Annotated in this window: 108 protein-coding genes and 3 tRNA genes (2 of these 111 only partly in view); 66 read left to right on the top strand and 45 right to left on the bottom strand. The window is 64.7% G+C overall.

Going from position 1 to position 111295, the window contains the following annotated elements:
• The 4 genes from BMY03_RS02380 to BMY03_RS02365 form a co-directional block, all read right to left on the bottom strand.
• Positions 1 to 127, bottom strand: the start of a protein-coding gene (locus BMY03_RS02380) for a TonB-dependent receptor (RefSeq protein ID WP_094010157.1). The gene continues 2426 nt to the left of window position 1, outside the view; the window shows 127 of its 2553 coding nt (coding positions 1-127); its start codon is at positions 125 to 127; the stop codon falls past the left edge of the window.
• 119 nt (positions 128 to 246) lie between these two features.
• Positions 247 to 1194 carry a FecR family protein gene (locus tag BMY03_RS02375; protein WP_094010156.1) on the bottom strand — a complete coding sequence of 316 codons (948 nt, stop codon included), beginning with the start codon at positions 1192 to 1194 and terminating at the stop codon, positions 247 to 249.
• Positions 1191 to 1712, bottom strand: coding sequence for an RNA polymerase sigma factor (locus tag BMY03_RS02370; protein ID WP_023631645.1), 522 nt, complete (start codon positions 1710 to 1712; stop codon positions 1191 to 1193). The genes BMY03_RS02375 and BMY03_RS02370 overlap by 4 nt, the downstream gene beginning before the upstream one ends.
• A 77-nt stretch (positions 1713 to 1789) precedes the next feature.
• Entirely contained in the window at positions 1790 to 2806 is a 1017-nt protein-coding gene (locus BMY03_RS02365) for a DUF4917 family protein (protein WP_094010155.1), read from the bottom strand.
• A 142-nt stretch (positions 2807 to 2948) separates the two neighbouring features.
• Here BMY03_RS02365 and BMY03_RS02360 point away from each other — a divergent pair, with 142 nt between their 5' ends.
• Positions 2949 to 4007 (top strand): glycerophosphodiester phosphodiesterase, encoded by a 1059-nt coding sequence (locus BMY03_RS02360; protein ID WP_094010154.1) that lies wholly within the window; start codon positions 2949 to 2951, stop codon positions 4005 to 4007.
• Positions 4008 to 4115: 108 nt separating this feature from the next.
• On the opposite strand, the gene BMY03_RS02355 is transcribed toward BMY03_RS02360, so the two are convergent.
• The 6 genes from BMY03_RS02355 to BMY03_RS02330 form a co-directional block, all read right to left on the bottom strand.
• The gene (locus tag BMY03_RS02355; protein WP_094010153.1) at positions 4116 to 5816 is read right to left on the bottom strand and encodes a SulP family inorganic anion transporter; all 1701 of its coding nucleotides are present in this window, start codon (positions 5814 to 5816) and stop codon (positions 4116 to 4118) included.
• Positions 5817 to 6004: 188 nt separating this feature from the next.
• Positions 6005 to 6078, bottom strand: a tRNA-Gly gene (locus BMY03_RS02350).
• Between the two features lie 116 nt (positions 6079 to 6194).
• Complete coding sequence (locus tag BMY03_RS02345) at positions 6195 to 7079, bottom strand: alpha/beta fold hydrolase (protein ID WP_094010152.1); 885 nt, start codon at positions 7077 to 7079, stop codon at positions 6195 to 6197.
• Between the two features lie 378 nt (positions 7080 to 7457).
• Positions 7458 to 8150, bottom strand: coding sequence for a pseudouridine synthase (locus BMY03_RS02340; RefSeq protein ID WP_038705533.1), 693 nt, complete (start codon positions 8148 to 8150; stop codon positions 7458 to 7460).
• Positions 8151 to 8182: 32 nt separating this feature from the next.
• Positions 8183 to 8404: a cysteine-rich CWC family protein gene (locus BMY03_RS02335; protein WP_023631641.1), complete on the bottom strand. Its 222-nt coding sequence runs from the start codon at positions 8402 to 8404 to the stop codon at positions 8183 to 8185.
• Positions 8397 to 9887, bottom strand: coding sequence for a sensor domain-containing diguanylate cyclase (locus BMY03_RS02330; RefSeq protein ID WP_046856882.1), 1491 nt, complete (start codon positions 9885 to 9887; stop codon positions 8397 to 8399). Before BMY03_RS02330 ends, BMY03_RS02335 begins: the two co-directional genes overlap by 8 nt.
• A gap of 212 nt (positions 9888 to 10099) precedes the next feature.
• On the opposite strand from BMY03_RS02330, the gene BMY03_RS02325 reads away from it, so the two are divergent.
• Positions 10100 to 10537 (top strand): hypothetical protein, encoded by a 438-nt coding sequence (locus BMY03_RS02325; RefSeq protein WP_094010151.1) that lies wholly within the window; start codon positions 10100 to 10102, stop codon positions 10535 to 10537.
• 27 nt (positions 10538 to 10564) lie between these two features.
• Here BMY03_RS02325 and BMY03_RS02320 read toward each other — a convergent pair whose 3' ends face one another.
• Positions 10565 to 11671, bottom strand: a complete 1107-nt coding sequence (locus BMY03_RS02320) for an enoyl-CoA hydratase/isomerase family protein (protein WP_094010150.1) — start codon at positions 11669 to 11671, stop codon at positions 10565 to 10567.
• A 128-nt stretch (positions 11672 to 11799) separates the two neighbouring features.
• On the opposite strand from BMY03_RS02320, the gene ung reads away from it, so the two are divergent.
• The gene (gene ung / locus BMY03_RS02315) at positions 11800 to 12492 is read left to right on the top strand and encodes a uracil-DNA glycosylase (RefSeq protein ID WP_094010149.1); all 693 of its coding nucleotides are present in this window, start codon (positions 11800 to 11802) and stop codon (positions 12490 to 12492) included.
• A gap of 33 nt (positions 12493 to 12525) precedes the next feature.
• Here ung and BMY03_RS02310 read toward each other — a convergent pair whose 3' ends face one another.
• From BMY03_RS02310 to BMY03_RS02290, 5 genes are all read right to left on the bottom strand, one after another.
• Entirely contained in the window at positions 12526 to 13551 is a 1026-nt protein-coding gene (locus BMY03_RS02310; RefSeq protein WP_038705536.1) for an AbrB family transcriptional regulator, read from the bottom strand.
• On the bottom strand, positions 13544 to 15058 hold the full coding sequence (locus tag BMY03_RS02305; protein WP_094010148.1) for a tripartite tricarboxylate transporter permease: 1515 nt from the start codon (positions 15056 to 15058) through the stop codon (positions 13544 to 13546). The genes BMY03_RS02310 and BMY03_RS02305 overlap by 8 nt, the downstream gene beginning before the upstream one ends.
• A gap of 3 nt (positions 15059 to 15061) precedes the next feature.
• A complete protein-coding gene (locus BMY03_RS02300) occupies positions 15062 to 15520 on the bottom strand; it encodes a tripartite tricarboxylate transporter TctB family protein (protein WP_023632081.1) in 459 nt (152 codons plus the stop codon).
• A gap of 160 nt (positions 15521 to 15680) precedes the next feature.
• The gene (locus BMY03_RS02295; protein WP_038705538.1) at positions 15681 to 16661 is read right to left on the bottom strand and encodes a Bug family tripartite tricarboxylate transporter substrate binding protein; all 981 of its coding nucleotides are present in this window, start codon (positions 16659 to 16661) and stop codon (positions 15681 to 15683) included.
• Positions 16662 to 16692: 31 nt separating this feature from the next.
• Entirely contained in the window at positions 16693 to 17982 is a 1290-nt protein-coding gene (locus BMY03_RS02290) for an OprD family porin (protein WP_094010147.1), read from the bottom strand.
• Between the two features lie 200 nt (positions 17983 to 18182).
• Between BMY03_RS02290 and BMY03_RS02285 the strand changes: the two genes are divergently transcribed.
• Positions 18183 to 18854 carry a response regulator gene (locus BMY03_RS02285; RefSeq protein WP_038705540.1) on the top strand — a complete coding sequence of 224 codons (672 nt, stop codon included), beginning with the start codon at positions 18183 to 18185 and terminating at the stop codon, positions 18852 to 18854.
• Positions 18847 to 20226 carry a sensor histidine kinase gene (locus BMY03_RS02280; protein WP_094010146.1) on the top strand — a complete coding sequence of 460 codons (1380 nt, stop codon included), beginning with the start codon at positions 18847 to 18849 and terminating at the stop codon, positions 20224 to 20226. The genes BMY03_RS02285 and BMY03_RS02280 overlap by 8 nt, the downstream gene beginning before the upstream one ends.
• 43 nt (positions 20227 to 20269) lie before the next feature.
• On the opposite strand, the gene BMY03_RS02275 is transcribed toward BMY03_RS02280, so the two are convergent.
• Both BMY03_RS02275 and ygfZ read right to left on the bottom strand, forming a co-directional pair.
• On the bottom strand, positions 20270 to 21076 hold the full coding sequence (locus tag BMY03_RS02275) for an HDOD domain-containing protein (RefSeq protein ID WP_023632685.1): 807 nt from the start codon (positions 21074 to 21076) through the stop codon (positions 20270 to 20272).
• Positions 21077 to 21131: 55 nt separating this feature from the next.
• Positions 21132 to 22073, bottom strand: coding sequence for a CAF17-like 4Fe-4S cluster assembly/insertion protein YgfZ (gene ygfZ, locus BMY03_RS02270; RefSeq protein ID WP_094010145.1), 942 nt, complete (start codon positions 22071 to 22073; stop codon positions 21132 to 21134).
• Positions 22074 to 22206: 133 nt separating this feature from the next.
• Between ygfZ and BMY03_RS02265 the strand changes: the two genes are divergently transcribed.
• Together BMY03_RS02265 and BMY03_RS02260 are read left to right on the top strand one after the other, a co-directional pair.
• Complete coding sequence (locus BMY03_RS02265) at positions 22207 to 22461, top strand: FAD assembly factor SdhE (RefSeq protein ID WP_023631750.1); 255 nt, start codon at positions 22207 to 22209, stop codon at positions 22459 to 22461.
• The gene (locus BMY03_RS02260) at positions 22445 to 22897 is read left to right on the top strand and encodes a protein YgfX (protein ID WP_094010144.1); all 453 of its coding nucleotides are present in this window, start codon (positions 22445 to 22447) and stop codon (positions 22895 to 22897) included. The genes BMY03_RS02265 and BMY03_RS02260 overlap by 17 nt, the downstream gene beginning before the upstream one ends.
• 4 nt (positions 22898 to 22901) lie before the next feature.
• Here BMY03_RS02260 and rdgC read toward each other — a convergent pair whose 3' ends face one another.
• Positions 22902 to 23822, bottom strand: coding sequence for a recombination-associated protein RdgC (rdgC, locus tag BMY03_RS02255; RefSeq protein WP_023631647.1), 921 nt, complete (start codon positions 23820 to 23822; stop codon positions 22902 to 22904).
• Between the two features lie 216 nt (positions 23823 to 24038).
• On the opposite strand from rdgC, the gene BMY03_RS02250 reads away from it, so the two are divergent.
• The 3 genes from BMY03_RS02250 to BMY03_RS02240 all read left to right on the top strand — a co-directional run bounded on the left by BMY03_RS02250 (position 24039) and on the right by BMY03_RS02240 (position 26068).
• Positions 24039 to 24114, top strand: a tRNA-Val gene (locus BMY03_RS02250).
• 13 nt (positions 24115 to 24127) lie between these two features.
• A tRNA-Asp gene (locus BMY03_RS02245) sits at positions 24128 to 24204 on the top strand.
• A gap of 157 nt (positions 24205 to 24361) precedes the next feature.
• Positions 24362 to 26068 (top strand): molecular chaperone HscC, encoded by a 1707-nt coding sequence (locus BMY03_RS02240; protein WP_094010143.1) that lies wholly within the window; start codon positions 24362 to 24364, stop codon positions 26066 to 26068.
• On the opposite strand, the gene BMY03_RS02235 is transcribed toward BMY03_RS02240, so the two are convergent.
• From BMY03_RS02235 to BMY03_RS02210, 6 genes are all read right to left on the bottom strand, one after another.
• The gene (locus BMY03_RS02235) at positions 26062 to 28707 is read right to left on the bottom strand and encodes a DUF805 domain-containing protein (protein WP_094010142.1); all 2646 of its coding nucleotides are present in this window, start codon (positions 28705 to 28707) and stop codon (positions 26062 to 26064) included. The two genes, BMY03_RS02240 and BMY03_RS02235, sit on opposite strands and share 7 nt — an antisense overlap.
• A complete protein-coding gene (locus BMY03_RS02230; RefSeq protein WP_038705546.1) occupies positions 28704 to 29396 on the bottom strand; it encodes a DUF1266 domain-containing protein in 693 nt (230 codons plus the stop codon). Before BMY03_RS02230 ends, BMY03_RS02235 begins: the two co-directional genes overlap by 4 nt.
• 61 nt (positions 29397 to 29457) lie before the next feature.
• A complete protein-coding gene (pcaQ, locus tag BMY03_RS02225) occupies positions 29458 to 30390 on the bottom strand; it encodes a pca operon transcription factor PcaQ (RefSeq protein ID WP_038705547.1) in 933 nt (310 codons plus the stop codon).
• 58 nt (positions 30391 to 30448) lie between these two features.
• Positions 30449 to 30811, bottom strand: coding sequence for a nitrite reductase small subunit NirD (gene nirD, locus BMY03_RS02220; protein ID WP_094010141.1), 363 nt, complete (start codon positions 30809 to 30811; stop codon positions 30449 to 30451).
• Positions 30811 to 33363, bottom strand: coding sequence for a nitrite reductase large subunit NirB (gene nirB / locus BMY03_RS02215; RefSeq protein ID WP_094010140.1), 2553 nt, complete (start codon positions 33361 to 33363; stop codon positions 30811 to 30813). The genes nirD and nirB overlap by 1 nt, the downstream gene beginning before the upstream one ends.
• A 273-nt stretch (positions 33364 to 33636) precedes the next feature.
• Positions 33637 to 37614: a bifunctional nitrate reductase/sulfite reductase flavoprotein subunit alpha gene (locus BMY03_RS02210; RefSeq protein ID WP_094010139.1), complete on the bottom strand. Its 3978-nt coding sequence runs from the start codon at positions 37612 to 37614 to the stop codon at positions 33637 to 33639.
• A 289-nt stretch (positions 37615 to 37903) separates the two neighbouring features.
• On the opposite strand from BMY03_RS02210, the gene BMY03_RS02205 reads away from it, so the two are divergent.
• The 3 genes from BMY03_RS02205 (at position 37904) to BMY03_RS02195 (ending at position 40102) form a co-directional block, all read left to right on the top strand.
• Positions 37904 to 38107: a ParD-like family protein gene (locus tag BMY03_RS02205; RefSeq protein ID WP_023632596.1), complete on the top strand. Its 204-nt coding sequence runs from the start codon at positions 37904 to 37906 to the stop codon at positions 38105 to 38107.
• Positions 38104 to 38916, top strand: a complete 813-nt coding sequence (map, locus tag BMY03_RS02200; protein ID WP_094010138.1) for a type I methionyl aminopeptidase — start codon at positions 38104 to 38106, stop codon at positions 38914 to 38916. Before BMY03_RS02205 ends, map begins: the two co-directional genes overlap by 4 nt.
• A gap of 79 nt (positions 38917 to 38995) precedes the next feature.
• Positions 38996 to 40102 carry an NADH:flavin oxidoreductase/NADH oxidase gene (locus tag BMY03_RS02195; RefSeq protein ID WP_094010137.1) on the top strand — a complete coding sequence of 369 codons (1107 nt, stop codon included), beginning with the start codon at positions 38996 to 38998 and terminating at the stop codon, positions 40100 to 40102.
• A 1-nt stretch (position 40103) separates the two neighbouring features.
• On the opposite strand, the gene BMY03_RS02190 is transcribed toward BMY03_RS02195, so the two are convergent.
• The 3 genes from BMY03_RS02190 to BMY03_RS02180 all read right to left on the bottom strand — a co-directional run bounded on the left by BMY03_RS02190 (position 40104) and on the right by BMY03_RS02180 (position 42246).
• Entirely contained in the window at positions 40104 to 40436 is a 333-nt protein-coding gene (locus BMY03_RS02190; protein ID WP_023631076.1) for a type II toxin-antitoxin system HicB family antitoxin, read from the bottom strand.
• Positions 40433 to 40684 carry a type II toxin-antitoxin system HicA family toxin gene (locus BMY03_RS02185; RefSeq protein ID WP_094010357.1) on the bottom strand — a complete coding sequence of 84 codons (252 nt, stop codon included), beginning with the start codon at positions 40682 to 40684 and terminating at the stop codon, positions 40433 to 40435. Before BMY03_RS02185 ends, BMY03_RS02190 begins: the two co-directional genes overlap by 4 nt.
• Before the next feature lie 137 nt (positions 40685 to 40821).
• Positions 40822 to 42246, bottom strand: coding sequence for a gamma-aminobutyraldehyde dehydrogenase (locus tag BMY03_RS02180; RefSeq protein ID WP_038705552.1), 1425 nt, complete (start codon positions 42244 to 42246; stop codon positions 40822 to 40824).
• 183 nt (positions 42247 to 42429) lie between these two features.
• On the opposite strand from BMY03_RS02180, the gene BMY03_RS02175 reads away from it, so the two are divergent.
• The 12 genes from BMY03_RS02175 (at position 42430) to BMY03_RS02120 (ending at position 54189) form a co-directional block, all read left to right on the top strand.
• On the top strand, positions 42430 to 43113 hold the full coding sequence (locus BMY03_RS02175; protein WP_094010136.1) for a tellurite resistance TerB family protein: 684 nt from the start codon (positions 42430 to 42432) through the stop codon (positions 43111 to 43113).
• Between the two features lie 128 nt (positions 43114 to 43241).
• A complete protein-coding gene (locus tag BMY03_RS02170; RefSeq protein WP_038705554.1) occupies positions 43242 to 44864 on the top strand; it encodes a methyl-accepting chemotaxis protein in 1623 nt (540 codons plus the stop codon).
• Between the two features lie 5 nt (positions 44865 to 44869).
• Positions 44870 to 45391 carry a chemotaxis protein CheW gene (locus BMY03_RS02165; RefSeq protein ID WP_094010135.1) on the top strand — a complete coding sequence of 174 codons (522 nt, stop codon included), beginning with the start codon at positions 44870 to 44872 and terminating at the stop codon, positions 45389 to 45391.
• Positions 45388 to 46635, top strand: a complete 1248-nt coding sequence (locus BMY03_RS02160) for a CheR family methyltransferase (protein ID WP_094010134.1) — start codon at positions 45388 to 45390, stop codon at positions 46633 to 46635. Before BMY03_RS02165 ends, BMY03_RS02160 begins: the two co-directional genes overlap by 4 nt.
• On the top strand, positions 46632 to 47297 hold the full coding sequence (locus tag BMY03_RS02155) for a chemotaxis protein CheW (protein WP_038705556.1): 666 nt from the start codon (positions 46632 to 46634) through the stop codon (positions 47295 to 47297). Before BMY03_RS02160 ends, BMY03_RS02155 begins: the two co-directional genes overlap by 4 nt.
• Positions 47294 to 49594: a hybrid sensor histidine kinase/response regulator gene (locus BMY03_RS02150; RefSeq protein WP_094010133.1), complete on the top strand. Its 2301-nt coding sequence runs from the start codon at positions 47294 to 47296 to the stop codon at positions 49592 to 49594. The genes BMY03_RS02155 and BMY03_RS02150 overlap by 4 nt, the downstream gene beginning before the upstream one ends.
• Positions 49591 to 50604: a chemotaxis response regulator protein-glutamate methylesterase gene (gene cheB, locus BMY03_RS02145; RefSeq protein WP_038705558.1), complete on the top strand. Its 1014-nt coding sequence runs from the start codon at positions 49591 to 49593 to the stop codon at positions 50602 to 50604. Before BMY03_RS02150 ends, cheB begins: the two co-directional genes overlap by 4 nt.
• A 51-nt stretch (positions 50605 to 50655) precedes the next feature.
• Complete coding sequence (locus tag BMY03_RS02140; protein WP_038705559.1) at positions 50656 to 51660, top strand: response regulator; 1005 nt, start codon at positions 50656 to 50658, stop codon at positions 51658 to 51660.
• Between the two features lie 284 nt (positions 51661 to 51944).
• Positions 51945 to 52667 carry a BamJ family beta-barrel-assembly machinery protein gene (gene bamJ / locus BMY03_RS02135; protein WP_038705560.1) on the top strand — a complete coding sequence of 241 codons (723 nt, stop codon included), beginning with the start codon at positions 51945 to 51947 and terminating at the stop codon, positions 52665 to 52667.
• A 281-nt stretch (positions 52668 to 52948) separates the two neighbouring features.
• The gene (locus BMY03_RS02130) at positions 52949 to 53389 is read left to right on the top strand and encodes a YkvA family protein (RefSeq protein WP_094010132.1); all 441 of its coding nucleotides are present in this window, start codon (positions 52949 to 52951) and stop codon (positions 53387 to 53389) included.
• A 90-nt stretch (positions 53390 to 53479) separates the two neighbouring features.
• Positions 53480 to 53824 (top strand): helix-turn-helix domain-containing protein, encoded by a 345-nt coding sequence (locus tag BMY03_RS02125; protein WP_038705561.1) that lies wholly within the window; start codon positions 53480 to 53482, stop codon positions 53822 to 53824.
• Positions 53821 to 54189, top strand: coding sequence for a hypothetical protein (locus tag BMY03_RS02120; protein ID WP_023629774.1), 369 nt, complete (start codon positions 53821 to 53823; stop codon positions 54187 to 54189). The genes BMY03_RS02125 and BMY03_RS02120 overlap by 4 nt, the downstream gene beginning before the upstream one ends.
• Before the next feature lie 55 nt (positions 54190 to 54244).
• On the opposite strand, the gene BMY03_RS02115 is transcribed toward BMY03_RS02120, so the two are convergent.
• Positions 54245 to 56002 carry a bifunctional diguanylate cyclase/phosphodiesterase gene (locus BMY03_RS02115; protein WP_094010131.1) on the bottom strand — a complete coding sequence of 586 codons (1758 nt, stop codon included), beginning with the start codon at positions 56000 to 56002 and terminating at the stop codon, positions 54245 to 54247.
• Between the two features lie 108 nt (positions 56003 to 56110).
• The gene (locus BMY03_RS02110; RefSeq protein ID WP_031314804.1) at positions 56111 to 58192 is read right to left on the bottom strand and encodes a carboxy terminal-processing peptidase; all 2082 of its coding nucleotides are present in this window, start codon (positions 58190 to 58192) and stop codon (positions 56111 to 56113) included.
• Positions 58193 to 58336: 144 nt separating this feature from the next.
• On the opposite strand from BMY03_RS02110, the gene BMY03_RS02105 reads away from it, so the two are divergent.
• A complete protein-coding gene (locus BMY03_RS02105) occupies positions 58337 to 59299 on the top strand; it encodes an NAD(P)H-quinone oxidoreductase (RefSeq protein WP_094010130.1) in 963 nt (320 codons plus the stop codon).
• Between the two features lie 89 nt (positions 59300 to 59388).
• Here BMY03_RS02105 and nadB read toward each other — a convergent pair whose 3' ends face one another.
• Positions 59389 to 61002, bottom strand: a complete 1614-nt coding sequence (nadB, locus tag BMY03_RS02100; RefSeq protein WP_094010129.1) for an L-aspartate oxidase — start codon at positions 61000 to 61002, stop codon at positions 59389 to 59391.
• Between the two features lie 436 nt (positions 61003 to 61438).
• Between nadB and rpoE the strand changes: the two genes are divergently transcribed.
• The 10 genes from rpoE (at position 61439) to pdxJ (ending at position 71438) form a co-directional block, all read left to right on the top strand.
• Positions 61439 to 62020, top strand: a complete 582-nt coding sequence (gene rpoE, locus BMY03_RS02095; protein WP_010220971.1) for an RNA polymerase sigma factor RpoE/AlgU — start codon at positions 61439 to 61441, stop codon at positions 62018 to 62020.
• Positions 62021 to 62051: 31 nt separating this feature from the next.
• A complete protein-coding gene (locus tag BMY03_RS02090) occupies positions 62052 to 62642 on the top strand; it encodes a sigma-E factor negative regulatory protein (RefSeq protein WP_094010128.1) in 591 nt (196 codons plus the stop codon).
• A 12-nt stretch (positions 62643 to 62654) separates the two neighbouring features.
• Positions 62655 to 63620, top strand: coding sequence for a MucB/RseB C-terminal domain-containing protein (locus BMY03_RS02085; protein ID WP_094010127.1), 966 nt, complete (start codon positions 62655 to 62657; stop codon positions 63618 to 63620).
• A gap of 201 nt (positions 63621 to 63821) precedes the next feature.
• Positions 63822 to 65228 (top strand): DegQ family serine endoprotease, encoded by a 1407-nt coding sequence (locus BMY03_RS02080; protein ID WP_371041504.1) that lies wholly within the window; start codon positions 63822 to 63824, stop codon positions 65226 to 65228.
• Positions 65229 to 65429: 201 nt separating this feature from the next.
• A complete protein-coding gene (lepA, locus tag BMY03_RS02075; protein WP_038705563.1) occupies positions 65430 to 67229 on the top strand; it encodes a translation elongation factor 4 in 1800 nt (599 codons plus the stop codon).
• Positions 67230 to 67234: 5 nt separating this feature from the next.
• Positions 67235 to 68089: a signal peptidase I gene (gene lepB / locus BMY03_RS02070; protein WP_094010125.1), complete on the top strand. Its 855-nt coding sequence runs from the start codon at positions 67235 to 67237 to the stop codon at positions 68087 to 68089.
• A 160-nt stretch (positions 68090 to 68249) separates the two neighbouring features.
• A complete protein-coding gene (gene rnc, locus BMY03_RS02065; RefSeq protein WP_023630413.1) occupies positions 68250 to 68939 on the top strand; it encodes a ribonuclease III in 690 nt (229 codons plus the stop codon).
• Positions 68932 to 69834 carry a GTPase Era gene (era, locus tag BMY03_RS02060; RefSeq protein WP_031315023.1) on the top strand — a complete coding sequence of 301 codons (903 nt, stop codon included), beginning with the start codon at positions 68932 to 68934 and terminating at the stop codon, positions 69832 to 69834. The genes rnc and era overlap by 8 nt, the downstream gene beginning before the upstream one ends.
• 135 nt (positions 69835 to 69969) lie before the next feature.
• Entirely contained in the window at positions 69970 to 70653 is a 684-nt protein-coding gene (gene recO, locus BMY03_RS02055) for a DNA repair protein RecO (protein ID WP_094010124.1), read from the top strand.
• Between the two features lie 62 nt (positions 70654 to 70715).
• Positions 70716 to 71438 carry a pyridoxine 5'-phosphate synthase gene (gene pdxJ, locus BMY03_RS02050; protein WP_201754923.1) on the top strand — a complete coding sequence of 241 codons (723 nt, stop codon included), beginning with the start codon at positions 70716 to 70718 and terminating at the stop codon, positions 71436 to 71438.
• Between the two features lie 128 nt (positions 71439 to 71566).
• On the opposite strand, the gene BMY03_RS02045 is transcribed toward pdxJ, so the two are convergent.
• Together BMY03_RS02045 and BMY03_RS02040 are read right to left on the bottom strand one after the other, a co-directional pair.
• Positions 71567 to 72952 carry a heavy metal sensor histidine kinase gene (locus BMY03_RS02045; RefSeq protein ID WP_094010123.1) on the bottom strand — a complete coding sequence of 462 codons (1386 nt, stop codon included), beginning with the start codon at positions 72950 to 72952 and terminating at the stop codon, positions 71567 to 71569.
• Entirely contained in the window at positions 72949 to 73623 is a 675-nt protein-coding gene (locus BMY03_RS02040) for a heavy metal response regulator transcription factor (RefSeq protein WP_023631995.1), read from the bottom strand. Before BMY03_RS02040 ends, BMY03_RS02045 begins: the two co-directional genes overlap by 4 nt.
• Positions 73624 to 73899: 276 nt before the next feature.
• Between BMY03_RS02040 and BMY03_RS02035 the strand changes: the two genes are divergently transcribed.
• Positions 73900 to 74103 carry a hypothetical protein gene (locus BMY03_RS02035; protein WP_094010122.1) on the top strand — a complete coding sequence of 68 codons (204 nt, stop codon included), beginning with the start codon at positions 73900 to 73902 and terminating at the stop codon, positions 74101 to 74103.
• Positions 74104 to 74173: 70 nt separating this feature from the next.
• Here BMY03_RS02035 and cmoB read toward each other — a convergent pair whose 3' ends face one another.
• The 7 genes from cmoB to BMY03_RS02000 all read right to left on the bottom strand — a co-directional run bounded on the left by cmoB (position 74174) and on the right by BMY03_RS02000 (position 85172).
• The gene (cmoB, locus tag BMY03_RS02030) at positions 74174 to 75130 is read right to left on the bottom strand and encodes a tRNA 5-methoxyuridine(34)/uridine 5-oxyacetic acid(34) synthase CmoB (protein ID WP_038705566.1); all 957 of its coding nucleotides are present in this window, start codon (positions 75128 to 75130) and stop codon (positions 74174 to 74176) included.
• Positions 75127 to 75870: a carboxy-S-adenosyl-L-methionine synthase CmoA gene (gene cmoA / locus BMY03_RS02025; protein WP_094010121.1), complete on the bottom strand. Its 744-nt coding sequence runs from the start codon at positions 75868 to 75870 to the stop codon at positions 75127 to 75129. The genes cmoB and cmoA overlap by 4 nt, the downstream gene beginning before the upstream one ends.
• 89 nt (positions 75871 to 75959) lie before the next feature.
• On the bottom strand, positions 75960 to 76352 hold the full coding sequence (locus tag BMY03_RS02020; RefSeq protein ID WP_023631860.1) for a protease inhibitor I42 family protein: 393 nt from the start codon (positions 76350 to 76352) through the stop codon (positions 75960 to 75962).
• Positions 76353 to 76520: 168 nt separating this feature from the next.
• Positions 76521 to 78941: an endopeptidase La gene (gene lon, locus BMY03_RS02015; RefSeq protein ID WP_038705567.1), complete on the bottom strand. Its 2421-nt coding sequence runs from the start codon at positions 78939 to 78941 to the stop codon at positions 76521 to 76523.
• 153 nt (positions 78942 to 79094) lie between these two features.
• Positions 79095 to 81506: a glucose/quinate/shikimate family membrane-bound PQQ-dependent dehydrogenase gene (locus BMY03_RS02010; protein WP_094010120.1), complete on the bottom strand. Its 2412-nt coding sequence runs from the start codon at positions 81504 to 81506 to the stop codon at positions 79095 to 79097.
• A gap of 31 nt (positions 81507 to 81537) precedes the next feature.
• A complete protein-coding gene (locus tag BMY03_RS02005) occupies positions 81538 to 82884 on the bottom strand; it encodes a carbohydrate porin (RefSeq protein ID WP_094010119.1) in 1347 nt (448 codons plus the stop codon).
• A 245-nt stretch (positions 82885 to 83129) separates the two neighbouring features.
• Entirely contained in the window at positions 83130 to 85172 is a 2043-nt protein-coding gene (locus BMY03_RS02000) for a TonB-dependent receptor (RefSeq protein ID WP_094010118.1), read from the bottom strand.
• Between the two features lie 193 nt (positions 85173 to 85365).
• Between BMY03_RS02000 and BMY03_RS01995 the strand changes: the two genes are divergently transcribed.
• Positions 85366 to 85587, top strand: a complete 222-nt coding sequence (locus BMY03_RS01995) for a VF530 family protein (RefSeq protein WP_046856826.1) — start codon at positions 85366 to 85368, stop codon at positions 85585 to 85587.
• On the top strand, positions 85587 to 86213 hold the full coding sequence (locus BMY03_RS01990; protein ID WP_094010117.1) for a Pr6Pr family membrane protein: 627 nt from the start codon (positions 85587 to 85589) through the stop codon (positions 86211 to 86213). The genes BMY03_RS01995 and BMY03_RS01990 overlap by 1 nt, the downstream gene beginning before the upstream one ends.
• 440 nt (positions 86214 to 86653) lie before the next feature.
• Here BMY03_RS01990 and fdxA read toward each other — a convergent pair whose 3' ends face one another.
• The 3 genes from fdxA to BMY03_RS01975 all read right to left on the bottom strand — a co-directional run bounded on the left by fdxA (position 86654) and on the right by BMY03_RS01975 (position 90015).
• On the bottom strand, positions 86654 to 86977 hold the full coding sequence (gene fdxA, locus BMY03_RS01985) for a ferredoxin FdxA (protein WP_023629582.1): 324 nt from the start codon (positions 86975 to 86977) through the stop codon (positions 86654 to 86656).
• A gap of 139 nt (positions 86978 to 87116) precedes the next feature.
• Positions 87117 to 89690: a DNA mismatch repair protein MutS gene (mutS, locus tag BMY03_RS01980; RefSeq protein ID WP_094010116.1), complete on the bottom strand. Its 2574-nt coding sequence runs from the start codon at positions 89688 to 89690 to the stop codon at positions 87117 to 87119.
• 121 nt (positions 89691 to 89811) lie between these two features.
• Positions 89812 to 90015, bottom strand: a complete 204-nt coding sequence (locus tag BMY03_RS01975) for a hypothetical protein (protein ID WP_094010115.1) — start codon at positions 90013 to 90015, stop codon at positions 89812 to 89814.
• 113 nt (positions 90016 to 90128) lie between these two features.
• On the opposite strand from BMY03_RS01975, the gene BMY03_RS01970 reads away from it, so the two are divergent.
• The 25 genes from BMY03_RS01970 (at position 90129) to recX (ending at position 108682) form a co-directional block, all read left to right on the top strand.
• Positions 90129 to 90875: a LexA family transcriptional regulator gene (locus tag BMY03_RS01970; RefSeq protein ID WP_046856822.1), complete on the top strand. Its 747-nt coding sequence runs from the start codon at positions 90129 to 90131 to the stop codon at positions 90873 to 90875.
• Positions 90876 to 91340: 465 nt separating this feature from the next.
• The gene (locus BMY03_RS01965; RefSeq protein WP_038705571.1) at positions 91341 to 91688 is read left to right on the top strand and encodes a phage holin family protein; all 348 of its coding nucleotides are present in this window, start codon (positions 91341 to 91343) and stop codon (positions 91686 to 91688) included.
• Between the two features lie 24 nt (positions 91689 to 91712).
• The gene (locus BMY03_RS01960) at positions 91713 to 91901 is read left to right on the top strand and encodes a Com family DNA-binding transcriptional regulator (protein ID WP_023631957.1); all 189 of its coding nucleotides are present in this window, start codon (positions 91713 to 91715) and stop codon (positions 91899 to 91901) included.
• Between the two features lie 10 nt (positions 91902 to 91911).
• Positions 91912 to 92742 carry a putidacin L1 family lectin-like bacteriocin gene (locus BMY03_RS01955; protein ID WP_052062174.1) on the top strand — a complete coding sequence of 277 codons (831 nt, stop codon included), beginning with the start codon at positions 91912 to 91914 and terminating at the stop codon, positions 92740 to 92742.
• 62 nt (positions 92743 to 92804) lie between these two features.
• On the top strand, positions 92805 to 93302 hold the full coding sequence (locus tag BMY03_RS01950) for a hypothetical protein (RefSeq protein WP_094010114.1): 498 nt from the start codon (positions 92805 to 92807) through the stop codon (positions 93300 to 93302).
• Positions 93299 to 93859: a phage baseplate assembly protein V gene (locus BMY03_RS01945; protein WP_038705573.1), complete on the top strand. Its 561-nt coding sequence runs from the start codon at positions 93299 to 93301 to the stop codon at positions 93857 to 93859. The genes BMY03_RS01950 and BMY03_RS01945 overlap by 4 nt, the downstream gene beginning before the upstream one ends.
• Positions 93860 to 93878: 19 nt before the next feature.
• A complete protein-coding gene (locus BMY03_RS01940; RefSeq protein WP_094010113.1) occupies positions 93879 to 94523 on the top strand; it encodes a hypothetical protein in 645 nt (214 codons plus the stop codon).
• A 176-nt stretch (positions 94524 to 94699) separates the two neighbouring features.
• Positions 94700 to 95026: a GPW/gp25 family protein gene (locus BMY03_RS01935; protein ID WP_094010112.1), complete on the top strand. Its 327-nt coding sequence runs from the start codon at positions 94700 to 94702 to the stop codon at positions 95024 to 95026.
• Positions 95023 to 95904: a baseplate assembly protein gene (locus tag BMY03_RS01930; protein WP_094010111.1), complete on the top strand. Its 882-nt coding sequence runs from the start codon at positions 95023 to 95025 to the stop codon at positions 95902 to 95904. The genes BMY03_RS01935 and BMY03_RS01930 overlap by 4 nt, the downstream gene beginning before the upstream one ends.
• Before the next feature lies 1 nt (position 95905).
• Positions 95906 to 96514: a phage tail protein I gene (locus BMY03_RS01925; RefSeq protein WP_094010110.1), complete on the top strand. Its 609-nt coding sequence runs from the start codon at positions 95906 to 95908 to the stop codon at positions 96512 to 96514.
• A complete protein-coding gene (locus BMY03_RS01920; RefSeq protein WP_094010109.1) occupies positions 96507 to 98141 on the top strand; it encodes a phage tail-collar fiber domain-containing protein in 1635 nt (544 codons plus the stop codon). Before BMY03_RS01925 ends, BMY03_RS01920 begins: the two co-directional genes overlap by 8 nt.
• An 8-nt stretch (positions 98142 to 98149) precedes the next feature.
• Positions 98150 to 98857, top strand: a complete 708-nt coding sequence (locus BMY03_RS01915; protein ID WP_094010108.1) for a tail fiber assembly protein — start codon at positions 98150 to 98152, stop codon at positions 98855 to 98857.
• 102 nt (positions 98858 to 98959) lie between these two features.
• Positions 98960 to 100126 carry a phage tail sheath subtilisin-like domain-containing protein gene (locus BMY03_RS01910; protein ID WP_094010107.1) on the top strand — a complete coding sequence of 389 codons (1167 nt, stop codon included), beginning with the start codon at positions 98960 to 98962 and terminating at the stop codon, positions 100124 to 100126.
• 13 nt (positions 100127 to 100139) lie between these two features.
• A complete protein-coding gene (locus tag BMY03_RS01905) occupies positions 100140 to 100649 on the top strand; it encodes a phage major tail tube protein (protein WP_023628885.1) in 510 nt (169 codons plus the stop codon).
• Between the two features lie 12 nt (positions 100650 to 100661).
• Positions 100662 to 100964 (top strand): phage tail assembly protein, encoded by a 303-nt coding sequence (locus BMY03_RS01900; RefSeq protein ID WP_094010106.1) that lies wholly within the window; start codon positions 100662 to 100664, stop codon positions 100962 to 100964.
• 336 nt (positions 100965 to 101300) lie between these two features.
• Positions 101301 to 103055, top strand: coding sequence for a hypothetical protein (locus tag BMY03_RS01895; RefSeq protein WP_143067512.1), 1755 nt, complete (start codon positions 101301 to 101303; stop codon positions 103053 to 103055).
• 11 nt (positions 103056 to 103066) lie between these two features.
• Complete coding sequence (locus BMY03_RS01890) at positions 103067 to 103912, top strand: phage tail protein (RefSeq protein ID WP_094010104.1); 846 nt, start codon at positions 103067 to 103069, stop codon at positions 103910 to 103912.
• Positions 103887 to 104093, top strand: a complete 207-nt coding sequence (locus BMY03_RS01885; RefSeq protein WP_023628890.1) for a tail protein X — start codon at positions 103887 to 103889, stop codon at positions 104091 to 104093. The genes BMY03_RS01890 and BMY03_RS01885 overlap by 26 nt, the downstream gene beginning before the upstream one ends.
• Positions 104094 to 104109: 16 nt before the next feature.
• Complete coding sequence (locus tag BMY03_RS01880) at positions 104110 to 105144, top strand: phage late control D family protein (protein WP_094010103.1); 1035 nt, start codon at positions 104110 to 104112, stop codon at positions 105142 to 105144.
• A gap of 93 nt (positions 105145 to 105237) precedes the next feature.
• Complete coding sequence (locus BMY03_RS01875) at positions 105238 to 105447, top strand: Com family DNA-binding transcriptional regulator (RefSeq protein WP_023632757.1); 210 nt, start codon at positions 105238 to 105240, stop codon at positions 105445 to 105447.
• A complete protein-coding gene (locus BMY03_RS01870; protein WP_094010102.1) occupies positions 105434 to 105985 on the top strand; it encodes a glycoside hydrolase family 19 protein in 552 nt (183 codons plus the stop codon). Before BMY03_RS01875 ends, BMY03_RS01870 begins: the two co-directional genes overlap by 14 nt.
• Before the next feature lie 32 nt (positions 105986 to 106017).
• Complete coding sequence (locus BMY03_RS01865; RefSeq protein WP_052062245.1) at positions 106018 to 106479, top strand: lysis system i-spanin subunit Rz; 462 nt, start codon at positions 106018 to 106020, stop codon at positions 106477 to 106479.
• 59 nt (positions 106480 to 106538) lie between these two features.
• On the top strand, positions 106539 to 107021 hold the full coding sequence (locus BMY03_RS01860) for a CinA family protein (RefSeq protein WP_038705579.1): 483 nt from the start codon (positions 106539 to 106541) through the stop codon (positions 107019 to 107021).
• A 104-nt stretch (positions 107022 to 107125) separates the two neighbouring features.
• Positions 107126 to 108202 (top strand): recombinase RecA, encoded by a 1077-nt coding sequence (gene recA, locus BMY03_RS01855; protein WP_028690616.1) that lies wholly within the window; start codon positions 107126 to 107128, stop codon positions 108200 to 108202.
• A 9-nt stretch (positions 108203 to 108211) separates the two neighbouring features.
• Entirely contained in the window at positions 108212 to 108682 is a 471-nt protein-coding gene (gene recX, locus BMY03_RS01850; RefSeq protein WP_094010101.1) for a recombination regulator RecX, read from the top strand.
• Positions 108683 to 108751: 69 nt separating this feature from the next.
• Here the strand turns inward: recX and BMY03_RS01845 are convergent, their stop codons facing one another.
• The gene (locus tag BMY03_RS01845) at positions 108752 to 109870 is read right to left on the bottom strand and encodes an LOG family protein (protein WP_094010100.1); all 1119 of its coding nucleotides are present in this window, start codon (positions 109868 to 109870) and stop codon (positions 108752 to 108754) included.
• A 304-nt stretch (positions 109871 to 110174) separates the two neighbouring features.
• Here BMY03_RS01845 and BMY03_RS01840 point away from each other — a divergent pair, with 304 nt between their 5' ends.
• Positions 110175 to 110381 (top strand): hypothetical protein, encoded by a 207-nt coding sequence (locus BMY03_RS01840; protein ID WP_031315330.1) that lies wholly within the window; start codon positions 110175 to 110177, stop codon positions 110379 to 110381.
• Position 110382: 1 nt separating this feature from the next.
• Here the strand turns inward: BMY03_RS01840 and BMY03_RS01835 are convergent, their stop codons facing one another.
• On the bottom strand, positions 110383 to 110802 hold the full coding sequence (locus tag BMY03_RS01835; protein WP_023631047.1) for a quorum-sensing-regulated virulence factor family protein: 420 nt from the start codon (positions 110800 to 110802) through the stop codon (positions 110383 to 110385).
• Between the two features lie 214 nt (positions 110803 to 111016).
• On the opposite strand from BMY03_RS01835, the gene BMY03_RS01830 reads away from it, so the two are divergent.
• A protein-coding gene (locus BMY03_RS01830) for a tRNA-uridine aminocarboxypropyltransferase (RefSeq protein WP_094010099.1) crosses the window boundary here: on the top strand, positions 111017 to 111295 show its 5' portion. Its footprint extends 432 nt past the window's final position; 279 of the gene's 711 nt are visible here — the first part of the coding sequence; its start codon is at positions 111017 to 111019; the stop codon falls past the right edge of the window.

Raw genomic sequence — 111295 nt, 5'->3', positions numbered from 1 at the left:
CCAGCGGTTGCGCCGGCAGGTCGAATGGTACCGGTGCGGCTTCGGCGGCCAGGCTCATGGCCAGGCACAGGGCCAGCAATGTGGGTCGGACAGGCAGGCAGTGCAATGGACGCAACGCGGACAACATGGTTTCCCCCAAACGGCAAAAGGCCGGAAAAAGCCCGCCATCACGCGGCAGGCGGGGAGGAAGACGCGATGTTGCGACAAAACCTCACCTGCGAATGATAAAAATTCTCAAATTATTTTTTAGCGTCGTTCGATACGCAGGCGGCCGTCGGCCAGCAAGGTGGTCTTGACCGGCAGCAGGGCGGGCAGGGCATTGAGCAGGGCGTCCGGGTCGTGGACGTCGAGGTTGCCGGACACCTTGTAGCGGCCAAGCGTCGGGTCGGCCAGCACCACCGGCTGCTTGCGATACAGGCCGAGCTCGTCGATCAGGCTGGCCAGTTCGCGGTTGCGAAAGCTCACCTGGCCTTCGCGCCAGTCGGCCACTTTTTGTTCGCCCAGTTCACGGCGGGTCAGGGTGCCGCGTGCGAGATCGTAGGTGGCGCCTTGGCGGGTACCTAGCAACAACGGCGGTTGTCGTTCGCCGGGAGTGTCGAACGCTACCTGGCCGTGGGCGACCGCCACCACCAGTTCGCGGTCGCCCCGGCGCACATCGAAACCAGTGCCGACCACGCGCACGCGGCCGCTGCCCGCATCGACGAACAGCGGTCGCTCTTTGTCGGGTGCCACCTCGATATACAGCTGGCCATGTTCTAGCTGGATCAGCCGCTGTTCGGCGCTAAAGTCCAGGTGCAGGCGGGTCTGGGCGTTGACATGCAGCTGGCTGCCATCGGGCAGTTGCAGCACCTGTACGGCCTGGCTGGCGCTGATGCGTTGGCTGAAGGCTTCGCTGCCCGCGCCCAGGTTGCCGGCCAGCACTGCGCAGAGCAGGGCCGCCGCCGTTGCCAGGGCCGGGCGCCAGCGTGGCGCCCGGGGTACCGGTAAGGGCACGGGGCGATTGGCTTGCTTGAGTGCCGCCAGGTCATCCCACAGCTGTTCGAACTGGCGATAGGCGCGGGTGTGCTCGGGCGTCTGCATCCACCGAGCGAACGCCTTGCGGTCTTGCCGTGAAGGCTGGTTGCGGTTGCGGCTGAACCAGCTCGCCGCCTGGGCGTCGATCGGGCGCGGGTCGAGCTCGTCGGTGGGGGTCATGGGAACTGCTCCGTGCCGTTGTCACTGTCCAGGCGTTGCTTGCATTGCAGCAGGGCGGCGGCGATGTGCTTTTCGACCATGCTGACGGAAATGTTCATGCGTTCGGCGATCTGGGCCTGGGTCAGGCCTTCGAAACGGTGCAGCATAAGGGCTTCGCGGCGTCGCGGCGAGAGTTCTGCGAGCACCTGACGCAATTGATTCAGCCGTTGTTGCTGTTGGGCGTGGTCCAGCGGATCGTTGGCCGGCGCGTCCTGCTGCTCGGGCAGGGTGTCGTCGGCCAGCGCCGCATGGCGCACTTTCTGCCTGCGCCAATGGTCGCTCAGCAGGTTGCGCGCCACCTGGAACAGGAACGCGCGCGGCTGCTCCACCTTGGCCCGATCCCGGTAACCCAGCCATTGGGCGAAGACATCCTGGGTCATGTCCGCGGCGTCACTGGCATTGTCCATGCGCTTGCGCAGGAAATGCAGGATGTCGGCATAGAAACCGTGGGCGACGGGGTCGGGTTTGGGGCGCTGCATGCACGCTTTCCGGGGCTGGCGGAGAGGAAAGGGTGCGGATCTTATCGAGAATTATTTACATTTGCAAAGTGTGCGGCTCAGCGCCGTCGATCCTGTGCGGCCGGAACGGGGATGGCCAGTTCAGCCAAGCCCAGGGGGTGGCTGGCAGCATCGAAAAAGTGCAGCGGAACCTGCGAAAGATCGCCGAAGCGATCAATGAAGTGCTGCTTCTGGTTGATGATCGATGCCTCGCTCAGTGGCCGGATGGCGATGGCCAGGTGCTTGGGCCGCGCCTGGCGGATGGCGTCGAGCAGGTGCTGGTCGCTGGCGTCCAGGTGCTGGCCGAACAAGCATAATCCGTCGTGTTCGCGGGCCAGCTGGCCCAGGCTCCAGGACAGATAGTCGGAGTTGCGGATGGCGCGCAGCTTGTCTTCGCTGCGGCTTTCGTTGACGAACAGCGGTACTTCGCCGGGAATGTTCACGGCGAAGCCTTCGAGCAGTTCGGCCTGTTCCGCGCTGCGTCGGCGGGTACTGCCGTCGGGCAACTTGAGCAGGTGCATGCCGCCGTGCAGGTGGAGGATGCGGATACCGTCGGCCTGGCTGCGGCGCACGTCGAAGAAACCCTGTTCGTCGAACAGGTTGGCGAAACCTTGCGTATCCTCGGCCACGGCCCAGGGCAGGATCAGGTCGTAGTTGCTGGTGTAGATGTTGCGGTACTGGCGCAGTGCCTGGTTGATGGCCGTGCGCGTCGCGCCGGGGAAGCGCGGCCAGGGCAGATGCACGGCACGCACCGCGTGGATCAGCGCTTCCTTGATCGAGTAGTAGCGGTTCAGCGGCGCGGTGGAGTTGATCGCCAGCGCGGCGTTGGCCCGCACCGTGGTGTTCAGGGTGCTGAGCAGCGGCTCGAACAGTTCGCTGCCCAAGGCCTTGAACAGTGCCTGGTCGCTCACCCCCAATGCCTTGTGCCGCACCCGCTGGGCTTCCTCGAACAGCGAGAAGTAGCCGAACGGTTTCCACAGCGCGCGGCTGGCACCATTGCCCAGCAGCAGGGCGGTGCTGGGGTGGCGCTGGTTGAGGTCGGCCCAGGTGGGCAAGTGGGCGTCGAGTGCGGGCATGGGCGGTCCATTGGGTGTGGCGGAAAACGCCGGGGACTTTAGCATGTCATGCAGAGTGTGCGAGGCTTGCGCCCTCAAGGACTGCACCGTTGACCTTGCCGGCGTCTTCCAGAGGCCGGCCCCGATCTGCAAAGGATTACCCATGTACAAGACCCTTCTCCTGGCCACCTTGCTGGCGAGCACCGCGGCCCATGCCACTGACGGCAAGGCCCTCGCCAAGGCCCAGGACATCCCGCATCCGGCCGTGATCGCCCACCGTGGCGCCTCGTTCGATGCTCCCGAATCCACCACTCCTGCCTACCTGCTGGCCCGCGAATTGGGCGCCGACTACCTGGAAATGGATTTGCAACGCACCCGCGATGGCGTGCTGGTGGTGGTCCACGACGATATGCTGGCCCGCACCAGCGACGTCGCCGCACGTTACCCCGAGCGCAAAGCGAGCCCGGTCAGTGCCTTCACCCTGGCCGAACTCAAGGCGCTGGACGCCGGCAGCTGGTTCAACAAGGCCTATCCAGAGCGTGCCCGCGAAGCGTTCAAGGGCCAGCGTATCCTGACCCTGGACGAAGTGATCGATATCGCCGAAGGCAACCCCGAGCGTCACCCGGGCCTGTATATCGAGACCAAGGAGCCGGCGCAGTTTCCCGGTATCGAGCAGGACCTGAAAAAGCGCCTCGAGGCCCGTGGCTGGCTAGATAAGCCGGGTAAGGTGATCTTGCAGACCTTCGATCGCAACAGCCTCAAGCTGCTGCACGAGGCCATGCCGCAGGTACCGAAGATCCTCTTGCTGTGGGTGGCCAAGGGCAGCATCGAGCCGGCATCGGGGCAGGACTTCGCCGAATCCGGCGAGCAGGTCAAGTCGGCCTTCTACGCCCGTCAGCAACCCAAGGACCGTGCCGAGTTCCTGCGCTGGCTCGACTATGCCAAGGCCGGTGGCGCCATTGGTACCGGCCCTTCGGCAATCCGCACCGACCTCGGCGAGCAGAGCTACTCCGACCTGATTCAGCCGTGGATGAACCAAGCCAGCCACGACAAGGGGCTGCTGGTGCACGTGTACACCCTCGACGAGGCGGTGGATTTCGACAAGGCGATGAAAGCCGGCGTCGACGGCATCTTCACCAACCGTGCCGGTGAGCTGATGCGTTTCTATAAACGACCGATGCCACAGAACGAAGGCCAGTTGCTGCGCAAGCTGGGTTACTGATCGGCAACATGATGGGCAGGGGACACAGACTGTGGCGCGGGCTTGTTTGTCGTAAAGCCGATCCGAGGCCCCGTTCAAGGGGCGTCGGTGCGTGGTAGTCCCCCTCCCTCAATCCGCAGCACCCTCCCGGCGAGCCCTGTTGCGCCATACCCGATACGCCCGAATCCCCGCCCGTACCGAGCCGAACAGCAGGTTTTCCTCCATCTCCCGCGCCATCCCGGAACGCACTAGCATGCGCAGGAAGGTGCCGCGGGCGCGGGCGATGGCGAAGTGGATGCCCTGGGCGGCGAGGGTGTCACGCACCTCGCGCAGGGCGGCGATGCCGCTGACGTCGATGCTGGTCACAGCTTCCGCATCGAACAGCACTACCTGGGTTTTGTCCACGTTCTGCACGGCTTCGAGCAGGCGCATCTTGAAGTAGTCGGCGTTGAAAAACAGGATCGCGTCGTCGAAGCGGTACACCAGCAGGCCTGGCACCGTGCGGGCATCCTTGTGCTGGCGCACGTCCACCTGGCCCTCGATGCCCGGCACCCAGCCCAGCACGGCGTCTGTGGGCTGGTAGATGCTGTAGAGCAGGCGCAGGATGGCCAGGGTCACGGCGAACACGATGCCCGGCAACACGCCCAGGCCGAGTACGCCGACCGTGGTCAGGAGGCACAGCCAGAATTCGAAGCGGCTGAGCTTGCGGATGGTCTTGAGCGACTTCACGTCGATCAAACCCCAGCCGGCCATGAGCAGCACCGCGCCCAGCGCAGCCTGGGGAATCCAGGCCATGGGCGCGGTGAAGAACAGCAGGATCAAGGCGATCACCAGTGCGGCGATAATGCCCACCAGCTGGCTCTTGCCGCCGACCATGTCGTTGACTGCGGTGCGCGAGTCGGCGCCGCTGATGGCGAAGCCCTGGGAAATGCCGGCGGCCAGGTTGCTCACGCCCAGCGCGAGGAACTCATGGTTGGCGTTGATCGCGTAGCCGTGGCGGGCGGCGAAGCTGCGGGCGGTGAGCATGGCGCTGCAGAAGCTGATGGTGGCGATACCCAGCGCATCGCGTAGCAGGCTCTTGGTTTCCGCCAGGGAGCTCTGTGGCCAGGCCAGCTCGGGAATGCCCGCCGGCACCGGGCCGAGGATCGCCACGCCGAAACGGTCCAGGCCGAACAGCCCGGCAAGGGCGGTGAATACCACCACGGTCACCAGCGCCGACGGCAGCCGCGGATAGCGCCGTGGCAGCCAGATCAGCAGGCCCAGGCCGGCCAGGCCAATGGCTAGCGTCAGCCAGTGGATCTCGCCCAGGCGCTGGAAGAAGTTGATCAGGCTGAGGACGAATCCGTCGCCTTCAATCTTGAATCCCACCACCTTCGACAACTGCCCGGCGAGCAGGCTCAGGCCGATGCCGTTGAGGTAGCCGATGAGGATCGGCCGCGAGAAGAAGCTGGCGATAAAGCCGGCCCGCGCCACCCCAGCGGCGATCAGCATCACGCCCACCAGCACGGTGACGATCACCGACAGCTCGGCGATGCGTTGCGGGTCGCCCATGGCCAGCGGTGCCACGGCGCCACCGATCATGGCGCAGGTGGCGGCGTCCGGGCCGACCATCAATTGCCGTGAGCTGCCGACCAGGGCATAGACCATCATCGGCAGCACGCAGGCATACAAGCCGTACTGTGGCGGCAGGCCGACGATCTGCGCATAGGCGATGGCGATGGGGATCTGGATCGCGGCCACCGACAGGCCGGCCTGGAGGTCAGCATGGAACCACTCGCGGCGGTAGTGCAGCAGGTTGGCCAGGCCCGGTAGCCAGCGGGAGAGAAACATGCGCAGTCCTTTGGAGATGTTTCAGAAAGCGTAGCGGTCAGGCGCCGCGAACGGCTGTGTATTCAAGCCAATTGGCGCGGCGGTGGCTATGGGCCAGATCAACAAAGGCACGTTGGAAAAGAAAAAAGGAGCCGAGGCTCCTTTTGACAGCGACGACGTCAATGGAACGTCGTGCGGGGAATGCGAGATGGAGCGGGTAGAGGGAATCGAACCCTCCTCAATAGCTTGGGAAGCTATAGTTTTACCAATAAACTATACCCGCTTCGAAGCAAGACTTTTTACCAGAACCCTCCTCGAATGAGAAGCCCCAAGCTTGTAAAAAAGCCTGTCGGCGGCCCGTAGCCTGAGGGTGGCGAGGGCTACAGGACGCCGATGCGGTCAGATCGCCAGTGCATGCTGCCCCGGTTCCTGTGTGTAGCGTTGGCGGGATTCACGCAAGGCCGGCTTGAGGAAACCGAGCATGGCATCGCGGGTATCCTCGCAGGCGCTTTTGTGTTCCATGTCCAGGAAGTGGCCGGCACCGCGGATCACGCTGAACTGGCTGCGTCCGACATGGCGGCTGAACTGGCGCGCATCCTCGACGGTGGTGTACTCGTCGCGGTCGCCGTTGATGAACAGCACCGGGATGTCGATGTTGCGCGCGGCCTTCAGCGCCCGCTCCAGGTCGTGGTCGAGCACCTGGTTGATGTGGAAGTGCATCTGCGCGTACTCATGGCTGTCCAGGCTGCTGACGTGCCGGTAGTTGAAGCGCTTGAACAACGACGGCAGGTACTTGCCGATGGTGTCGTTGACCAGGTTGCCCACCTGGTAGCGGTCGCAGGCGGCGAGGTACTGGCAACCGCGGTCGAGGTAGTCGCGCATCGGTTCGTTGATCACCGGCGAGAACGAGCTGACGATGGCCTTCTTCACCAGCCGCGGCTGGTGCGCCAGGGCCAGCAGGGTGCAGGCGCCGCCCCAGGAGAACGACATCACGTGATCGGCACGGAAGTGCTCGATCAGCTCAAGCAGGATGTGCGCCTCGGTTTCCTTGGTCAGTAACCGTTCATGGCGGTTGTGGGGTTTCGACTTGCCGGCGTACGGCTGGTCGTACAGCACCACGTTGAACTGCGGGTGCAGGCTGCGCACTGTCTGTGCAAAGGACGCCGTCGTGGCCAACGAGCCATTGATCAGAATGATCGTCTTCTCGGCGCCCTGCGCGCGATGGAACTCCGTGTAAACCCGGTACTGCCCTTGGATATCAAGTACAGCGATTTCTGGCCTCATGTCATCGACTCCTGGCGCAAAAAGGGTATTCGCGTCACCTCGTGGCCTGCGTGGTCGCTTGGCGGGCTGGCGCCGAACCGACCGGAATGGCCATCAGGGTGCACGTGCTTTATGACAGGTAGGCATTCGCCTGGAACTGAAAACCGGTGGGCCCTTGTGTCGATCCTTGACGCTGGTGTCGACGGTATTGTTGTGGCGGGCGATTACCGTGCCCCAGGGCATCGAGACCCCAGGTGGCCGGTAAAGGGCGTCTTGGACTGCGGTTGTGACTGGTTGGTCACATGCAGACCGACGAGTTAGCAGTCAAGCAGCGCGGCTAGGATCGCGCAAGTGCCGTCGGGACAATCTTTGGTGGGAAACCGCCGAATGGTGATCGGCTCAGACCGAGGCGATTTCCGCGTCGGTCAACGCCCTGAACTCTCCAGGATGCAATATCGGGTCCAGGGTGATCGACCCCATGCTTTCCCGATGCAGCGCCACCACCTTGTTCTGGAAGTGTCCGAACATCCGCTTCACCTGGTGATAGCGGCCCTCGACGATGGTCAGGCGCGCGCTGCGCGGGCCGAGGATATCCAGCTGCGCGGGCAGGGTGGTGAGGTCTTCGAAGGCGAAGTAGAAGCCTTCACGGAACCTTTCGACGTAGTGCGCACCAATCTCGTCTTCGGTGTGCACCAGATAAGTCTTGGGCTGCTTGGTCTTTGGCTGGGTCAGGCGCCGCGACCACTGGCCATCGTTGGTCAGGATCATCAGCCCGGTGGTGTTGTAGTCCAGGCGCCCGGCGATGTGCAACTCATCGCGCAGCGCCGCCGGCAGCAGGTCGAGCACGGTGCGGTGCTGTGGGTCCTGGGTGGCGCTGACGCAACCGCTGGGCTTGTGCAGCATCAGGTAGCGTGCCGGGTGCCCGGCCTGGAGCACCTGCTCGTCTACTGCGACGCGGCTGAATTCACGCACCTCCAGCAGTGGGTCGGCGGTCGCCACTCCGTCCACGCGCACACGCCCTTGCGCCAGCAGCAGGCGCACTTGCTGGCGGTTGTAGCAGGGCAGGTTGCCGAGGAATCGGTCGAGGCGCATGGTGGGTCGTCTGCGGGAAATCGGCGCGCAGTCTAACGGATAGTGCGCGCCTGCGCTGCCTTGAGCTGCGCGTCCACCTGTGCGCAGCGCGGGCACAGGCAGGCCTTGTCGCGCAGTTCTGCGGGCAGGGCTTCGATGACTGCCGAGTCGATGACCACCTCGAAGCACCAGCAGCCTTGCGTGGCGCTGCGTGGATCGGCCAGGCCGCATTGGTTGAGGGCGCCGCAGGCGGGGCAGCGTTGGGGGTCAGGCATGGTCGGTTCCGGGCATCTCGCTGCAGACGCGGTTGCGTCCACCTTGTTTGGCACGATAGAGGGCGTGGTCGGCGCGGGTCAGCAGATTGTGCAGGCTGTCGCCGCGCTGCAGGGCAGACAGGCCGATGCTCGCGGTCAGGCGCAGTGGCTGGTCGGCATAGCTGAAGGTCAGTTGCTCGGTGCGCCGACGGATCTTCTCCGCCACTTCGATGGCCTGGCGGCCTTCGGCTTCACGCAGCAGCACGATGAACTCCTCGCCGCCCCAGCGGCAGAGTATATCGGACTGGCGCAGGCTGCTCTGCAGCACATTGGCGAACTGGCGCAGCACTTCGTCGCCGGCCAGGTGGCCGTGAGTGTCGTTGAGGGCCTTGAAATGATCGAGGTCGATCAGCAGGGCGACCAGCGGCGCACTGTCGCGCTGGGCCTCGACCAGCGCCTGGCCGGCCAGCAGGTCGAAGCTGCGGCGGTTGGGCAGGCCGGTGAGGCTGTCGAGGGTGGCCAGCGCCTCGGCGTTGTCCTGGTGGCGCTTGACCATGGCGTTGAGCAGCGACAGCACGACCAGGGTGATCATCGCGCAGATCGCCAGGTTCAGGTACAGCGACTGGCGGATGCGCTCCAGGGCGCCGGTCTCGCGCTTGTCCACCAGCAGGTACCAGCCCAGCTCCGGCAGCAGGCGCACGTTGAGGAAGTGGCTGTGGCCGTCGTTGTCGGTGTACTCATGGCTGCCGGTGGTGGGTGTCGGCATGCGCGCCAGCAATGCCTGCCACTGGTTGCTGTCGGCCAGTTGCTGGCCGGCGCGCAAGCCGTGGGGACCACCGTCGGAGCCGGTCAGCAGGACCTTGCCCTGCGCATCGGTGAACAGCACCGATCGCTGGTACCTGCGTTGATAGTCATCGATCAGGCGCACCACCGACTCCACGCTCAGGCCCACCCCGGCGGCGCCGATGAAGCGTTGCTGGTAGTCGAGCACGCGGTGGTTGATGAATACGGTGAGCTTGTCCTGGTTGGCCATGTCCAGGTCGACATTGATCTCGTAGGGTTTGTTCGACTGGCGCAGGCGGAAGTACCAGGCGTCGCGCCAGGCATCGGGGCGTACCTGCTTGAGCACGCCCTTGGCCTGGTAGTAGGTGAGGCTGCGGTCGGAAACGAAGAAGCTGGTGCAGGTGACCTGGCTGCCCATCACTTCGCCGAGGTAGCGGGTGACGCGCGTGGTGTCCTGCTCGCCGCCCAGTACCCAGTCCCGCAGGAAGGTGTCCTGGGCCATCATCGATGAGATCAGCACCGGGCGAATCAGGTCTTTCTGGATTTCCGAATAGACCGTGTCGGAGGTCAGCGGCAGCTCGGTGTTGACGATCCCGTCGCGGATCGCCCCGCGCGAGGCGTAGTAGCTCAACAGCGAGGTGGCCAGGAAGCCGCAGGCCAGCAACAGCAGCAGGGCAAGGATCAGCGAGCGTTGCGAGAACAGGGCGGAGGGCGAAGGCATGATCTTCCCGTGAAGTGTGCCGGTGGCCACATTCTAGTGAGATGACCGAAAAATGACTGCATGTTTTTCAGGGTTATACGACCTGTTTCAATTTGTTGCAGAAATGGCACCGAACCCTGGCGCGACTGTCTTATCCAGTGTCGATGAACGCATTGCCATCGACGCCCGCCAGCGCCGCTGTGCCGGGCACCCCTGCGGTCCAGGAGGCCGCCATGTACCCACGAATCCTGCTCATCGTCCTGCTCGGACTGCTGACATCGGCCTGCGCCCCTTATTATGCGGACAACGGCTATTACCGGCGTGACTACTACACCAGCGATCGCTACGTATACCCTGGCTACTACCGCGAGGATCGCTACTATGTGGCGCCGCAGCCACGCTATTACTACCAGCCCGCGCCGCGTTACTACCGGCCCGCACCGGTGCCGCAGTACCGCCCTTATCCGGCGCCCGGCGTGCAGCCGCGCTGGCAAGGCAACCCACGCTACGACTATGGCAACCGCCAGCGCTACGACTATGGGCGCGATCGCGACCGCCACGACTACCGCAATGACGATCGCCGAGGTGATCGCTGGCATTCGAACGGCCAGGGCAATCGCGACCGTCGACCAGACGGCGGGCGAGGTAGCGAGCGGGGCTGGTCGCGTTGACCGCGTGCGCACAGGCACCGCGATGCGTCATCCCAGTTCTGCCAGCGGGTGCCGCCCCTCCCAGACCTTGCTGAAATGCGCTTCCACCACCGCCGCTGGTACCTGCGCCACATCCGGCCAGTGCCAGTGCGGGGTGTTGTCCTTGTCCAGCAGGCGGGCGCGCACCCCTTCGCTGAACTCCGGGTGACGGCAGCAGTTCAGGCTCATTGTGTACTCCATCTGGAATACCTGGGCCAGCGAAAGGTGCCGTGCCCGGCGGATCTGTTCCCATACCAGGTGCGCCGTCAGCGGGCAGCCCTCATGCAGGCGCTGACCCGCCGCCGCCAGCAACGGATCGGCATGCCGGGCCAGGCCGGCCAATGCCCGCCAGGCCGCGACGGGGTCGGCGACGTCGAGCACTTCGTCGATCACGGCCCGACGTGCCAGCCATTGCCCTTCGGGCAGCTCCACGCAGGCACGGTGCTGTTCGGCCTTGAGCAGGCTGTTGAGCTGCAGGGCGGTCTGCTCCTGCCAGTTCAACTGCAGCAGCTCTTCGATCAGCGCCTCCTGCTGATGCTCGCCCAGGAAGCGGTCGGCCAGGCCCAGGTCCAGTGCGTCGCGGGCATTGAGGGGCGCGCCGGTCAGCCCCAGGAACAGGCCAAGCTTGCCGGGCAGGCGGGCCAGGAACCAGCTGGCGCCGACGTCGGGATACAGGCCGATGCTGATCTCGGGCATGGCCAGGCGACTGCTGGGTGTGACGATGCGCACTGCGGCGCCTTGCAGCAGGCCCATGCCGCCGCCCAGCACATGGCCATGGCCCCAGCACAGCAGGGGCTTGGGGTAGGTGTGGAGGTGATGGTCGAGACGGTACTCACTGGCGAAAAAGGTGGCCGCAAGCGGCGGTACACTGCCGGGGTGTTCGCGGCACGCCTGGACCAGTGCCCGCACGTCGCCGCCGGCACAGAAGGCCTTCGGCCCGTTGCCGCGCAGCAGCACGCAGACGATCCCGGGGTCGCTGGCCCAGGCGCGCAGCCGTTCGTCGAGCACTTCGATCATGGGCAACGTCAGGGCATTGAGCGCCTTGGGCGCGTCAAGGGTGGCGATGCCGATACGGGCGCCGTCGGCGCCGGTCAATACCTCGCATTGAATGGACATGGGTTACCTCGCGCAAATCATCCCCTCAGTATGGCCTGCCGCGCCGAAGCTGCCGGTCGTCGGTCGGATCGATTGACAAGCCGGCCAGGCTTTCCTAGTGTCGCGGCACTTTGCTTTTGGATGCCCCCATGACCGACGACGATCGCATCAAACTCGAGCCCAGCTGGAAAGCCGCGCTGCGTGCCGAGTTCGACCAGCCCTACATGCATCAGCTACGCGAGTTCCTGCGCGGCGAATACGCCGCCGGCAAGGAGATCTACCCGCCCGGGCCGCTGATCTTCAACGCCCTGAACTCCACGCCGCTGGAGCAGGTCAAGGTGGTCATCCTCGGCCAGGACCCGTACCACGGCCCGGGCCAGGCCCATGGCCTGTGTTTCTCGGTGCAGCCGGGCATCGCCACGCCGCCGTCGCTGGTCAATATCTACAAGGAGCTGCAGCGCGACCTCAACCTGCCGATCCCCAGCCACGGCTACCTGCAGAGCTGGGCGGAGCAGGGCGTGCTGCTGCTCAACACCACCATGACCGTGGAGCGGGCCAATGCGGCTTCGCATGCGAAGAAAGGCTGGGAATTCTTCACCGACCGGATCATCCAGGTGGTCAGCGAGCAGTGCCCGAACGTGGTGTTCCTGCTGTGGGGCGCGCATGCGCAGAGCAAGCAGAAGCTGATCGATGCCAGCAAGCACCTGATACTCAAGTCGGTGCACCCGTCGCCGTTGTCGGCCTACCGTGGGTTCTTTGGTTGCGGCCATTTCAGCCGCACCAACAGCTTCCTCGAGCAGCGCGGCATCGCGCCGATCGATTGGGCGTTGCCGCCGTTGTGACCTGAAGGAGGGCCGCGAAGCGGCTCATCTTGCTCAGTGCCTGGCCCACTGCCGGAACAACGGCTCGGCCAGAAACAGCACGAACAGCAAGCGCATCACCTGCAGGGCCGTTACCAGCGGCACCGACAGTTGCAAGGTCTCGGCCGTCAGGCTCATCTCGGCGATACCCCCAGGCATCATGCCCAGGGTCAGCGAGCGCAGGTCCAGGTGCGTCAGCAGGCTCAGCGCCCAGGCCGCGCCGGCGGCGATCAGCATGCACAACGCCGTGGCCAGCAGGGTGCGCCCCAGGAACGATGGCGCCCGGCGAAAGAACGCCCGGTTGAAGTGGCAGGCCAGGCCACTGCCGATCAACCACTGGCCGATCTGGCTGGCGCCGTTGGGCAGGCCTATCTGCAGGTTGCCCGCCAGGCTTACGCCGGCAGCCACCAGCAACGGCCCGAACAGCCAGGGGTTGGGTTGGCGCAGGCGTTGCCACAGCAGTGCCATGAGCACCCCTAACGGCGCTATCAACGCCAGCCAGCCCCAACTCACGCTGCCGGCATGGTTCAGCGGCACGCCATCGCCCAGCAGCAGTTTGAACAGCGCCGGCACGCACAGCACCACCGCCAGAACCCGCAGGCTCTGCGCCGCGGCCACCTGGCTGAGCACCGCGCCATTGCGCGCACCGAGGTTGACCATCTCGCCCGAGCCGCCCGGCATGCTGGCGAAGAACGCCGTCGCCCGGTCTTCACCGGTGCGCCGCAGCAGCCACACGCTGATCACACTGGAGAGGGTGGTGAACAACGCACCGAAGAAGATCAGCGCGAAGTGGCTGGCCACCTGTTCGATCACCGCCGGGGTGAAGTGCAGGCCGATGCCGATGCCGATGATCCACTGCCCGCACTTGCGGCCATTGGGGATTTCACTGAGCTGCCAGGGGGTCAGGCAGCGCACCAGGATGATCGCCAGCAACGAGCCGACCATCCACGGCAAGGGCCAGCCGACCTTGCTGGCGGCAAAGCCGCCCGCAAGGCCGACCAGCCCGGTGGCCCAGAACAGTGGCAACGACCGGTCAGGCATCGGCCGTTGCCCGGCGCTGCAGGGCACGTTTGCGCCAGATGCGCAGCAGCGGCAGGCTCAGCATGCACACCACCAGCACCCACACGCCCATGCTGATCGTGCTCGACCAGAGGATGCCCAGTTCGCCGTTGGAGATCGACAGCGCGCGGCGCAGGTTCTGCTCCATCAGACCGCCGAGGATGAAGCCCAGCAGGATCGGCGACAGCGGGAAGTCCAGCTTGCGCAGGATGTAGCCCATGATGCCGATGCCGACCATCAGGAACAGGTCGAAGGTGGTGGCATGCACTGCGTACACGCCGATCGCGGTGATGATCGCGATCACCGGCACCAGTGCCCAGTTCGGCACGGCAAGGATGCGGGTGAAGATGCGGATCATCGGGATGTTCAGGATCACCAGCATGATGTTGGCGATGAACAGCGAGGCGATCAGGCCCCAGACGATGTCCGGTTGCTGTTCGAACAACAGCGGGCCGGGAGTGATGTTGTACAGCGTCAGGGCGCCGATCATCACCGCGGTGGTGCCCGAGCCTGGCACGCCCAGAGTCAGCATCGGCACCAGGGCGCCGCAGCAGGACGCGCCAATGGCGGTTTCCGGGGCAGCCAGGCCGCGAGCGTCACCCTTGCCGAACTTGCCTTTATCGCCGGCGATGCGCTTCTCGGTCATGTACGCAACGGCACTGGCCAGGGTCGCACCGGCACCCGGCAACACGCCCATGAAGAAGCCGAGCAGGCCACAGCGAATGTTGACTAAGAATACCGATGCCGCTTCCTTGAGGTTGAACAGCATGCGCCCGGTGGCCTTGACCGCCACATGGCCATGGTGGGTTTTCTCCAGCAGCAGGAGGATCTCGCTGATCGAGAACAGCCCCAGCACCAGCACGACGAACTGGATGCCGTCGGCCAGGTGCACGCTGTCACCGGTGAAGCGGTACACGCCGCTGTTGGCGTCGATGCCCACCGCCGAGAGGAACAGGCCGATCAGCGCGGCAATGAACGTCTTCAGTGGTTTGTCGCCGGCCATGCCGCCGAGGGCGACGATGGCGAACACCATCAGCACGAAGTACTCCGCCGGACCGAAGGCGATTGCCCATTTCGCCAGCAGCGGGGCGAACAGCACCATGCCGCAGGTGGCGATGAAGGCACCGATGAACGAGCTCCAGGCCGACAGCGACAGGGCCACGCCGGCCAGACCCTGGCGGGCCATGGGGTAGCCGTCGAGGGTGGTCATCACGGTGGAGGCTTCGCCCGGGATGTTCAGCAGGATCGAGCTGATCCGCCCGCCGTACTCGCAGCCCAGGTACACGGCGGCCAGCAGGATCAGCGCCGACTCCGGCGGCAGGCCGAGGGCGAAGGCGATGGGGATCAGCAGGGCCACGCCGTTGATCGGGCCCAGGCCCGGCAGCAGGCCGACCACGGTGCCGATCAGGGTGCCGGTCAGGGCGGTGACCAGGTTGTACGGGCTCAGGGCGACGCCGAAGCCCTGGCCCAGGTAGCTCAAGGTATCCATGTGTCAGTTCTCCAGTACGTCGAGCAGGCCGAGGGGCAGGGGGACGTCCATCACCCGGTCGAACAGCCAGTAGAGGAAGATGCTCATGCCCACCACCACGAGGGCGCTGTGCAGCCAACGGCCACCGTACAAACGGGCCATGGGCAGGCCGACCAGGATGGCGCTGAGGATGAAGCCCAGCGCCTCGAAGGTGGCGGCGAAGACGATCAGCAGGCCGACGCAGGCCGCGATCTTGATCAGGGTCTCGCGGTCCAGTTCCGGCTCATCATCCTTGCGCACGATGGGCGTGGGGCGAATGGCCAGGTACAGCAGGCCCAGGCTCATCAGGCCGAGCATCAGCAGCGGGTAGGCGCGCGGGCCCACCGGTTCGTAGGAGAAGGCGGCCTGGTAGGGCCAGGCCATCACCGCCAGCACGGCGCACAGCGCCAGCAGGACGAGGGCGAAGAGGCGTTGCAGGATCATGTAGAAATCCTCGAAAAGGATTGCTGAAGCACAACTCGGGATCTGTGCTGGCCGTATCGCTGGCAAGCCAGCTCCCACAGGACGTCCGTCGCTTCAGAACCTAGCGCAGGCCCTGTGGGAGCCGGCTTGCCGGCGATGAGGCCAGTACAGGCTGCATGGCTTACTGGATCAGGCCGAATTCCCGGGCCAGCGCCTTGTAGTCCGCCACCTGCTTCTTCACATAGCCGTCCAGCTCTTCGCCTGTCATGGCGAACGGGAACAGTTCGCGCTGGTCACGCAGCTTGGCGAAGTCCTCCGAGGCCAGCAGCTTGTCGAACGAGGCCTTCCACCAGGCGTAGTCCTCGTCGCTGACCTTCGGCCCGAGGTAGAAGCCGCGCACCACCGGCCAGACGATGTCGTAGCCCTGCTCCTTGGCGGTGGGGATGTCTTTCATCTCCGGCTCGTCCAGGCGGTTCTCGGAGAACACCGCGAGGATGCGCATGTTGCCGCTCTGGATGTGCGGCATGGAGTCGGAAATATCGGTGGAACCCACCTGGATGTGCCCGCCGAGCAGCGCGGTGGCGATCTCGCCGCCGCCTTCCAGGGCCACGTAGCGCAGGTCGCGCGGGTTGATGCCGGCGGCCTTGGCGATCAGCGCGGTCTGCATCCAGTCCTGGCTGCCGACGGTGCCGCCGGAGCCGATCACCACCTTGCTCGGGTCCTTCTTCAGGGCCGCGACCAGGTCATCGAGGGTCTTGTAGGGCGAGTCGCTCTTCACCGCAATGGCGCCATAGCTGGTGCCGACCGCCGCCAGCCATTTCACTGCGTTCTCGTCGAAGCGGCCGAACTTGCCCTGGGCCAGGTTCAGCAGCGAACCGCTGGACCAGGCCACCAGGGTGCCGGCATCGCCTGGCCGCTGGGCGACCACGGCGTTGTAGGCTACCGCGCCGACGCCGCCGGGCATGTAGGTCACGCGCATGGGCTTGCTGAGGATCTTCTCGTTGACCAGGGCGCTTTGCACCAGCTTGCAGGTCAGGTCGAAACCGCCGCCGGGCGAGGCCGGGGCGATGCATTCGGGGCGTTTGGGTTCGGCGGCCAGGGCGTTGCCGGCCAGCAGCAGGCAGCCGGTGGCCAGGACGAGGCGGCGCAGTGAAAAAGTCATCGTCTATCTCCGTGAGCGTTGTTGTTATGGGTTACCACAGAGCCACGCTGTAGCTCACCAGCAGCCGCACCTCGTCCGCGTCGCGGGCGAAGTTGGAGCGGAAGGTGGCGTTGCGCAGGCGCACGGCGACGTTTTTCAACGGGCCGCTTTGTACCACGTACTTCAGTTCGGTGTTGCGTTCCCACTCCTTGCCCTCGCCGCCAGCTGCGCGGCTGACGTTGTCGCCGCTGATGTAGCGGGTCATGAAGGTCAGGCCGGGGATGCCGAGGGCGGCGAAGTTGTAGTCGTAGCGTGCCTGCCAGGAGCGCTCGTCTCTGCCGGCGAAGTCATTGATCTGGACGAAGTTGACCAGGTAGGGGTCGGCACCGTCGACGTAGGGGAAGGCGCTGTCGCCGGAGAGCTGCTGCCAGGCGCCGCTGACCTTGTGCCCGCCCAGGGTGTAGCTGAGCATGCCGTTGACGGTGGTGTTGTCGATCTTGCCGGCCTTGGCCGCGCCGGCATCGTCGCTGATCGCCAGGCGCAGGTCGGCGCCCAGGGTGCCCGGGCCCCACGGCTGGGTGGCGAGCATGCCGATGAAGTGCTGGCGGTAGATGTCGTCGAGCTGGGCGAAGTGGTAGCTGCCGGTGATGCGGTCGGTGAACTGGTAGTCCAGGCCGCCGGTGTCGAAATGGTCGGCGCTGAAAGTGCCGCCGAAGCGACTGTTCTTGTTGTTGAGGGCCAGGTCTTCCCAGTTGGTGTCGTTGCGGTCCTTGGCTTTTTCCAGGCGGGCGCCGGTGAAGGTCAGGCCATTGATCTCCTTCGAGGTGACCAGGCCGCCTTCGAAGGTCTGCGGCAGGATGCGCCCGTCGTTGGGCTGCAGCGTGGGCAGCTCGGGGATCAGCGTGCCGACCTTCAGTTCGGTCTGCGAGACCTTGACCTTGCCGGTCAGGCCGAGCTTGGAGTATTCGTCGGCAGCCTTGCCGTTGTCGTGGGTCGGCAGCAGGCCGGTGTCGGTGCGGTCCTTGCTGGAGTCGAGCTTGACCCCGAGCATGCCCAGCGCGTCCAGGCCGAAGCCCACGGTGCCTTCGGTATAGCCGGACTCGAAGTTGAGCATGAAACCCTGGGCCCATTCGTCGCGCTTGGATTGCTGCGCACTGGTGCCTTCGCGGAAGTCGCGGTTGAAGTACATGTTGCGGGTTTCGAAGGTGGCCGTGCTGTCTTCGAAGAAGGCGGCCTGGCTCATGGGCGCGACACCGGCAAGGGCGAAGGCGCTGGCGAGGGCGGAAGGTCGGGCGGCGAGGGAACGGATAGGCGCGTACGCCTGCGGCTGCGTGGACAGCATCGTCGGTGACTCCATTTATTGTTCTTATGTGTTTGCACCTTGCTGGTGCTTTTTGCGGCGCGCGGGGCAGCCGTGGTGCGATGCTAGGTAACCAACCTTTCGCTAACCTTTCAGCGTGAAAGGTTTGTTGCGAGGGCTTCACAGCACTCGCCACGGCGGTACACTCCGCGCAAAAAGCCCAGCCGAACAGGGAGAATCCGATGCGTGTGCTGCTGGTCGAAGACCATCTGCAACTGGCCGAAAGCGTGGCCCAGGCCCTCAAGAGCCAGGGCCTGACCGTGGACGTGCTGCATGACGGCGTGGCCGCCGACCTGGCCCTGGCCAGTGAGGACTATGCCGTGGCGGTGCTGGATGTCGGCCTGCCGCGCATGGACGGCTTCGAAGTGCTGGCGCGTTTGCGCGGCCGCGGCAAGACGTTGCCAGTGCTGATGCTCACCGCCCGCAGCGATGTGAAGGACCGGGTGCATGGGCTGAACCTCGGCGCCGACGACTACCTGGCCAAACCCTTCGAGCTGACCGAGCTGGAAGCAAGGGTCAAGGCCTTGCTGCGGCGCAGCGTGCTCGGCGGCGAGCGCCAGCAGCGTTGCGGCCCGCTGGTCTATGACCTGGATACCCGGCGCTTCGGCCTGGACGGCGAGCCGCTGACCTTGACCCAGCGCGAACAGAGCGTGCTCGAGGCGCTGATCGCCCGCCCCGGCCGGGTGATGAGCAAGGAGCAGCTGGCGGCGCAGGTGTTCGGCCTTGACGAGGAGGCCAGCCCCGATGCCATCGAGATCTACATTCACCGCCTGCGCAAGAAGCTCGACGGTCACCCGGTGGCCATCGTCACCTTCCGTGGCCTGGGCTACCTGCTCGAGCACCGCGATGCGTGACAACGGCAGCCTGCGCGGGCGCCTGCTGGGCAACCTGGCGCTGCTGCTGGTGGTGCTGATGTTGGCCAGCGGCCTGAGCGCCTACTGGAATGGCCGCGAAGCCGCCGACACCGCCTATGACCGGACCCTGCTGGCGTCGGCGCGGACCATCGCCGCCGGCCTGTCGCAGCGCGACGGCACCCTCAGCGCCGATGTGCCCTACGTGGCCCTGGACACCTTCGCCTATGACAGCGCCGGGCGTATCTACTACCAGGTTTTGGACATCAACCAGAAGCTGATTTCCGGCTACGAGCACCTGCCGCCCCCGCCACCGGGCACGCCGCGCACCGACGACTACCCGGCGCTGGCGCGTTTCTACAATGCCACCTACCTGGGCCAGGATGTGCGTGTGGTCAGCCTTCTCAAGGCGGTGAGCGAGCCGAACATGAACGGCATGGCCGAGATCCGCGTGGCCGAGACCGAGGAGGCGCGGGTGCGCATGGCCCGCGGGCTGATGGCCGACACCCTGCTGCGCCTGGGGATGCTGGCCTTCGGCGCGCTGGTGATGGTGTGGTTCGCGGTGAGCGCCGCGCTGCGTCCCCTGGAGCGCTTGCGCACGGCGGTGGAAGAGCGCCAGCCGGACGACCTGCGCGCCTTGCCGGTGGTGCAGGTGCAACGTGAACTGGGGCCGCTGGTGCGTGCGCTCAACCATTTCACCGAGCGGCTGCGTGGCCAGTTCGAGCGCCAGGCGCAGTTCATCGCCGATGCCGCCCACGAGCTGCGCACGCCGTTGGCGGCGCTCAAGGCGCGGGTCGAGCTGGGCCTGCGTTCGCGGGAGCCGGAGGAGTGGCGCAAGACCCTGGAGGCGGCAGCCCTGGGCACGGACCGACTCACCCACCTGGCTAACCAGCTGCTGTCGTTGGCGCGTGTGGAGAACGGCGCCCGGGCCATCGCCGAAGGCGGTGCCCAGCGCCTGGACCTGAGCCAGCTGGCCCGCGAGCTGGGCATGGCCATGGCGCCGCTGGCCCATGCCCGCGGCGTTGCCCTGGCGCTGGAGGCCGAGGCCCCGGTATGGCTCAAGGGCGAACCAACCTTGCTCAACGAGCTGCTCAGCAACCTGGTGGACAATGCCCTGGCCCACACCCCGCCCGGTGGCGACGTGGTCTTGCGGGTCCTGGCGCCGGCGGTCCTCGAAGTCGAGGACGATGGGCCGGGGATCCCGCAGGATGAGCGTGAGCGGGTGTTCGAGCGCTTCTACCGGCGCAGCGCCCAGGGCAGCGGGCTGGGGCTGGCCATCGTCGGCGAGATCTGCCGGGCGCACCTGGCGCAGATCAGCCTGCATGACGGCGAGCGCGGCGGGTTGAAGGTGCGGGTGAGTTTTATCGCGGATTGATGTCGGCTGTCGCGGGGCTTGCCCCGCGATCAGCCCTGTCGATTCAGCGCAACATGCTCCGCGCATCCAGCAGTTCGGCGATATCCAGTTCGGTGCCATAGGGCAGCCCCAGGTGCCGGTAGGCGGGCAGGGCGGCCAGTGGCCGGCTGCGCTCGCGCTGGCTGATGCAGCGGGCGATCTGGACGATGTCGATGTAGTCGATCTGGTCGGTGCGCCGGTCCAGGTCCTGCACCTGGCTGGGCAGGTTGACCAGCTGCTCGGGGAACTCCCAGGCACTGAGGATCTTGTCGCCCAGCACTGGCTGGATCTGCTCGATCACGAAATGCAGGCAGATCGGGTCGGACAGCAGTTCGTTGTGCTCTTCGGCATAGATCAGCACCGGCAACGCGCCGATCTGGTGCACCAGCCCGCCGAGGGTAGCCTGGTCGGGCTTGAGTTGGGTGTAGCGTCGGCACAGTTCATAGCTGATGCCCGCCACATCCAGGCTGTTGGCCCAGATATCGCGCAATTTGTGTTCGACCGCCGGGGCGCGGGCATGGAAGATCTGCTCGATCACCAGGCCGATGGCCAGGTTGCAGCTGTAGTTGATGCCCAGGCGGGTGATCGCGGTGTGCAGGTCGGTGACTTCGACGGCGGCGCGCAGCAGCGGGCTGTTGACCACCTTGATCAGGCGTGCCGACAGGGCGGCGTCGCGGCCGATCACCTTGCTCAAGGCGGACACGCTGATCTCGCTGTCTTCGGCGGCTTCGCGAATGCTCAGGGCAACTTCCGGAAGCGTCGGCAGGACCAGGTCGTCCCGGTCGATGGCGGCGAGCAATTGCGCTTGGACCTTCTCGGCCAGCTTGTTCATGGACTTCTCTACGGCAAAGGTGGTGCAGCCCCGGCATGAAGCCGGGGCGGGCTGGTCAGCGCTGGATTTCCCGGTCGCGGTCCAGTTCGTAAGGCAGGTCGAGGAGCGTCAGGCGCGGGCCTTCGAGGCTGCCCAGATGCAGGTTGTCGTCCACCACCGCATCGGCGCTGAGCACGGCCAGCAGTTCGACGGCGCTGCCGCTGCTGGCGGCTATCACCACCTCGCCGACCGACGAGCCGTGGGTTGGCGAGAAGATCTCGGCGCCCGGCTCGGGTACCGCTGTCTCGGCCAGCGCCAGGCGATACTGGCGGCGTTTGAGCTTGCCCAGGTACTGCATGCGGGCGACGATCTCCTGGCCGGTGTAGCAGCCCTTCTTGAAGCTGACGCCATCGACGGCCTGCAGGTTGATCATCTGCGGGATGAACAGCTCGCGGGTCGGGCCCATGACCTGGCCGATGCCCGCGCGCACCTGGCCGAGCAGCCAGTCGTTGAGCGTGCCCTCCGGCAGCGCGGCGGCGAGGGCCTCACGCACAGCGCTTGCCCGCTCGGCAGGCGCCCACAGTTCGACCCGGCCGGCCGAGGCGCGGACGGCGATCAGGCCATCATGACGCGCGGTCGCGCCGGCCTCGTCCGCCACGCTCAAGCTCAGCGCCTGCAGGGCCGCGTCGCCGCGCTGCAGGCCGAAGCGCGCCCAGGCGGCGCTGTCGTCGCTCAGCGTGGCCTTGGAGAACACCGCGTACTTCTTCAGGTCGGCCAACTGCGCCTCGAGCAGCTCGCTGGCCATGGCCAGCAGGTAGCCGTTGCCCTCGGGCAGGATACGGAAGCTCGATTGCATGCGGCCCTTGACCGTGCAGCGGGCACCAAGGCTCGCATGGGCTTCGCTGAGATAGCTGATGTTGCAGGTGACTTGACCCTGCAGGAACTTGCCGGCGTCGGAGCCGCGGACGGCGAGGATGCCCTCATGGGAGAGGGAACAGAAGAAAGCGGAATCGGCCATGGGTCATCGCGGTAGCTAAAGACTGGCGGCCATCATAGAACGCCGGTAACAAAATAGGTAGGTGAGTAGACCAACGCCTTGTGCCGCTTCATTCGCTGCGCGGTATACTGCGCGACCATTCGAGGAGGGCCCCATGGTCGAACAAACTGAACTCAATCGGCTTTTCTGGCACAGCCGTCGCGGCATGCTGGAACTGGACGTGCTGCTGGTACCGTTCACCCAGGAAGTCTACCCGAGCCTGAGCGAAGCGGACCGCGAGCTGTACCGTCGCCTGCTGACCTGCGAGGACCAGGACATGTTCGGCTGGTTCATGGAGCGTACCGAGTCCGAAGATCCGGAGCTGCAGCGCATGGTCCGCATCATTCTGGATCGTGTCCAGCCCAAGTGATTGTTTCGAATGCCGTTGGCAGGGCTCACGCCTGTTGCTGGCGGCCTATCTCGCCTGCCTGGCGCTGGCACTCATCGTCGGCGTTGTGGTCGCGTTGCCCGGTTGGCTGAAGGGCCTGCTGGTCATTGCCTCCCTTGCCCACGCCTGCTGGGCCATTCCCCGCCGGATCCTGCTGACCCACCCCGGCGCCGTCACCGGCCTGCGTCGCGAGTCGCGTGGCTGGCATATATACAGTCGTGCCCGGGGGTGGCAGCCAGCGCGCCTGTGCCGTGACAGCGTTGCCTTGCCCGCGGTGGTAGTGCTGCGCTTCGTGCGCAAGGGGCAATGGTTCAGCCAGAGCCAGTGCATCCCCAAGGATGCCCTGGCGCAGGAACAGCATCGAAGGCTGCGGGTGCGGCTGAAGTTCAGTCGGCGCCGCTGGGCCGCGCCGGCCTGAAGGGTCAGACCCCCTGCGGGATCTCTTCGCCGCCGAGTGCTTCGAACAGCACCGGCAGGAACTCGGTGAAGGTCATCATCATCAGCAGGAAGCTGGCGTCGAACTGTTGCTGGGCCTCGTCGCCACCATCCTGCTCGGCCTGCTCTTGCAGCAGCTCCTCGAACTTCAGGCGCTTGATCACCATCTTGTCGTCGAGCACGAACGACAGTTTGTCCTGCCAGGCCAGGGCCAGCTGGGTGACCACCTTGCCGGTGCTCAGGTGCAGCTGGATTTCCTCGCCGGTCAGGTCCTGACGCTTGCAGCGCACGATGCCGCCGTCTTCGGCGGTGTCACGCAGTTCGCACTCGTCGAGGACGTAGAAGCCTTCGGCGGCCTGTTGCGACTTGACCCAGTCGGTCATGGTCGCGCTTGGCGCGATCTTCACGGTGGCCGGGCGCACCGGCAGCGAACCGATCACTTCACGCAGGGTCGACAGCAGGTCTTCGGCGCGCTTGGCGCTGGCCGAGTTGACCAGGATCATGCCCAGGCGCGGGGCGATGGCGGCGAAGATCATCGAACGACGAATGAAAGCGCGCGGCAGGAAGGCCTGGATGATCTCGTCCTTGATCTGGTCACGTTCCTTCTTGTAGACCTTGCGCATCTGCTCGGCCTCGATCTCCTCGACCTTCTCCTTGACCGCGTCGTTGACAACGCTGCTGGGCAGGATTCGCTCTTCTTTACGTGCGGCGATCAGCATGAATTCGCCACTGACGTGAACCAGGGGGGCATCCTCGCCCTTGCCGAACGGTGCGACGAAACCGTAGGTGGTCAGTTCCTGGCTGGCGCAGGGGCGGGCCGGCTTGCTGGCCAGGGCGGCCTCCAGGGCCTCGGCCTCGAACGGTACTTCCTGGGTCAGGCGATAGGACAGCAGGTTCTTGAACCACATGAGGGGGAATCTCTCCTTAATACATAAGGCGGGCATTATTCTCCGAGCGACGGTTCCAGGCCAACCCTGTCAGAGGGCCAGCAGTCCTATATAGAGGAAGAAAATCGCGGCGCGGCTAGGTCTTTGAAAGGCCTGGAAATTTTTTTCATTTTTTTTGAAAAAAGTGCTTGCCAGGGTAGGAGGTCCTCCGTAGAATGCGCGCCACACCGAGACGAAGGGTGATTAGCTCAGCCGGGAGAGCATCTGCCTTACAAGCAGAGGGTCGGCGGTTCGATCCCGTCATCACCCACCACTCGATGTATAGCGCGGCGGTAGTTCAGTCGGTTAGAATACCGGCCTGTCACGCCGGGGGTCGCGGGTTCGAGTCCCGTCCGCCGCGCCATATTAAGCTTCCAGGGCCCACTGAACACCCGGAAGCAACAGAGAAAGCGACCTTAGGGTCGCTTTTTTTGTTTCTGGCGTTGCGTCAGAATCCCCCTGTCCGCCGCAAGTGGCCAGCAGGCCTTGCGCCGGTTCCTACCGCAAGCAAGAGACCGACCATGCAGGATGCCAGCCTCTCTACCGCTCCGACACACGCCACTCCCTTGCTGGGAATCGACCTGGGTACCACCAACAGCCTGATCGCCGTCTGGCAGGATGGCGAAGCGCGGCTGATCGCCAATGCCCTGGGTGAGGTGCTGACGCCGTCAGTGGTCAGCGTCGATGACGATGGCAGCATCCTCGTCGGCCAGGCCGCCAGAGCACGCCTGACTACCCACCCGCAACGCAGCGCCGCGGCGTTCAAGCGCTTCATGGGCAGCGACAAGCGTTACGCCCTGGGCGAACACCGCTTCACCCCTGAAGAACTGTCAGCGCTGGTACTGGGTTCGCTCAAGCAGGACGCCGAGGCCTATCTGGGCTGCCCGGTGAGCGAGGCGGTGATCTCGGTGCCGGCCTATTTCAGCGACGAGCAGCGCAAACGCACGGTGTTCGCGGCCGAACTGGCCGGGCTCAAGGTCCAGCGGCTGATCAACGAACCCACCGCCGCCGCGATGGCCTACGGCCTGCATGAGCAGAAGTTCGAGCGCACCCTGGTGTTTGACCTGGGTGGTGGCACCTTCGACGTCACGGTACTGGAGTACGCCCTGCCGTTGATCGAGGTGCATGCCTCTACCGGCGACAACTACCTGGGCGGCGAGGATTTCACCGAGGCGCTGCTGCAGGCCTGCCTGCGTGACTGGAACCTCAAGGCCGAGGACCTGGAACCCCAGGCCCTGGCCAGCCTGCACGACGCCATCGAGCAGCTCAAGTGCGAGGTGGGCGAGGGCAGTCGCACCTTTGCCTGGAGCATGGATGGCCAGCCCCGCGAGTGGCAGTTGGACGAGCAGAAGCTGCAGGCGATCTGGGCACCCTTGCTGGCACGGGTGCGCACCCCCATCGAACAGGCCCTGCGCGATGCCCGCTTGAGCCCGCGGGAGCTGGACAGCCTGGTGCTGGTCGGCGGCGCCACGCGCATGCCGCAGGTGCAGCAACTGGTGGCCAAGCTGTTTGGCCGCCTGCCGTACCGGCACCTGGACCCGGATACCATCGTCGCCCTCGGCGCCGCCAGCCAGGCGGCGTGCAAGGCCCGCGACGAGGCCATCGACGAACTGATCCTGACCGATGTCTGTCCCTATACCCTCGGCGTGGCCTCGTCCCGGGGCGAAGATGTCACCGGCGCCTTCTCGCCGATCATCGAGCGCAACACGATCATCCCCACGTCCAAGGTGCAGCGTTTCTACAGCAGCCACCCGGAACAGAAGTTCGTGCGCATCGCCGTGTACCAGGGCGAGCGGCCATGGGTGCGGGACAACATCCTGGTGGACAGTTTCGAGATTCCGTTGCAGTCGACCGGCGAGATCCAGTCGCTGGACGTGCGCTTCAGCTACGACATCAACGGCCTGCTGGAAGTGGACGTGACCTTCCTCGAGAGCGGCCAGAAGCATAGCCACAGTATCGACCGCAGCCCCACCGGGCTGGATGCGCAGGCACGCCAGGCCAGTGAGGAGCGCCTGGCAAAATTGAAGATCCACCCACGTGACACGCTGCCCAACCGCACCTTGCTGGCCCGCCTGGAGCGAGCCTGGATGCAGAGCCTGGGCGACGAGCGCGAGCTGATCGGCAACTGGCTGGACGCCTTCAATGCCGTGCTGGCCGGGCAGCAGGCCAGCGAGATCAGCCGTGAGCGCCAGGCATTGAGCCAGGCGCTCGACGAGCTGCGTTACTGAGCGTTGAGCCGGCGCAGGGTGGCCTGCAGGCCGCCCTCCAGCGGCTGCCCTTTGCCCGGTACCGGGCCGTAACGGTTTGGCAGCTTGTCGCCGGGCAGGCCCAGCAGCACCAGTGACGAGAACGGCAACACACGGGTCAGCACCATTACCAGCAGCAGTGCCGGCACGCCGTGGCCGAGGTCGCGCAGGCGGCGCAGGAAGCCGCTGATCGACAGGATGCTGATCGCCACCAACATCGCCGGGATATGCAGCATCAGGCTGGCGCCCAAGGCGATGATTGCCACGTGCACGGCTAGGCCCGTGCGGTTCAGTCGACTCTTGAGCTTCCAGAACGCCCACATCGGTGCCGGCGGTTCCTTGATCATGTCCAGCAGCAGGCGTTCGCTCCATGACAGCACAGCCATGATCGCGCAGCGCAGGCCGGGGTCCTGTTCCGGGTCGTCCTTGACCTTTTGCAGGGCGCGCAGCACCCGGGTCTTGGGTGGGGTGCAAGTGTTCAGCAGGCTGTTCAGCGCATCCAGTACCTCGTCGACCGTGCGGCTGTCGAGGCCTTGCGCGCGTATCGCGGCAGCCGGCGGGTGTTTGGCCTGGCCGTCCAGCAGCCCCCGGCGTAGCGCTTCGAACCAGTCGTCTTGCAGGTCCAGCGCCTGCATGCGGTCGCGCAACGCGCAGCGTTGTGGTTCGTCCAGCGACGGATCGTGGTGCAGCACTGCGCAGAACAGCAGGTAGCCCAGTGCGTAATCGGTACGCAGCCCGCCGTCGTCGTTGTCCAGGCAAGCCAGCAGTTGCGCGGCGTTGGGCAGGCGCGTGCTGTTGAGCACCTGTTGCAAGGTCAGCAGGCGTGCCGAGATCAGCGCTTGTACCGGGTCGCGGATATCCAGGCTGCCGAGCAGCCCACTGGCGCCTTCGGGGCTGGTCAGCAGTTGACCGAGCAGGGCGTGTGTCGGAGCGAACGGATGCTCGGCCGGGTAGTGCAGCTGCGCGGGCAAGGCCGGGTCGATCAGTGCCAGCCAACGTGAAGGTTGCTCCAGCAGCGCCAGCATGAACAGCTGCTGGCGGTGCCACTGCCACAGTGCCTCCCCTTCGGGCATCGGCGGCAACAGGACCCCGGCTTCGGCCAGGCGGTCCTGCAGTTGCAGGGCGAATGGCGTGGTGAACAGGCGGCGCATGTCGAACTGACGGTTGAGCGTGTGCAGGGCATGGGCCGGATAGACCCGCATGCGCCGCAGCCATTCACGGCAGACCGGGCGAATGGCATCTTCGGTCAGGGCCTCGGGCAAGGTAACCGCCGGATCATCGCTGGCGCAGAGCTGCGTCAGCGCCTGGACCACAGGAGCCTGATCGAGCCAATGCAACTGCTGGCTTGCCTGGCGCTGGAAGCCCTCGAGGATCAGCGCGTCGAGGGCGTCCTCGGCCGGTGGCTGGGCAAGGACCAGGCGCAGCAAACCGGCCTCGCCGCGCTGCAGGGCCCAGGCATGCCAATACAGGCGGTGCAGGTTCTGCTCCGGCTGCTCCTGCAGCAGCCAGGCCAGCAGGGGCAGTTCGTCGTCACCGTCCAGATGCCAGTCGACGAAGGTGCTGGCGATGCCGTCCAGCCCCAGGCGCGAGGCTTCGGACCAGCGCGCCAAGGTCTGCGCTGACTGCCCCGGGCTGCCCCATGCCTGGGCCGGGTCGCCAAGGTCTTGGGGCCAGCCGGCTGGCGTGTGCAGGCGGTCGAAGGCCTGGATCAGCAGGGGCAGGCGCTGGGGCTGATGGCGGGCACAGAGGTCGATCAGCCAGCGCTCGGCCTGTGGATGCTGGTGTTGGCGGTACAGCCGCAACCAGCAGTCCAGGGCTTGTTGCTCGGCCCCCAGGGCATCGGCCTGGCGGGCCAGCAGGTAGAGCAGGTCGGCATCGTCCGGGGTTTGCGCCTGTTGTGCCTGGAGCATGCCGTGGAAGGTCCGGCTGGCGATGCCGGCCTGGCTGAACTGCACCAGCAGGCGCTGTACCAGTGCCGGGTCGTCCGGGATCGCCAGGCAGGTATGCACGCTGGCGAACTGCTCGTACTCGAACAATGGACGGTGCTGGTAGCAGTATTCGAGGCTGCGGAAATACCACAGGCTCTCCATTTGCGCCGGGGCTGGCCAGTCGCGCATGCAGGCGGTATCGAAGGGATCCGGCTGCGCGAGACGGTCGAGGAAGGCTTCCACTTCGTGGGGGTTGTCCAGGCGCAGCAACTGCTCGGCCCAGCCCAGGCGCCGGGCCAGCAGACCCGCGCAGTGATGGGACAGCGGCCCGCAGTCGCGCAGTGTGTGCAGCAGCTGCCAGCCGAGGTCGTCCAGTTCGTCCAGTGGCAGTTCGTCCAGCTCGGCGATGTAGCCCTGCCAGGCTTGTGGGTCGAAGCGCAGGGACGGCTCCTCGAGCAGGCGATGGAAGTGCTGCAGCGCCGGATGGGGAGTGTCCTCGGCGACCCTTGGCTCGGCCTCCTGGGTTTCCTGCTCGCGGGCCAGGCGCAGCGCTTCCTCGTATGCCGCACGCAGGGCCTGGAAACCTTCCGGGTCGGTTTCCGGATGGTGCGCGGGCAGGCGGCCGCGGTAGGCCAGGCGGATGGCGTCCAGGTCCTGGGTCGGTTCGATCCCCAGGCGAATCCAGCAACTCATGACCAGCAGTCCTCTTCCAGGGTGGCGGGGCGCGCAGGTTCCGGCAGGTCCATGTCCCAGGGCAGCCCGGCCAGCAGCTCATGGGCGCCGAGACGCAGGTTAAGCAGGATGCAGCGGTTCCAGTGTTCGCTGCCCTGGCGCTCGAGATCGGCGGCCAGGGTCTCGTCGCTGCTGTCGCTGACATTCCACAGCGCCTTGCCGAACAGGTAGCCGGCCAGGTAGCAATCCCAGCGGTTGTAGTAGTGGCGGGCGCGCAGCGCCAGGCGGTAGTGCAGGTAGAGGCTTTCGTCGCGATCGATCAGGCCTTTCTTGACCCCGGCGCGCAGCAGGAAGCTCATGCGCCCCAGGTCCCAGGCGCGGGTGCCGCCCGGGCCGCAGTCGGGGAAGGTGCGTGCGGCATATTCGTGGCGGATGCGTTCGCGTGGGGGCAGGGTGTCGAGCAGGGCCTGCCACTGGCTGGGCAGGCAGCGCTGGTACTGCCAGTAGGCTTCGCTCATTTCGGTGGCGTGGCCGTTGTCGGCCATGTTCAGCATATCCAGCAACTGGGCACGGTCGCTGATCCCCCACCAGCGTTCCAGATCGGTCTGGTCTTCGCCTTCGAAGTAATCGGGGGCGGTGTAGCTGGCGCCGTTGAGGGCGGCCATGGGGGCGGAGAGGGCATGCAGCCAGTGCTGCGCGGTTTCGTCCATGAAGGGGTCCTGGAGGCGCTGGGAACTGGCGTGGATTGTATAGGAAACCGCGGGCCGGTTTTCAGGGGTATACGCCGAGTCGATAGGCTTCGGCCACCTCCCGGAGCACCTCGCACACCCACTGCGCCGGCAGGCTCTGTGCCAGGGCGGCATTGCGGCAGATCCCCACCGAGCCGCCCGGTTCGCGCACGCCCAGGTCGAGTTCGGCAAGTTCGCCCCGCCCGAGGTCGATCAGCACGGCGTCGCGCGGGGCCACCCAGACCGCCTCGCTGCCCAGCACGTAGCGCCTGCTCAAGGCTAGCGACAGGGTTTCCAGGCGTTGTGCCGGCAGCGGGATGGCGCATTGCACGAACAAGCTGTCGGCGTGCTGGCGAATGGTCGTGCCGGGCGGTGGCAGCACCAATGGATAGGTACCGACCTGCCTGTGGTCAATAGGCTGGGCCGCCAGCAGTGGATGCCCGGGTCGCACCACCAGGGTCATCGACTCGCTGTACAAATGCTCGAACGACAGCCCCTGGATCTGCGGGCTGTCGGTCATGCGACCGATCACCAGTTCCAGCTCGCCAAGGTGCAACTGCCCAAGCAGCTGGGCGCTGGCCCCGGTCACCACGCTGATGACCAATGCCTCGTGCTGCTGGTGCAGGCGGCACAGCACCTCGGGCATCAGCAGCCCTTCGACTGTCGACAGCACGCCAATACGCACCTGCGACGGCGCCCGAGCCTCACCGCGCAAACTGCCGACCCCGTCACGCAGCGCCTGCACGCTGGGGCCGGCATAGCGCATGAAACGGGTACCGGCCGGGGTCAAGGCGGCGCCTTGGTGGCTGCGCTCGAACAGGCGAGCTTCCAGCAGATCCTCCAGCTCCTTGAGGGTCTTGGAGATCGCTGGCTGGCTGATCGCCAGCACGTCGGCGGCCCTGGCCAGGCTGCCCTGTCGGGCAATCTCCAGGAAGCACAGCAGGTGGCGGAACTTGATGCGGGTATCGAGGTTCATGCCCGGCAGTGTATCCGCGCGGGCCAGACCTGCAACGTCTGGTTGCTCCGTTCGAGCATCAGCTACGGGCCAGTTCGACTTCGCCGCCGCGCAGGCGCACCGTCCACACCCGCAAGGCCTGTGTCGGGTCCTCCAGGCAGCGCCCGTCGTGCAGGCAAAAATGCTGCTTGTAGAGCGGCGCCGCGACTACCAGTTCGCCCTGCAGACTGGCCACCAGCCCGCGCCCGATGATATTGGCGCCGGAGCGCGGATCACGGTTTTCCAGCGCGTAGACCTGTCGATCCCGCCCCGGCAGGTAGAACAGCGCGACCTGCTCGCCTGCATGCCACACTACCACCCCGGAGTCGGCGACCAGGTCACTGGCCTGGCACACCGCCTGCCAGCGGGTTTCACTTGCTACAGCCGTGTTGGACAGGTTCATCACATTGTCTCCTCATGGGTGGGAATCAGCTGCAGGGGCGCCGCCGGCCGGCGTTGGCCGCGCTCGCGCACGAAGTGCACATCCGGATCGGCGCGTTGGTCATTGACGAAGGTGCGGAAGCGCTTGAGCTTTTCCGGGTCGCCCAATGCGTTGGCCCATTCGCATTCGTAGCGGTCGACCACCTGCTGCATCTGCGTCTCGAGTTCGCGGGCCAGGCCCAGGCTGTCGTCGATCACCACCTGCTTGAGGTAGTCGAGCCCGCCTTCGAGGCCCTCGCGCCACACCGAGGTGCGCTGCAGTTTGTCGGCGGTGCGGATGTAGAACATCAGCACACGGTCGATCAGGCGTACCAGGGTCTCGTCGTCCAGGTCGGTGGCGAACAGTTCGGCGTGGCGCGGGCGCATGCCGCCGTTGCCGCACACGTACAGGTTCCAGCCCTTGTCGGTGGCAATCACGCCGATGTCCTTGCTTTGCGCCTCGGCGCATTCGCGGGTGCAGCCAGACACCGCGAACTTGAGCTTGTGCGGCGCGCGCAGGCCCTTGTAGCGGTCCTCCAGGCGCAAGGCCATGGCCACGCTGTCCTGCACGCCATAGCGGCACCAGGTGCTGCCGACGCAGGATTTCACCGTCCGTGTCGACTTGCCGTAGGCGTGCCCGGTCTCGAAGCCGGCGGCGATCAGCTCGCCCCAGATCAGCGGCAGCTCGTGCAACTGGGCACCGAACAGGTCGATGCGCTGGCCGCCGGTGATCTTGGTATAGAGGTCGTACTTCTTTGCCACCTGGCCGATCACGATGAGTTTTTCCGGGGTGATCTCGCCGCCGGGAATGCGCGGCACCACCGAGTAGCTGCCGTTCTTCTGCATGTTGGCCATGAAGGTGTCGTTGGTGTCCTGCAGCGGCACCAGCGCCGGGTCCATGATCGGCTGGTTCCAGCACGAGGCGAGGATGTTGCCCACCGCCGGCTTGCAGATGGCGCACCCCACGTGGCCTTTGCCATGGCGTTCGAGCAGCTCGCTGAAAGTGCGGATACCCTCCACCCGCACCAGCCCGTAGAGCTCCTGACGGGTGTAGGCAAAGTGTTCGCAAAGGCTCTTGTCGACGGTCACGCCGCGGGCGGTCAGTTCGTGCTCGAACACTTGCTTGAGCAGCGCCGCGCAACCGCCGCAACCGCTGGCCGCCCTGGTGCAGGATTTGACGCTGGCGAGGTCGCTGCAGCCACCGTCGATGGCGGCGCACACCGCGCCTTTGCTGACGTTGTGGCACGAGCAGATGGTCGCGCTGTCGGGCAAGGCATCGGCGCCTAGCGCCGGTGCGCCGCTGCCCTGGGGCAGAATCAGCGCGGCCGGGTCGGCCGGTAGCTTGATGCCGTTCTGGGCGTATTGCAGCAGGGTGTCGTAGTAGCTGTTGTCACCCACCAGTACCGCGCCAAGCACACGCTTGCCGTTGGCATCGACCACCAGGCGCCGGTATGAGGCGCTGGCCTCGTCGATGAAGCGGTAGCTGCGCGCGCCCGGCGTGACGCCCTGGGCATCGCCGATGGAGCCGACGTCCACACCCAGCAGCTTGAGCTTGGTCGACATGTCGGCGCCGCTGAATTCGCCCGCCGACTCGCCCATCACCAGGGCAGCCAGGTTACGCGCCATGGCGTATCCCGGAGCGACCAGGCCGAACACACTGCCGTTCCACGAAGCGCATTCGCCAATGGCGAAGATGCGTGGGTCGCTGGAGCGGCACTGACTGTCGATCACCACGCCGCCGCGAGGGGCGATCTCCAGGCCGCAGGCGCGGCCCAGGGCATCCTGCGGGCGAATGCCGGCGGAAAACACGATCAGGTCGGTTTCCAGGTGTTCGCCGCCATCGAAGTTCATGCGGTAGCGGTAGTGTTCGCCAGCGCTGATCGACTGGGTGGCGCGGGCCAGGTGCACGCCCACGCCCAGCGCCTCGATGCGCGCCTTGAGCGCCGCGCCGCCCTCGCCATCCAGTTGGACCGGCATCAGGCGCGGTGCGAACTCCACCACATGCGCTTGCAGGCCTAGCGACTTGAGGGCGTTGGCGGCTTCGAGGCCGAGCAGGCCGCCGCCGACCACCACCCCACGGCGGGCGCTGCCGGCGGCGGCTCGGATCGCATCGAGGTCTTCAAGGGTGCGATAGACCAGGCGCGCATTGCCGCTGGACCCTTCGATGGGCGGCACGAACGGGTAGGAACCGGTGGCCAGGATCAACTGGTCGTAGCCGAGGCGGCCTTCGGCGGTGATCACTTCCTGGCGTTCGCGATCGATGTCCAGTACCGCCTCGCCCAGGTGCAGGTGCACGCCGTTACTCGCATAGTAGTCGCGGTCGCACAGGGCCAGGGTTTCGGCGCAACTGCCGGTGAAATATTCCGAGAGGTGCACCCGGTCATAGGCGCGCTGACGCTCCTCGGCGAATACGTGCAGTTCGAAGCGCGCCAAGGCGCCGCGCTCGATCAGTTGCTCGACGCAGTGATGGCCGACCATGCCGTTGCCGACGATGACCAGTCGCGCTCGTTGTGCTTCGTTCGCTGTTGCCTGCATAGCCGATCCTCGATCACGGAAAAACGAAAAAGGCGCCTGGAGCCGAAGCTCCAGGCGCCTTTGCCTGTACTCATCAGTGTGAGGCCCCTGTCGACCGCCGTTGGTCGTTGGGGCTGTTGTGCATCGGTTGAAGCAGGGAATGTGCCAGGCTCCCGGTCATCGCGGGGCAAGCCCGCTCCCAAGAGGGTTGCAGCGTGCCACGAGACCTTTGGGCATGAGTTGGCCATGTGATGCGGTCGCACAAACAGGGTGCAGCCTCACCACCGTGGTGCATCAATACACATCTCGCCGGTAGCGCTTGTCCCGCGCCAACCCCTCGACGTACGCCGCTGCCATGGTCTTGCCCAGGCCACCATGTTCCGCCACGAGCTGGCGCAAGGCCGCGTCCACGTCCCGGGCCATAAACCGGGCATCGCCACAGACATACACATGCGCGCCGTCCTGCAACCAGCGCCACAGCTCGGCGCCGTGCTCCAGCAGGCGGTGCTGCACATAGACCTTTTGCGGCTGGTCACGCGAGAACGCGGTGCTCAGACGCACATGCCCGCTGGCCTCCCAGGCCTGCATTTGTTCGCGGTAATAGAAGTCGCAGGCGGCATGCTGCTCACCGAAGAACAGCCAGTTGCGCCCCTTGGCCCCACGTACCTCGCGCTCTTCAAGGAAGGCGCGGAAGGGGGCGATACCGGTACCAGGGCCGATCATGACGATGGGCACCCCGTCGTCCTCGGGCAGGCGGAAGTGCTTCGATGGCTGGGCAAATATCCCCACCTCCAGCGCCGCTGCCCGGTCCGCGAGGAAGCTCGAACAGACGCCCTTGCGCTCGCCATGGCGCACGATGGACACGGTCAGGTGCACCTGGCCGGGATGAGCCCGGGGGCTGGAGCTGATCGAGTACAGGCGCGGCTGCAAGGGTTTGAGCAGCGACAACCAGTTGCCCAGCGGCAAGGCCTGGGGGTGTTCGCGCAGCACGTCGGCCAGCTGGCGGCCCCACAACCATTCCTTGAGTTCGTCCTTGCACTCTGGCAGCAGCAGGCGTTGCAGGTCGGGAGCGTGCTGGCTGAAGGTTTCGAGCTGCTGGCGGCTGACCTGGGTGATGTCCAGGTGCCGCTCCAGCGCGGTTCGCAGGGGCATTGGGGCATGGCCCTCGAGTTCGATCTCGGTTTGGCCTTCCAGCTGCATCAGCGTGAGCAGCTCGTCGACCAGATCCGGGCAATTGCGCGGCCATACGCCCAGGGCATCGCCAGGTTGATAGCGCAGGTCGCTACCGGACAGGTCGAAGACCAGTTGGCGAGTCTCCTTGGTTGAACCCGGGCCGCTGAGCAGGCGGTTTTCCCGCAAGGTGGCAGGCCAGGGCTGCTGTTTGCCGCGGACGGTGACTGGCGCGGCGGCGGTGGTCGCCGGGGCACCGCCAAGCTCGGACAACAGGGCATCGAGCCAAGCGCCGAAGGCCGCCTCGCAATCCGGCTCGCAGTCGACCCGATCCAGCAGGCGCTGGGCGCCCAGGTCGGCCAGGCGTTGGTCGAGCTTGCGGCCGAAGCCGCAGAACTGGTCGTAGCTTGAATCGCCCAAGGCCAGCACGGCGTAAGGGAGGGTGGCGCAACTGGCGCCTTCGTCGTCCAGCAGCGCCCGCCAGAACGCGGTGCCGCTGTCCGGCGCATCGCCGTCGCCGAAGGTGCTGGCGATCAGCAGCAGGCTGGCGGCACCTCGCAGTTGGGATGGGCGCACCGCCTCCATGCAACTGAGCGCGACCACCAGCCCCGCGTCGCGCAGGCGCTGGGCGCAGCGTTCGGCGAGCTGTTCGCTATTGCCGGTCTGCGAGGCCCACAGCACGTGGTGGCGAGGGCTCAAGAGCGCTGCTTGAGATGCCGGTGTGGGCGGGGCGTACAGGCTAGCCAGCAGGCCGTCGATGAACAGGCGTCGCCCCGGCGCCAGGGGCGCATTGGGCGGGAGGGAGGGCACGCCATCGCTGTGGGCCTGGCTCAGGCCGAGCAGGAAACCTTGCAGGTAATGGCGCTCGTCCTCGGCCAGGACTGGCGCCGGCAACGACTCCAGGCCGAGCAGCCGGGCCAGGGTGGCGGTGGGCAGGGTGATGGGCTCCGAGGCACGCGTCAGTTCGAGGACATCGATGCGCTCGCCAGCGACCCTTTCCAAGGCCACGGCACAATGCTTTAAGGCCGGTTGCAGCGAGGTTGGGTCCACCGCGTCGCAGGTCACCGCGTTGATTGCCAGTTGCTCGCCGTACAGATCGTTCCAGTGAAACGGAGCGAAACAGTTGCCCGGCAGCACTCGCTCGCTGAGCCGCGCCGGCAGTACGGCCTGGCCACGGCGCGAGCGGATCGCCACCTGGTCCTTTGGCGCGATGCCCAGGCGCCGGGCGTCGTCGGGATGGATCTCGACGAAGGGGCCGGGCTCCAGCTTGTTCAGGCTGGGTACCTGGCCGGTCTTGGTCAGCGTGTGCCACTGGTGCTGGACGCGGCCGGTGTTGAGCACGAAGGGGAAGGCATCTTCGGGCAGCTCCGCCGGCGGCAGCCAGGGGCGGGCGAAGAACCGCGCCTTGCCGGTGTGCGTCGGAAACACCGGCGTCTGTGGGGCGTCTGGCGCGACATAGCGCAGCGGGCTGCGAGTGTCCTTGCGCCCCGGCGCGCTTGGCCACTGCCGCGGGCCCTGGCGCAGGTCGCTATAGTCGATGCCGCGCAGGTCGTAACCGGTGTCCGGATTGTGGAAGCGGCGGATCTCATCGAACACCGCTTCGGCGTCGGGGTAGTCGAAGGCGTGCGCATAACCCATGGCACAGGCGACGCGCGCGATCAGGCGCCAGTCCTCGAGGCTTTCGCCGGGCGCCTCGACGGCGCGGGGCATCAAGGTCAGGTTACGCTCGCTGTTGATCATCACCCCCTCGCTCTCGGCCCACAGTGCCGCCGGCAGCAGGATGTCGGCGTAGCGGTTGGTCTCGGTGTCGAGGAAGGCGTCCTGGCTGATCACCAGTTGTGCCTGGCGCAGGCCGTCGATCACCTGCTGGCGGTTGGCGACGCTGGCCACCGGGTTGCTGCAGATGATCCAACAGGCTTTTACCTTGCCCTGCTTGAGTTGCTCGAACAGCGCCACGGTGCCTTCGCCTCCTTCACTGCGCAGGGTGCCGGGGGGCAGTTGCCATTGCGCTTCGACGAAGGCGCGGTCGGCCGCCACCTGCGCCGAACGCTGGCCCGGTAGGCCCGGTCCCATGTAACCCATCTCGCGGCCGCCCATGGCATTGGGTTGGCCGGTCAGCGAGAACGGCCCGCTGCCGGGTCGGCAGATGGCGCCGGTGGCCAGGTGCAGGTTGCACAGAGCATTGCTATGCCAGGTGCCGTGGATGCTCTGGTTCAGGCCCATGGTCCAGCAGCTCATCCATTCGCCCGCCGCGCCGATCAGGCGGGCGGCTTCGTGGATATCGGCCTCGGCCAGCCCGGTGATGGCCGCGACGCGTGCGGGGGTGTAGTCCTCGAGAAACGCCGGCAGTACCTCCCAGCCTTCGGTGTGGCGCGCGATGAAGTCCGCGTCGGTATGGCCATTGGCGTGCAGCAGGTGCAGCAGGCCATTGAGCAGGGCCAGGTCGGTACCCGGGCGCAGTTGCAGGAACAGGTCGGCCTTGTCGGCGGTGGCGCTGCGCCGGGGGTCGACGACGATCAACCTGGCACCGGCCTTGAGCCGGTCGAGCAGGCGCAGGAACAGGATCGGGTGACAGTCGGCCATGTTCGCGCCGATCACCAGGAACACCTCGGCGCGCTCGAAATCCTGGTAGCTGCCGGGCGGGCCGTCGGCGCCAAGCGATTGCTTGTAGCCGCTACCGGCGCTAGCCATGCACAGGCGTGAGTTGGACTCGATATGGCGGGTGCGGATGAAACCCTTGGCCAGTTTGTTGGCCAGGTACTGTGCCTCCAGCGACATCTGCCCGGAGACATAGAGGGCTACGGCATCGGCGCCGTGGGTGTCGATGATCGTGCGCAGGCGCCTGGCCGTCTCGGCGATGGCGGTCTCCAGCGGGCGACGGGCTGGTTGCTGGCTGCGCTGGTCACGGACGAAAGCGTGGGCCATGCGCCCGACCTCCAACGGCACATGGGCGGTCAACCCCTTGGTGCACAGGCGCCCGAAGTTGCTGGGGTGCTGCTTGTCGCCGCTGACCTTGACCACCTTGCCCCCCTTCACGTGCATGACGATGCCGCACCCGACCCCGCAATACGGGCAAACACTGCGCACTTCACTGCCGCTCATCACGATCTCCTGCTGACTAAACGACAAAGGCGCCGGCTGCCCGGCCTGCAAGTGGCAAGCGGGGCAACACGGCGCCTTCGTCGTGGAGAGAGAACCATCGGCGTTGATGGCCTCGATGCCGTGCAAACAGCAAATCCCGGGCCATTTCATGCAGGGCGCGGTGTTGCTGTGAGAGTGGGCTCGCCCGGCGTGGGACGCGCACCGATATGGGGAGCTGCGCACCAGCGGATGGCATCGGTCGAACTATGGCTATATGATTCGCATACGTTTCATATATAGGTAACCGCACATGGGTATCGTCAAGATCGCCGACGAACTCCACGAAGACCTGCGCGTAGCCAGCGCCGCGCTGTCGCGCTCGATCAACGCCCAGGCCGAGCACTGGATCCGTATCGGCATGCTGGCCGAGTTGCACCCGCAGGCCACCTACCAGGAACTGCTGCGCCAGTTGCTGCGCCAGGAGCAGGCCAATCTCAAGGAGCTGCTGCAATGAGCAAGGTCATCCTCAAGGACCCCGCCCAGCTCGAATTGATGCGCCGTGCCGGCCAGTTGCTGGCCCGGGTGTTCGCCGACCTCGACGGTTTCATCCGCCCCGGCGTGACCACCATGCAGATCAACGACCGCGCCGAGGCCTTCATCGTCCAGACCCTCAAGGCGCGGCCGGCGAGCAAGGGCCAATACGGTTTTCCCTTTGCCCTGAACACATCGGTGGACCATGTGGTCTGCCATGGCATGCCCAAGGCCGATGAGGTGTTGAAGGAGGGTTCGATCGTCAACGTCGACATCACCCTGGAGCAGGGCGGCTATATCGCCGATTCGTCGAAGATGTACAGCATCGGCCAGATCGGCGAAGAGGCCCGACGGCTGGTGGACACTACCTATGCTGCGCTGTGGAAAGGCATCGAGCAGGTGCGCCCTGGCGCGACCCTCGGTGACATCGGCCACGCCATCCAGGCCCACGCCGAGGCCGCCGGCTACAGCGTGGTGCGCGAATATTGCGGGCACGGCATCGGCACGCAGATGCACGAGGCGCCGGAGGTGCTGCACTACGGCCAGCGTGGCACGGGTATGAAGCTGCAACCGGGAATGGTGTTCACCATAGAGCCGATGATCAACCAGGGAGGGCGTGGGACCCGCGGTTTGCGCGATGGCTGGACGGTGATTACCCGTGACCGGAGCCTGTCGGCGCAATGGGAGCACACCGTGGCGGTGACGCAGAGCGGCGTCGAGGTGCTGACCTTGCGCGAGGAGGAACGCGTGGCGCAGGGCGATGGGCGAACGTCCCTCGGAGCCATGGTCTAGGCTGAAACCTACCGGTACCGGCCCACGCCCTACTACAAATGCCGGCCCGGCAACCATTGGAGTCCCTGGGAGGTGCGCCATGAGCCTGCTGCTCGAACCCTACACCCTGCGTCAGTTGACCCTGCCCAACCGTATCGCCGTTTCCCCCATGTGTCAGTACTCCGCCGTCGACGGCCTGGCCAATGACTGGCACCTGGTTCACCTGGGCAGCCGCGCTGTCGGTGGCGCCGGCCTGGTGATCAGTGAAGCGGTCGCGGTCACCGCCGATGGACGCATCACAGCAGAAGACCTCGGCCTGTGGAGCGACGAGCAGATCCCCGCGTTGCAGCGCATCACCCGCTTCATCACCGCCCAGGGCGCTGTTCCCGGCATCCAGCTGGCCCACGCCGGACGCAAGGCCAGCACCCACAGGCCGTGGCTGGGCAAGCACGGCAGCGTCAAGCTCGAAGACGGCGGCTGGCAGCCGGTAGGGCCCTCCAGGATTGCCTTCGACCCCGAGCACACCGTCCCCCATGAACTGAGCAAGGACGAGATCCAGCAGGTCGTCGACGCGTTCGTTGCCGCCACCGAGCGGGCCTTGAAGGCCGGCTTCAAGGTGGTCGAGATCCACGCCGCCCACGGCTACCTGCTGCACCAGTTCCTCTCGCCGCTGAGCAACCAGCGCCGCGACGAGTACGGCAGCTGCTTTGAAAACCGTATCCGCCTGACCTTGCAGGTTGTCGAAGCGGTGCGCCAGGCCTGGCCACAGGAGCTGCCGCTGTTGGTGCGGGTGTCGGCCACCGACTGGGTGGAGGATGGCTGGAACCCGGACGAGACCGTGGAGCTGGCCCGCCGGCTGCGCGCCCTGGGTGTCGATCTGATCGACGTGTCGTCGGGAGGGACCTCGGTCAACGCAGAGATCCCCACCGGCCCCGGCTACCAGACCCGTTTCGCCGAGCGGGTGCGCAAGGAGTCGGAGATCGCCACCGGCACCGTCGGCATGATCACCGAGCCAGCCCAGGCCGAGCATATCCTGCGTACCGGCCAGGCCGATGTGATCTTCCTTGCCCGCGAACTGTTGCGCGACCCTTACTGGCCATTGCACGCCGACGACGACCTGGGCGGCAACAAGGCGACCTGGCCGGCGCAATACCAACGCGCGACAAGCCGGGCCAACCCGATCCACGAATCGGACTTGCGCGACTGACTCAGCTGCAGGCGGCTTGGCTGAGGATGTCGCTGACCCACTGGTTGATGCTCTTCTGCGCCAGCTCGGCCTTGGCCGCCACGCTGGCGTGGAGAGTAGGCTCCAGGCGCAGGCTGAGTTTGCCGGAGTAGGTTTTCTGCGGTTCACGCCCCAGGCGCCGACAGGTTTCGAGGTAGTCGTCGACAGCTTCCTCGAACGCCTGGCGCAATTCACTGATCGACTCGCCATGGAAGCCGATCACGTCGCGGATCCCGGCGACATGGCCGATCAGCAACTGGTCTTCGTCACTGTATTCAATGCGCGCCGAGTAGCCGCGGTAATTCATCACATTCATGGTGTAACTCCTGCCTGCTCCAGGAACTGGCGGGCATCGCGCACCTGATAGGGTTTGGCGTGCCGATCGGGGTGAGGGCGATGAAAGGTCGCAACCTCACCGTTGAGTTCGAAGCGCACACGCGAGCCTCTACCCTCGACAACCCGGGCACCGAGCGAGACCAGCAGGGATTCCAGGCGCGACCAGTCCAGCGTTCGGGGAACGAGCTTGTTGAAGACAAGTTCGAGTAACGCACGTTGACTATTCATGGTATCAGTCTGTGATACCAGCGCCATTTAACTCAATAGATCGGCGGTAGGGTGTAGTTCAGGCAATAGGTAGGAAAAATCGCGTTGCTTTGCAGGAAAAAAGCCGGTGAGTGTTTCCCCCACCGGCTAGTCGTGCATCAGTGCTTGAACATCACATGGCGCACACAGGTGTAGTCCTCCAACCCGTACATCGACATGTCCTTGCCATAGCCGGAATGCTTCTGCCCGCCGTGCGGCATCTCGCTGACCAGCATGAAATGCGTGTTGACCCAGGTGCAGCCATATTGCAGCCGTGCGGCGAGGCGGTGGGCGCGTCCGCTGTCACGGGTCCACACCGACGAGGCCAGGCCGTACTCCGAGTCGTTGGCCCATTCCAGCGCCTGGGCTTCGTCGCTGAAGCGGGTGACCGACACCACCGGGCCGAATACCTCGTGGCGGACGATTTCGTCGTCCTGCAGCGCATCGGCCAGCACGGTCGGTGCGAAGAAGAAGCCATCACCGGGCAGTGCCTTGCCACCGGTGACCAGGCGAATGTGCGGCTGGGCGATGGCACGGTTCACCAGGCCGGCGACCTTGTCGCGATGCTGGGCGCTGATCAACGGGCCGAGTTCGGTGTCGGCCGCCTGCTGCGGGCCTGGCTTGATGCTCGCAACCGCCGCGCCCAGGCGTTCGACGAAGCGTTCGTAGATGCCGTCCTGCACGTACAGCCGGCAGGCGGCGGTGCAGTCCTGCCCTGCGTTGTAGAAGCCGAAGGTGCGGATGCCGTCGATGGCCGCGTCGAGGTCGGCATCGTCGAATACCAGCACCGGCGCCTTGCCGCCCAGTTCCATGTGCATGCGCTTCACGCTGTCGGCGGTGGCGCCAATGATGTGCGCGCCGGTGGGGATGGAGCCGGTCAGCGACACCATGCGCACCTTGGCATGGGTGACCAGTGGGGTGCCGACGGTCTGGCCACGGCCGAAAAGGATATTGAGCACGCCGGCCGGCAGCAGCTCACGGACCAGCTCGCCAAGGCGCAGGGCCGTCAGCGGGGTCAACTCCGATGGCTTGATGACCACGGTGTTGCCGGCAGCCAACGCGGGGGCGATCTTCCAGGCCAGCATCATCAGCGGGTAATTCCACGGCGCGATGGAGGCGACCACGCCCAGCGGGTCGCGGCGGATCATCGAGGTGTGCCCGGGCAGGTACTCGCCCGCCGCCAGGCCACCCAGGCAGCGTGCCGCGCCGGCGAAGTAGCGGAACACGTCGGCAATGGCCGGGATCTCGTCGCCGAGCGCCGCGGCATAGGGCTTGCCGCAGTTGTCCGACTCCAGCCGGGCCAGTTCCTCGGCGTGTCGTTCGATGACCTCGGCAATCGCCAGCAAAGCGCTGGCGCGTTCCTTCGGGGTGGTCTGCGACCAGTGCTGGAAGGCTTGGTCGGCGGCGCGCACGGCGGTGTCTACCTGGGCTTCGGTGGCTTCGTTGATCTGCGCCAGGGCGCTGCCCTTGGCCGGGTCGAGCACGGTCCAGGCCGGGCCTTCGCCGTTCACCAGGTGACCGTTGATCAGCATTCGGGTTTGCATGGAGCGGTTCTCCTTATGGGCCTCGAGCGCACTGCGCCGCAATGACGCTACAGACTAGAAGCGACTGGCCGTACCGACAAACGAGAGTGGGCAACATCTGGATGCAAATGCGTTAAGCGAGGCTTCAGCTTGCCGGCCTACTCTGGGGCCTTCTCAACGTCGAATGTTTGCGAGGTGTGTCAGATGAACACGCGTGGTCTGCTCGATCAGCTCTTGAAAACCGGTCAATCTCTGCTGCAGAACCAGCAGGGCAAGAGCCTCAGCGACAAAGGTTCGGGGAACATTGGCAGCCTGTTGTCTGGTGCCGGCGGTGGCGCATTGGCAGCGGGCGCCATGGGCTTGCTGCTGGGCAACAAGAAGGCCCGCAGGTATGGCGGCAAGGCACTGACCTACGGCGGCCTGGCCGCGCTCGGGGTGCTGGCCTACAAGGCCTATGGCAACTGGCAGGTCCGCCAGGGCGCCGGCGATCAGCAGCCGCAGACGCTGGATCGCCTGCCCCCGGCCCAGGTCGAGCAGCACAGCCAGGCCGTGTTGCGCGCGCTGGTGGCGGCAGCCAAGTCCGACGGCCATATCGATGACCGTGAGCGGGCTCTGATTGAAGGCGAGTTCACTCGCCTGGACAGCGACCGCGAGTTGCAGCAATGGCTGCACGCTGAACTGAACAAGCCGCTGGATCCGGCCGAAGTGGCCCGCGCCGCGCAGACCCCGGAAATGGCTGCCGAGATGTACCTGGCCAGCGTGATGATGGTCGACCAGGAGAACTTCATGGAGCGCGCCTACCTCGACGAACTGGCGCGCCAGCTGCGCCTGGACCCTGCCTTGCGCCTGGAGTTGGAGAACCAGGTCAGGCTTGCCGCGGGTCAATGAGCCTGCAATTGGCCATATCAATGGGCACGGAGGCCTGAGTACAGCAGCATTCAGCCGCAAATACGTAGGACGCCTGGGCTATACTTCGGCGATTTTTCCCGCTCGTATCGAATTCCTGAGGGCTGAATGTGAAGAACTGGACCTTGCGCCAACGGATCCTGGCAAGTTTCGCCGTGATCATCGCCATCATGCTGCTGATGATCGTGGCCGCCTACTCGCGGCTGGTGGCGATCGAGTCCAGCGAGGAGGCGGTAGGGTCCGACAGCATTCCCGGGCTCTACTACAGCTCGATGATCCGCAGCGCCTGGGTCGACAGCTATGTCACCAGCCAGCAACTGGTCGGCTTGTCGAACCACCGCGAGTTCACCACCACCGATGCCGAGTTGTTCAAGAGTTTCGACGACCGTTTGAAGCAGCATATGGCCAGCTACCAGGGCACTATCCGCGACCCGGCCGACCAGGCCGCGTTCGACGATTTCACGCGCCAGGAAGAGGCTTACGTCAAGATTGTCGACCAGGTCCTGGAAACCTATCGCCAGAAGAACTACGCCGAAGCCCAGCGGTTGATCGCCGAGGTGCTGACGCCCGCCTGGAGAGAAGGGCGCCTGCACCTGAACGAAGTGATCGAGCGCAACCGGGAGTCGGCCGACAACGCCACCAATGAAATCGTCAGCGCCGTGGCCACCGCCAAAGGCAGCATGATCGTCTCGCTGCTGCTGGCAATCGTCGCCGCCGGCGTTTGCGGCCTGCTGCTGATGCGCGCGATCACCGCCCCCATGCAGCGCATCGTGCACGCCCTCGACGGCCTGCGTTCGGGCGACCTGAGCATGCGCCTGAGCCTGGACCGCAAGGATGAGTTCGGCGCGATCGAGGGCGGCTTCAACGAAATGGCCGAATCCCTGGCCAATCTGGTGTCGCAGGCCCAGCGTTCGTCGGTGCAGGTGACCACCTCGGTCACCGAGATCGCCGCCACCTCCAAGCAGCAACAGGCCACCGCCACCGAGACGGCCGCCACCACCACCGAGATCGGCGCCACCTCGCGGGAAATCGCCGCGACCTCGCGGGACCTGGTGCGCACCATGACCGAAGTCACCTCGTCGGCCGACCAGGCCTCGAGCCTTGCCGGTGCCGGCCAGCAGGGCCTGGCGCGCATGGAGGAGACCATGCACCAGGTGATGGGCGCCGCCGACCTGGTCAACGCCAAGCTGGCGATCCTCAACGAGAAGGCCAGCAACATCACGCAGATGGTGGTGACCATCGTCAAGGTCGCCGACCAGACCAACCTGCTGTCGCTCAACGCCGCCATCGAGGCGGAAAAAGCCGGTGAGTACGGTCGCGGTTTCGCCGTGGTCGCCACCGAAGTACGCCGCCTTGCCGACCAGACCGCCGTGGCCACCTACGACATCGAACAGATGGTGCGCGAGATCCAGTCCGCAGTGTCGGCCGGGGTGATGGGCATGGACAAGTTCTCCGAGGAGGTGCGCCGCGGCATGTTCGAGGTGCAGCAGGTGGGCGAGCAGCTCAGTCAGATAATCCATCAGGTGCAGGCGCTGGCGCCGCGGGTGCTGATGGTCAACGAGGGCATGCAGGCCCAGGCCACCGGCGCCGAGCAGATCAACCAGGCACTGGCCCAGCTCAGCGATGCCAGTACCCAGACCGTGGAATCGCTGCGCCAGGCCAGTTTCGCCATCGACGAACTGAGCCAGGTAGCCGCCGGGCTGCGTGGCGGTGTTTCGCGGTTCAAAGTCTGACGACGATGAACGAACCGTCCCCTCGCGAGGATCGCGAATCAGCCGGCAAGGGCGTGCTGTACCTGCAATTTCGCATCGCCGACCAGCGCTTCGCCCTGGACGTGCGCGAAGTGATCGAAGTGCTGCCGTGCCGTACCCTCAAGCCCATTGCCCAGTCGCCGGGCTGGGTGGCCGGCGTGCTCGCCCACCGTGGTGTGCTGGTGCCGGTGATCGACCTGTCGGCGCTGAGCTTCGGTGTGCCGGCACAGTCGCGCAGCAGTACGCGGATGGTACTGGTGCACTACCGCGCTGACTCGCGCCGCCCTGACCTGCAGCTGGGGCTTGTCCTGGAGCAGGCTACCGATACGCTGCGCTGTGCCCCCGAGGAATTCCAGCCATACGGCCTGGACAATGCCGACGCGCGCTACCTCGGGCCGGTCCGCCAGGACGCCCGCGGTTTGTTGCAGCGCATCCAGGTGAACGACCTGTTGTCGGACGCGGTGCGTGAGCTGCTGTACCCCGGCGGGCCCGGGCAGGAGCCAGCATGAGCGAGCAACGTTTCTTCCGTTTCCTGCAGGAACGTATCGGGCTGGATGTGGAGTCGGTCGGCGCAGCGATGGTCGAGCGCGCCCTGCGCCAGCGCTGCACGCTCGTGCAGGCTGCGGATCTCGATGACTACTGGCTGCGTTTGCAGCAGTCCGGCGATGAGCAGCAGGCCCTGATCGAGGCGGTCATCGTTCCGGAGACCTGGTTTTTCCGCTACCCAGAATCCTTCACCGCGCTGGCGGGGCTGGCGCACAAGCGTGCGGCAGAACTTGCCGGCGCACGGCCCCTGCGCATCCTCAGCCTGCCGTGCTCGACGGGCGAGGAACCCTACTCGATCGCCATGGCCTTGCTCGACGCTGGCCTGAGCCCGGGCGCTTTCCGCGTCGATGGCATTGATATCAGCCCCAGTTCGGTGGCCAAGGGCGAGCAGGCGCTGTACGGGCGCAACTCCTTTCGCGGCAGCGAGCTGGCCTTTCGCGAGCGGCACTTCAGCCCAAGCGGCGATACCCATCGCCTGGATGAGCGGGTGCGCCAGCAAGTCAGCCTGCAGGCGGGCAACGTGCTCGACCCGGCGCTCAAAGCGCGTGAAGGGCTATACGATTTCGTGTTCTGTCGCAACTTGCTGATCTACTTCGATGTTCCGACCCAGCAGCGGGTGTTCGAGGTACTCAAGCGCCTGATCCACGCCCAGGGCGTGCTGTTCATCGGCCCCGCCGAGGGCAGCCTGCTGGCGCGCCTGGGCATGCGCCCGCTGGGGATTGCCCAGTCATTCGCCTACGTGCGCCAGGATGATGCCCCACGGCCTGTTGCCAAGCCGTTGCCGGTTGCGCGCCAGCCGGTCGCTGCGCCGCTGCCGCCACGTGTCGTGGCACTGCCGCCCCGCGTCGCCAGGTCGAGCGCGGTGCCAGCGACGCCGGTACCGGCGCAAGACGAAGCGCAGTTGCTGGCCCTCATTGCCCGGCAGGCCAATGCCGGTGAAAACCGGCAGGCCAGGGCGGACTGCGAGCGCTATCTGCGCCAGTTCGCCCCCAAGGCGCAGGTCTATTACTGGCTGGGGTTGCTCAGTGACACCGAAGGCGATGCCGCGCAGGCCATCACCCATTATCGCAAGGCGCTCTACCTCGAGCCGCAGCACCCTGAGGCACTGATGCACCTGGCCATGCTGCTGGCTGCGCAGGGGGACGAGGCCGGTGCCCGGCGCCTGCAGGAGCGTGCCGCCCGGGCCGGCAGGGAGTCTGAACGATGAGCGGCGGATACCATATGCAACTGATCGCCAATGACGACCAGCCCATCGACGATTGCTGGAACCGCATCGGCGTGCATGGCGACAAACAGTGCCCGTTGCTGGAGCGGCATGTGCACTGCCGCAATTGCGAGGTGTATGCCGACGCGGCCACGCGCTTGCTGGATCGCTATGCGCTGGTCCAGGACGAACAGGTCGAAACGGCCATCGTGGGGGAATGCGCGGTCGGCCGCTCGATGCTGCTGTTCCGCCTCGGCGAGGAGTGGCTGGCCCTGGCCACCGCCTGCCTTGCCGAGATCGCCCCGGCGCAGCCGGTGCACTCGTTGCCGCACCAGCGCTCGCGGGTGCTGCAGGGGGTCGCCAATGTGCGCGGTGCGCTGGTGCCTTGCCTGTCGCTCGCCGACCTGCTGGGCGTGCCGACGCAGTCGGGCGCGGAGCGCACCGGGCGGAGCATGCCGCGCATGCTGATCCTGGCGGCCGAGGGTGGGCCGGTGGTGGTGCCGGTGGACGAGATCGACGGCATCCATCGTCTTGACCTTGCGGGCCAGGACCACGGCCGCGATGCTGCGCATTTCACCGCCGCCGTGTTGCAGTGGCGAGGGCGCAGTGTGCGAGTGCTGGATGAACAACACCTGATGTCAGCCGTGAAGCGGAGCCTGTCATGACCCCGGAGCAAATGCGCGATGCGTCGCTGCTCGAGCTGTTCAGCCTGGAGGCCGAGGCCCAGACCCAGGTGCTCAGCGCCGGCTTGATGGCGCTGGAGCGCAACCCTGCGCAACCCGACCAGCTCGAGGCCTGCATGCGTGCGGCGCACTCGCTCAAGGGTGCTGCGCGGATTGTCGGTATCGATGCCGGGGTCAGCGTCGCCCACGTCATGGAAGACTGCCTGGTGGCCGCCCAGGAAGGTCGCCTGCTGCTGCGTCCGGAGCATATCGACGCCTTGTTGCAGGGCACTGACCTGTTGATGCGCATCGCGACCCCTGGAGATCAGGGTGGCGACGCCGCCGTGGCGGTGTTCTTGGCACAGATGACAGCACTGCTCGAGCCTTCTGCGCCCGTGCCGGTGATCGCGCAGGCTGGCGTTCCAGGCGCGCCGCCCGCTGCCTTGGCGGCGCGGCCGGAACCCGAGCCAACGCTCCAGGCCCCGCCGGAGCTTGAACCCGAAGCTGAACCCGTGCCAGCCCGCAAGGCCGGCAAGCGCGGTGGTGAGGGGGGCGAGCGGGTCTTGCGGGTGACCGCCGACCGTCTTAACAGCCTGCTGGATCTGTCGAGCAAGTCGCTGGTCGAGACCCAGCGGCTGAAACCCTACCTGGCCACCCTGCAGCGCCTGAAGCGCATGCATGGCCAGGGCATGCGCGGCCTCGATGGCCTGAAGGCCCAGCTGGAAGAGAGCGGGCAGGGGCCGGAGGTGCTGGAAGCGCTGGCCCAGACCCAGCAGTTGCTGGCTGAAACCCAGCAGATCCTCTTGCAGCAGGCGGCCGATCTCGACGAGTTCGGTTGGCAGGCCAGCCAGCGCGCGCAACTGCTGTACGACACGGCGCTGGCCTGTCGCATGCGTCCGTTCGCCGATGTGCTCACCGGCCAGAGCCGGATGGTCCGCGACCTCGGGCGCTCGCTGGGCAAGCCGGTGCGCCTGTTAATCGAGGGCGAGAAGACCCAGGTCGACCGTGACGTGCTGGAAAAGCTCGAGGCGCCGCTGACGCACCTGCTGCGCAACGCGGTCGATCATGGCATCGAACTGCCCGAGCAGCGCCTGCTGGCCGGTAAACCGAGCGAGGGCACCGTGCGCCTGCGCGCCTCGCACCAGGCCGGGCTGCTGATTCTGGAACTGTCCGACGACGGTGCCGGTATCGATCTGCAGCGCTTGCGCGAGAGTATCGTCGAGCGCGCATTGTCGCCGGCCGAGACGGTGGCGCAGATGAGCGAGGCCGAGCTGCTGACCTTCCTGTTCCTGCCGGGGTTCAGCCTGCGCGACACGGTCACCGAAGTGTCCGGGCGCGGTGTCGGCCTGGATGCGGTGCAGCACATGGTCCGTGAGCTGCGCGGCTCCATCGAGTTGACCCAGGTGGCCGGCCAGGGATGTTGCTTCCATGTGGAAGTACCGTTGACCTTGTCGGTGGTTCGCAGCCTGGTCGTCGAGGTGGGCGGCGAGGCCTACGCCTTCCCGCTGGCGCATATCGAGCGCACCGTCGACGTGGCGGCCGAGGCCATCGTGCAGATTGAAGGGCGGCAGCACTTCTGGCACGAAGGGCGACACATCGGCTTGGTGGCCGCCAGCCAGCTGCTCAACCGGCCGGCGGCCCAGGGCGACGAACAGAGCCTGCGGGTGGTGGTGATCCGCGAGCGCGAGCAGCTCTATGGGGTGGCCGTCGAGCGGCTGATCGGCGAGCGGGTGCTGGTGGTGATGCCGCTGGACCCGCGCCTGGGCAAAGTCCAGGACATCTCCGCTGGCGCCTTGCTCGACGACGGTTCGGTGGTGCTGATCGTCGATGTCGAGGACTTGCTGCGCTCGGTGGACAAGCTGCTCAGCACCGGCCGCCTGGAGCGTATCGAGCGCGGTGGGCGGGGCGTCAAGGGTGCGGTGCGCAAGCGCATCCTGGTGGTCGACGACTCGCTCACCGTGCGCGAACTGCAACGCAAGCTGCTGGGTCACCGCGGCTACGAAGTGGCGGTGGCCGTGGATGGCATGGACGGCTGGAACGCGCTGCGCAGCGATGATTTCGACCTGTTGATCACTGACATCGACATGCCGCGCATGGACGGGATCGAGCTGGTCACCCTGGTGCGGCGCGACAACCGCCTGCAATCGTTGCCGGTGATGGTGGTGTCCTATAAGGATCGCGAAGAAGACCGGCGTCGTGGACTGGATGCCGGTGCCGACTATTATTTGGCCAAGGCCAGCTTCCACGACGATGCGTTGCTGGATGCGGTCGAGGAGCTGATCGGAGGTGCCCAGGGATGAGAATCGCCATTGTCAACGACATGCCCATGGCCGTCGAGGCCCTGCGCCGGGCGTTGGCATTCGAGCCCGCGCACCAGGTGATCTGGGTCGCCGGCAACGGCGCCGAGGCGGTGCGCCTGTGCGCCGAGCAGACGCCGGATCTGATCCTCATGGACCTGATCATGCCGGTCATGGACGGCGTGGAGGCGACCCGGCGCATCATGGCCGAAACCCCGTGCGCCATCGTCATCGTCACCGTGGACCGCAAGCAGAATGTGCACCGGGTCTTCGAGGCCATGGGCCATGGCGCCCTGGATGTGGTCGACACCCCGGCATTGGGCGCGGGTGATGCACGCGAGGCGGCCGCGCCACTGTTGCGCAAGATCCTCAACATCGGCTGGCTGATCGGCCAGCAGCGGCCCAGCGCGCCTCGGGCGGTTAGCGTGCCGCTGCGCGAGGCCTCGCAGCGCCGCGCACTGGTCGCCATCGGCTCGTCCGCGGGTGGGCCTGCCGCTTTGGAAGTACTGCTCAAGGGGCTGCCGCGCAGTTTTCCGGCGGCCATCGTGCTGGTCCAGCATGTCGACCAGGTTTTCGCCGCCGGCATGGCCGAGTGGCTCAGCAGCGCCTCCGGCCTGCCGGTGCGCCTGGCCCGCGAGGGTGAGCCGCCACAGCCGGGGCAGGTGCTGCTGGCCGGCACCAACCACCATATCCGCCTCCTTAAGAATGGCGAGCTGGCCTACACTGCCGAGCCCGTCAACGAAATCTACCGCCCCTCGATCGATGTGTTCTTCGAGAGCGTGGCGCGCTGCTGGTCCGGCGATGCGGTGGGCGTGCTGCTCACCGGCATGGGGCGCGACGGCGCCCAGGGCCTGAAACTGATGCGCCAGCAGGGCTTCCTGACCATCGCCCAGGACCAGCAGAGCAGCGCGGTGTACGGCATGCCCAAGGCCGCTGCGGCGATCGACGCTGCGGTGGAAATACGTCCGCTGGAGCGAATCGCCGGACGACTGATGGAAATCTTTCCGAAATGACGATATGTATTGAGTCGCGCCGCGTGGCCGGCAGTGGATGGGTGATTACGCATGAATGATCTACCGATCGAAGGTTTCACGACCATCAACGAAAGTGCGGCGATGGTCCTGCTGGTCGATGATCAGGCCATGATCGGCGAAGCGGTGCGCCGTGGCCTCGCCCACGAAGAGAACATCGACTTCCACTTCTGCGCCGACCCGCACCAGGCGGTGGCCCAGGCCATGCGCATCAAGCCCACGGTAATCCTCCAGGACCTGATCATGCCGGGCCTTGATGGCCTGACCCTGGTGCGCGAATACCGCAACAACCCGGCCACCCAGGACATTCCGATCATCGTCCTGTCGACCAAGGAGGATCCGCTGGTCAAGAGCGCGGCCTTCGCCGCCGGGGCCAACGACTACCTGGTCAAGTTGCCGGATACCATCGAGCTGGTGGCGCGTATCCGCTACCACTCGCGCTCCTACCTCACCCTGTTGCAGCGCGACGAGGCCTACCGCGCGCTGCGCGTAAGCCAGCAGCAGTTGCTCGACACCAACCTGATGCTGCAGCGGCTGATGAACTCGGACGGCCTGACCGGGTTATCCAACCGTCGTCACTTCGACGAATACCTGGAGCTGGAATGGCGCCGGGCGATTCGCGAGCAGCAGCAGTTGTCGCTGTTGATGATCGATGTCGACTATTTCAAGGCGTTCAACGACAGTTTCGGCCACCTGGCCGGCGACGAGGCCCTGCGCCAGGTGGCCGAGGCCATCCGTGGCTGCTGCTCGCGTCCCACCGACCTGCCGGCGCGTTATGGCGGTGAGGAGTTCGCCCTGGTGCTGCCCAACACTTCGCCCGGCGGCGCGCGCCTGGTGGCCGAAAAACTGCGCCAGACCATCATGGGCCTGAAGATCGCCCATACCGTGCCCGAGGCGGCGTCGCACCTGACCGTGAGCATCGGCCTGGCGACCCTGACCCCGAGTGTCGGCAGCCATTGCCGACAGCTGATCTCGGCGGCGGACAAGGGGCTGTACCAGGCCAAGAACAGTGGGCGCAATCAGGTCGGGATCGCCTGAGTCAGTTGCTGAAAGGGCAACGGTGTTTTCTGTGGGAGCCGGCTTGCCGGCGAGAGGCCGCGACAGCAATTGCAAGACTGGAGCCTCACCTGCAAAAGCGTGCTACGACTCATGAAACAGCGTGAATACTGGCCAAAGGCTGCCTGTGCGACCATGAACAACCTTTCACCCAGGAACTTCCGCTCCCAAAGCAGCTCTTATCCCGGTAGCCATTGGTCGCGGCCGCCTGCTAAGCTCGCGGCTTTACCCTGATTGCCCTCATGGCGCATGAACAAGGAAATTACATGAAACAGCATCGTTTGGCGGCCGCGGTTGCCCTGGTAGGCCTGGTCCTCGCCGGTTGCGACGCCCAGACCAGCAGCGTCGAGCTGAAGACCCCAGCACAGAAGGCCTCCTACGGTATCGGCCTGAACATGGGCAAGAGCCTGGCCCAGGAAGGCATGGACGACCTCGACTCGAAAGCCGTCGCCCAAGGCATCGAGGACGCTGTTGGCAAGAAGGAACAGCGCATCAAGGACGAAGAGCTGGTCGAAGCCTTCACCGCCTTGCAGAAGCGCGCCGAAGAACGCCTGACCAAGGCCAGCGAGGAAGCAGCCGCCGCCGGCAAGAAATTCCTTGAGGAAAACGGCAAGAAACCTGGCGTGATCACCACCGCCTCGGGCCTGCAGTATGAAGTGGTGAAAAAGGCCGATGGCCCGCAACCCAAGCCGACCGACGTCGTCACTGTCCACTACGAGGGCAAGCTGACCGACGGCAAGGTATTCGACAGCTCCGTCGAGCGCGGCAGCCCGATCGACCTGCCGGTCAGCGGCGTGATCCCGGGTTGGGTCGAAGGCCTGCAACTGATGCATGTCGGCGAGAAGTACAAGCTGTACATCCCGGCTGAACTGGCCTACGGCGCCCAGAGCCCGAGCCCGCTGATTCCGGCCAACTCGGTCCTGGTGTTCGACCTGGAACTGCTGGCCATCAAAGACCCGGCCAAGGCTGGCGAAGCACCGGCCAAGTAATAGCCGTCGTGTTGCATGAAGACGCCCCGTTTCGACGGGGCGTCGTCGTTTTCAGCAGTGCTTGACGCGAACCGTTGGCGTCATTCACTGTCGCAAGCAGTGCCCGGCCTGAATACAGGTGCCTTTGTCGCAAAACGTTTGCGCGGTTGAAACGGTTGTGTAAAAAACGCCCGATTCGTACCCGGCCCTTGCCCGGTGGGCACCACGCGGCGTCAATGCCGCCCTGTTCACAAGGTTATCCACAATAAATGTGGATAACCTCTGGCTCCCCTGGAGGCCCCATGAGCGCACCCTGGAATTTCGCCCGCTTCCTGCCCCTTGCCGAACGCTTGCTCAGCCGTGGCCGGCTGCCGGCATTGCTGTTCGCAGTGGCCCGCAAAGGGCCGAAGCTGGGCCAGCTGCGCGAGGACCTGCGCCTGATGCAGGCGCTTTGCCTGGCCTGGTGGCGTGGCGAGTACCGCGCTGTCAGCCCCAAGGCACTGGTGACCATCGTCGCCGGGCTGCTCTACTTCGTCAGCCCACTGGATGCCATCCCCGACTGGCTGCTGGGTGTCGGCCTACTCGATGACATCGCCGTGCTGGGCTGGGTGCTCAAGACCGTGGCTGATGAGCTGGGCCGCTTCAAGGACTGGCGCGACAGCCAGGCGCCGGAGCGGCTGCGCGTGGTCGAACGGCTGCCGGATACCGCTGAAGCACTGCGCCTGGAAAGGCCTGGCAGCTGATTCCGCACAGACCCCCGAGGTTGGTAATATAATTGGCATAAGGGTTATGCCTACGGATTACATGCCGTAATCCAACGTCAAGGGGGTTGTATGGGTATTCAGGTCATCAGCCGGGACGGTCAGCCCGAGTACGCAGTGGTTCCCTGGGAGCAGTATCAGGCGTTGCTCGCGGCCGCAGGCCAGGCACCGGCCAGCGCACCCGTCACCGACAGCAATGTTGCCAGCACTCAACCAAGCGCCAGCCTGTCCTCACTGGATGAGCTGGCGTCCTTGCGTCAGGCCAAGGGGCTGGCGCCGGAGCAGCTGGCACGCAGTGTCGGCATCAGCCCGGCATACCTGGCCATGATCGAGTCTGGCGAGCGCCGCCCCGACGCGGCCATTCTGCGCAGCCTGGCGTGGCACCTGGGCGTGGCCGGCTGGAGCGAGCCGTCATGAGCCAGGTCAGGATCAGCCGTCAGCAATGGCAGGGCCTGCTGAGCGAGCTCGACCTGGCCCGCCGGCAACGCCATCTGCTGACCTACCGGGCACTGCTCGAGCGTTTGCAATTGCCCAGCCCCGCCATGCAGACCTTGACCGCGGCCCTTGAGTACCTGGCGGTGCTCGACGCCCGCGCCGAGCAGCCGCTGCGCAGTTCGCTGGTGATCAGCCAAGGCGCCAGCCGCCTGCCACGCACCGGGTTTTTCGAGTGTGTCGAGCGCCTGGGACGGTTTTCCGGTCCGGTGGACGGCATGGAGGCTGCGTCCTGGCATGCCTCGGAAGTGGTGCGGGTGTTCGAGTACCGCTATCCAGAAGAGGCTTGAAACCGGAGGAGGGAGCTACCTGACGTGGTAGCGGTTGCCGGAGCCTGCCAGGGGGTTACTCCAGTACTGTCGTATCGATCAGGCTCAGGCTCGCGCCACCGATTTCCTTGGCCTTTCTTTTCGCTTGTGAGGCAAGCTCGGCCAGCTGGCCGGCATCCATCCCTGCGCAGCTTCCCGGTTCGAGCCAAACCACCCCGATCGACAAGGACAGCAACTCGAACGTTTCATGTTGACCTTGCCTGTTGTGAGCGACGAAGCATCCGGCTTCCAGGTGTTCACCACGATAGAAGCGTCGACAGTCCCGAACGAAGGCCTCTACCAGCAGTTCAATACGAGCTCGCCAGTCTGCCGATCCCAATACCAGCATGAAATCATCCCCACCGATATGGCCGACGAAATCCCTGCTTGGATCGACGCAGTCGCTCAGGCACTGTGCCAGGCACAACAGCACTTCGTCGCCACGGGCATAGCCATAGATATCGTTGAAGGGTTTGAAGTTGTCGATGTCCACGTAGCATACGGCGGCCTCGCGCCGTTGCAGCAGCAAGCGCGCCAGGCACTGCTGGATCGGCACGTTGCCCGGCAGCAAAGTGAGTGGGTTGGCGTGCCTTGCCTGCTGGATCTTCTGTTCGGTGATCAGCTTGAGTACGTCGATCACTCGCCCCAGCCCCACGTAGCGCCCACTCTGGGTGATGATGAAATCTTCCTCGATGCGCTGGCGGGCGCGGCTGGTAAGCAGCCGGCTGACTTGCTGCAGCGACTGGCTGCGCTCGACGGCGAGAAAATCCTGGCTCATCAATCGGCTGATTGGTTTGCGGGCGAAAAGGTCGGTGCCGAAGGGCTTTAGCAGGGCCTCGGCTAGTGAATAGCGGTGGACGATGCCACAGGGTTTGCCACGCTCGTCCAGCACCGCGAGCGAATTGAGGTTGGCCTGGCGGTGGAACGCCTCGAGCACGTGCTGAATGGTGGTATCGCGCGTGACCGAGGGTTGCAGGATGAGTAGCGCGCTGAGATCGCTGCTGTCTTCGTCCAGTGCCACGTTCGTATCCATCGCCGGGGGCAACGGGCCGATGCTGTCACCTGGGGGAAACTCCTGGGGGCGCCCCAGCAGGTAGCCCTGGACCAGATCCACCCCCATGTCGCCCAGTATCGCCAGTTCCTCGGCCAACTCGATACCTTCCGCGATCACCTGGGCACGGGAAGCACGGGCGATCTGCAGGATCGAACCGACGAACTCACGCTTGAGTGGGTCCTGGTGGATGCTGTCGATGAAATGTCGGTCGATCTTTACATAATCCGGGCGCAATTCCGACCACAGCCGCAGGCTGGAGTACCCGGCACCCAGGTCATCCAGAGCGATGGAAAAACCCATGTCGCGGTAGTGGTGCAGGGCGTTGTACAGCAGTTGGAAGTCTTCGGTGGGGGTCTGCTCGGTCAGTTCGATGACCACCCGGCTGGGGGACAGGCCGACCTGTTCGAGCATCTGCAGAGTGCGCCCGGAAGGGTAATTGGGTTCCACCAGGGATTCGGGCGAGACGTTGAGAAACAGCTGGCCCCCAAGGTTCAGCTCGCTGAAGCGTCGGCAGGCGGTTTCCCGGCACAGCACCTCCAGTTCACCCAGGCGACCGGCCTGGCGGGCGATGGCGAACAGGTTCAGGGGCGAGTGCAAGGGGCTGTTGGAGGGGCCGCGACTCAGGGCCTCATAGCCGAGGATGCGCCGTTCGGAAAGGCAGACGATGGGTTGGAACAGACAGTGGATGCTGCGTTGAGCCAGGATGGCACTCAATGCGCTGAGCTGTTCGGTGACGGTCATGGACTGCTTCCTGAATTGAAAAGGGCCGGACGCTTGCACGTTCGGCCCTTCTATTTCACGACAGTCCGGTGACTGTTTGATGACAGCTCACATTATTTTGCCATCATTTCAGTGCTTGGCCACCGAGGTGCTGAGGCTCAGGTAGTCGAGCAGGATGCGACCGGTCTCGGACAGGTAGGCATCGTCCTCGGGCTTGGTGTCGTCCGGCTCGGCGGGCAGGGCGTCCTCGTCCTCTTTTTTCAGTTCCTTGAGCGGCTCTTCGCCCTTGGCCTTGCGTCGGATGTTCTCAAGCGCCAGCTGTTTGGCTTCGATCTCGTCGTGGCGAGCGCGACGTTGCTGCTCGTTGAGGCTGACGGTCTTCTCGTTCATCAGCTTCTGGGTCAGTGCCAGGCGGTCGCGGATATAGACGAACTCGGCATCCTTGTCGCTGCGCGCCTCATGCTGCGCCTTGAGCTGCGTCAGGAACGGTTTGAACGGATCGGAGGCAGGCTTGACCACTGGACGGATGGTGTCCCACGGCATGGCTTCAGGCAGCGCGCTTTCGCCGATCTCCTTGGTGTCGATGATCGACGGGTAGGCGATGTCCGGCAGCACGCCCTGGTGCTGGGTGCTCTGCCCGGAAACCCGGTAGAACTTGGCCAGCGTCAGCTTGAGTTCGCCATGGTTGAGCGGCTGGATGGTTTGCACGGTGCCTTTGCCGAAGGTCTGGCCACCAATGATCAGCGCACGGTGGTAGTCCTGCATGGCCCCGGCGAAAATTTCCGAGGCGGACGCCGACAGGCGGTTGACCAGCAGTGCCAGCGGGCCTTTGTAGAAGGCGCCGGGGTTCTCGTCTTCGAGCACGTCGACGCGCCCGTCGCTGTTGCGCACCAGCACGGTCGGGCCCTTCTCGATGAACAGGCTGGTCAGCTCGGTGGCTTCCTGCAGCGAGCCGCCACCGTTGTTGCGCAGGTCGATGACCACGCCGTCGACTTTCTCTTTCTGCAGCTCGGTGAGCAGCTTCTTCACGTCGCGGGTGGTGCTCTTGTAATCCGGATCACCAGCGCGGTAGGCCTTGAAGTCCAGATAGAAGGCCGGGATCTCGATGATGCCGAGCTTGTAGTCGCGGCCATCCTGCTTGAGCTTGAGCACCGACTTCTTCGCCGCCTGCTCCTCGAGCTTGACCGCTTCGCGGGTGATCGAGACGATCTTGCTGGTCTGGTCGTTCGGCGCGTTGCTGGCCGGGATGACCTCCAGGCGCACCACCGAGCCTTTCGGGCCGCGGATCAGCTTGACCACTTCGTCAAGACGCCAGCCGACCACGTCGACCATTTCCTTGTTGCCCTGGGCGACGCCGATGATCTTGTCGGCCGGCGCCACCTGCTTGGTCTTGGCGGCAGGGCCGGCCGGCACCAGGCGTACGATCTTGACCTGGTCGTTGTCGCTCTGCAGCACCGCGCCGATGCCTTCGAGCGACAGGCTCATGTTGATGTCGAAGTTCTCGGCGTTGTCCGGCGACAGGTAGTTGGTGTGCGGGTCGTAGGACTGGGCGAAGGTGTTGATATAGGCCTGGAAGATGTCTTCCGCGCGGGTCTGGTCCAGGCGCGCCAGCTGGTTCTTGTAGCGCTTGGTCAGGGTTTCCTGGATCTGCTTGGGATCCTTGCCGGCGATCTTCTGGCGCAGCACTTCGTCCTTGACGCGCTTGCGCCACAGGTCGTCGAGCTCGGCCTGGTTCTTCATCCACGGGGCATCCTTGCGGTCGACCAGCAGGTCTTCCTTCACCGTGAAGTCGATCTTGTCGGCACCCTTGGCCAGCTCCGCCAGGGCGAAGTCCAGGCGCGATTTCACGCGGTCAAGGTAGCGCTTGTAGATGGTGAAGCCCGGCTCGAGGTTGCCGCTTTTCAGGAAGTCGTCGAACTGGGTCTTCCATTTGTCGAATTCGGCGATGTCGGCGGCAGTGAAGTAGCTGCGCGAAGGGTCGAGCAGCTTGATGTAGCTGTCATAGATGATGACCGAACGGGCGTCGTCCAGCGGCGGCTTGCTGTAGTGGTGGCGCTTGAGCAGCTCGACGATGTTGAGGCTGGCGACTACTTCGTCGCGGTCTGGCTGCAGGCTGTCCCACTTGTTGGCGGCGGCCGCATTGCCACCGAGCGTGAGGCTGCCCAGGCCGATCATGAGGGCGAGGGCGGTGCTGGGGAGGAAATGCTTCATGCTGATTCGACGTGGAGGCAATTGATCACGCATAGTAGGCCGTCTTATCCGTTCGCCGGTTCCATCGGAGCCGGACGCATACTGCAAAAAGCCTGGGACTTGGCGTGCCCAGGCTCGGTCATATGATTCAACTATGGAGGCACTGTGAAGGCATTGCAAGGCGTTGACGGACATGTGGCGTGGGTCGAGGCCGAGCGCCCGGCATGCGATGCCGGGCAGGTACGTATCCGTGTGGCCGCCGCGGGCCTGAACCGCGCCGACCTGCTGCAGCGCGCAGGGCTGTATCCGCCACCGCCCGGTGCGAGCCTTTACCTGGGCCTGGAATGCGCCGGCGTGGTCGAGGAAGTTGGAGCCGGTGCCGATTGGCGCGTGGGCGATCGGGTCTGTGCATTGCTCGCCGGCGGCGGCATGGCCGAGGAGGTGGTGGTCGACGCCCGTCATGTGCTGCCGGTGCCCGAAGGGTTGAGCCTGCACGAGGCCGCTGCGATTCCAGAGGTGTATGCCACGGCCTGGCTGAACATCTTCCAGCTGGGGGCATTGAAGGCTGGCGAGAAGGTACTGGTGCATGCCGGCGCCAGTGGCGTGGGCTCTGCGGCCATCCAGCTGTGCAAGGCATTCGGCAGCCCGGTGTGGGTCAGCGTCGGCTCGCCGGAGCGCCTGGCCTACTGTGAGTCGCTGGGGGCTGCGGTTGGCGTGGTGCGTAATGGCAACCTCGACGACCTGAAGCAGCTCGGTCCATTCGATGTGATTCTGGACCCGGTGGGTGCCAGCTATGCGTCGCTCAACCTTCAACTGCTGGCCCTAGACGGGCGTTGGGTGATCATTGGCCTGATGGGCGGGCGCAAGGTCGAGCTGGATTTGGCGCTGGTGTTGGGCAAGCGCCTGGAAATCACCGGGTCCACGCTGCGCAACCGTGATGACGGGTTCAAGGCCGAATTGTTGCGCGAATTGCGCCAGCAGGTGTGGCCGTTGTTCAGCGAGGGGCGACTGTCGCCACAGCTGGTCGACACCTATCCGGGTGAATTTGCCGAAGCTGCGTATGCGGAGCTGGCAAGCAACCAGGTTTCCGGGAAGCTGGTGCTGGTGATCGATCCAGCATTGGCTTGATGGCGGTTCGTGGGAGCGGGCCGGCGCCGCGAGGTCGATACAGAGGCTGTTCTCTTCGCGGCTAGCCCGGTCCCATGCCGGTCCAGGTCTTACTCGTGGTTCGCTGGTACCAGGATCGTGTCCTTGGCCTCCGGTAGCATCCCCGGATAATCCAAGGTGTAATGCAGGCCCCGGCTTTCCTTGCGTTGCATGGCCGAGCGGATCATCAACTCGGCCACCTGCGCCAGGTTGCGCAGCTCGATCAGGTCACGGCTGACCTTGTAGTTGCTGTAGAACTCGTCGATTTCGTCCAGCAACATGCGCACCCGGTGCTCGGCCCGTTGCAGGCGTTTGCTGGTGCGCACGATGCCGACATAGTCCCACATGAAACGCCGCAGTTCGTCCCAGTTGTGCGCGATGATCACGTCCTCGTCCGAATCGGTGACCTGGCTGGCATCCCAGCAGGGCAGGGCACGGGGCATGGCGACCTGGTCCAGGCGCGCCTCGATGTCGGCGGCGGCAGCGCGACCGTAGACGAAGCATTCAAGCAGCGAGTTGCTGGCCATGCGGTTGGCGCCATGCAGGCCGGTGAAGCTTGTTTCGCCGATGGCGTACAGGCCGGGCACGTCGCTGTGGCCATGCTCGTCGATCATTACCCCACCACAGGTGTAATGGGCTGCCGGTACCACCGGGATAGCCTGACGGGTGATGTCGATACCGAACGCCAGGCAGCGTTCGTAGACTGTCGGGAAGTGATTCTTGATGAAGTCGGCCGGCTTGTGGCTGATGTCCAGGTAGACGCAGTCCACCCCCAGGCGCTTCATCTCGTGGTCGATGGCGCGGGCAACGATATCCCGTGGCGCCAGCTCTTCACGTGGGTCGAAGCGCGGCATGAAGCGCTCGCCGTTGGGCAGGCGCAGCAGCGCACCCTCGCCGCGCAGGGCCTCGGTGATCAGGAAACTCTTGGCCTGCGGATGGTACAGGCAGGTCGGGTGGAATTGGTTGAACTCAAGATTTGCCACCCGGCAGCCGGCGCGCCAGGCCATGGCGATGCCGTCGCCGCAAGCACCGTCGGGATTGCTGGTATAGAGGTACACCTTGGCCGCGCCGCCGGTGGCCAGCACGGTGAAACGGGCGCCGAAGGTGTCCACCTCGCCGGTGTTACGGTCCAGGACGTAGGCGCCAAGGCAGCGATCTCCATCCAGGCCCAGGCGCCGCTCGGTGATCAGGTCGACGGCCACGCGCTGTTCCAGCAACTGGATGTTCGGCCGCTTGCGCGCCTGCTCCAGCAAGGTAGTGAAGATCGCGGCGCCGGTGGCGTCGGCGGCATGGATGATGCGCCGGTGGCTGTGGCCGCCCTCGCGGGTCAGGTGGAACTCGAAACCGCCGTCGTCGACGCTGTAGTGTTCGTCACGGGTGAACGGCACACCCTGCTCGATCAGCCACTGGATGGCTTCGCGGCTGTGCTCGACGGTGAAACGCACTGCATCCTCATGACACAAGCCACCTCCGGCATTGAGGGTATCCTCGACATGCGACTGTACGGTATCGGTGTCATCGAGCACTGCGGCGACGCCGCCTTGGGCCCAGAAGGTCGAACCGTTGGCCAGGTCGCCCTTGCTCAGCACGGCGATGCGCAGGTGGCCGGGAAGGTTCAGTGCCAGGCTGAGACCGGCGGCACCGCTACCGATCACCAGGACATCATGTTGGAATTGTTGGCTCATGTCGGGACACTAGTAATCTTTGGGGGGGGCACGGCACAATAGTCGGGCGCCGATGGCAATGTGAAACTATCGTGAAACCGGATCGGGTTGCCTTTATAGCAGTCCCGGGCGCCTGATTTCCAATGGCACTTGCGGGTGAGTGGCGATCTTTCTGGGAACTTTCCGATATGCCTGGAAATCCTATACAGGCTGCCCTTACGCCAAAGATTGCCGCGGCGACGCAAGGCACCAGTCCTATTCTGGGCTGGCACCTGCGTAATGAATCCTGATTATCGACGTAGCCGGCCGTAACCGCGCTGCGTCTTCCGTGCGAGCCGACCAAGGGCCGTAGGAAACTTGCTTGGAGGGGAGAACTTTTGCGCAAAGCCCGAGTCTATGGTTGCAAGCCTGAACGATGGTTGTTGCAACGCTCCTTCGAGATCATTGAGGAGTGTTCATGCTAACCCAGGAAGAGGATCAGCAGCTTGTCGAGCGCGTGCAGCGTGGCGACAGGCGAGCGTTCGATCTGTTGGTGCTGAAGTATCAGCACAAGATTCTCGGGTTGATCGTACGTTTCGTACACGACACCCATGAAGCGCAGGACGTGGCGCAGGAAGCCTTCATCAAGGCATACCGTGCGCTTGGGAATTTTCGCGGAGACAGTGCCTTCTACACCTGGCTGTACCGCATCGCCATAAACACGGCGAAGAACTACCTGGTATCCCGTGGAAGGCGGCCACCAGACAGTGATGTGAGCTCCGAGGATGCGGAGTTTTACGACGGCGATCATGGCCTCAAGGATCTCGAGTCCCCAGAGCGCGCGTTGTTGCGGGATGAAATCGAAGGCACTGTCCATCGAACAATCCAGCAACTGCCGGAAGATTTGCGCACGGCACTGACCCTGCGCGAGTTCGATGGACTGAGTTATGAAGACATTGCCAGTGTCATGCAATGTCCGGTGGGTACCGTGCGCTCTCGAATTTTCCGCGCTCGGGAGGCCATAGATAAAGCCCTGCAACCTTTGTTGCAGGAAACCTGAGACAGCGGCGACAGCCAAGAGAGGAACCGCCATGAGTCGTGAAGCTTTGCAGGAATCGCTGTCCGCAGTGATGGATAACGAAGCGGACGAACTGGAACTGCGTCGCGTGCTGAACGCGGTCGACGATGCAGAAACCCGCGCCACCTGGTCGCGCTACCAGATTGCCCGCGCAGCCATGCACAAGGAACTGCTGATGCCCAAGCTGGACATCGCCTCGGCAGTTTCCGCGGCGCTGGCCGACGAGGCCGTCCCGGCCAAGGTCAAGCAGGGCCCATGGCGCAGCATCGGCCGCCTGGCCGTGGCCGCATCGGTGACTGTTGCCGTGCTCGCTGGCGTGCGCTTGTACAACCAGGATGAAATCACCGGAGCCCAGTTGGCCGCCCAGCAACCGGCCCAGCAAGGGCTGAGCATGCCTCAGGTGCAAGGTCCGGCTGTATTGGCAGGCTATAGTGAGAGCAACGAGCAACCGACCGGGCCAATGGCCAACGGTGTGCTGCAGAACCAGGCTGGCTGGGATCAGCGGCTGCCAGGTTACCTGCGTCAGCATGCCCAGGAGTCCGCGCTGAAGGGCAACGAGACCGCGCTGCCTTACGCTCGCGCTGCCAGCCTGGAAAACCGCTAAGTAAGGAGGATCATGCGCGCGCTACCTCTCCTGTCGCTGCTGCTTGGCAGCAGCCTGACGGTGCAGGCCCTGGCCGCCAATTCCTCGCCTGAGGCGAGTGAGTGGCTGAACAAGCTGGCACGGGCCGAGCAGCAGCAGAGTTACCAGGGTTCCTTCGTTTACGAGCGTAACGGCAGCTTCTCTTCCCACGATATCTGGCATCGCGTCCAGGATGGCAAGGTCAGCGAGCGGCTGTTACAGCTCGACGGCTCGGCCCAGGAAATCGTGCGGGTCAATGGCAAGGTGCAGTGCGTCAGTGGCAACCTGGTCACCAGTGTGAGTGCCCCGCCGGATAATGCCGCGCGTGTGCTTGATCCCTTGAAACTGATGAGCTGGTACGACCTGAGCGTGTCAGGCGAGTCACGCGTTGCCGGGCGCGACGCCGTGGTTGTCTCCCTCACCCCGCGTGACCAGCACCGCTATGCCTTCGAACTGCACCTTGATCGCCGCACCGGACTGCCCCTGCGTTCGTTGATGCTCAACGACAAGGGCCAGTTGCTTGAGCGTTTCCAGATGACTCGCCTGGATACCGACACGGTGCCGACCGACGCCGACCTTGGTGCTGGCGCTGCCTGCCGACCTGTCGATAAGATCGCGCCAGGCACTTCAGAGGGTGTTGCCGGATGGCGTTCCGATTGGCTGCCGCCGGGTTTCGAGCTGGTCAACAGCTCAGTACGGCGCGATCCCGAGCGCAAGAGTACTGTCAGCAGTCTGATGTATGACGATGGTCTGGCCCGTTTTTCGGTCTTCCTTGAACCGATCGGCAACGAGTCCGGTATCGATACCCGCGCCCAGCTTGGGCCCACTGTCGCAGTATCGCGGCGCCTGACAACCCCCAAAGGCAAGGTGATGGTCACGGTGGTTGGCGAGATTCCGCTGGGCACGGCCGAACGTGTCGCCTTGTCGATGCGGGCCCAGGATGCCCAGGCGCGGCAATGACAGCGCAGTGTTCTGACAGCTCTTGTTACACAGAGCTGACATGAAATTAAGGCATTGTCATTTGCAATCCTGCCGCAAATTTTCTATAGGTCAGGCTTCTCGGAGTCTGGCCTTTCCTGCGTCTGCGGGAACCTTACTGCTAACTACGCTCGTTGTGACGGGAGCCGTATGTCAATACCACGCTTGAAAACCTACCTATCGATGTTCGCTGCCGTGCTGATGCTCGGCCAGATGCTCAGCGCCCAGGCCGAAGAGTCCCTGCCGGACTTCACCACCTTGGTCGAGCAGGCCTCGCCGGCAGTGGTCAACATCAGTACCAAGCAGAAACTGCCGGATCGCCGCGTTGCCGCCGGGCAGATGCCCGACCTCGAAGGCCTGCCGCCGATGTTCCGCGAGTTTTTCGAGCGCAACATGCCGCAGCAGCCGCGCTCCCCACGCGGTGATCGCCAGCGTGAAGCGCAGTCTCTGGGATCTGGCTTCATCATTTCCAGCGACGGTTACGTGCTGACCAACAATCATGTGGTAGCCGACGCCGACGAGATCATCGTCCGCCTGTCCGACCGCAGTGAGCTGCAGGCCAAGCTGGTGGGCACCGACCCACGCACCGACGTGGCTCTGCTCAAGGTCGACGGCAAGAACCTGCCGACCGTGAAGCTGGGCGATTCGGAAAAGCTCAAGGTAGGTGAATGGGTGCTGGCCATCGGTTCGCCGTTCGGCTTCGACCACTCGGTGACCAAGGGTATCGTCAGCGCCAAGGGCCGCACGTTGCCTAACGACACCTATGTGCCGTTCATCCAGACCGACGTGGCGATCAACCCGGGGAACTCCGGTGGCCCGCTGTTCAACATGAAAGGCGAGGTGGTGGGCATCAACTCGCAGATCTTCACCCGTTCCGGCGGCTTCATGGGGCTGTCGTTCGCCATCCCGATCGACGTGGCGATCGATGTGTCGAACCAGCTGAAGAAAGACGGCAAGGTCAGCCGCGGCTGGCTGGGCGTGGTGATCCAGGAGGTCAACAAAGATCTGGCCGAATCCTTCGGCCTTGACAAGCCGGCCGGCGCCCTGGTGGCACAGGTCCTGGAGAACGGGCCGGCAGCCAAGGGCGGCCTGCAGGTGGGCGATGTCATTCTGAGCATGAATGGCCAGCCGATCGTCATGTCCGCCGACCTGCCGCACCTGGTGGGCAGCCTGAAGGATGGCGAGAAAGCCAAGCTCGAGATCATCCGCAACGGCAAGCGTCAGAACCTGGATGTCACCATCGGCGCATTGCCCGAGGATGACGCCGACATCGGCATGGGTGCCGGTGCCGATGGCAGTGCCGAACGCAGCAGCAACCGCCTGGGCGTCTCTGTCGCCGACCTGAGCGCCGAGCAGAAAAAGTCGCTCGAACTCAAGGGCGGTGTGGTCATCAAGGAAGTCCAGGATGGCCCTGCGGCCATGATCGGCCTGCGTCCGGGCGATGTGATCAGCCACCTGAACAACCAGGCCATTGCCTCGGCCAAGCAGTTCACCGAGATTGCCAAGGACCTGCCGAAGAACCGTTCAGTGTCCATGCGCGTGCTGCGCCAGGGGCGCGCCAGCTTCATCACCTTCAAGCTGGCTGAATAAGCTGGATGAAAGGTAGGAAAAGGGCAGCTTCGGCTGCCCTTTTCTATGAGTGGGCAGGCGTCCGCTGTCCGTGGCGGCCTGCTGCCATGCAGCTTGTATACAGACCGATAGAGGAATCTCCCATATCCCCGCGGCTTGAGGTACAATTCCCGGCTATTTTTCGGCGGGCGTCCGGCTCGCAGCCTTTTCGAGTGTTGACCCGTGAGTGATTTGAGTCATATCCGCAATTTCTCCATCATCGCCCACATCGACCATGGCAAGTCGACGCTGGCCGACCGTTTCATCCAGATGTGCGGTGGCCTGTCGGCGCGCGAAATGGAAGCCCAGGTCCTCGACTCCATGGACCTGGAGCGCGAACGCGGTATCACCATCAAGGCCCACAGCGTCACGCTGCACTACAAGGCGCAGGATGGTAAAACCTACCAGCTGAACTTCATCGACACCCCCGGCCATGTCGACTTCACCTATGAAGTCTCGCGCTCGCTGGCGGCGTGCGAGGGCGCGCTGCTGGTGGTCGATGCCGGCCAGGGCGTCGAGGCGCAGTCGGTGGCCAACTGCTACACCGCCATCGAGCAGGGCCTGGAAGTCATGCCCGTGCTGAACAAGATGGACCTGCCCCAGGCTGACCCGGACCGCGTCAAGGACGAGATCGAGAAGATCATCGGCATCGACGCTACCGACGCCGTGGCGTGCAGTGCCAAGAGCGGCATGGGCGTCGACGAGGTGCTCGAGCGCCTGGTACATACCATTCCCGCACCGACCGGTGAGATCGATGCACCGCTGCAGGCACTGATCATCGACTCCTGGTTCGACAACTACCTGGGCGTGGTCTCGCTGGTGCGTGTGCGCCAGGGCCGCGTGAAGAAAGGCGACAAGATCCTGGTCAAGTCCACCGGCAAGGTGCACCTGGTCGACAGCGTCGGCGTGTTCACCCCGAAACACACCCAGACCGCCGATCTGAAAGCCGGTGAAGTGGGCTTCATCATCGCCAGCATCAAGGACATTCACGGCGCGCCGGTCGGTGACACCCTGACCCTGTCCAGCACCCCGGAAGTCGAAATGCTGGCGGGCTTCAAGAAGATCCAGCCGCAGGTCTACGCGGGCCTGTTCCCGGTCAGCTCCGACGATTTCGAGGACTTCCGCGACGCCCTGCAGAAGCTGACCCTGAACGACTCGTCGCTGCAATACATGCCGGAAAGCTCCGACGCCCTGGGCTTCGGCTTCCGTTGCGGCTTCCTCGGCATGCTGCACATGGAGATCATCCAGGAGCGCCTGGAGCGCGAATACGACCTGGACCTGATCACCACCGCGCCAAGCGTGATCTACGAGCTCGAGCTCAAGACCGGCGAGACCATCGTCGTCGACAACCCATCGAAGCTGCCGGACGTCTCGTCCGTCACCGACTTCCGCGAACCGATCGTCACCGCGACCATCCTGGTTCCGCAGGAGCACCTGGGCAACGTCATCACCCTGTGCATCGAGAAGCGTGGCGTGCAGCGCGACATGCAGTTCCTCGGCAGCCAGGTGCAGGTGCGCTACGACATGCCGATGAACGAAGTGGTCCTGGACTTCTTCGACCGGCTCAAGTCCACCAGCCGCGGCTACGCGTCGCTGGACTACCATTTCGACCGCTACCAGTCGGCCAACCTGGTCAAGCTGGACGTGCTGATCAACGGCGACAAGGTCGATGCCCTGGCCCTGATCGTGCACCGCGACAACGCCGCCTACAAAGGCCGTGCGTTGACCGAAAAGATGAAGGAACTGATCCCTCGGCAGATGTTCGACGTGGCGATCCAGGCAGCTATCGGCGGCCAGATCATCGCGCGGACAACCGTCAAGGCGCTCAGAAAGAACGTACTGGCTAAGTGCTACGGCGGTGACGTCAGCCGTAAGAAGAAGCTGCTGGAGAAGCAGAAGGCCGGTAAGAAACGCATGAAGCAGGTGGGTAACGTGGAAATTCCACAGGAAGCCTTCCTCGCTGTGCTCAGGTTGGATAGCTAGGTCCTATGTCGCTAAATTTCCCGCTGTTGCTCGTCATCGCCGTTGCCGTCTGCGGTCTGTTGGGTCTGCTCGACCTGCTGTTCCTGGCCCCGCGCCGGCGTGCGGCGATCGCCAACTACCAGGGCAGCGTCAGCCAACCCGAAATGGCCGTGGTCGAACGCCTGAACAAGGAACCGTTGCTGGTTGAGTACGGCAAGTCGTTCTTCCCGGTGCTGTTCATCGTGCTGGTGCTGCGCTCCTTCCTGGTCGAGCCGTTCCAGATCCCGTCGGGGTCGATGAAGCCGACGCTGGAAGTGGGCGACTTCATCCTGGTGAACAAGTTCTCCTACGGCATTCGCCTGCCGGTGATCGACAAGAAGGTCATCGAGGTGGGTGATCCGCAGCGCGGGGATGTGATGGTGTTCCGCTACCCGAGCGACCCCAACGTCAACTACATCAAGCGTGTGGTCGGCCTGCCGGGCGATGTGATCCGCTACACCGCCGACAAGCGCCTGTTCGTCAATGGCCAGGCGATTGCCGAGCAGTTGGTCGGCAGCGAGCCGGGCACCCTGGGCAGCGCCGAGCTGTACAAGGAGAAGCTCGGTGAAGCCGAGCACCTGATCCGCAAGGAAATGACCCGCTACCGCATGCCGCCGGACCAGCAATGGAGCGTGCCGGCCGGTCACTACTTCATGATGGGTGACAACCGCGACAACTCCAACGACAGCCGTTTCTGGGATGATCCGAACATTCCCAAGGAACTGCACGGCATGGTTCCGGACCGGAACATCGTCGGCAAGGCCTTCGCGGTCTGGATGAGCTGGCCAGAGCCGAAACTCAGCCACTTCCCGAACCTGTCGCGGGTCGGGCTGATCCATTGAGTAACGACGGCGCTGTCCACGGACGGCGCCGATTGCATTTCTGACATAGGCTGTGTTCTCAGGGAGCGAGGCTTTCGCCGTTGCCGGCGTCTGACCACAGTCAAACCGTCTTTCAGGATGTTGATTTGAACAACGCGTTGAACATTGCCGGGGTGGCCCCATGAGTGGTTCCCTTGCACGCCTGGAGCGCAAGCTCGGCTACACCTTCAAGAACCAGGACCAGATGCTGCTGGCCCTGACCCATCGCAGCTACGCCGGGCGCAATAACGAGCGCCTGGAGTTCCTTGGCGATGCCATCCTCAACTTCGTGGTCGGCGAGGCGCTGTTCGAGCGCTTCCCGCAGGCGCGTGAAGGCCAGTTGTCGCGTCTTCGCGCCCGTCTGGTCAAGGGCGAGACCCTGGCGCGGCTGGCCCGCGGCTTCGACCTGGGCGAATACCTGCGCCTGGGCTCGGGTGAGTTGAAAAGCGGTGGTTTTCGTCGCGAGTCGATTCTTGCCGACGCCCTCGAGGCCCTGATCGGTGCGATCTACCAGGACGCCGACATGCAGACCGCGCGCGAGCGAATCCTCGCCTGGCTGACCGACGAGTTCGATGGCCTGACCCTGGTCGACACCAACAAGGACCCCAAGACGCGCCTGCAGGAGTTCCTGCAGTCGCGTGCCTGCGAGTTGCCACGTTACGAAGTGGTGGATATCCAGGGCGAACCGCACTGCCGGACCTTCTTCGTCGAATGCGAAGTGGTCCTGCTGAACAAGAAAAGCCGCGGCCAGGGCGTGAGCCGGCGTATCGCCGAGCAGGTCGCCGCCGCCGCCGCATTGATCGCCCTGGGCGTGGAGAATGGCAATGACTGAGAATACTTCGACCCGCTGCGGCTATGTTGCCATTGTCGGTCGCCCCAACGTGGGCAAGTCCACGCTGCTCAACCACATCCTCGGTCAGAAGCTGGCGATCACCTCGCGCAAGCCGCAGACCACCCGTCACAACATGCTCGGGATCAAGACCGAGGGTGACGTGCAGGCGATCTACGTCGACACCCCCGGCATGCACAAGGCCAACGACAAGGCGCTGAACCGCTACATGAACCGCAACGCCTCGGCAGCCCTGAAGGATGTCGACGTGGTGATCTTCGTGGTCGACCGCACCAAGTGGACCGACGAAGACCAGTTGGTGCTGGAGCGCGTGCAGTACGTGACCGGCCCGCTGATCATCGCGGTCAACAAAACCGACCGCATGGAAGAGAAGGCCGAGCTGATCCCGCACCTGCAGTGGCTGCAAGAGCAGCTGCCGAACGCCGAGGTGATGCCGATTTCCGCGCAGCAGGGGCACAACCTCGAAGCGCTGGAAGCACAGATCGCCAAGCACCTGCCCGAGAACGATCACTTCTTCCCGGAAGACCAGATCACCGACCGTAGCAGCCGTTTCCTTGCCGCCGAGCTGGTGCGCGAGAAGATCATGCGTCAGCTCGGTGCCGAGCTGCCGTACCAGATCACCGTGGAGATCGAGGAGTTCAAGCAGCAGGGCCATGTGCTGCACATCCATGCGTTGATCCTGGTTGAACGCGACGGGCAGAAGAAGATCATCATTGGCGACAAGGGCGAGCGCATCAAGCGCATTGGCTCCGAGGCGCGCAAGGACATGGAAGTGCTGTTCGACTCCAAGGTCATGCTCAACCTGTGGGTCAAGGTCAAAGGCGGCTGGTCCGACGACGAGCGCGCCCTGCGCTCGCTGGGCTACGGAGACCTGTAATCCGCCGACCGGACCCGTACCTCTTGTGGGAGCGGTGATGCGGCGGCCCGACTTTCCCCGCGACAGCTATCGCGGGGCAATTCGGGCCGCCGCATCGCCGCTCCCACAGTCATTTATGACGTTGAGAAATCGCTGATGGACCGACCCACCCCCCATCCGGCCTACGTGCTGCACAGCCGCGCCTACAAGGAAACCAGTGCGCTGGTGGACTTTCTTACCCCGCAAGGCAAGGTACGCGCCGTGCTGCGCCGGGCGCGGGGCAAGGGCGGCAGCCTGGTGCGACCGTTCGTGCCGCTGGAGGTGGAGCTGCGCGGGCGCGGCGAGTTGAAGAACGTCGGCCGCCTGGATGCCGTCGGCATTGCCGCCTGGTTGCACGGTGACGTGCTGTTCAGCGGGCTGTACCTCAACGAGCTGCTGATGCGCCTGCTGCCCGCCGAGGCGCCGCACCCGGCACTGTTCGAGCACTACACCCTGACTTTGCAGGCCCTGGCCGCCGGGCGTGCGCTGGAGCCGCTGTTGCGCTCCTTCGAATGGCGCCTGCTGGATGAGCTAGGTTACGCCTTCTCGCTTGAACATGACGTCAACGACAGCCCTGTGGTCGCCGAAGGCCTTTATCGCCTGCAGGTGGACGCCGGCCTCGAGCGGGTCGAACTGTTCCAGCCTGGGTTGTTCAAGGGCGGCGAACTGCTGGCCCTGGCCCAGGCCGACTGGGAGGCGCCCGGTGCCTTGCTCGCCGCCAAGCGCCTGATGCGCCAGGCACTGGCGGTCCACCTCGGGCCCAAGCCATTGGTCAGCCGGGAACTGTTTCGCAAGCGCTGAGCAGCACGTATGCTGTGGCCCTCAACTTTCAGGAGTGCCCCTTCGTGACTCACAGCAACCGCATGCTTCTCGGTGTCAATATCGACCACGTGGCGACCCTGCGCCAGGCCCGGGGCACCCGCTATCCGGATCCGGTCAAGGCCGCCCTGGACGCCGAGGAAGCGGGTGCCGACGGCATCACCGTGCACCTGCGCGAAGACCGCCGGCACATCCAGGAGCGCGATGTGCTGCTGCTCAAGGACGTGCTGCAGACCCGCATGAACTTCGAGATGGGCGTCACCGAAGAGATGATGGCCTTCGCCGAGAAGATCCGCCCGGCGCATATCTGCCTGGTGCCGGAAACCCGTCAGGAACTGACCACCGAAGGCGGCCTCGACGTCGCTGGCCAGGAGGCGCGGATCAAGGCGGCGGTCGAGCGCCTGTCGCGCACCGGTGCCGAGGTGTCGCTGTTCATCGATGCCGACGAGCGGCAGATCGAGGCCTCGCGCCGTGTCGGCGCCCCGGCCATCGAGTTGCACACCGGCCGTTACGCCGATGCCGAGACGCCGTCCGAAGTCGCCGAGGAGCTCAAGCGCATCGTCGATGGCGTAGCGTTTGGTGTTGGCCAGGGCCTGATCGTCAATGCCGGGCATGGCCTGCATTACCACAACGTCGAGGCCGTGGCCGCGATCAAGGGCATCAACGAGCTGAACATCGGCCATGCGCTGGTGGCCCATGCGCTGTTCGTCGGCTTCAAGGCCGCGGTGGCCGAGATGAAAGCGCTGATCGTCGCCGCTTCGCGGTGATTTTCTGACCGTCTGCACCGGCCTCATCGCCGGCAAGCCGGCTCCCACAGGTACTGCGCAGCACTCAAGGCCAGTGCGATCCATGTGGGAGCCGGCTTGCCGGCGATGAGGCCGTTGGCATCAACCACTTACTCCGCTCGAAATACCAGAGTGAAGCGGGTAGGGCCCAAAGGGCTGCTCCTGACCTCGATCCGCCCCCCATGCAATTGCATGATCGACTTGACGATCGCCAACCCCAGCCCGGTGCCACCCTCCAGCCGTGAACGCCCGGCCCCGGCCCGGTAAAAGCGTTCGAACAGGTGCGGCAGGTGGGTCTCCTCTATCCCTCTGCCCTGGTTCTGCACCCACACGGCAATCTCGTTGCCCAGCCGCTCGATGCCTACGGCAACCGGCTCGCCCTCCGGTGCATGGCGAATCGCATTGCTCAGCAGGTTGGATAGCGCCCGCTGGAACATCAACCGGTCCGCCAGGGCCGTGCCCCAGCCTTGCAGGTGCAGGGAGATGCCCTTGAGCTCGGCACTGAAGGCGAACAGTTCACTCACCCGCGCCACTTCGTCGGCCAACGTCAGGGGCGCCAGGGCAACCTGGGTCTGCGGCTGGCTGACCTGGGCGAGGAACAGCATGTCGTTGATGATGCGGTTGAGGCGGGTCAGCTCCTCGACGCTGTCTTCGAGGGCTTCGCGGTACTTGTCGCCGTCACGCTCACGGGCCAGGGTCACCTGGGCCTTGCCCATCAGGTTGCCGATGGGCGTGCGCAGCTCGTGGGCCAGGTCGTCGGAGAACTGCGATAGCTGGCGCACACCTTGGTCGAGCCGGTCGAGCATGATGTTGATGGCGCGCGCGAGGTCGGCCAGCTCGCTGGGCAGGCCCTCATCAGGCAGCCGGTGAGTAAGGTCCTGTGCCGAAACCTGCCCGGCGATCCGGCGGAAGTGCCGCAACGGACGCAGGCCGCGCTGCACCAGCTTCCAGGCGGCGATGCCGATCAGCACCAGCAGCAACGGCAGGGCCAGTAGCGTCGAGTGCAGATAGGCTTGCAGCAGGCTGTTGTCGTCGCTGCGGTTGAGCGACATCAACACCTTGACCGGGGTGTCGTCGCGCAGGCGCATCAAGCGGCTGGCGGTGAGGATCTGATTGTCGCCGTCGTCGCGCCAGGCATGGAAGGTCAGCCGCTCGTCCGCTTCCAGGTTCAGCAAATGCTGGGACTGCATGGCCGGGCCCAGGCTGAGCAGTGCCGGATGACGGCCATTGATGGCGATCACACTGAGGCTGAGGTTGTCGTGGCCCATGACCAGATCGAGCAATGGGTGGGCGCGGGCGCCCAGGTCGTCGCTTCGCAGGTCTACGCGCAGGTTGTGCTCGACTTGCTGCATCTTGCGCGTCAGGTCCTTGCGCGCCCGGCTATCCAGTTCGTGGTCCAGGGCAAATACCGCCAGGCACGCCAGCAGCAGCACCAGCGCCGCGCCCAGCAGGGTGACGCCCAGGCCCAGGCGCAACGACAGGCTGGGGCGCTTCACGTCCGCGCCTCTAGCACATAGCCGACGCCGCGCAGGGTGTGGATCAGCTTGTCGTCGAAGGGGTCGTCGATCTTCGCCCGCAGGCGGCGGATCGATACCTCCACCACGTTGGTGTCGCAGTCGAAGTTCATGTCCCACACCAGCGAGATGATCTGGGTGCGTGACAGCACCTCGCCGCTCTGGCGCATCAACAGGTGCAGCAGGGCGAACTCCTTGGCGGTCAGGTCGATGCGCTGGCCGCCGCGCCAGGCGCGGTGGCGGCCCGGATCGAGTTCGAGGTCGGCGACCTTCAAGGTGCTCGGCTGCAGGCGCTGGTCGTTGCGCCGCAGCAGGCTGCGGATACGCGCCAGCAGCTCGGGGAATTCGAACGGCTTCAGCAGGTAGTCGTCTGCGCCCAGGTCCAGCCCCTTGACGCGATCGGCGAGACGGCCGTGGGCGGTGAGCATCATGATCCGCGTGGAGGATTCGGCGCGCAGGCGCTGCAGCACGCCCCAACCATCGAGCCCGGGCAGGTTGACGTCAAGGATCACCAGATCGTAGGGCTGCTGGCGGGCCAAGTGCAGACCATCGGTGCCGCTGGAGGCGCAGTCGACCACATACCCGTTCTCGCGCAGGCCCTGTTGCAGGTAGTCGGCGGTGCGTGGTTCGTCCTCGATGATCAGTAGGCGCATGGTCGGGCTCTGTGTGGAAAGGGGGCGATTCTCGACCCTGTAGTGACATCAGGGTCAAGCGGCGGGAATGTTACTGGATGCGAATGGCGAAAAGAGGAGGATTGCTGATTTGTAATCTGTGGGTCATATGCGCGACAGGCTTGTCGCAATCGCGGGGCAAGCCCGCTCCCACGCGGTACGGCGGGGATTTCAGGACTGTAATGTCTGCCTCACCTTGGCGTTAGCTCCCGCTTGCGATGATGGCCCTGTCGAAACGGTTATCACGAGGCAAGCACGATGAGCCTGACCAAGTACCTGCTGCTGGCGATCCTCGCCCTGGGCAGCACCAGCATTTTCGCCGAGGGTGGCGGGGAGCGTTCGAAGCAATTCTGGCAAGCCTTCCGCGAGGATCAGGCGCGTTTGCACGGCGACAAGCAGCAAGCTGTGGCCGAGCGCGAGCGCAAGGCAGAAGAGAAGGCCCGCGAGCTGGCCAAGGATTGAGCACCACACGCCTGCGCCGCCACAGCTCCTCGGCGCAGGTGAGCCTCGGCGCCCTAGCGGGCGCCTTTTTTTATTTGCGCGCCAGCAATGTGGCGCGGCGTGGTGCCGGCAGGCCTTCGATGGTCCTGCCGTGGTCGTTCGGGTCGAGGAAGTCGCCCAGTGACTGATAGCGCATCCACTCGGTGCTGCGTTGTTCCTCGACGCTGGTGACGCTGACATCGACACAGCGCACATCGCTGAAACCGGCGCGGCGCAGCCAGCGCTCCAGGGCCGGCACCGACGGCAGGAACCATACGTTGCGCATCTGCGCGTAGCGGTCCTCGGGTACCAGCACCTGGTTTTCGTCGCCCTCGATCACCAGGGTTTCCAGCACCAGCTCGCCACCCTTGACCAGGCAATCCTTGAGCGCCAGCAGGTGCTCGATGGGCGAGCGGCGGTGGTAGAACACGCCCATGGAGAACACGGTGTCGAAACCTTCGAGGTTGGCCGGCAGCTCTTCGAGGGCGAACGGCAGGTGCCACGCCGGCAAGTCCGGCAGGTATTGCTGCACGGCCTGGAACTGGCAGAAGAACAACCAGTTGGGGTCGACGCCGATGACCATGTCGGCGCCGGCGCCGAGCATGCGCCACTGGTAGTAGCCGTTGCCGCACCCCACGTCGAGTACGCGCTTGCCCTTGAGGTCCAGGTGCGGGCCGACCCGCGACCATTTCCAGTCCGAGCGCCATTCGGTATCGACATGCACGCCGAACAGGTCGAACGGGCCCTTGCGCCAGGGCGACAGGCCCATCAGCGCCTGGCGCATCTGCGCGCGGGTGGCGTCGTCGCAGTCGCAGTCCAGGCGCAGGCCGTCGACCAGGTCGACTTCGCTCGGGGTCAGCTGCGGCAGTGCGTCGAGGGCGCCGCGCCAGCGATCGAGGTCGCCGTGGCCTTTTTCCAGCTTGCTCTCGAGTTGCGCCTGCAGGCCTTGGGACCAGGTGGCAAGGGGGGTGCCCGCCAGGCGGCGGACAAGGGGGGACAGATCGATCATGGCAGGGCTATCAGCGAGGCGAAGTTGAGGCATTGGAACCAGGGCACGACCTTGGAGAAGCCGGCGGCGCGCAGGCGCGCTTCATGGGTTTCCAGGGTGTCGGGTTTCATCACGTTCTCGATGGCGCTGCGCTTCTGGGCGATTTCCAGTTCGCTGTAGCCATTGGCACGCTTGAAGTCCAGGTGCAGTTCGTTGAGCAGTTCCTGCTCCTGGGCGTCGGTGAAGCGCAGTTTCTCCGAGAGAATCAACGCGCCGCCCGGCAAAAGTGCCTGGCGGATGCGGGCAAGCAGGTCCAGGCGCTGTTCGGGAGCGACGAACTGCAGGGTGAAGTTCATCGCCACCACAGAGGCCGGCTCGAAGGGCAGGGCGAGAATATCGGCCTCCAGCACCTGCACCGGCAGCAACTCCTGGAACATCGAGTCCTGGGCGGTGAGGTACTGGCGGCAGCGCTCGACCATGGCCGCGGAGTTATCCACCGCGATCACCCGGCAGCCGTCCGCGCGCACGTGGCGACGCAGCGCCTGGGTCACCGCGCCCAGCGAGGCGCCGAGGTCGTACAGTGCGGAGCCCGGCTGGGCGAAGCGCGCGGCCAGCACGCCGAGGTTCTCGACGATGGTCGGGTAACCGGGCACCGAACGCTTGATCATGTCCGGGAACACCTGCACCACGTCTTCGTTGAAGACGAAGTCGGGCACCTGCTCCAGGGGTTGGGCGAATAGGCGGTCGGGTTGTTTGCTCACGGTGGGTCCAGGCGGCTGGCAATCTACAGGGGCGGCATTCTAGCCAAACCACGGCAAGCTTGCATGACTGGCTGACCGGCGCCGTTCGCTCAGTTGACCCGAATGGCGCAATCGAAGGTCTGTACCGGACGTACTTCCGGGGCCCAGGGCTGCTGGTAGACCAGGATCAGATGGCCCTCGCCGGCGGCCTTGGCCTGGAAGCGCCAGCTGGACAGGCCACCGCTGCCGACGATGCCAGCTTGCTCCGGAGAACTGTATACCTCGGGGCCAAGGCTGCGCAGGATCTCCGAAGCCGGGTTCTGCAGCAGCCAGCGGTAGCCGGTGGTGGGGTTGCTGGGCAGGGTGAGGGTCAGGGTCTGGCCGACCTGCAGGCGCTTTGGGCATTCGCTTTCGCCGTCCAGTTCGACGGTGCGTTGCGGTTGCTGGGCGCAAGCGGTGAGCAGGGCCAGGGCGGCGGGAACGAGCAGGCGAGGGAGGGTCATGTTGGCTCCTGAAGCTGGAATGGCCTGAGGATAACCGAAGCTGTCGCAAGTTTGTGTGGTCTACGCGCGCCCTATCGCCGGCAAGCCGGCTCCCACAAGTAGGATACATCCTGCACTTTGTGGGAGCCGGCTTGCCGGCGATAGGGCCGCAACGCGGCCCCGTCCTCTTTAGAACAATACTTTCGCCACGTCGGCAAAGCGCTTGGCAAAGTGCACGCTCAGCCCTTCCTTCAGGTAGTCAGGCAATTCTTCGAAATCGCCACGGTTGGCCTCCGGCAGGATCAGCTCGAAGATCTTCTGGCGCCGCGCGGCGATCACTTTCTCGCGCACCCCGCCGATCGGCAGCACCTGGCCGGTCAGGGTCAGCTCGCCGGTCATGGCCACGCCTTTCTTCGGCGCCTGGTCGCGGGCCAGCGACAGCAGGGCGCTGGCCATGGTCACACCGGCGCTGGGGCCGTCCTTGGGCGTGGCGCCCTCGGGCACGTGCAGGTGGATGAACGCCTCGTTGAAGTAGCCGGGGGTGCCACCGAACTGCTTGAGGTTCGAACTGATATAGCTGTAGGCGATCTCTGCCGATTCCTTCATCACGTCACCCAACTGCCCGGTGAGCTTGAGGCCGCGGTTGAGGCTGTGGATATGCGTGGCCTCGATCGGCAGGGTGGCGCCGCCCATGCTGGTCCAGGCAAGACCGGTGATAACACCCTTACCGGCCAGCACCTGCTCGCTGCGGAACACCGGCATGCCCAGGGCGGGCTCGAGGTCCTTGGCGGCGATCTTGAGCTTGGCGTCCGGGTCTTCCAGCAGTTTGACCACCGACTTGCGCACCAGCTTGCCCAGCTGTTTCTCCAGCTGACGCACCCCGGCTTCGCGGGCATAGCCCTCGATCACCGCACGCAGCGCGGCGTCGTTGATGCTCAGGCTGGTCTTGGCCACGCCGGCCTTGTCCAGCTGCTTGGGCCACAGGTGGCGCTTGGCGATGGCCAGCTTTTCTTCGGTGATATAGCCGGACAGGCGGATCACTTCCATGCGATCGAGCAAGGGGCCGGGGATCGAGTCCAGGGTGTTGGCGGTGCAGACGAACAGCACCTTGGACAGGTCCAGGCGCAGGTCCAGGTAGTGGTCGAGGAAGTCGACGTTCTGTTCCGGGTCGAGGGTTTCCAGCAGCGCCGAGGCTGGGTCGCCCTGGTAGCTCTGGCCCATCTTGTCGATCTCGTCGAGCATGATCACCGGGTTCATCACCTCGACCTCCTTCAGCGCCTGCACCAGCTTGCCCGGCTGGGCGCCGATGTAGGTGCGGCGGTGGCCCTTGATCTCGGCCTCGTCGCGCATGCCGCCGACGCTGAACCGGTAGAACGGCCGGCCCAGGGATTCGGCGATGGACTTGCCGATGCTGGTCTTGCCCACCCCGGGCGGGCCCACCAGCAGCACGATGGAGCCGCTGATCTCACCCTTCCAGGCGCCGACGGCGAGGAACTCGAGGATGCGTTCCTTGATGTCGTCGAGCCCGGCGTGGTGGCGGTCGAGTACCTTGCGCGCGTGCTTGAGGTCGAGCTTGTCCTTGCCGTACACACCCCAGGGCAGGGCGGTGGCCCACTCCAGGTAGTTGCGGGTGACGGCATACTCCGGCGAGCCGGTCTCGAGGATCGCCAGCTTGCCCATCTCTTCGTCGATACGTTTTTTCGCCTGCTCGGGCAGGGTCTTGCCCGCCAGGCGCTGCTGGAACTGCTCCACGTCGGCGCTGCGGTCGTCCTTGGTCAGGCCCAGCTCCTGCTGGATGACCTTGAGCTGTTCCTTGAGGAAGAATTCGCGTTGGTGCTCGCCGATCTGGCGGTTTACCTCGGCGGAGATCTCGTTCTGCAGGCGGGCGACCTCGACCTCCTTGCGCAGCATCGGCAGGACCTTTTCCATGCGCTTGAGCATGGGCACGCAATCGAGCACTTCCTGCAGCTGGTTGCCAGTGGCCGAAGTGAGGGCGGCGGCGAAGTCGGTCAGTGGTGACGGATCGTTGGGGCTGAAGCGGTTGAGGTAGTTCTTTAGCTCTTCGCTGTACAGCGGGTTGAGCGGCAGCAGCTCCTTGATCGCGTTGATCAGGGCCATGCCGTAGGCTTTCACCTCGTCGGTGGGCTCCGCCGGCTGGCGTGGGTAGTCGACCTCCACCAGGTAGGGCGGGCGGTGGTGCTTGAGCCAGGTGCGGATGCGCACGCGGGTCAGGCCCTGGGCGACGAACTGCAGCTTGCCGCCTTCGCGGCTGGCGTGGTGCACCTTCACCAGGGTGCCGTATTCGGGCAGGGCCTTGGTGTCGAAGTGGCGGTGGTCTTCCGGCGGGGTGTCCATGAAGAACAGCGCCAGGGAGTGGTGCGGGGTCTTGGCGACCAAGTCGAGGGTTTCGGCCCAAGGTTCTTCATTGACGATCACCGGCAGCACTTGCGCGGGGAAGAACGGGCGGTTGTGGATCGGGATCACGTAGACCTTGTCCGGCAGCTGCTGGCCGGGCAGGGCGAGATGGTGACCGGGTGCGGTCGAGGGATCGAGATGTTCGACTTCGCTGTGTTCGTCGGGGTGTTCCGGGAAATCCTGCTGGTCGCTCATGGGGCACCTGCGTGAATGGCTATGGTGCTTAGATGGGGCGGTGGTTGGCAGGTTTCAATGGTAGACGAAGGGGGGAGAACTGCGGGGGAAACAATAGCGGGGCAAGCCCGCTCCCTCGATGGGAGCGGGCTTGCCCCGCGACAGGCGTGACGCTTACTCAGCCAATTTGTAAGCGATGATGTAGTCGCCCATTTTCGTACCGAGCGAGCCATGGCCGCCGGCGGTTACCAGCACGTACTGCTTGCCATCCTTGCCGGTGTAGCTCATCGGCGTGGCCTGGCCGCCGGCCGGCAGGCGAGCCTTCCACAGCTCCTGGCCGTTCTTCACGTCGTAGGCGCGCAGGTACTGGTCCAGGGTGCCGCTGAGGAAGCCGACGCCGCCGGCAGTGACGATCGAGCCACCCATGCTTGGCACGCCCACCGGCATGCCGATCGGCACCGGGGTGCTGTCACGGGTGGTGCCGTTCTTGTGTTTCCACACCACTTTGTTGGTGAACAGGTCGATGGCTGCCACGTAGCCCCAGGCCGGCGCCTGGCACGGAATGCCCAGTGGCGACATGAACGGGTGCATGGTCACGGCGTACGGCGCACCTGTGTTCGGCTGCACGCCGCTGGTCTCGCTTTCGCGCTTGCTGCCTTCGGCGACCTGCTCGCGTGGGACCATCTTCGACACGAAAGCCATGTAGTTCGGCGAGGTGAAGAGGATCTGGCGCACCGGGTCGACCGAGACGCTGCCCCAGTTGAACACGCCGACGTTGCCTGGGTAGACCAGGCTGCCCTGCTCGGACGGCGGGGTGTACTGGCCTTCGTAGCGCAGGCTGCGGAACTGGATGCGGCAGAGCATCTGGTCGAACGGCGTGGCGCCCCACATGGCCTGTTCGGTCAGGTCAGGGCCGAGCAGGTTGAGGTCGGAACGGGCCTGGGTCGGCGCGGTATGGTCGCCCTTGACCGCGCCTTGGGGTACCGGGATCTCGCGGATCGGCACGATCGGCGTGCCGTCGCGGCGGTCGAGCACGTACAGGCTGCCTTGCTTGGTCGGCACGATGACCGCCGGCTTGACGCCGTCGTCGGTCTTCAGGTGCACCAGGGTGGGCTGGCTGCCGACGTCCATGTCCCACAGGTCGTGGTGGGTGAACTGGTAGTTCCAGCGCGCCTTGCCGGTGGCCAGGTCCAGGGCGACGATGCCGGCGCTGTACTTCTCGGCGCCCGGGGTGCGGTCGGCGCCCCACTGGTCAGGGGTCTGGTTGCCCAGCGGCAGGTAGATCATGCCGAGGTCTTCGTCGACGCTGGCGATCGACCACATGTTGGCCGAGTTGCGGCTGTAGAACTTGCCGTCGGCCAGGGGCTTGGTGTCGTCGGGGTTGTTGCTGTCCCAGTTCCACACCAGGTGGCCGTCGTGCACGTCGTAGGCGCGGATCACGCCGGACGGCTCGTTGGTCGACTCATTGTCGGTGACGTGGCCACCGATGATCACCAGGCTGCGGGTGATCGCGGCCGGGGAAGTGGAGTAGTAACCACCGGCGGTGAACGGGCCGATGCCACGGGTCAGGTCGATCACGCCCTGGTTGGCGAAGCCTTCGCAGACCTTGCCATTGTCGGCGTTGATGGCGATCAGGCGGGCGTCGGCGGTGGGCAGGTAGAGGCGGCGCGGGCAGGCCTGGGCCACGGCCTGGCCTGCGTCGGTGATCTTCGGCGCGGGGCTGCCATCACGGCTGACGTAGTTGTTCTCGTCATAGTACGAGACGCCGCGGCAGGTCATGTGGGCGAAGCCCTTGAAAGTGCCGGTGGGGCTCTTGACCTGCGGATCAAAGCGCCAGATCTCGGCGCCGGTGTCCGGGTCCAGCGCCAGCAGGCGGCTGTGGGCGGTGCAGGCGTAGAGCATGCCGTTGACCTTCAGCGGCGTGTTCTGGTTGGTCAGCTCCACCGGGTCGTTCTCGGTCGGCAGGTCGCCGGTGCGGATACGCCAGGCCTCTTCCAGGCGGTAGGCGTTCTGCGGGGTGATCTGGCGCAGCGGCGAGTAGCGGTCGCCGTGCTCGGTGCGGCCGTAGGCCTGCCATTCACCGTCGGGCATGGCCGGGGCGGCGCTGCCCATCTCGCTGTTGTCGCGGGTGAACTCGCCACGGATTTCGCCCGGGTGAGTGAACTGGCTGGCCACGGCAGTGGCGCCGGAGGCGACCACGGCGACGCTGAGCAGGGCGGTGTTGACCTTGGACGCAGGGCCGACCAGCGGGCGGCGCGCCCACGGCAGCAGCAGGACCACGCCGATGGCGAACCAGATGGCCAGGCGCGGCACCAGCTGCCACCAGTCCAGGCCCACTTCCAGCAGAGCCCAGGCGGTGCTGCCCAGCAGTACCAGGCCATACAGGCCCAGGGCGATGCGCCGCTTGGCCAGCAGCAGGATGCCGGACAGGGCGAAGCCGATACCGGCAATCAGGTAGTAAAGCGAGCCGCCCAGCTGGCTCAGCTTGATGCCGCCGGCCAGCAGGGCCAGGCCCATCAGTAGCAGCAGCACGCCCATCAGGCGCGGTAGCCAGCGGGTTCCATTCTTGGCACCGTCAGTGCTCATCGTCTGTTCTCCGTAGTGTGAAAGGGTCGGGTTAGAAACTGCTCTGGATCTTCAGGCCGCCGATCAACGCGTCGTCGACCCGCGACACCCCGCCCGGATGGCGGATGTACTGCAGGTTCGGGCGTACGGTGAGCCAGTCGGCCAGGTGGATGCCGTAATAGAGTTCAGCGCTGTACTCGGTGTCCTGCACGGGCAGGAAGCCGGGATTGTCGTAGTCGTCCAGGCCGTTGGCCTGGTTGCTGAGGCGGGCGTTCTTGCGATAGCCGGGGTTGACGTGCACGCGGGCCAGGGCGAAACCGATGTCGTCCTTGGCGCGGGCATCGAACGGCCCTTTGTAAACCACACCTGCCTGCACATAGTTGTCGATGGCATTGGTCTTCTTGTCGTGCACCGTGGCGTTGGCGAACAGGCTCAGGCCGCGGGACTGGTCGGAGGCCAGCGCGGTCACCTGCTGCTGGGCGCCGAGCCACAGGCCGTGCTTGCTCGAGCTGCTGCGATAGGCGGCGCCGCTGATGGCGGCGGGCGTACCGTTGCTGTCCTTGAGTACATCCTGTGCCTTGGCATTACTGTAGTAGTAGCCGACGCGATATTCCCCTTTCAGGCCATTGACCCGCGGACTCCAGACCAGTTCGATCGGCATCACCGCGCCCTGGGTGCCACTGCCGCTGAGCTTGAAACCGTTGCCGCTCTCGAGGTTCGAGGGGTTCTGCTCGAACACCCCGACCTGGGCGTAGAGCGCGTCATCGAGGTTGTAGCGCACGCGCAGGGCCCACTGGCTGACCGGCCAGTTGTACCAGATGCCGCCCACCCAGTTGCCCACCTGCGAGCCGCAGAACGCCAAGTTCTGGAAGTCGCAGGGGAAGCTGTTGAAGTCCTCGCCCTCGCCGAAGCGGCCGAATTTCACGTCCAGCGCGCCATCGAAGTACTTCTGCTTGATCCACATCTGGGTCAGACGCCAGGTCTGGCCACGGCCCCAGACTTCCTGGGCCGAGGTGAAGCCGCCGACGCGCGGGTCGTTGATGCGGTCGTTGCTGATGTTGTTGCCGTGACGTTCGGTGACGGTCAGCTGCACCTCGGTGTCGTGCCAGCCGAGGATCTTCTGCAGGTCCATGTTCACGCCGAAGGTGAACTGGTCACTGTAGCGTGCGGCGCGGTCGTGACTGTAGCCGCCGTGCAGATTGCTGCCCATCTCGCCGGTGTAGCCAAGGGTGAAGTCGTAGCCCTTTTCCAGCAGTTCACTGCGGGTACCGCCCCAGTCGCCGAGCATCCACTTCGAGTCCTTGGCGAACATTTCGCCAGCACTGGTGGTAGGGGAAAGGGCACCGAGCAGGGTGGCGAGGGCGAGGCCGGAGTAGCGGGTATTGGACAGCTGGAGCATGAGATAGCGCTATCTTTTGATTGTTGAGGAAACGGCAAGCGCAACGAAGTGCGAGGTCTTCGAAGGGAAATGGCTGCGATGGGTATCGAGTGAAGCGATTCAGCTTGCGGCGGGGAGGATATAGGGGAAGTTGTAAGAAAAAAAGACAAAATGTCGCAGGGGATTGTTGCTGATGGGGTAACAGTCCATCGGCCCTCGCCGGGTAGCCCACCCCACAGTGGGAGAGGGCTTACCCTGCGATAAGGTCAGAACGAGGTGCGCAAGCCAACCTGCACACTACGCCCCGGCGCCGGCGCGATATCGCGCAGGATCGAGCTGGCATAGCGCACGGTCTGGTCGGTGAGGTTCTCGCCGCGCACGAACGCCAGCCATTCACTCTGGCCGATGTCGAAGCGATACCCCACGCTTGCGCCGAGGGTGGTGTAGCCGTCGGTGCCGGTTTCGTTGGCCGGTTTGCGCCGTTGCGACGCGGCATGCTGCACATCGACCCGAGCCTGCCAGCGATCCAGTTCCCAGACTAGGCCGCTGTTCAGGCGCAGTGGTGCGATACGTGGCAGCGGCTCGCCGCTGTCGAGGTTCTTGGCCCGGGTGTAGTCGCCGGACAGTTCCAGGGCGAAGCTGCCGTAGCGATTCTCCAGCAACTTCCAGCGGTCCTGGGCCTCGATACCGTAGAAGCGTGCGCGCACACCCTGGTAGGCATACTCGGGGATATCACCGTGATCGTGATCATGGTCATGATCGTCGCCATGGTCGTGATCATGCCCTTCACGCAGGTTGCCGGTGCCGATCAGGCCGATGTAGTTGCGAAAATGGCTGTAGAACACACCGACGCTGCCCTTGTGGGTGCCGTTGTCGAAGCGCAGGGCCAGGTCGCCGGAGATGGCTTTTTCCTTGTTCAGGTTCGGGTCACCGATCTCGTAGGCGCCGGTCGCCACATGGGCGCCGTTGGCATACAGCTCGTAGAAGGTCGGCGCGCGCTCGGTATAGCCGAGGTTGGCGGCCAGCGACCAGACCGGGTCGAGCTGGTACACCGCGCCCGATGACAGACTGAAGGCATTGAAGCTGCTGGCGCTATCGGCTCCTGCAAATGTTTCGTTGCCCTTGGCATCCGGATCGACCCGGGTATGTTCCATGCGCGCGCCCAGGCTCAGGTTCAGGCGCTCGGTGGCCTGCCATTGCTCGAGCAGGAACAGCGCCAGGCTGTCGGTATCGGTGTGCGGGACAAAGGCTTCCTCGCCCAGTGCGGAGAACTCGTTGCGGCTGACCTGTGCACCGATCACGCCCTCGACCGGGCCCAGCGGCTGGTGGCGGGCTTCGATGCGTGCTTCGTAGCCCTTGTTCTTGAAGGTAGTGTGCACTTCACCGCTTTCGATTTCACGGTGCTGGTAGTCGGTGTAGCCGGCATCGACCTTCACCGAGCTGAATGGTCCGTCGAGATCGCGCAGCTCCGAGGCGAAGCCGTAGTGGTCCTGCTGCATGTCCAGGCGCACGCCGGGCTCGGCTACCGAGCCGTAGTTGCTGTCATAGCGGCTGTAGGACAGGCCGGTATAGCCGTGATCCCAATGATAGGAACCGCCTATCGCACCGCCGTCCTGGCGTCCGTCGCTGTTCTTCAGGCGGTGCTTGCTACCGGGCTCGTCGGCGTCGCGCACCTTCGAGCTGCGGGCATAGCCGGGGATGCGCAGGTCGTTGAACTGGCGACTGTTGGCATCCAGGTGCAGGGCGAAGGTGCCGTTGCCGGCCTCCAGTTTGCCGGCACTGCTGCGTGTGGTGTCGGCACCGCCGTAGCGCAGCTCGCCGGCGCCATGGATGCCGTCGATGGGCGCGTCGGGGATGCGGTTGTCGAAGGTGTTGACCACCCCGCCAATGGCGTTGCCGCCATAGAGCAGGGCGGCCGGGCCGCGGACGATCTCGACCCGCTCGACGGTCACCGGGTCCAGCGGCACGGCGTGGTCGTAGGACAGCGACGAGGCATCCAGGGCGCCGACGCCGTTGCGCAGGATGCGAATGCGGTCACCGTCCAGGCCGCGGATCACCGGGCGGCTGGCGCCGGGGCCGAACCAGGTGGAGGCAACACCAGGCTGTTTGTTGAGGGTCTCGCCGAGGCTGCCCTGTTGCTGCTGCAGCAGGTTATCGCCTTCAAGGACGGTGGTGGGGGCGGCCAGCTGGGCGTTGCCCAATGGGTTGGCGGTAATTACCTGGGGTTGCAGTTCCACCGCCTGGCTGGAAGTCGAGGCCAGCCAGAGCGCGACGGCAAGGGGGGAGAGGTGCAGCGGCATGTGACGCATGGGGATGTGGCGTTCCTTGGCAGATTCTTTGTGTTGTTACAATATAACATAACTATTTCAGCACAAGGCTTTCCGTGCTTGCCAGTGGTTTTTGCATCGTCTTCAGCCGGGCTGTGGCGGGCCAAGCAACCTCGATCCCACCCGCTCGCTACACTCGTGTAAGGTGCGCACCTTCCCGAACCTGGAGCACTGCATGAGCACGGCCAACCATAACGCGCTGCACGGCAAGACCCTCGAACAGATCCTCACCGAGCTGGTGGCGCACTATCAGTGGCAGGGCCTGGCCGAACGCATCGATATCCGCTGCTTCAAAAGCGACCCGACGATCAAGTCGAGCCTGACCTTCCTGCGCAAGACCCCCTGGGCCCGGGAGAAGGTCGAGCAGCTTTACGTGAAGCTGCAGCGCAAAGGCTGATGCCGCGCCGGCCTTGGCTTGCCCTGGCGGCCGTTCTTGGCTGGGCGGGATTGGCGATCCAGCTGTACCTGGTACTGCTGGCACGTTGGCAGGAACAGGCCAGCCTGATCGGCGGGATGGTCAACCTGTTCTGCTATTTCACCGTGCTCAGCAATACGCTGGTGGCCACGGTGCTGAGCCATGCCGCGTTTGGTCGTGATTCGGCGGCCAGGCGCTGGTTTCTTTCCCCGGCGATCAGCTCGTGCGTTGCGGCCAGTATCGTGCTGGTGGCGCTGGCGTATAGCCTATTGCTGCGACACCTATGGCAACCCCAGGGCTGGCAGTGGCTGGCGGACGAGTTGCTGCACGACGTGATGCCGCTGCTGTTCATCCTGTACTGGTGGTTCGAGGTACCTAAGGGGCGGCTGCGGCTCTGGCATCTGGCAGCCTGGGCGCTGTATCCGATGCTGTATTTTGCCTTCGTGCTGCTGCGCGGGCATGAGATCGGCGTCTATCCCTATCCGTTCGTCGACGTGGCGCGGCTTGGCTATGGGCAGGTGCTGACGAATGCGGTGGGGGTGCTGGCAGGGTTCTGGGCCATCGGGCTGGTACTGCTGGGGCTTGACCGTTGGCGAGGGCGGCATTGAGGAGGGAGGAGTCCATGACACCCTCAGCAAAAGTGTTTATTTCGCCACCCTCGTAGTATCGCGTGTAAGCATTCGCTTACTCATCATGTAAGTGATCGCTGTAGGGATCAGTAAATCAATGTCGTTTCTAATGGCATACTTTTTCTAAGTGCATGAAATATATAATTTTTATAAATATCAGAAGATGTTTCGCCTGAATCATCCTGAGATATTCGCTGCTTGTAGCAAGGCGGGGAATCGCTAGTATTCGAACTGTGTCTACGGACTGACACAGGCTATCAAGGATGATGGCCAAGGACATCGCGGGACGCGATTCATCAGGATGATGATTGGGACATACAGGGACTACGGAAAAAATGTGGGCGGGTCAAACCGCCCCTTTTTTTGCCTGCTGAAAATGAAAAAAGGCCCTCGCGGGCCTTTTTCGTACCTGGGCGCTGTCAGCGCTCAAGATCAGCGATCTTGCCAGGCTTGCCATCCCACTCTTCGGCGTCCGCCAGGGCGTCTTTCTTTTCGGTGATGTTCGGCCAGATCTCGGCCAGCTCGGCGTTCAGCTCGATGAAGTTCTCCATGCCGGACGGCACTTCGTCTTCCGAGAAAATCGCCTGGGCCGGGCACTCAGGCTCGCACAGCGCACAGTCGATGCATTCATCCGGGTGAATCACCAGGAAGTTCGGGCCTTCGTAGAAGCAGTCCACCGGACAGACTTCCACGCAGTCGGTGTACTTGCATTTGATGCAGTTGTCGGTGACGACGAAGGTCATTTCTAATTCTCTCCTCAGGCGACGGCAGCTTGCCCTTCCTTCCAGGGCAGCGCGGTTCACGGTGCTGGCTGCAGACCAGGCTAATAACCTGCAGCCTTCGCAAACCGCGCCGGATTCTACCAGCTTGCGCGGTGGGCCGTTATAACAGGTTTTTCAGTTGATATAGCATTTCGATAGCTTGGCGCGGCGTCATGTCATCCAGGTCCAGCTTGCCCAGCTTCTCGATGGCCGGGTGTGGCAGGCTGGCGAACAAGTCGCTCTGGTGGGGCACGTGGGGCATATTGTCCCGCGGCGTTGTAACTGGCGCTTCATGGGGCAGGCTGGTGGTCTCCAGCCGGCCCAGGTGCTCGCGGGCCCGCTGGATCACCGCCGCCGGCACGCCCGCCAGTTGCGCCACGGCCAGGCCGTAGCTCTGGCTTGCGGGGCCCGGCAGCACATGGTGCAGGAACACGATGCGTTCATTGTGCTCGGTAGCATTCAAGTGCACGTTGGCCACCAGCGGCTCGCTGTCCGGCAGCACGGTCAGTTCGAAGTAGTGGGTGGCGAACAATGTGTAGGCGCGCAGTTGGGCCAGGCGTTCGGCGGCGGCCCAGGCCAGCGACAGGCCATCGAAGGTACTGGTGCCGCGGCCGACTTCGTCCATCAGCACCAGGCTGCGGTCGGTGGCGTTGTGCAGGATGTTGGCGGTTTCGCTCATCTCGACCATGAAGGTCGAGCGCCCGCCGGCCAGGTCGTCGCTGGAGCCGATACGGGTGAAGATACGGTCCACCGGCGACAGTTCGCAGGCGGCTGCCGGGACGAAGCTGCCGATATGCGCCAGCAGCACGATCAGCGCGGTCTGGCGCATGTAGGTGGACTTACCGCCCATGTTCGGGCCGGTGATGATCAGCATGCGCGTGCTGTCGTCAAGGCCCAGGTCGTTGGCCACGAACGGCGTGGTCAACACCTGCTCGACCACCGGGTGGCGGCCCTGCTCGATGCGCAGGCACGGCTCGTCGACGAAGCTTGGGCAGTTCAGGTCCAGGTTCAGGGCGCGTTCGCCCAGGTTGCTCAGCACATCCAGCTCGGCCAGCGCCGCGGCGCTGTCCTGCAGTGGCGCCAGGTGCCCGATCAACGTTTCGAGCAAGGCATCGTAGAGCATCTTCTCGCGAGCCAGGGCACGGCTCTTGGCCGACAGCGCCTTGTCCTCGAACGTCTTCAGCTCGGGGGTGATGAAGCGTTCAGCGCCTTTGAGCGTCTGCCGGCGGATATAGTCGGCGGGAGCCTGTTCGGCCTGCTTGGTCGGCAGCTCGATGAAATAGCCATGCACGCGGTTGTAGCCGACCTTGAGGTTGGCCAGGCCCGTGCGGGCCTTCTCACGGGCTTCCAGGTCGATGAGGAACTGGCCGGCGTTCTCGCTGATCGACAGCAGTTCGTCCAGTTCGCTGTCGTAGCCGGTCTTGAGCACGCCACCGTCGCGGATCACCGCCGGCGGGTTGTCGATGATAGCCCGCTCCAGCAGGCCGGCCAGCTCCGGGTAGGTGCCGGTGATCGCCGCCAGGCGCGCCAGGTGCGGAGCCTCCAGCTCGGCCATGGCGTTCTGCAGCTCGGGCAGTGCGCCAAGGGCGTCGCGCAGGCGTGCCAGGTCACGCGGGCGGGCGTTGCGCAGGCCGATACGCGCGAGAATCCGCTCGATGTCGCCGATTTCCTTGAGCTGCGGCTGCAGCTTTTCGAAGCGGTAGCCGTCGAGCAGGCAGCGGATCGAGTCCTGGCGTGCCTTGAGCACCTTCAGGTCGCGCAGCGGACGGTTCAGCCAGCGGGTCAGCAGGCGGCTGGCCATGGCGGTCTGGCAGCGGTCGATCACCGATTGCAGGGTGTTGTCGCGGCCACCGGCCAGGTTGATGTCCAGCTCCAGGTTGCGGCGGCTGGCGGCATCGAGGATGACGGTGTCGTCCAGGCGCTCGTGACGCAGGCTGCGCAGGTGGGGCAGTGCGGTGCGCTGGGTTTCCTTGGCGTAGCTCAGCAGGCAGCCGGCGGCGCCAATGGCCAGGGTCAGCTTGTCGCAGCCAAAGCCCTTGAGGTCCTGGGTGGCGAACTGCTGGCAAAGGCTCTTGCGTGCCGAATCACGGTCGAAGTCCCACGGGGCGCGGCGCCGGGCGCCACGGCGCTTCTCCGCTGGCAGGCCCTGTGGCCAGTCATCCGGGATCAGCAGCTCCACCGGGTTGATGCGCTCGAGCTCGGCCAGCAGGTTCTCCCAGCCCTTGATCTCCTGCACGGTGAAATTGCCGCTGGTGATGTCCAGCACCGCCAGGCCGAACAGCCGCTCATCGCCGAGCAAGGCGGCAATCAGGTTGTCGCGACGCTCATCGAGCAACGCCTCGTCGCTGATCGTGCCCGGGGTGATGATGCGCACCACCTGGCGCTCCACCGGGCCCTTGCTGGTAGCCGGGTCGCCGATCTGCTCGCAGATCACCACCGACTCGCCGAGCTTGACCAGCTTGGCCAGGTAGCCTTCGAGCGAGTGGAACGGAATCCCGCACATGGGAATCGACTGGCCCGCCGACTGCCCGCGGGCGGTCAGGGTGATATCCAGCAGCTTTGCGGCTTTCTTTGCATCTTCGTAGAAGATCTCGTAGAAGTCGCCCATGCGGTAGAACATCAGCTGGTCCGGGTGCTGGTTTTTCAGCTTCCAGTATTGCTGCATCATCGGGGTGTGTGCGGAGAGATCAGACATTCAGGGCCTTACAGCGGGTGGTCTGGTGGCAAATTTCGAAACCGTCAATGGTACAGGCTTTTTTCGGTGGGCGCAGGTTGGATGGGGGGGGCAAATCTGCGCGGGCTGTCAGGCGTTGACCTCAGCCCGGTTGGCCGAAGAACTGGTTGAGGAGAATCAGTTCCATGATCACCACCAGCACGCAGAACATCACGAAACCTCGGCTAAAGACCCGTCGTGGCCGTTCAAGGGACGGCCAGTCCTGGATATTCAGGGCCGCCATCAACGCAATGATCAACCCGACAAGCAGGCAGGTGGGCCAGCGGCGTCGCGGCGAAAGGTCCATGCCGTTTTCCGATCCATGGTGAGAAAGCGCGACGATAGCGATGGCCCGGGGAGAGGGGCAACCTTTGTTTTGCGCTTGCCTGGCCATTGCATTTGCGCTGCCACGGATGCATTATGCGCATTATGCAAAAACGCAACGTAGCCTCCGTACTCAGAGAACTGCTCGCCCGCCACGGCCTGTCCCCCACAGAGCTGCATCGGCGCACGGGCGTGCCTCAATCCACCCTGTCGCGGATTCTCAGCGAGAAGATCGTCGATCCTTCGGACAAGCATGTCTCGAAGATCGCCGAGTACTTCGGCGTGAGCACCGACCAGTTGCGCGGCCGTGTCGAACTGGGCGAATCCCGTGACGCGGCCCCTCTCACTCAAGGCCATGCGGCCCTGAGCGACATTAGCTTGTGGGACGATGAAACACCCGTCGAGGACGACGAGGTGTCCGTGCCTTTTCTTCGTGAGGTCGAGTTGGCAGCAGGATCAGGAAGATTCGTCATCGAGGAAAGCGAGAATGCTCGCTTGCGTTTCGGCAAACGCAGCCTGCGCCACAATGGCGTGCAGTTTGACCATGCCAAGTGCGTGACGGTGCGTGGCAACAGCATGTTGCCGGTGCTGCGCGACGGCGCCACGGTCGGGGTCAACACCGGAAAATGTACCATCGGTGACATCATCGACGGTGACCTTTATGCCATCAACCACAACGGCCAGTTGCGGGTGAAGCAGGTGTACCGCCTGCCTACCGGCATTCGCCTGCGCAGCTTCAACCGCGACGAACACCCTGACGAGGACTACAGCTTCCAGCAAATGCAGGAAGAACAGATCAGCCTCCTCGGGCATGTCTTCTGGTGGGGCATGTACGCTCGTTGATACCGACCATCGATAAAAACCCGCCTCGGCGGGTTTTTTTTCGCCCTCAGAAAAGCCCTACACACCGCATCCGGTAAGGCCTTCATGCATTTCGGCAAAGTCCAATGCATAAATATTTCTGAAAATGCATTGACTGCATATGCATACATGCATAATCTGTGTCTCAAGCCGGTCAGCAACCGGTTGTTACACAGGCAGCGATGAACAGGCCTCGACTGTTCAGAGGGTTGGCAACTGGCCCGGGTGTGCAGCGTAAAGCACCACGATCAGTTATCCGGCGGGCAGGCGGCCGCGGTCGGAGTCACCAATTTGAAGCGCAACCGCACGGCGTCACCAGTCGTGGCCGGCGGTTAGACAGCGCATTACTGGAAAGCCTGCGACGCGGGCTTTCTGGAATGCCGAGTCAAACGATAAACAACGCCCCGCCAGCATGCCGCTGGCGGGCATCACACAGGAGACAGGACAGTGACGAACGAGCAACAGACGTTGCTGGAAATGCCGCTCTGGCTGGTGATCGTCCTGGCATTGCTGGGCGGTCTTTCCGGCGAGATGTGGCGCGCCGACAAGGCTGGCGCCCGCGGCTGGGGGCTGCTCAGGCGGCTGGCGCTGCGCTCCGGGGCCTGCATGGTCTGCGGGGTGTCGACGGTCATGCTGCTCTACGCCAGTGGCATGTCGATCTGGAGTGCCAGCGCCTTCGGCTGCCTTACCGCCATGGCCGGCGCCGACGTGGCCATCGGCCTTTACGAGCGCTGGGCCGCTCGGCGGCTGGGGTTGGACGAGCAGCCTGCAACCGTGCGCCAGGATGAAGAATGAACGCGTTAACAAGGAAGAGTGGCGATGTTCAACGAGTTTCGCTGCGGTAAATGCAACCGCTTGCTGGCACGCATCGGCGGACCGGCGCTGGTCCAGATCAAGTGTTCGCGGTGCGCGACCTTGAACCACATGAAGGCCACGGGCCTCGACAACGTGCCGACGAGCGATCAGGACGGGCCGCAGAGCCCGGCTCCCCTTCAATCGATTCAGTAGGAGAAACACCATGGCAGGTCGTACCCGCATTCCTTTCAACGGCGTCGGTACTTCGGTGCTGCCCGCTTACCAGACCCTGTCGGCAGGCCAGTACCTGCTATCGCCCAACCAGCGCTTCAAGCTGCTGCTGCAGGGCGATGGCAATTTGGTGATCCAAGATGGTGGCGCCACCGTCTGGGTCGCCAATGAACAGCAACCCTTCAGCTCGACCATTCCCCTGCGCAACAAGAAAGCCCCGCTGGCCTTCTACGTGCAGTACGGCGCGTTCCTCGACGACTACTCGCGACGTCGGGTGTGGCTGACTGACAACAGCACCTTCACCAGCAAAGACCAGTGGAACCGTACCCACCTGGTGCTGCAAGACGACGGCAATATCGTGCTGGTCGACTCGCTGGCGCTGTGGAACGGCACGCCGGCCATCCCGCTGGTGCCTGGCGCGATCGACTCGCTGCTGCTGGCACCTGGCTCCGAGCTGGTACAGGGCGTGGTGTACGGCGCGGGCGCCAGCAAGTTGGTGTTCCAGGGTGACGGTAATCTCGTGGCCTATGGCCCGAACGGCGCGGCCACCTGGAACGCCGGTACCCAAGGCAAGGGCGCGGTGCGCGCGGTGTTCCAGGGTGACGGCAACCTGGTGGTTTACGGTGCCGGCAACGCGGTGCTGTGGCATTCGCACACCGGCGGCCATGCCAGCGCGGTGCTGCGCCTGCAGGCCAACGGCAGCATCGCCATTCTCGACGAGAAACCGGTGTGGGCGCGCTTCGGCTTCCAGCCGACCTATCGCCATATCCGCAAGATCAACCCTGACCAGAAGCCGATCGACATCTGGACCTGGCACTTCTGAGTCGCGTGCCGGGCCTTTGCGGGCCCGGCCTTCGCCGAACCGATCGTTCAAGGAGCACGCGCATGAGCGAACTGGCCCAGTTGTACGCGGCCGTCACCACCATCCTGCGGGCGGCGTTGCCGGCCTTCGCCACGGTCGCCACGGAGGGCGACGACATTACCGAGCCGCCCCTGCCGGCCTTGGTGCATGGCGTGTTGCGCATGCGTGGCGACGAGGCGTTGCGTGACGGTCGCTCATTGCTGATGGCGACCTTCGAGGCCCGCGTCACCGCCCAGGGCACCCCCGCGCAGGCACGGACGCAGGCCGGTGTGCTGGCGGCGCAGATGATCGATGTGCTGCGCCAGCAATCCTGGGGGCTCGATTACGTAGAGGGCGCACGGGACATCTTCGCCGAAGCCGAGGGCTCCACCTGGCGGGTGCAATGGGAACAACCCATCCTGTTGGGCACTGTCCAGTGGCCTTGGCCCGACCAGCCGGCGAGCAGTCTGATGCTGGGATTTGCCCCGGACACCGGGCCCGGCAACCAGGACAAATACCTGTCACCGGAGGATCTGGCATGAGCTACGCCAGTGCCATGCACGACCGCATGCTGGCCAGCCTGGTGATCCCCTGTCGGGTGGTCGCGGTCGACTTGGCCGCAGCCCGGGTGCGGGTGTCCGACGGCGGCGGCTGGACCAGCGCCTGGGTGCGCTGGCATGCCCAGGCTGCCGGCAAGGCCCGCCACTGGCGAGTACCGAGCCTGGACGAGCAGGGGGTGCTGATCAGCGCCAGCGGCGAACCGGCACTGGGCACCTTCGTCCCGGGGTTATACGGCAATGCCGGCACGGCGCCGGACAACCGCGACCATGTCGAGGTCTGGCGCTTCGACGACGGCGGCTCGCTGATCTACGACTGGCAGGCCAAGCGCTATGACATCCAGCTGCCCAGCGGCCAGGCCACGGTCAAGGTCGGCGCCAGCACCGTGGTGGTCAGCGACAAAGCCATCACCCTCGACGCTGCGTCGATCACCCTGACCGGCACGGTCGCCATCAATGGCCCGCTGACGGTCAGCGGTGACATCAACGGCGGTGGCCGGATCATCGATACGGCCGGCAACACCGCCAATCACAAGCACTGAACAAGGATCTGATCAGACCATGAAAAAATTCAAACCCACTCTAGTCGCGCTCACCCTGCTGTGTAGCGTCATGGCTCCCGCTGCCTGGGCGGTAACTGCCCAGTCGTGGAACCTGGCCCGGGACATGTACATCGCGACGCAGAATGCAGCACCCGATTCGCCCTGGTCGTTCATGCAGAACAAGACCGCCGTCAATGCCGCGGCCAACTACACCCCGATGCCGACCTTCGTTGCAGACTCCTGCAGCGGCGCCAACGTCACCTGCTGGCGGGACGATGCAACGGGTGCCTACGTGAGTGTTATCAAGAAGAGTTTCACGTTCACCGGCTCTGGTGGCAGTTTCGTCTTCAAGCAAGGTGAGGTGGCGACCCATCCGGGAGCCGAAAGCCAGAGCATCGTGCGCTGGGCCAGCCCGATCGCCGGCAAGATCAACGTGCTTGGCCGTGTGAACGACCTGCACAACGCTTGTGGCGATGGCATCACATGGTCACTCAATCTCGGGGACAGCGTGTTGCAGTCGGGCAATCTGGCCAACGGCGGCAGCGCTGTCATCAAGGCAAGCGACGTCGAGGTGTCCACCACCTCGATGCTCTATCTGGTGATTGACAGGAAGGTCAGCAATGCGTGTGACGCTACCAGTCTGGATTTGCTGGTTACCAACTGACTCCCGCGGCGGGCATGCAGTCAATGCGCCGCCCGCGCACCAGATCCTGCGGTCCGGTAGCTGTTGCGTGAAGGCCGTGTGGTTTCTGGACAGCCCAAGGCCGCAACTGGCCTTCTCATCAAGGAGAACACTATGCCTACCTTTCCACGGGCCATGCCCGTGACCGACGGTGCGTCATGATCGGCATGGACCGCCGCACGGGATTGCCCCTGTCGGGCGTGGCCCACCTGCGTCAATCCATCGAAGACATCCTCACCACGCCGCTGGGCAGCCGGCGCATGCGCCCGGAGTACGGCAGCCAGCTGCGCCGCTACGTCGACCTGCCGGTCAACGAAGGCTGGAAGAGCGCAGTGCAGGCCGAAGTGGCCCGCGCCCTGGGGCGTTGGGAGCCGCGCCTGAAGCTGGAGCGGGTCAAGGTCGTAGCCGTGCTCGACGGCCAGGTCAGCCTGGCCCTGAGCGGCCGTTATCTAGGCGATGACGCCCTGGTGGAGGTGACTGTATGAGCCAGGTCGACCTGTCGAAATTGCCCGTTCCTCAACTGCTCGAAGATCTCGACTTCGAGGCTCTGTATCTGGAGGACCTTGCCAGCTTTCGCGCCCATATGGGCAATCGCTGGACCGCCAAACTAGAAAGCGATCCAGTGATCAAGCTGCTGGAGGTTGGCGCTTACCGCAAGTTGCTCAATCGGGCGCGGGTCAACGACGCGGCCAAGGCTTTGCTGTTGGCCTACGCCAAGGAAGGCGACCTCGACCAGCTGGCAGCCAATGTCAGCCTGCAACGCCTGGTTATCCGGGCCGCGAACCCGAACACGATCCCGCCGACCGAGCTCCTCCTCGAGTCCGACGACGCGCTACGCGAAAGGGTGCAACTGGTATACGAGGGGCTGACCACGGCCGGCCCGCGCAACAGTTACATCCTCCATGCCCGCAACGCCTCGGGACGGGTCGCCGACGCCACCGCCGAAAGCCCGTCGCCTGCGGTGGTAGACGTCACGGTACTGAGTCTGGACGGTAATGGTATGGCCGGCCCGCCACTGCTGGCGCAAGTCGCCAACTACCTCAACGACGACGATATCCGCCCGGTTGCTGATCGGGTCAACGTGCGCAGTGCAGAGATCTTGCCCTATCGCGTCGAGGCGGTGCTGCACATGGCTGACAGTGGCCCGGAGTACGAAACGATACTCGACGAATGCCGACGGCGCCTGGAGCTGTGGGTCAACCCACGGCGACGATTGGGCGTCGAGGTAGCCCGCTCCGGTGTCGACGCACAGTTGCACATCGAGGGCGTGAGCCGGGTCGAACTGGTGAACTGGACCGATATTCGCCCCACCAAGGCACAAGCAGCCTGGTGCACCGGCATCGACCTCAAGCGCGGTGGCTGACATGGATACGCTCTTGCCGCTCAACCATACGCCACTGGAATACGCTCTGCAGGCGGCTGCAGACGAAGACCTCAAGGTCAGCCTGCGTACCCTCTACAACCCGGATACCTGCCCGGCGCACCTGTTGTACCAGCTGGCCTGGGCCTGGTCGGTGGATCGCTGGGACGACCGCTGGAGCGAGTCGATCAAACGCTCGGTGATCCGCTCGGCGTTCTTCGTCCACGCCCACAAGGGCACCCTCGGCGCTCTCAGGCGGGTGGTCGAGCCGTTCGGCTACCTGATCGAAGTCGAGGAGTGGTGGCAGACGCAGCCTGCCGGGGTGCCAGGAACATTTGCCTTGAAACTCGGGGTAACTGACGCCGGCATCAGCGAAGAAACATACAACGAACTGTCGTCGCAGATCGACGATGCCCGACCGGTCAGCCGCCACCTGACCGGCCTGGTGATCAGCCTCGAAAGCCGTGGCGCCTTCTACCTGGGCTGCGCGTTGCAGGACGGCGATGAACTCGACGTCTACCCACCGGCGCCCCCTGACCTCATCGTCAGCGGTGCGATCGGACGCGGTGGCCGGGAACACACAATCGATACCTTGGACATTGCACATGGTTGACCAGAATTCACAGTTCTACGCCATCCTCACCAAAGTGGGCGCGGCAAAGCAGGCCAACGCGGATGCCTTGGGCATTCCGTGGAAAATCACCCAGATGGGGGTGGGCGACGCCAATGGCCTCGACCCCACGCCTAATGCCACCCAGACCAGCCTGATCAACGAATGGCGTCGCGCACCGCTGAATCAGCTCAAGGTGGACGACAAGGACAGTTCGGTGATCGTCGCCGAGCAGGTCATCCCCGCAGAAGTAGGAGGGCGTTGGATCCGCGAAGTCGCGTTGTACGACGCTGACGGCGACATGGTCGCCGTGGCCAACTGCGCACCCACCTACAAACCGCTGCTTAGCCAGGGCTCGGGCCGTACCCAGGTGGTACGCCTGAACCTGATCGTCAGCACCGCCAGCCTGGTACAGCTGAAGATCGATCCTGCGGTTGTCCTCGCTACCCGTGAATGGGTCACTGAGGAGCTGGCCAGGCAGGACTTCAAGTATTCGGTGCAGGCTGCCACCACCGGTCCCATCACTTTGAATGGGTTGCAGACCATTGATGGGGTCGCGCTGCTGGCTGGGGCCCGGGTACTGGTGAAAAATCAGGCAGCAGCCAAGGACAACGGCTTGTACCAGGTCGGTGCAAGTGCCTGGGTTCGCAGCAGCGATGCCAATACCGATGCCAAGGTCACACCTGGCTTGCTGGTGCTGGTGGAGAAGGGCACGGTCAATGGCGACAGCGGTTGGCAGCTGGTCACCGATGCAACGATCACATTGGGTGTGACGGCCCTGGCGTTCGAGATGGCGTTTGGCCGCACTGGTGTAGCTGAGGGTACGTATCGGAGCGTGCAGGTCGATAAGTATGGTCGTGTGGTTTCGGCGGGCAATCCGACCACCGTGGCGGATTACGGCATCACCGACGCCTATACCAAGAACGAAGTCTTCACCCGGGCGGAAACCTCGAATGCCGTAGCGCAGGCGGTTGCGGCCCTGGTTGGTTCGGCACCGGCCGCGCTGGACCAGCTCAACGAACTGGCGGCCGCGATCGGCAACGATCCGAACTTTGCTGCCACGATGGTCAACGAGCTGTCGAAGAAGGCCACCATCGAGCAGGTCAATGCCATTGCTGGCCTGACTGCCGGCCATGTCGCCCACTTCGCGATGAGCGTGCCACCAGCGGGTTGGCTGAAGCGTAACGGTGCTGCGGTTTCGCGCGTGACCTATGCGCGCTTGTTCGCGGTCATCGGTACCCAGTTTGGCGCCGGTGATGGCTCGACGACGTTCAACCTGCCTGACGACCGTGGCTATTTCGACCGTGGTTGGTCGGACGGCCGCAATGTTGACCCTGGTCGGGCGTTGTTCACCGACCAGGCCAGCCAGAACCTCGAGCACGCCCACTCCGGGGCCACTTCGGCCGCAGGCGCCCACGCGCACGTGTCCCTGCTGGTGAGAGAACGTATCGCTGCGGCAATGGTCACCAGTGGCGGTAACGCCGTGCTCGGTGATGAGATGGGCGATGGCGTGAACGCAGTCAACACCGACACGGCGCCGGCCCATGCCCACAGCTTCGTCACCAGCGTCAGCGGCGGCAACGAATCCAGGCCGTTCAACCGGGCCTATCTGGCCTGTATCAAATATTGAGAGTGCCCATGACCGATCAAATCAATCAAGGCGCAGTGGCTGCGGTGCAGTTCTACCAAGCTGTCGCCGCCGCTTGGTGGCAACAGGCCGGTGTCGTTGCCCCCCTGGTGTGCAACGTCGACCCTGCCAGTGGTGAGTTTCTCGGAGCCTGCGCGGCCGATCCCAGCCCGCTCGAACCCGGAATCTGGCTGATACCGGCCCATAGCTATTCCATACAACCGCCTGAGTTGAAGGCCGGTTTCGCCGCCATCGTCACGCAAGACGGCAAGCACTGGGACCAAGTGGTCGATCATCGAGGCGTAACGGTGTATCGCACCGCCGACGGTGAGGCGCAGGCCTGGTCCAGGCTGGGCGAGCTGCCTGAAGACTTCACGCTGCAAGCACCGACCTCGGACTTCGACATCTGGAACGGCAGTGCCTGGGTTATCGACCACGTGGCCAGAGGCAAGGCGCTACGCCAATCGGGCGCCCACAAGCAGGCACTGTTGGTCCGATATGCCACGCTGCGCATTTCCACCTTGCAGGACGCCGTTGCGCTGGAAATGGCAACAGATGCCGAAGCAACGGCGTTGACAGCCTGGAAACGCTACCGGATCGAACTGAACCGGTTGGACCTCTCGGACACAGCGCCAACTGCCGAAAGTTGGCCGTCCTGCCCTGACGAGACGGCGGCTGCCGACTGGCTGATCAGCCAAGGCTTCGAAGAAGTCGCCTAAATCTGAGCGCCCGCAGCGCCGGGTGTTTTCCTACACCGATCCACCCCTTCCAGGCCCTGCACGCGCAGGGCCTTTTCACACCTGAACCTGGAGCAAACCTACATGAGTGGATTCTTCCACGGCGTCACCGTGACCAATGTCGACACGGGTGCCCGCAACATCGCGTTGCCTTCGTCCTCGATCATCGGCCTGATCGATACCTTCACCGAAGGCCCGGGCGTCACCGCAAAGGCCAATGATCTGATGCTCATCACCAGCGAGCGCGAAGCAGTGGCTGCGTTCGGTGGCAATGCCGCCATCACCAAGGCCTGCCGCGCCGTCTTCGCTCGCGCCAAGGCGGTTATCGTCGCCTGTGGCGTGGCCAAGCTGGATGACACCGCCGAACAGATCTCGGCGATCATCGGTACCGTCGGTATCAACGGCAAGCGTACCGGCCTGCAAGCGTTGCTCGATGGCAAGAGCCGATTCAACGCTCAGCCGCGCTTGCTGATAGTACCGGGCTACAGCTCGGTCGACACCATCGCCACAGCCCTGGTGACCCTGGCCGACAAACTGCGTGGGATCGCCATCCTGGATGGTCCCAACACCACCGAAGAGCAAGTGCTTGCCTACGCCAAGCAGTTTGGCGCCAAGCGGGCCTTCATGGTCGACCCCGGCGTGCGCTATTGGGACAACGAGGCCCAGGCCACCGTCGATGCACCGGCGTCGGCCTGGGTCGCCGGCCTGTTCGCCTACACCGACCGTGAGTACGGCTTCTGGGCCTCGCCGTCGAACAAGGAGTTAGTCGGCATCACCGGCACCACCCGCGCCGTGGAGTTCCTCGATGGCGACGACACCTGCCGCGCCAACCTGCTGAACAACGCCAACATCGCCACCATCATCCGCGACGACGGCTTCCGCCTGTGGGGCAACCGCACCCTGTCGAGCGACCCGAAATGGGCCTTCGTCACCCGCGTGCGCACCATGGACATCGTCATGGACGCGATCCTCTACGGCCACAAGTGGGCGGTCGACCGTTCCATCACCGCCACCTACGTCAAGGACGTCACCGAGGGCCTGCAGGCCTTCATGCGCGATCTGAAGAACCAGGGCGCGATCATCAACTTCGAGGTCTTCGCCGATCCGGAGCTGAACACCGCCAGCCAGCTGGAGCAGGGCAAGGTGTACTGGAACATCCGCTTCACCGATGTGCCGCCTGCCGAAAACCCCAATTTCCGCGTCGAAGTCACCAACCAGTGGCTGACCGAAGTCCTCGATTCCGCCGCTTAAGGAGCGCACCTACATGGCAATGATTCCCGAAACACTGGCCAACCTGAACCTGTTCGTCGATGGCGTCAGCTTCCAGGGCGACGTGCCCAGCCTGACCCTGCCCAAGCTCACCCTGAAGATGGAAGAGCACCGCCCCGGCGGCATGGACATGCCGGTCGAGATGGACCAGGGCATGGAGAAGCAAGAAGCCGCCTTCACCACCACCGGCGTGCGCCGCGAGTCGCTGAAGTTCTTCGGCCTGGCCGACGGCACCGCCTTCAACGGCACCTTCCGCGGTGCCTTCAAGGGCCTCAAGGGCAAGATCAACCCGGTCATCGTCACCCTGCGCGGTTCGCTGAAAGAGATTGACATGGGCGACTGGAAGTCCGGCGACAAGGCTGAAATCAAGCACAGCGTCGCCGTTACCTACTACAAGCTCGAAGTCGATGGCCGCCTGGTCTACGAAATCGACGCCCTGGGCATGAAGCGGGTGATCGACGGTGTCGACCAGCTGGCCGCCCAGCGCGCCGCCCTGGGTCTTTAAGGAGAACGCTCGATGGCTCAAGCGAAGAAACTGCCGCAATGGCTGACCGTCAACGCCGAGCGCGTGACCGTGCGCCTGTCGCGCCCCAGCGAAACCAATGGCGTGCAGGTCGATAGCCTGTCTCTACGCGCGCCGACCGTGCGAGACATCCGCAACGCACAGGCTGGTGGCGTGGCTGACGACGAGCAGCGCGAACTGAACTTGTTCGCTTCACTCGCCGAGGTTGGCGTCAAGGACCTCGAGGGCCTGGCCCTGAAGGATTACAGCCGCCTGCAGACGGGCTACTTTCGCCTGGTGCAGGACGACGAGGTTTGACCCTGCGCGGCAGAAGGCCGCCGCCAGGCGGCTGGCCAAGGAGCTGAACTTTTCTGCCAGTGAGATCATGACCATGTCGTTCAGCGACATGGTCTGGTGGCTGGCGGATTGAAAGGGGAGACACGGATGGCGAACAGATCAACGACAGCGCTTGGCGCAGTCGGTGTAACCGTCCCGGAACATGCGGGGTCGTTGGAAGGGCTACCTGGCCGCACGGTACCCATGAGAGAGCTGGGAAGGACTCAGCGGCTTGCCGAAGTCGGCGGCGGGGGAAGCACTGCCCCGCCCCCGCAAGGGGCGATGGCGCTACAGGGCGAGGATACGCAGGCCGAGTCCTTGAAAGTACAGCAACAGCAGGTCGGGCTGCTTCAGCAGCACAAGGCACTTCTGGAGCGCTCCCAGGGCGCCCGGTCGACCCAGCCGGGGCCTGAGTTACTGCCCCTGGTCGGCCAGGCGGCGCGCGATGTCGCCTCGTCGCTCCTGATCGCGGGCGGTGGTTACCTGGCGGCGAAGGGAGTCGCACAGGCTCAGGCGGCGATTGGCAAGGCTCGAAATGGGCTGGTCGGCTCGACTGACAGCAATGGACAACCTGGCGCCGCCCAGGGCAGCGCATCTGTCCGTCCGGGTACCCTGTACCTGCCAGCCTTGGTCATTGGCAGTACCGATGGTGCGCCAGGCAGCGAGGATTACCCGCTTGGCGCGGACGCGATGCCGGCCCCGCTGCCGCGGAGTGATGGACCAGGGCGTTGGGCGCAGGCGCTACAGGCCGGGAAGTCGGCTACCGGCATGGCTGGGCTGGATGCGTTGACGAAGTTGGTGTTTACGGCGACCACGGCTTCCACTCCGGAGCAGAGGGGGGAGGGGGAGGGTGCCGCCGCCGGTGGTTTCCTGGGGGCCGTGTCAGGGGCCATATTGGGCGCGGGCCTCAAGCTGGGCGCCCCTACGGCCTCGATGATGCTCGGCTTTGCCGGCGACAAGGTTGGCGGTGTGGTGGGCAAGGAGCTGATGGCCAGGCCCGACAGCGCAGCGCACAGTGCTTCCGTGGCGGGCGTAGGCAACGGGCAGTCGACGCCGTCAGCAGACGCTGCGCCGCCATCGGCGTCGAGTACATCGTGGGGCACCTTGGCCAGCGCCCTGGGGATAGGCGTGGGGGCTGCAGCCTACAAGCATCGTGGCCGTTTACGCCGTCCCGGACGTGGGGTTGGTCTGGACGAACCTTATCCGCTAGGGGCGGATGCCGGACCGTCACCTTCCGGTATCAATCCACCACCTGGGCGTTGGGCCAGGCTGACGGGAGCTTTCAAGGCGGCTGGCAAGCTGCCTTGGCTGGAGGCCGGGGTAAAGGGGGCATACACCTATGCCACGGCCAAGACGCCCGAGGAGAAGGGGGCGGGTTATGGTGGTGCGATTGGCGGAGCGGTGGGTACGGTGCTGGGGGGGATGCTTCTCAGTGGCGTTGTCGGTCCGCCAGTTGCGATGCTGATCGGCAACATGGTTGGCGACAAGATCGGTGGTGTGATCGGGGGATGGGCTGGAAAGACATTCTTTAGCGCCTCTGACGAACTTCGCAAGAGTCCCCGGCAAGCAATTTCCCTGGGCGATCCGCGGCAGATCACCCTCGCTCCGAAGGGCGAGGTGCTCGATGGGCAGGTCGGCACACGGATTGCCAGACAATTACTGGCGCCATCGCAGGTGGCGCATTCCAAGCCTCGGGCGGCAGTCGATGCGCGCCCCGCTGGTGGTGTCGAGGTGCCGCTGGCGATAGGGCCTGGAGTGCTGATTGGTGCACCTGTGGGCAAGTATTTCTCCGAGCGCGCCGCCGAGTTCAAACCTCAGGAAACCAGCGTACCTGCTGGGCCGCTGGCGCTGCCCGATGCAGGGCCGCGCCCGGTGCATAGCCAAGGCTTGGCCACGCAGCCCGTCAGCCAGCAGCTCACGTTCACCGCGAACATGCCTATCACCGTGCAGGGCAGCGTGGACGCACCCAACCAGCTCACCCAGCAACTCGAAGAGGCGGTCCGACGTGTCATGCAGGACCTGCAAAGGCAGGCCTACAACGCACAGCTGGCCGATCATCCCAATCCATTCTGACAGGAGGATCCATGACCTATATGGAGCAGCTGCAAGCCACGCTGCACGCCCTGGTCAAGGCAGGAGAAGCAGGGCGTCGGCATGCCGGCGCCATGCTTGATCCGATGAACGACGCGATCGGCCATGTACAGGGCGCGGTCGTCGTGCTGGAGGGGCTGCCAGTGGTTGGCCCGTTCATCGCCGCCAAACTCCAGCGCACGATGCGCGCGATCACGAATGCCCAGTCTCGGGTTGCCAAGGTAGCGGCCAGGTATGAGCAGACGCTGGCCGTGGTACGCCAGGTACGTGATCGCATCGATACCTTCGCCGGGCATATCGCCAAGGCCGGCACCGCCATAAAGCGGTTGGTAAAGGAGTTACCCTCGGCCGTCAACGGCATGCTGTCGACACTGGGCTTCGCGCCTGAGGCGACGCCGGCTGCCGAAGCTATAAAGCCGTTCCCGCACCTGCTGGTGCTGCAACCGCTCAAGGCGGGCGCGGCGCCTTACTACTTCAACCTCGACACCGCCGCCTTCGACCAGTTGCGCCGGCAGACTCGTTTCCGTTGGGCCGGCCAGGAGCGGCTGAGCCGCGACACCGCGCAGCAGGCGGTGAGCCTGGGTGAAGAGACCATCAGCATTCGAGGGGCGATCTTCCCCGGTTTCAAGGGTGGCCTTGGCCAGTTGCAGACACTGCGCAGCATTGGCCGCCAGTTGCTGCCACTGTCGTTGACCACTGGCTACGGCGAGGTGCTCGGTACCTGGTGCCTGACCAGCATCGAGGAAGAGCAGAGTGTCCTGCTGGCTGGCGGCATTCCGCGCAAACAAGGATTTTCACTGGAGTTCGTGAGCTATGGCCAAGACCTGCACAACGTCTGAGGGCGACCTGCTCGATACTCTCTGCCAGCACTATTACGGCCATCTTTCCGGCACGGTCGAGGCCGTGCTGGATGCCAACCAGGGGCTGGCGGACGAGGCGCAGCCGTTTCGCGCCGGGGTGAGGATCCTGTTGCCGGAACTGCCGATGACGACGAGCGAAACCTTGCAACTGTGGGACTGACATCGGAGCCTCAATCGTGCAACCCCAATTCCGTATCACCGCCGACGGCAATGACATCACCAACCTGATCAACGACCGTCTGCTGCTGCTGCGCACCACTGATAAACCTGGCCTCGAGTCGGACGAATTCGAACTGCGCATCGATGCCCGTGACGGCAACGTGGCGCTGCCGGCCAGGGGCGCGCTGCTGGAGGTGCACCTGGGCTACGCCGGCCAGCCTTTGAGCCGCCTGGGTCGCTACACCGTCGATGAGGTCGAGCTGTCGGGCCCGCCAGACACCCTGGTGATCCGCGGCAAGGCCAGCGACCTGCGTGGCAGCGGCAAGACCATCCGCAGCGGCAGTTGGGAGAATACGACGCTGCAGGGCATCGTCGCCGAGATCGGTGCCCGCAACGGTTGGCAGGCGGTGTGCCCGGTGGCCGTGCAGGTGCCGCGGATCGACCAGTACAGCGAGTCGGACTTCAACTTTGTCACCCGCCTGGCGCGCCTGCACGACTGCACCGCCAAGCTCGCCAATGGGCAGCTGCTGGTGCTGCCGCGCCAGGGTGGACATAGCGCCAGCGGCAAGCCGCTGGACGTGGTGGGCATTACACGCAACCAGGTCAGCCAGTGGCAGTTCCGCCTGGCCGACAAGAGCACCCACAAGGCCGTCAGGACCCGCCACCAGGACAGCGCCAGCGGGCGCCTGCAGGCGGTGGAGCTGGTCAATGGCGATGCCCCCGACGGCCTGCAGCCGGTCTACACCGACCGTCACCTGTACCCCAACCGGGCGGCGGCGGAACAGGCCGCCCGTGCCCGCCTGGCCAGCTTCAACCGCGACACTGCCAGCGTGCGCCTCGACATGCCTGGGCGCACCGACCTGTTCGCCGAGCGCGCCATCGATGTCCAAGGCTTCCTCGCCGGGCTCGATGGCCTTTACCTGATCGAGTCGGTCGAGCAGGTGTTCACCAGCAGTGGCTGGCGCACCACCGTGCAATGCAATGGTGGGCGCCAGGGCAAGGCCAGGGCCAAGGGCTCCGCGCCCAGGCGGGTGGGGACGCTCAATGCCTGAGGCGTGGTGGAGACGGTTTCCCGGTGCCTGCGGGCAAACGCGCTTCCTATAGTCGCTTCTTGCTACTCAATCGCGCTTCAGGATCACCGTCATATGTTCATCGACCTTCGCTGTGGCCAGTGCCGCAAGCTGCTGGCCCGCATCACCCCGGTTTCCGAGCTCCAGATCAAGTGCGGCCGCTGCCGTACCTTGAATCATGTGAAAGCCGCGCGCTTCGAGCCATCGCCCATGAGCGAGCCACTGGCGGCATTGGCTGCCGTTCGATCCGATCGCAATGGAGAATGCGCCGATGCCGCTCACTGAACAGCAACTCAAGCAGATCTACCCACTTGCCGGCGCGCGCGTCGCCACTTTCTTGCCGGCGCTGAACACGGCCATGGCCAACTGGGAGATCGACCACCCTAAGCGCATTGCCGCGTTCCTGGCCCAGGTCGGCCATGAGTCCGGCCAATTGCGCTATGTGAAAGAGCTGGGCAACGACAAGTACCTGGCCCGCTACGACACCGGCATCCTGGCCCTGCGCCTGGGCAATACGCCCGAAGCTGACGGCGATGGCCAGCGCTACTGTGGCCGTGGCCTGATCCAGGTGACCGGGCGTAACAACTACCAGGCCTGTAGCCGTGCGTTGTTCGGTGACGAGCGCCTACTGGCGCAACCGCAGATGCTCGAGCAGCCGCGCTGGGCCTGCGAATCGGCGGCCTGGTTCTGGCACTCGCGTGGGCTCAACGCCCTGGCCGACCAGGGTGAGTTCAACCGCATCACCCGGCATATCAATGGCGGCCTGAACGGTTTGTCCGAACGCCTCGAACTGTGGGCGCGGGCGCGGGAGGTGTTGTGCTGAGCCGCCTGCAACTGGCGGTGTGCATCGGGCTGATGGTGTTGTCTGCTGCCGTGGCCTGGCAGGCGCAGGGCTGGCGCCTTGGTCGCCAGCTGGCCACACAGGAACAAGCTCTGGTGCAGCAGCGCCTGGACCAGGCCGAGGCGCTGCACGGCATGCTGCTGGCCGAGCGCGAGCAGCGCCAGGGCCTCGAACAACGCCTGCACGACAATGAAGCGAAACATTTCCAGGAGTTGACCGATGCCCAGCACGCTCAGGCTCGCCTGCGTGACCGCCTTGCTACTGCCGATCTGCGCCTGTCGGTCCTGGTCGAGCGCGACACCACCTGTGCCCCAGTGCCTGCCGCCACCGGCGCCGGCGGCGTGGATCATGGCCCCGTACGCGCCCGACTTGACCCGGCGCATGCTCGACGAATTGTCGCCATCACCGACGAGGGCGACCGTGGACTGATCGCCTTGCGGGCGTGTCAGGCGTATATCCGTGCACTGGCCCCCTGAGCGCTTGCCAGAAGGGGCGGGAGTGGTAGGGTAGGGCGCAGTCTTGCCAGGAGCCCACCATGGACCCGATCACTGTTCTCTCCACCCGCCTGGGTGAACACCTGCGGCGCTTCAATGCCCAGGTGACCACCGCCGAGTCCTGCACCGGTGGCGGCATCGCCGAGGCCATCACCCGTATCCCCGGCAGTTCGGCCTGGTTCGAGGCCGGCTACGTCACCTACTCGAATGCCCAGAAAACCCGCCAGCTAGATGTACCCGAAGCGTTGTTCGCCGAGGTGGGCGCGGTCAGCCAGGAGGTGGTCGAGGCCATGGTACGCGGCGCCCGGGCTGCCAGCGGCGCGCGCTTTGCGGTCGCGGTCAGCGGCGTGGCCGGCCCCGACGGCGGTTCAGCGGCCAAGCCGGTGGGCACGGTGTGGCTGGCCTGGGCCGACGGCGACCACGTGAGCAGCGAGCGGCGCCACTTCGACGGTGACCGCGAAGCGGTGCGGCGACAGACGGTGATCGCCGCGTTAGACGGCTTGTTACAGCTTGGCGCGGAGTAATTCGCCCGACGGGGGTTTGCGGAAACGAATCCCTGTGGAATAATACTGGCTACTTATACAGTTATTCCGGCCGTCAGGGCCACGTCGAACACGTGAGGATTTCAATGGACGACAACAAGAAGCGCGCCTTGGCTGCGGCCCTGGGTCAGATCGAACGCCAATTCGGCAAAGGCGCGGTCATGCGCATGGGCGACCACGAGCGCCAAGCGATCCCCGCCATCTCCACCGGTTCCCTGGGCCTGGACATCGCCCTGGGCATTGGTGGCCTGCCGAAAGGCCGTATCGTCGAGATCTACGGCCCGGAGTCTTCGGGTAAAACCACGCTGACCCTGTCGGTCATCGCCGAAGCCCAGAAGAACGGCGCCACCTGCGCCTTCGTCGACGCCGAGCACGCCCTGGATCCTGAGTACGCCGGCAAGCTGGGTGTCAACGTCGACGACCTGTTGGTCTCGCAGCCGGACACCGGCGAGCAGGCCCTGGAAATCACCGACATGCTGGTGCGCTCCAACGCCGTCGACGTGATCATCGTCGACTCCGTGGCCGCGCTGGTGCCCAAGGCCGAGATCGAAGGCGAGATGGGCGACATGCACGTCGGCCTGCAGGCCCGCCTGATGTCCCAGGCGCTGCGCAAGATCACCGGTAACATCAAGAACGCCAACTGCCTGGTCATCTTCATCAACCAGATCCGTATGAAGATCGGCGTGATGTTCGGTAGCCCGGAAACCACCACCGGCGGTAACGCCCTGAAGTTCTACGCCTCCGTGCGCCTGGACATTCGCCGTACCGGCGCGGTCAAGGAAGGTGATGAGGTGGTTGGTAGCGAAACCCGCGTCAAGATCGTCAAGAACAAGGTCTCGCCGCCGTTCCGCCAGGCCGAGTTCCAGATTCTCTACGGCAAGGGTATTTACCGCAACGGCGAAATCATCGACCTGGGTGTTTCCCAGGGCTTGGTTGAAAAATCCGGTGCCTGGTACAGCTACCAGGGAAACAAGATCGGTCAGGGCAAGGCCAACGCCGCCAAGTACCTGCAAGAGAACCCGGCCATTGGTAGCGAGATCGAGAAGCAGATTCGCGACAAGCTGCTGACCGCCGGTGCCGCCGCCGCTGCAGCAGCGGCCGCCAAGGCCGGTGCTGCCGAAGCCGATGCCGATGATCTGGCTGACGCCGACGCCGGTTATTGATCTGCCTCCATGTCTGTCGTACTCGACACCCCCGTCGCCGTTCGGCGGACAGCCATGGACCTGCTCGCACGCCGCGAGCATGGTCGCGTGGAGCTGACCCGCAAGTTGCGTCAACGCGGTGCTACCGATGAGTTGATCGAGCCTGCGCTCGATCGGCTTGCCGAGGAGGGGCTCCTCAGCGAGGCCCGCTACCTTGAAAGCTTCATACGCTATCGTTCCGGCTCAGGCTATGGCCCTGGGCGTATCCGTGAGGAGCTTGGTCAGCGAGGTCTGGACCGTGGCGATATCGACCAGGCACTGCGTGACAGCGAAGTGGACTGGGCGTTGCGGTTGAAAGAGGTGTGGCAGCGCAAGTTCTCGGGGCAACTTCCCCATGAACCACGCAGCCGCGCACAGCAAACGCGCTTTCTTGCCTACCGTGGGTTTTCCATGGAAATGATCGGCCGGCTGCTTAGCGGGCGCGATCTTGACGATTATTGAAGCGTGACCAGCATTGATGGCCCACATGGCTGACCCCGACCGGGGCCAGCCATGTGGGCCATTTTGCGTTCAGTTCACTCGCAAGGCCTCACGCGCTCGTTGGGTGGTGTGCATTGGCTGGGGTTTGGCCCAGTTCTCCGACAGGTTGATGAAGTCCACCAGTTCGCGCAGGCGACCCTGGTCACGGCCGTTGAAGGCGAAGGTCAGGCGTGTCAGGTGGCTGAAGTTGCCTTCTTCATGCTCCGCGCCACTGTCAGGCTGCTGGTGATACCTGCCGCTCAGGCGCAGGTCGGCAAAACCTTCCTCCACGTCATGCAGCGCGGCCTCGCTCAAGGGGTGATGCATGCGGATGACGAACTGGTTCTTCAACCATCGGCTGGAGTGGTAATTGCTGTAGAACTGGTTGATTTCCTCCACCGCCTCGTCGGCACTGTGCACCAGGCGCACCAGTTTGAGGTCGCTGGGCAGGATGTAGCGGTTTTCTTCCAGCTGGCGGCTGATGAAGGCCAGGGCGTCCTGCCAGAAACTACCGCCGGGCGAGTCGAGCAGCACCACCGGAACCAGCGGGCTCTTGCCGGTCTGGATCAGGGTCAGCACTTCCAGCGCCTCATCAAGGGTGCCGAAGCCTCCCGGGCAGAGCACCAGCGCATCGGCCTCCTTGACGAAGAACAGCTTGCGAATGAAGAAGAAATGGAACGGCAGCAGCTTGTCGGTGCCATTGACGGTGGCATTGGCATGTTGCTCGAAGGGCAAGGTGATGTTGAAACCCAGGCTGTGATCGCTGCCGGCGCCTTCGTGGGCGGCGGCCATGATGCCGCCTCCGGCGCCGGTGATCACCATCAGGTCGGAACGTGCCAGCGTTGCGCCGAGCTCCCGAGCCAGCGCATACATGGGGTGCTCCAACGGCGTTCGTGCCGAGCCGAACACGGTAACTTTGCGTCGCCCCTTGTAATGCTCGAGAGTGCGGAACGAATGGTCGAGTTCACGCAGGGCCTGCAGGGTGATCTTGGCGTTCCAGCGGTTGCGGTCGTCGTGGGCCATGCGCAGCACGGTCAGCAGCATGTCGCGGTACAGCGGCAGGTTGGGGCTGTTCGGGGCAACCAGTTGCAGTTGCTCGTCGATTTTGCTCAGGTCGATGCCGTGGTCCCTGAAATGGTTGAACAGCAGCTCGTTCGATTGGTAAGGCATTCAACGTCTCCTTCTGCAGCAAAACCTCTGACCGGGTCGATGGCAGGTCCCGGCCGCGACACTGCGTGTGTCGCTGGCTGCTGTGGCTCGAGTGTGCCCCCCGAGCGTTGCAGTAGGCCTTCAAGGCCATTGTTGCAGTGGCAGTTCCATCGCGTTGTCGTTGTTATGGGTACTCGTTATCAATCTAGACGCTGGGGCGCACTCGTGCCGCCACAGGCGTGCAATACCGCCTGTCAGACTGGATCCGATGATGGCAGCGCTTTGGTTAACTGGAGGCGGAAGAGTGATGCAGCGAGGTGGCGGTATGCACCGGCTGGTGATCGAGGTGGACGGGCAACTGTTGCAGTTGCTCGAGCGCGAGGCGAAGGTTCATCACCTGAGCCTGGAGGGGGAGTGCTTGCGTCGGCTGCAGGGGGGCGAGGGGCACTCGCCTTACCTGCTGGCACTGTTGGCGGAGTTGCGCGCCGATGATGAGCAGCGGCGCGCCAGAGGCAGCGATCAGGGTGCCTGAATCACTTTTTCTTGTTGCCAGCTGCGCAGCTGGCAGCGTCGAACGCCTGGTCCATGACCGGTTGGTTGGTCTTGTACACGGTGAAACGGTAGACCATCACGGCGCCCTTGGACATCAACTGGCGGTAACCATTGTTACGGCACACGCTGTCACCCAGCTGGCTGCGCACCTGCGCTGGGTTGGCCTGCATTCTCTGCGCATGCTCCTGGCGCACGCTCAGGTGATTGACCAGCGCCTTGCCTTCGACGGTATAACCCTGATCGAGGATGTCTTCGTTGATGGCCCGCGGGGTACCGATGCTGCTTTCCTTGGCGACCTTCTGCAGCATCTGGGTCAGCTCGTATTCCTGCTTGGAAGCAGCCTGGGCGGCCAGGGGCAGGGCGAGCAACAGGCTCAGGGTCGGGACGATAAGACGCAGCATGAATCTCTCCTGGTTCGATGACTGGCGCTTTGACCTGCGCCGGCGGGCGGCGTTCCATGAAACTGCTGGGGTTCCCCGGCCGCCTGAGCCGCTGATTATAAAGGAGCGGCCGTAGGGGCTGCACGGCAAATGACGTACGCTCTGGTAGACTCGCATTTTGTTTTTACCGAGTCGTCGTCGTGCCCATTCCATCTTCCTGCCAAGGCCTGCAGCCATGAGCCACGCGGTAGCGCGGCTGCGCGCCGAGCGCCTGGCGCGCAGCATCAAACCCTTTGTCGCCCGCGGCTCGCGAGCCGAGCGCTGCCCGGATTGCCGGGTGATCGCCACGCACTGCCTGTGCGCGTGGAAACCGCGGGTGCCGGCAGACGCCGGCATGTGCCTGCTGATGCATGACACCGAGCCACTGAAGCCGACCAACACGGGTTGGCTGATTGCCGACGTGATCGAGGACACTTCAGCCTTCGGCTGGCTGCGTACTTCGGTGGACGAAGGC

Source organism: Pseudomonas soli (assembly GCF_900110655.1).
GTDB classification, from domain to species: Bacteria; Pseudomonadota; Gammaproteobacteria; order Pseudomonadales; family Pseudomonadaceae; genus Aquipseudomonas; species Aquipseudomonas soli.
Note: the sequence above shows the minus strand (reverse complement) of the source record. Positions and strands in the feature narration are given on the sequence as shown.

Excerpts from the sequence above, each read along its gene's own strand:
- BMY03_RS02375 (WP_094010156.1), bottom strand. The coding sequence starts at position 1,194 with ATGACCCCCACCGACGAGCTCGACCCGCGCCCGATCGACGCCCAGGCG.
- BMY03_RS02370 (WP_023631645.1), bottom strand. The coding sequence starts at position 1,712 with ATGCAGCGCCCCAAACCCGACCCCGTCGCCCACGGTTTCTATGCCGAC.
- BMY03_RS02365 (WP_094010155.1), bottom strand. The coding sequence starts at position 2,806 with ATGCCCGCACTCGACGCCCACTTGCCCACCTGGGCCGACCTCAACCAG.
- BMY03_RS02360 (WP_094010154.1), top strand. The coding sequence starts at position 2,949 with ATGTACAAGACCCTTCTCCTGGCCACCTTGCTGGCGAGCACCGCGGCC.
- BMY03_RS02355 (WP_094010153.1), bottom strand. The coding sequence starts at position 5,816 with ATGTTTCTCTCCCGCTGGCTACCGGGCCTGGCCAACCTGCTGCACTAC.
- BMY03_RS02345 (WP_094010152.1), bottom strand. The coding sequence starts at position 7,079 with ATGAGGCCAGAAATCGCTGTACTTGATATCCAAGGGCAGTACCGGGTT.
- BMY03_RS02340 (WP_038705533.1), bottom strand. The coding sequence starts at position 8,150 with ATGCGCCTCGACCGATTCCTCGGCAACCTGCCCTGCTACAACCGCCAG.
- BMY03_RS02335 (WP_023631641.1), bottom strand. The coding sequence starts at position 8,404 with ATGCCTGACCCCCAACGCTGCCCCGCCTGCGGCGCCCTCAACCAATGC.
- BMY03_RS02330 (WP_046856882.1), bottom strand. The coding sequence starts at position 9,887 with ATGCCTTCGCCCTCCGCCCTGTTCTCGCAACGCTCGCTGATCCTTGCC.
- BMY03_RS02325 (WP_094010151.1), top strand. The coding sequence starts at position 10,100 with ATGTACCCACGAATCCTGCTCATCGTCCTGCTCGGACTGCTGACATCG.
- BMY03_RS02320 (WP_094010150.1), bottom strand. The coding sequence starts at position 11,671 with ATGTCCATTCAATGCGAGGTATTGACCGGCGCCGACGGCGCCCGTATC.
- ung (WP_094010149.1), top strand. The coding sequence starts at position 11,800 with ATGACCGACGACGATCGCATCAAACTCGAGCCCAGCTGGAAAGCCGCG.
- BMY03_RS02310 (WP_038705536.1), bottom strand. The coding sequence starts at position 13,551 with ATGCCTGACCGGTCGTTGCCACTGTTCTGGGCCACCGGGCTGGTCGGC.
- BMY03_RS02305 (WP_094010148.1), bottom strand. The coding sequence starts at position 15,058 with ATGGATACCTTGAGCTACCTGGGCCAGGGCTTCGGCGTCGCCCTGAGC.
- BMY03_RS02300 (WP_023632081.1), bottom strand. The coding sequence starts at position 15,520 with ATGATCCTGCAACGCCTCTTCGCCCTCGTCCTGCTGGCGCTGTGCGCC.
- BMY03_RS02295 (WP_038705538.1), bottom strand. The coding sequence starts at position 16,661 with ATGACTTTTTCACTGCGCCGCCTCGTCCTGGCCACCGGCTGCCTGCTG.
- BMY03_RS02290 (WP_094010147.1), bottom strand. The coding sequence starts at position 17,982 with ATGCTGTCCACGCAGCCGCAGGCGTACGCGCCTATCCGTTCCCTCGCC.
- BMY03_RS02285 (WP_038705540.1), top strand. The coding sequence starts at position 18,183 with ATGCGTGTGCTGCTGGTCGAAGACCATCTGCAACTGGCCGAAAGCGTG.
- BMY03_RS02280 (WP_094010146.1), top strand. The coding sequence starts at position 18,847 with ATGCGTGACAACGGCAGCCTGCGCGGGCGCCTGCTGGGCAACCTGGCG.
- BMY03_RS02275 (WP_023632685.1), bottom strand. The coding sequence starts at position 21,076 with ATGAACAAGCTGGCCGAGAAGGTCCAAGCGCAATTGCTCGCCGCCATC.
- ygfZ (WP_094010145.1), bottom strand. The coding sequence starts at position 22,073 with ATGGCCGATTCCGCTTTCTTCTGTTCCCTCTCCCATGAGGGCATCCTC.
- BMY03_RS02265 (WP_023631750.1), top strand. The coding sequence starts at position 22,207 with ATGGTCGAACAAACTGAACTCAATCGGCTTTTCTGGCACAGCCGTCGC.
- rdgC (WP_023631647.1), bottom strand. The coding sequence starts at position 23,822 with ATGTGGTTCAAGAACCTGCTGTCCTATCGCCTGACCCAGGAAGTACCG.
- BMY03_RS02240 (WP_094010143.1), top strand. The coding sequence starts at position 24,362 with ATGCAGGATGCCAGCCTCTCTACCGCTCCGACACACGCCACTCCCTTG.
- BMY03_RS02235 (WP_094010142.1), bottom strand. The coding sequence starts at position 28,707 with ATGAGTTGCTGGATTCGCCTGGGGATCGAACCGACCCAGGACCTGGAC.
- BMY03_RS02230 (WP_038705546.1), bottom strand. The coding sequence starts at position 29,396 with ATGGACGAAACCGCGCAGCACTGGCTGCATGCCCTCTCCGCCCCCATG.
- pcaQ (WP_038705547.1), bottom strand. The coding sequence starts at position 30,390 with ATGAACCTCGATACCCGCATCAAGTTCCGCCACCTGCTGTGCTTCCTG.
- nirD (WP_094010141.1), bottom strand. The coding sequence starts at position 30,811 with ATGAACCTGTCCAACACGGCTGTAGCAAGTGAAACCCGCTGGCAGGCG.
- nirB (WP_094010140.1), bottom strand. The coding sequence starts at position 33,363 with ATGCAGGCAACAGCGAACGAAGCACAACGAGCGCGACTGGTCATCGTC.
- BMY03_RS02210 (WP_094010139.1), bottom strand. The coding sequence starts at position 37,614 with ATGAGCGGCAGTGAAGTGCGCAGTGTTTGCCCGTATTGCGGGGTCGGG.
- BMY03_RS02205 (WP_023632596.1), top strand. The coding sequence starts at position 37,904 with ATGGGTATCGTCAAGATCGCCGACGAACTCCACGAAGACCTGCGCGTA.
- map (WP_094010138.1), top strand. The coding sequence starts at position 38,104 with ATGAGCAAGGTCATCCTCAAGGACCCCGCCCAGCTCGAATTGATGCGC.
- BMY03_RS02195 (WP_094010137.1), top strand. The coding sequence starts at position 38,996 with ATGAGCCTGCTGCTCGAACCCTACACCCTGCGTCAGTTGACCCTGCCC.
- BMY03_RS02190 (WP_023631076.1), bottom strand. The coding sequence starts at position 40,436 with ATGAATGTGATGAATTACCGCGGCTACTCGGCGCGCATTGAATACAGT.
- BMY03_RS02185 (WP_094010357.1), bottom strand. The coding sequence starts at position 40,684 with ATGAATAGTCAACGTGCGTTACTCGAACTTGTCTTCAACAAGCTCGTT.
- BMY03_RS02180 (WP_038705552.1), bottom strand. The coding sequence starts at position 42,246 with ATGCAAACCCGAATGCTGATCAACGGTCACCTGGTGAACGGCGAAGGC.
- BMY03_RS02175 (WP_094010136.1), top strand. The coding sequence starts at position 42,430 with ATGAACACGCGTGGTCTGCTCGATCAGCTCTTGAAAACCGGTCAATCT.
- BMY03_RS02165 (WP_094010135.1), top strand. The coding sequence starts at position 44,870 with ATGAACGAACCGTCCCCTCGCGAGGATCGCGAATCAGCCGGCAAGGGC.
- BMY03_RS02160 (WP_094010134.1), top strand. The coding sequence starts at position 45,388 with ATGAGCGAGCAACGTTTCTTCCGTTTCCTGCAGGAACGTATCGGGCTG.
- BMY03_RS02155 (WP_038705556.1), top strand. The coding sequence starts at position 46,632 with ATGAGCGGCGGATACCATATGCAACTGATCGCCAATGACGACCAGCCC.
- BMY03_RS02150 (WP_094010133.1), top strand. The coding sequence starts at position 47,294 with ATGACCCCGGAGCAAATGCGCGATGCGTCGCTGCTCGAGCTGTTCAGC.
- cheB (WP_038705558.1), top strand. The coding sequence starts at position 49,591 with ATGAGAATCGCCATTGTCAACGACATGCCCATGGCCGTCGAGGCCCTG.
- BMY03_RS02140 (WP_038705559.1), top strand. The coding sequence starts at position 50,656 with ATGAATGATCTACCGATCGAAGGTTTCACGACCATCAACGAAAGTGCG.
- bamJ (WP_038705560.1), top strand. The coding sequence starts at position 51,945 with ATGAAACAGCATCGTTTGGCGGCCGCGGTTGCCCTGGTAGGCCTGGTC.
- BMY03_RS02130 (WP_094010132.1), top strand. The coding sequence starts at position 52,949 with ATGAGCGCACCCTGGAATTTCGCCCGCTTCCTGCCCCTTGCCGAACGC.
- BMY03_RS02125 (WP_038705561.1), top strand. The coding sequence starts at position 53,480 with ATGGGTATTCAGGTCATCAGCCGGGACGGTCAGCCCGAGTACGCAGTG.
- BMY03_RS02120 (WP_023629774.1), top strand. The coding sequence starts at position 53,821 with ATGAGCCAGGTCAGGATCAGCCGTCAGCAATGGCAGGGCCTGCTGAGC.
- BMY03_RS02115 (WP_094010131.1), bottom strand. The coding sequence starts at position 56,002 with ATGACCGTCACCGAACAGCTCAGCGCATTGAGTGCCATCCTGGCTCAA.
- BMY03_RS02110 (WP_031314804.1), bottom strand. The coding sequence starts at position 58,192 with ATGAAGCATTTCCTCCCCAGCACCGCCCTCGCCCTCATGATCGGCCTG.
- nadB (WP_094010129.1), bottom strand. The coding sequence starts at position 61,002 with ATGAGCCAACAATTCCAACATGATGTCCTGGTGATCGGTAGCGGTGCC.
- rpoE (WP_010220971.1), top strand. The coding sequence starts at position 61,439 with ATGCTAACCCAGGAAGAGGATCAGCAGCTTGTCGAGCGCGTGCAGCGT.
- BMY03_RS02090 (WP_094010128.1), top strand. The coding sequence starts at position 62,052 with ATGAGTCGTGAAGCTTTGCAGGAATCGCTGTCCGCAGTGATGGATAAC.
- BMY03_RS02085 (WP_094010127.1), top strand. The coding sequence starts at position 62,655 with ATGCGCGCGCTACCTCTCCTGTCGCTGCTGCTTGGCAGCAGCCTGACG.
- BMY03_RS02080 (WP_371041504.1), top strand. The coding sequence starts at position 63,822 with ATGTTCGCTGCCGTGCTGATGCTCGGCCAGATGCTCAGCGCCCAGGCC.
- lepB (WP_094010125.1), top strand. The coding sequence starts at position 67,235 with ATGTCGCTAAATTTCCCGCTGTTGCTCGTCATCGCCGTTGCCGTCTGC.
- rnc (WP_023630413.1), top strand. The coding sequence starts at position 68,250 with ATGAGTGGTTCCCTTGCACGCCTGGAGCGCAAGCTCGGCTACACCTTC.
- era (WP_031315023.1), top strand. The coding sequence starts at position 68,932 with ATGACTGAGAATACTTCGACCCGCTGCGGCTATGTTGCCATTGTCGGT.
- recO (WP_094010124.1), top strand. The coding sequence starts at position 69,970 with ATGGACCGACCCACCCCCCATCCGGCCTACGTGCTGCACAGCCGCGCC.
- pdxJ (WP_201754923.1), top strand. The coding sequence starts at position 70,716 with ATGCTTCTCGGTGTCAATATCGACCACGTGGCGACCCTGCGCCAGGCC.
- BMY03_RS02040 (WP_023631995.1), bottom strand. The coding sequence starts at position 73,623 with ATGCGCCTACTGATCATCGAGGACGAACCACGCACCGCCGACTACCTG.
- BMY03_RS02035 (WP_094010122.1), top strand. The coding sequence starts at position 73,900 with ATGAGCCTGACCAAGTACCTGCTGCTGGCGATCCTCGCCCTGGGCAGC.
- cmoB (WP_038705566.1), bottom strand. The coding sequence starts at position 75,130 with ATGATCGATCTGTCCCCCCTTGTCCGCCGCCTGGCGGGCACCCCCCTT.
- BMY03_RS02020 (WP_023631860.1), bottom strand. The coding sequence starts at position 76,352 with ATGACCCTCCCTCGCCTGCTCGTTCCCGCCGCCCTGGCCCTGCTCACC.
- lon (WP_038705567.1), bottom strand. The coding sequence starts at position 78,941 with ATGAGCGACCAGCAGGATTTCCCGGAACACCCCGACGAACACAGCGAA.
- BMY03_RS02010 (WP_094010120.1), bottom strand. The coding sequence starts at position 81,506 with ATGAGCACTGACGGTGCCAAGAATGGAACCCGCTGGCTACCGCGCCTG.
- BMY03_RS02005 (WP_094010119.1), bottom strand. The coding sequence starts at position 82,884 with ATGCTCCAGCTGTCCAATACCCGCTACTCCGGCCTCGCCCTCGCCACC.
- BMY03_RS02000 (WP_094010118.1), bottom strand. The coding sequence starts at position 85,172 with ATGCGTCACATGCCGCTGCACCTCTCCCCCCTTGCCGTCGCGCTCTGG.
- BMY03_RS01995 (WP_046856826.1), top strand. The coding sequence starts at position 85,366 with ATGAGCACGGCCAACCATAACGCGCTGCACGGCAAGACCCTCGAACAG.
- BMY03_RS01990 (WP_094010117.1), top strand. The coding sequence starts at position 85,587 with ATGCCGCGCCGGCCTTGGCTTGCCCTGGCGGCCGTTCTTGGCTGGGCG.
- fdxA (WP_023629582.1), bottom strand. The coding sequence starts at position 86,977 with ATGACCTTCGTCGTCACCGACAACTGCATCAAATGCAAGTACACCGAC.
- mutS (WP_094010116.1), bottom strand. The coding sequence starts at position 89,690 with ATGTCTGATCTCTCCGCACACACCCCGATGATGCAGCAATACTGGAAG.
- BMY03_RS01975 (WP_094010115.1), bottom strand. The coding sequence starts at position 90,015 with ATGGACCTTTCGCCGCGACGCCGCTGGCCCACCTGCCTGCTTGTCGGG.
- BMY03_RS01970 (WP_046856822.1), top strand. The coding sequence starts at position 90,129 with ATGCGCATTATGCAAAAACGCAACGTAGCCTCCGTACTCAGAGAACTG.
- BMY03_RS01960 (WP_023631957.1), top strand. The coding sequence starts at position 91,713 with ATGTTCAACGAGTTTCGCTGCGGTAAATGCAACCGCTTGCTGGCACGC.
- BMY03_RS01955 (WP_052062174.1), top strand. The coding sequence starts at position 91,912 with ATGGCAGGTCGTACCCGCATTCCTTTCAACGGCGTCGGTACTTCGGTG.
- BMY03_RS01950 (WP_094010114.1), top strand. The coding sequence starts at position 92,805 with ATGAGCGAACTGGCCCAGTTGTACGCGGCCGTCACCACCATCCTGCGG.
- BMY03_RS01945 (WP_038705573.1), top strand. The coding sequence starts at position 93,299 with ATGAGCTACGCCAGTGCCATGCACGACCGCATGCTGGCCAGCCTGGTG.
- BMY03_RS01940 (WP_094010113.1), top strand. The coding sequence starts at position 93,879 with ATGAAAAAATTCAAACCCACTCTAGTCGCGCTCACCCTGCTGTGTAGC.
- BMY03_RS01935 (WP_094010112.1), top strand. The coding sequence starts at position 94,700 with ATGATCGGCATGGACCGCCGCACGGGATTGCCCCTGTCGGGCGTGGCC.
- BMY03_RS01930 (WP_094010111.1), top strand. The coding sequence starts at position 95,023 with ATGAGCCAGGTCGACCTGTCGAAATTGCCCGTTCCTCAACTGCTCGAA.
- BMY03_RS01925 (WP_094010110.1), top strand. The coding sequence starts at position 95,906 with ATGGATACGCTCTTGCCGCTCAACCATACGCCACTGGAATACGCTCTG.
- BMY03_RS01920 (WP_094010109.1), top strand. The coding sequence starts at position 96,507 with ATGGTTGACCAGAATTCACAGTTCTACGCCATCCTCACCAAAGTGGGC.
- BMY03_RS01915 (WP_094010108.1), top strand. The coding sequence starts at position 98,150 with ATGACCGATCAAATCAATCAAGGCGCAGTGGCTGCGGTGCAGTTCTAC.
- BMY03_RS01910 (WP_094010107.1), top strand. The coding sequence starts at position 98,960 with ATGAGTGGATTCTTCCACGGCGTCACCGTGACCAATGTCGACACGGGT.
- BMY03_RS01905 (WP_023628885.1), top strand. The coding sequence starts at position 100,140 with ATGGCAATGATTCCCGAAACACTGGCCAACCTGAACCTGTTCGTCGAT.
- BMY03_RS01900 (WP_094010106.1), top strand. The coding sequence starts at position 100,662 with ATGGCTCAAGCGAAGAAACTGCCGCAATGGCTGACCGTCAACGCCGAG.
- BMY03_RS01890 (WP_094010104.1), top strand. The coding sequence starts at position 103,067 with ATGACCTATATGGAGCAGCTGCAAGCCACGCTGCACGCCCTGGTCAAG.
- BMY03_RS01885 (WP_023628890.1), top strand. The coding sequence starts at position 103,887 with ATGGCCAAGACCTGCACAACGTCTGAGGGCGACCTGCTCGATACTCTC.
- BMY03_RS01875 (WP_023632757.1), top strand. The coding sequence starts at position 105,238 with ATGTTCATCGACCTTCGCTGTGGCCAGTGCCGCAAGCTGCTGGCCCGC.
- BMY03_RS01870 (WP_094010102.1), top strand. The coding sequence starts at position 105,434 with ATGCCGCTCACTGAACAGCAACTCAAGCAGATCTACCCACTTGCCGGC.
- BMY03_RS01865 (WP_052062245.1), top strand. The coding sequence starts at position 106,018 with ATGGTGTTGTCTGCTGCCGTGGCCTGGCAGGCGCAGGGCTGGCGCCTT.
- BMY03_RS01860 (WP_038705579.1), top strand. The coding sequence starts at position 106,539 with ATGGACCCGATCACTGTTCTCTCCACCCGCCTGGGTGAACACCTGCGG.
- recA (WP_028690616.1), top strand. The coding sequence starts at position 107,126 with ATGGACGACAACAAGAAGCGCGCCTTGGCTGCGGCCCTGGGTCAGATC.
- recX (WP_094010101.1), top strand. The coding sequence starts at position 108,212 with ATGTCTGTCGTACTCGACACCCCCGTCGCCGTTCGGCGGACAGCCATG.
- BMY03_RS01845 (WP_094010100.1), bottom strand. The coding sequence starts at position 109,870 with ATGCCTTACCAATCGAACGAGCTGCTGTTCAACCATTTCAGGGACCAC.
- BMY03_RS01840 (WP_031315330.1), top strand. The coding sequence starts at position 110,175 with ATGCACCGGCTGGTGATCGAGGTGGACGGGCAACTGTTGCAGTTGCTC.
- BMY03_RS01835 (WP_023631047.1), bottom strand. The coding sequence starts at position 110,802 with ATGCTGCGTCTTATCGTCCCGACCCTGAGCCTGTTGCTCGCCCTGCCC.